Below are 114497 nucleotides of genomic sequence, written 5' to 3'. Positions count from 1 at the left end.
CAACTGATACTTATAATATGTATCAATACACTACCGTTCAAGTTGTGCCAAATCCATCTATATCCATAAATAATGATTTAGGTGTAATTGGTGATGCTTGCAGTATAAAATATAATATTTATGATAGCAATCCTGATGTTAGTTTTAAAATAACTGTAAAATTAAATGATGTTGTAATAAGTGAAAAAAATAATACAGTAGATTCTAATTACACTATAGATTTAACTGCTGAACATTTATCTAATTTAGTATTTAACTCTGTAAATAATATAACTATTGAGCTTGGTACTGTTGCTGGTGGTAAAATGTTAGATAAAACTGTTACATTCACAAAAGGCAACACTAAACCAAAATTAAATATATCCTCTTATAATTCAACTACTGCAATATTTACAGCAATAGACACAGATAATAATTTAAGTAAAATAGAGTGGTTCATTGATGATGTATTAAAAGATACATTTACTACAGATTTAACAGCAGAAAAAACAATAAACTATGAACTTACAGACAATGCAATACACACACTTAAAATAGTAGCTGCAGATGCAGAGAATGCAACTGCTGAGAAGGTTTTAAGTATCAGTAAAGAAATAATGCCACTTCAATCTGATGCAACTTTACAAGATATATCATCTAAATTAGTAGAAATTGGAGAAGGGTTTATAAATGGGAAAACAAGTATTATAAATACTTTAGCACTTAAAAATATAGAAGCCAATTTAAATAATACACTTGTTGAGTTATCAGAAAAAATAAAGACTTCTTTTGATAGTTCAGATGCTAGTGTTGAGGAGTTGCAAAATAGGATAACAGAGTTGAATAATCAACTAAGTCAAAGGATTAAATGGGCTAGTGGAACTTTTATTGCTTCCGAAAATACTAATCTTCCATTCGTAGTTCCTATTAATCTAACCTTTGTTCCTAAAATTATTATAATGGAACACTCCAATTTTATTGATAGTAGTTCTCCTAGACTTTCTGTTGAAGGTGGTTCTATTAGTAATTTAAATAACAGACATTTTAATGCTAGTTGGGTTGGTAGCACTAGAGTTAGTTCTTTTATGACCTCAATAGAAAATATTAGTGAGTCAAGTTTTACTGTTATAGGGGGTTCTATAAATAGTGCTATCAAATTTCCTGTTTATCTTAGTAAAGGAAATTCTATAAAATGGTATGCGTTTGATGCAATATAATATAAGAAAGGTGGTATTTTAAGGTGGGAAGAGGAAATAGAATAATTTATAATCAAGACGGAAAAATAATATTTCAAACAGGTGAAGCAATAGGAGATATATTAGCACATGATGTAATAACTAAATTAAATTACTTAGATATTGAATTTGGTAGTATAGACTATAGTAAACAGTATATAGAGTCTATAAATCCAATCACAAAAGAACCAGTTTTAAAAGATATAGAAGTCATTTTGACAGATGAACAAAAGAGATTAAAACTATTAGAAGAAGAACTAAGTATGTTAAAAGAAGAAAATAAAAATAGAGATAGTGAGATAGTAAACACAGCATTTGAAGTAGAAAATATAAAATTAAATAACAATCTTTAGGAGGAATTAACATGTATAACTTATTAAAATTAATGATAGAACAAAAGAACTATAGTACTAAGGAAGATTTACAACATAAAATGGATGTATTCTATGCAGTAAACAGGATTTCAGAAGAACAATATTTAGAGCTAACAGGTTTATTAAATAAAGAAGAAACACCAGTAGAACCAACAGTATAGAAGGTTCTTTTTTTATTCCTAAAAATATATAAATTCATTTACATTTTGCCTACACTTCATCTACACTTTGTAGATTTTTATAGTTTTAAAATTAGGTACAATAAAACCATAAATTAAGAAAGGAGTATTGTAAATTACATTTTAATGATTTAGTAAGAAATATAAATAAGATATTAAAAGAAGTAATGTAAGAAGTAAAAGGTAATAGAAATAGTCTAAAAGATATGTTACCTATATAAAAAAGAAAGGAAGTGATATGTATGAGTGTACATTTTCCAAGATTATATGTGCCTTCGCTTATAACAGTACAGAAACCTGCTACTAAAATCGCCATAAAGCCATGGGATTATTGCGATAAAAACAAGGTTGCCGATTTAAATGGTGCGTATGATATGATGAATTGCGTATTGCCGAATGGTGATTCCGTTGGTTGGGATAAAAGTGGAAGTTTTGACGCATACCCAGGCAATCGCTATAAATTAACCTACAGCTATTTTTTCTCACCACAAAATTCGAGCGAATGGACTAGATATTATGAAGATTGTTACTTTGATTGCCAATATAAATCCACAACACCAAGCATAAGTGGAACAGATGGTTCGCTTGGTTCTAAGAGTAGAGGGTTTGGTATAGATTATACAATAACAAATGAAGATAGTTACACATACACAGTAAAAACATATCTAAATGATGTTTTATTTGATACAAAGCAAGCCGTAAAAGATACAAAGTATACTATAAATGTACCTGATTCACTTATTTTGTCTCTTCAACTAAACTCTAACAATAAGATTAAAATAGAAGTTACAGGAGGTTATGGGGTAGGTGCTATCTATAGAAATTATACATTTACAAAATCTAATAGTATACCAACAATAAGTGGAGTAAATGAAAATATAGGAGATAAAAGTAAGGGATTTACTTTAAAATACACAGTAAATGACTTAGACTACAGAGATACTATAAATGTTGTTACTAAACTTAATTCTACTATTTTAGAAAATATCACAAATATAGAGAAAAATAGAGAAAAGGAAATTGTGTTAACAGATGAAAGAATATTAGCACTTGGAATAGGTTCTAGTAATACAATAAGTATTGTTGCAACAGACAACAATAATGCTAGCACAACAAGAACATATACATTTACTAGGAGTAATAATTTACCTCAAATAGTAATAAATGAATTTAATAGCACACAAGTAAAATTCATAGTATCAGATTTAGATAATAATTTAAATAAGATAGAGATATTTCTAGATGATACTTTAAAAGAAACTATAACTACAGATTTATACTTAGAAAAGATATTTAATTATACATTAAATGATAATGCAATACACACAATTAAAATTAAAGCTACAGATACACATGGATTAAGCGAAAAATTAGTAAGTGTATCAAAAGAGATACAACCACCACAAGATGATTCATCTTTACAAGATATTGAAAGTACAGTATCTACAATAAAAAATACTCTTATAAATAGTAAAACTCATATTATCAATAAATTAGCATTAAAAAATATAAATGCTACATTAAATAATACCTTGATAGAAATTGGTGAAATGATAGGTTCAGCATTCAGTTCAGCAGATGCTAGTGTGCAAGATTTGCAAAGTCAACTTACAGAGAAAAATAATACTATCACCCAGTTAAATGGTACCATAAGTAATTTGCAAGAAGAGGTAAATAGTCGATTAAAAATTTACACATTTTCAGGATATATTGAAACTGGTGATTCTAATAATTTTGGCGGATATGGTAATAGCAGAGGACATTGGTATTTTCCTTTACCTTTTAAACCTAAATTTTTTCTTGTTACTGGTGTTCCTGGTACTTTGCCAGGTAACAGTTATAAACCTGCTAAAGTTGAAGGTGCATATAATTCTTTAACAGAAATGAGATATGCATATATAAACAATTCAGACTCTAGTGTTTATTTTAGTTCTTTGGTTAGCGACCAAGCTATTAGCCTTGGTCAAAATATTTTCCATGCTTATATTTCTACTAAGACTATATATACTTATTATACTACTATTACTGTTTATGCTATTGGATAATATAAATATATAATTAATTATTCATTACATTAAAAAATATAAAGAATCTTTTACAATTAAACATTAAATAAAAGAGACTTAGTTTGAATCTAAGTCTTTTTTAATATAAAAGGAGGTTATTATGGAAGAGCTAGTAACACAATTAAGTAGCCTAGGAGCAATAGGCATATTATGTGCTCTACTATTTAAAAATACAATGCAAGAGAAAAAAGAGGATAGAGACATGTATAAAAAAACTGTAGAAAACTTTATTGAATTATCCACTCAACAACAAGAAATAAATAAAAATCTACTTTTAGAAATGGGTGTAATAAAAATAGATGTAGAAGATATAAAAGGAGATGTGACAGACATAAAAGTTATGCTACAAAAAGAAGGTGATAAATAATGAAAATTGCAATAGTACCAGGTCACACACTAACAGGAAAAGGAAAAGGAGCAGTTGGTTATATAGATGAAAGTAAAGAAAATAGAATACTAACAGATTTAATAGTAAAATGGCTAAAATATGGCAACGCAACTGTTTACACTGGTAAAATTGATAAGTCCGATAATTATCTTTCTGAGCAATGTCAAATAGCCAATAAACAAGACATAGATTTAGCAGTACAAATCCACTTTAACGCAAATAGTACAACCTTAAATCCTATGGGAACAGAGACATTATATAAAACAAATAATGGGAAAATATATGCTGAAAGAGTTAATTCAAAGTTATCAACCATATTTAAAAATAGAGGAGCTAAAATAGATGTAAGAGATCTTTATTGGCTTAAACATACCAAAGCACCAGCAATATTAATCGAAGTATGTTTTGTAGATAGCAAAGCTGATACAGACTATTATATTAAGCATAAAGATATAGTTGCGAAATTAATAGCAGAAGGTGTATTAAATAAAGACATAAATACTAAAGGCGAAAATAAAATGTATAAACATACAGTCATTTATGATGGAGAAGTTGATAAAATATCAGCAACAGTAATTTCTTGGAATTATAAAAAAGAAGAATGTTTAGTTTGTGATATAAAAGATTACAAACCATATCAAACTGAAAATTTATATGTTGTTGGAACAGGAGCATGTAATAAGATAGACTCATTGAGCAAAGAAAAATATACAACTCTAAAAGGTGATGATAGATTTGGTACTCTTCATAAAGCCTTAAATTTTATAAATAAATAGATTAATATTTCCATTATAAAATGTATAATATAATTTATATTATACATTTTATATAAATTTATATATTATTTATTAATTATTTATTTTATAATTTTTTATATACATTTTTAAATACATTTTGAAATTTCTTATTTTTATTTATTTTGTTATACAATTTTGTCACTTTACTTATGTTCCCTTAAAATTATGCTTTATTAATAAATATAAACATCGTTAAGTATGTATAATTGAAAATTGTGCTCTATTTTATAGATTATTAAGTTAAAAAATAAAAAAAATTTTATCATTGTAGAATTTTAAATTTAGATATATAATTATATAAATTATACATATGTATATTTATTTAAGCTTAGATGAAATTAACTATCTTTTGATTTGACTTAATTATTTAATAAAGATTAATCTTTTACAGAAACTTAATATATTTAAATCTAGATATACGAAATAGATTACTTTTGTTTAAAAGAGGGAGGCGGAAGTATAGTGAATATATTTATTTTTGATACTGAGTCAAATTTTAGCATGAAATTAAAAGATATAATAGGTAATATTCTAATGAAGAAATGTTGGGATAATTATAATGTTGATATTCTAGAGAATCTAGAAGATGTTTTAGCGCAAACCAATGATATTGATAAAGCAAAGATATTTTTTCTTGGTGTAAATCATGATTCGCATAATGGATTACATATAGCAAAAAAAATCAGAGAAATTGATTATCATAGCACTATTATATTTCTTACAAGTTTCCCAGAATTATGTATGAGTGTATTTACATATAGAATAGAAGCTATGGATTTTATATTAAAAGATGATCTAAACATCATAAAAAGTAGAGTAGAGGCTTGTCTTGAAACCATAAATAAAAGACACAATAAAAATGGACTTATAAAAAATGGAAAATTTTTAAGTTTTTATTCAGATCATACTTTCTGGAAAATAAAATTTGATGATATTATATATTTTGAGACAAGTCCTACACCTCACAAGATTAAGGTAGTTACAAATAATAATACAATTGAATTTTATAGTAGTTTAAAAAACATATCTAAATTAGATAAATGTTTTTTAAGAACACATCAATCATTTGTTGTAAATAGTGATCATATCTTTTCTTTAAATCTAAAAGAAAAAAAAATTAACATGGATAATGGTAGTGTATGTTTTATATCAAGTTTATATCTTAATGATGTTAATAAGCTTAAATCAACACAAGTATTTGGATAAGTTTATATTTTCACAATAAAAAACAAATAAATTGCTTATATAGGCAGTTTATTTGTTTTTTATTGTAAAAATACATTTTATTATATATTAAACTGCATTTTATCATAAAACTTTAATTTTATGATGGTAGAATAACATCTTATGAAATACAATAAATAAATTCATTTCTATGTATATAATAATAAATAAAATAATGTTATGTGAGGAGGAATGAATAATGAGAAACAAAAAAAATCATAGGAAGTTTAAAAGTTATTTATCCAGAATTTTAGTAGCTATTTTAATTTTTACTACTTTAATATTTAGTAATGGCATAAATGCCGAAACACTATCGGGCTACAACCACTCAAATAAAAATATGACATTATACAAAGCTCCAATAGAAAGACCTGAGGACTTCCTAAAAGACAGAGAAAAAGCTAAAGAGTGGGAGAAAAAAGAAGCTGAGAGGGCAGAAAAAGGACTTGAAAGAGCAGAGAAAGAAGCTTTAACAGAATATAAGAAAAATGCAACAGAAATAAGTAAGTATTCCAGAGAAAGAAATTATTTTTATGACTATGAAATAAAAGATAATCCTTTTGAAAAAGATTATAAGGATCTTAAAAGCGCAGTATCAAAAAACAAGTTAGATAAACCTATGTATGTTTACTATTTTGAATCTGCTGATAGATTTGCTTTTAAAGGCGAAATTAGAGGAAATACAGAAAATGAAATTAGTTTAGAAAAATTTAATGAATTCAAAGATATTGTTCAAGACAGATTATTTAAACAAGATGGATTTAAGGATATATCTTTATATGAACCAGGTAATCAAGACAGTAAACCTACACCATTACTTGTACATTTAAAATTACCTAAAGGAACTGGGATGTTACCATATCAACAAAGTAATGAATCTGTAAGCACACTAATAGAACAAGGATATAGTGTTAAAGTTGATAAAACAGTTCGTATAGTTATAAGTGGAAAACAATATATAAAAGTTGAGGCATCTTTAGTAAGTAGCCTTGATTTCAAAGAAGATGTAGGTAAAGGAGATTCTTGGGGAAAAGAAAATTATAATGACTGGAGTAATAAATTAACTTCTGAACAACTTGCTGATATAAATGGTTATATGCGTGGAGACTATGTTGCTATTAACAAATATTTGTTAGAAAGTGGACCAACAAATAATCCTGACCCAAAATTAGATTCTCAAATAAATAATATAGAAAGTGCACTAAAAAGTAAACCTATTCCATCAAACTTAACTGTATATAGAAGAGCTGGTGCTCCTGAATTTGGCTTAGAAATTTCATCACCAGGATACAATTTTAACCTAGAAGCAAATGTAAATGCATTTAAGGAAAAATGGGAAGGACAAACATTAACATATCAAAATTTTGTAAGTACTAGTATAAGCAGTGCAAACATGAGTGCATTTGCTCCTAGAAAAATAGTACTACGTATAAATATACCTAAAGGTTCTCCTGGTGCTTACTTATCAGCTGTACCTGGCTATGGTGGGGAATATGAGGTTTTATTAAACCATGGTAGTAAGTTTAAGATTAATAAAGTTGATACTTATAAAGATAAAACTACAACAAAATTAATTGTTGATGCAACATTATTAAATTAACAATTGATTTAAATATATTTCTAATATAAGGGGGAGAAAAAATGAAGGTACAAATGAAAAACAAAAAATTACTGAGTTTTTTAACACTTACAGCTATCGTTAGTCAAGCTCTAGCATATCCTGTATATGCACAAACTACTAATAATTATCACTCTACTAAGAAAAGAGAAGTTGTAAGTGAAGATACACTCCCAAGCAATGGATTAATGGGATATTATTTCACAGATGAACATTTTAAAGATCTAGAATTAATGGCTCCAATAAAAGATGGTAATTTGAAATTTGAAGAAAAGAAGGTAGATAAACTTTTAGATAAAGATGTATCAGATGTAAAATCTATACGCTGGACAGGAAGAATAATTCCATCAATGGATGGTGAATATACACTGTCTACTGATAGAGATGATATATTGATGCAGGTAAATGCTAAAGGTGATGTTGCAAACACAATTAAAGTTAAAATGGAAAAGGGTAAGGAATATAAAATTAGAATAGAATTACAAGACAACAGTCTAGGTTCTATAGATAATCTATCATCACCTAAACTTTATTGGGAATCAAATGGAAATAAGGTTGTCATCCCAGAAGAAAATCTATTTTTAAGAGATTATTCAAAGATGGAAAAGAATGACCCATTTATTCCAAATAATAATTTCTTTGATCCAAACTTGATGTCAGATTGGGATGATGAAGATTTAGATACAGATAATGATAATATTCCAGATGCATATGAGAGAAATGGATACACTATAAAAGACTCAATTGCTGTAAAATGGGAAGATAGCTTTGCAAGCCAAGGATATAAAAAGTATCTATCAAACTATTTAGAATCACATACTTCAGGAGATCCATATACTGATTATGAAAAAACTTCTGGTTCATTTGATAGAGCTATAAAAAGAGAGGCAAGAGATCCATTAATTGCTGCATATCCAGTAGTTGGAGTTGGTATGGAAAAATTAATAATGTCTACAAATGAACATGTATCTTCAGATCAGGGGAAAACAGTTTCCAGAGCTACTACAAATAGTAAAACTGACTCTAATACAGCTGGTGTATCTGCTACAGTAGGATTTGACAATGGTTTTAAAGCTAGTGTAACAGCAAACTATTCTCATACATGGGATACTTCAACTGCTGTACAAGATAGTAATGGCGAATCTTGGAATAATGGATTACAAATAAGTAAAAGTGAGTCAGCATATATAAATGCAAATGTTAGATATTATAATACTGGTACTGCACCTATGTATAAAGTTACACCAACAACAAATTTAGTATTAGATGGTGATACATTATCAACTATTAAAGCACAAGATAATCAAATTGGTAATAATTTATCACCTGGTGATACTTATCCTAAAAAAGGTGTTTCTCCTTTAGCTCTTAATACAATGGATCAATTTAGCTCTAGATTGATACCATTGAGCTATAACCAAATGAAAAAATTAGATAATGGTAAAAATATTAAATTAGAAACAACACAAGTTAGTGGAAATTATGCAACTAAAAACGCTCAAGGACAACTTGTTACAGAGGGAAACAGTTGGTCAGATTATATAAGTCAAATAGATAATATTTCTGCTTGTATAATTTTGGATACAGGAAATGATACATTAGAAAGACGTGTAACGGCTAAAGACTCTTATGATCCAGAAGATAAAACTCCACAACTTACAATAGGAGAAGCAATTGAAAAAGCTTTTGAGACTAAGAAGAAAGATGGTCTACTTTATTATAATAATTTACCTATCGATGAGAATTGTGTAGAACTTATTTTTGATGAATATACTTCAGATACAATTAAAGATAGACTTAAAGAATCAGATAGTAAAAAAATATATGATATTAAACTTGAAAGAGGTATGAATATACTAATAAAAGTTCCTTCATATTTTACAGATTTTGATGGATATAATAATTATCCTAGTCAATGGAGTAATTTAGATACATCTAATACAATTGGAATAAAAGGCCTTGCAAATAGACTTAAAGCTCAACAAGAAACAAAGATAACAATACCTATGTCTAAATTAAATCCTTATAAACGTTATTTGTTTACTGGATTCTTAAAAGATAATTTCGCATCTGAAATACTATCTGTAAATATTAAAACAAAAGATCAACAAAGTGGTCAAGGTAAAGTAGACCATATATTTGCAACTAAAGATTATAACAAATTTGGCTTACAATTTGAAACAACTAAAAAAGATTCAGAAGATGTAGAAATAATATTAAAAAATAATGGCTCAAAAGATATATTCATTGACAACTTATCTCTTGTAGAATTAAACTCTACACCTGAGATACTTAAAGAAGATGGAGGAGAAGTTAAAGTTCCAACAGATAAAGAAATAATCGATGCACATAAAACATATTATGCAGATTTTGAATTTGATTCAGTTGGAAATTCTTATTTTAAAGGTTTTTATTTCAAACCTACAGATACTAATAAAGATGCTCTTAACTACATCAATAAATATCATGTGTATGCGACACTTGAAGGCTCTACTGGATCTGGTGTATATAAAGATATTGGTACTAGAAATAAAGAAATTCGTCATTATGGTGGTGATGAAAATCAACCTAACACTAATTATATAAATTTTAAGACTTATGATACAGACTTAGCAAAATTATTGACATATAAACCAATGAAAATATATGCTGTAACTCCTGATAATAGAGAACTATTGGTTTTTGAATATAAAAAATAAATAATAATGAAATAGTAAGGCATACCCCCAACATACAACATATATTACTCTATAAGAAAACATATTAAAAATATAGTTTTCTTATAGAGTTTTTTTATTTTACTTACAAAAAACATTTTATTTAAAATTATTATTAAAATTATTTTAAAACTTTAATAATAACTTATTTTCTAGGTCCTTTATTTTTATTTCTTTTATCATACTCTTTTGCTATCTTATCTATATTTAATTCTTCTGGTAAATGACCTTTAGTTGCCCTTACATTAGCCCTAATAAACTCATTTATTACTTTATTTAATGTAGTCTTTTTAAGGTGTGCTATAGTCTTTAATACTTTCAAATCATCATCATCAATATATAATGTAACTTGTCCTTTTTTAGTCTTTTTATTTTCTTTCAAATCTAGTAGATTTATGCCTTGAAGTTCTGTATCTTCATTGAATTTATTTCTAATTTCCTCATCAATTTCTTTTTTATAATCCTTTTTAGGTATAGATATTTCTTCTTCATCTAACTCAAATCTACTCATTATAATACCTCCTTATTAATAAGTTCTTCTATTAAATCATTTAATTCTTCTCTAACTTTATGTGCTTTTTTTATTTTTCTACAATAATCATCTATACTTAATTTATTTAGGACACAATTTTTTACTATTGTACTTTCACTTATTTTTACATCTGCTAAGTCTTTTTTTATACTGTCAAATCGCTCAAGATAATCCATAAAAACATCACCAGAAGTTAATTTTCTTGAAGTATAAGAATTTATTACAATTGCTCTTTTTGCTTCATTAATTTCTCCCATCTCTTCTAAGTCCTCATTATATTTTTGATAAAATAACTCGCATCCTCTTATACTTGCAATATCTTGAAATTCAAGAGGTGTTATAATACTATCTGAGATAAATAGAAAGTTTCTAGCAATTAAGTCATATGAAGGAGATAAATCTATTAATATATAATCATAATTTTTAAGAGTAGAAATATTTTTTTTGAACCACTTAAAAGCAACTTTTTCTCTACTAGTTTTTATAGTTAAATACTCTGATAAAACAGATAAAGATAAGTCACTTGGTATCAAATCAATATTTGGATAATCTTTTAATGGAGACTTTATTATTAATTCCTCTGCACTTATATCATCTTTAAATGCATCTAGTATAGTTTTTTTATTATGTACTATCTTATATATAAATTGTGTGAAATTGGCTTGAGTATCTCCATCAAGTATGAGTACTTTTTTGTCTTTTTTTGATAAATTAAGAGCAATTAGATATGCTAATGTCGTTTTTCCAACCCCACCTTTTACATTAAATAAACTTACTATTTTCATTTCAATCCTCCCATGAATTTTATTGATATATAGTATTATATCATACTTCCGATTGTATTCGGGATTTTTAATTAAAAAATTAAAAATAAATTAATAAATAAATTTTAATATAATTTATTTATTAATTTATAAAATCATCTTCTTAATTGCTTACATCTTTAATTTATGATATACGAATTTAAAAACACTTACTAATTATTTATAGTAAGTGTTTTTAAATTCATATATTAAGTTTGTATCCACAACTTGGACAATACTGCATCTCATCAAGGCTTAATCTCATATCAATATACTTACCACAATTTGGACACTTATGCATTCTACATACTTGCCAATCTGCTAATAGAGTAATTATGCCTAGAATATAAAAATTAAAGGCCATAAACATTACAGCAATTGCTAACAAGATTAAACTTGCTATTCTTATAGTTTTAATTTTTTTAGAAAATGTCATAACGATGACCTCCATTATCATTTAATTTATATTACAGTATCAATACGTGGACCAGATAAGTTCTGTTTACATGCATTATTTACATAATTATTAATCCATGTAGTATCAGAATAATGTTCAGTGTAATATGTTTTTGAATCTGTTTTACTCTTTCTCACAGATTTATTATTTTTATCAAGTGTATATAAATCTACATAATTTTTTAGATCTAATTTTGATGTTTCTAAATACCATTCTTTACTTTTTCTAACCGGATTGTATTTTTTATAACATCTTCTACTTTTAACTTTACTAATAGTTGATGATAATTTATCTCCATTTATATATTTGCTTTGAAAAGTACTAGGTGATATACCAAGAAAAGTTGCTGCTTTCCATGCATATTTTGTTTTAACTCCTATCGTTAAATTAAAAATAACATCTACCCAATGTGCCATACCATTACTTTTTTTATTTAATATTTCCTCTTTTCCTGTGTAGTTATCTACAACAGTTGTACATTCTATACCATCTGCTCTTCCTTTAATTTTAGGTTCCACAAGTATAGTTTCAGTTCTAGTAAAACCATCTATGGCCTCTTTTTCTTCTTGTATCTTTGTTTGTTCAATAAATTTATCTATATCATCTCCAGAAAAAGCATCTTCTGGGCTAATAATTTTTACTGTATTTTTATCAATCCCAGCATTTTCTAATATCTCATTAATCTCACTATTACTCAAATTTATCTTATTATAATCTTCATCAAGCACAATATTATTTCCAGTAAGTTCATTTGCAAATGAACTTGTTGGAATTATAGTTGTCAAAATCATAATTGATACTAATGGCAATGCTAGTCTTTTTCTTAGTTTTATTTTCATAAATATCTCTCCCATCATATTATATTATTTAAATTATTTATTATATGTACTTTTTTAATACTTTCTTTCACTACTTACTATATTTTTACTTTCAGAGTCTGCTTTTATTACAGAATAAACCCTATAATATCCTTTACCAACACTCTTTGTTTTAGAAAGTGTGCATGACTCTTTTCCTGCAGAGCTCCATGTTTGAATCGTAGACCATGTTTTTCCATTATCACTACTTTTTTGTAAACTAGCACTTATTGATGTACTTTTCACACTATCTCCACCCTTTACAAAACATTTTACTGTGGCAACGCCACTAGAAATACTTAAATCACAAATACCAGATTTAATTTTAGCCATTCTCTCCATAGAATTATACATATATACTAGTGCTAAATTTTCTTTTCCATTCACCTCTTGTAAGGTATCTGCAAAAGCAGGAAGTGAAGATGTTAACAAACATGTTGATAAACAAATTACACTTATAATTTTCTTTTTTAAAACCATAAAAATCACCTCTCTATCTGTTATATACTGCTATAACGAATAAAGAAGTGATTTCTGGACACATAAAAAATTATTTTATTTTTTTTGCCATTTTTATCAAAATATCTTTATAAAACTCTAAATTTCCTTTATCATGACAATCTACATTAATCAAATATACAAAATTATTATCATTCCAAAACAATTGTAAAAAGGTTTCTTTTTCTATATATTTTGCCTTATATCCATTTATAGTTATATCTTCAACCTTTGCATCCTCTGTATCTAATATAATAGAATTTAAACTAATTTTATCTGTTATATATTGTATCTCAATATTTTCATCATTTTTATATGTAATAACAAAATCATCCACTCTATCAACTTCTTTAAATCCTTTTGGTATATAGCCAGGTTCTTTGTTTTTTAAACTAAGATTATCTTCTTCATTAGTTGAAAAAACAAATGAAGTTAAGTCTTCATATACTTTGACTACTAATTCAAAGAAACGTGTACGCAATGCCTCACTACTCATAGTAACAGTAAATAAACTAGCTAAGACTATCAAAAATATAATAGCTGTTCGCTTTGAATAGAAAATAATTTTATTTGTAATGTTACTTCTTTTTTGCTGCTTAATGAGTTTTTTCATCTTTCGTTCAAAACCTTTTGAAAAGACATGATTTAATTCATCATCTGAAGGAAGGTTGTCAAGAATAATTTGTGTTGCAATTGGAATATTTTCTTGAAGCATATCATCTGTAATATCAAAATCATCTTTTTTATTACTCAATATTCTCAACCTCCATTTCTTTTAATATTTCTTTTATTTTTTTTCTAGCACGTTGAATCCTCTTATATACATTCTCCTCCCCTAAATTTAATGCCTTTGCCATTTCTTTATTTGAAAAACCATATTGGAATTTTAAAGAAAGTACTTGAAAGTAACTTTCATTAAGTTTTGCAAGTGCTATAGCTAAATTACTTTCACACACTTTATCCTCTATAGAAAAGTTTATCTCTCTATTTTTATATTCTTCTTCAATATCAGATACTTTCTCCCTTTTTCTTTTTCTGTAAAAGTCTATAGCAATCCTTTCTACTATTATAACGATAAAAGCCTTCGTTCTTGGACTATCTACTTCATCAATTTTATCTATATTTTTAATTATTCTTAGAAAAGCATTATGTACAGCATCTTCTGCTAAATGATCATCCTTTAATATTTTATTTGCCACATAAAACATTATCTGTCTATATTTTTCATATATCTTTTCAAACTTGATTTTATCTTCTTCAAACTCAAGCATTGATAAATAAATTAACATTTATAATTCCTCCAAAGTAAATATCTCGAATCAATATTTTAGAGTCTAATTATAACATAGATGCATCTATAATTCTATTTAAATAGAGTATTGTTATACCTGTATTTAGAAATAATATTACACATTTTAAATTATATATTAAATTATAAAATAATTTATTTTTTATATTATTTTATAATTTATATTATTCTATAAAAAAATAAGTGTTTATTTTTTTATAGAAGCTATAGATTGAATTTAAAGTAATGATATTATATAAATATAAATAATTTTATTTAAAGGAGAATCTATATGTTGGAAGTTATAAAGAATAGACGTTCAATAAGAACCTATATAGGTAAAAAAGTAGAAGAAAGCAAAGTAACTGAAATACTAAAATCAGCTATGCAAGCACCATCATCAAAGAATGCTCAACCATGGGAATTTATTGTAGTAGATGATAAATACCTCTTAAAAGAACTATCAAAGTCACAACATAGAGCAAAGCATATAGAATTCGCACCACTATGTATAGTAGTACTTGGAAATAGAAATAGATTCTTGAAGCCTGGTAAATGGATGCAAGATTTAGGTGCTTGTACACAGAATTTATTGTTAGAAGTTACTAATCAAGGATTGGCTGCTTGTTGGACAGGTGTTTTTCCTAAAAATAAAGTGGTAAGTAAGGTTAGACAAACTCTAGACTTGCCAGTAAAACTAGTACCTTATGCACTAGTATCTATAGGATATAGCGAAGAAAAAAATGAATTTATAGATAGATTTGATAAAGATAAAATACATAGAAATGTATATAAAGATAGATAACATTTAGTAATATAAATGAAAATACATAGTAAAAAGGGGACTTTTATGAAGAAAATACTTTCTATAATATTACCAAGCATGATAATAATTGCAATAGCTATATGGGGGAGAGCTGAAAAAAATATATTACTTGGATTATTTTTACTGTTTCCAATCATCTTTGTTATACAAGGGATAATGTATTCAGATTTCAAAAAGGAATTGCTTCTAGGATTCATTTTATCATCTATAGCATTTATAGTACCTGTAAATTTAATGTATAACATGGGAAATTGTATAGATTTATTAATGATTTATAATATGTTGGGTATTGGAAGTTTCTTAGTTAAAAAGAAAATATCTTCTAGGCATAGTTAATCCTTTTTAAATTGATTTCTGCTAATTTTAACAATAATCTTTCATACATGAATTTCACTTTTTATAGATTGTATTTTTTATCTTATCTATAAAATTAATTCTAATATAGTTCAGTTTTTAAGTGACTTCATACAAAAATAGAATATAACTTATATAATAAGTTATACTCTATTTCTTATACTAATTTAAAAATAATTTTAATTATAAATTATTTTCAAATTTATAATATCTTTTTTCATCACATTCAATTACTATTTTTTCTCTAAATTTATAGTTTCTTCATTTCCATTCCAAGATATAATTACTTTATAACTAGATTCTCTATTTGAATAAAGACCTGGTCTTTGTATTTTTATTGCCTTTTCTCGACCTGCTTCTAAAACTTCTCCATTTACAATTACAACTGCATCTTTACCATCTATAAACTCATATGAATAATCGAATTTTTGGTCAAATGCTTTTTTACTATCTTTATATTTTATTTCTAATTCTGATCGTTCTTCAGTAGTCACAAACTTAGCTGTCCAATGTTCAGACTCTCCAATAAAAATATTTTCATCATGTGTTTTAGTTTTATTAAATATAAGAATTACAAAAAATATTAAAACTATAAAAATACCTATAAAAAGTTTTTTTACCATATCAATTCCTCCTTCGAATAAGTATCTGTATTATATCATTGAAAGGATTTACTTTTATCTTTTTTCTTAATTTTTAGAATATTTCAACCATTATAATTTTAATATAATAAAATATATTTATTATTAGTAACTTTGGAACAGGTATTTTTGGCAATCCAATATAAACTTGTATCAAAATTAAGTTTTTGTGCTATAATAAAAGCAAGAGAACTATATTCTATTTAGCGACAGAATGGAGTTCGTAATTTAAAATAAAAAATTATTTGAACTTTTTGAACTTGATTTTTAAATCAAGTTCCCAGCCACTCTTGCCGGAGTGGCTTTTTACATGTCTAAATAATTTGCAAATTAAATAGAATATTAGACTAGCTATAACACCAGCCGATATGTTTAGTAAAAAGTTATCCATACTTAGCCACCTCCCTTCAACATTGTTGGGAGGATATCTTTTGTTGTACAGACTCCACTCTTTTTTAGAATATATTTTTTCTCTTGCTAAAATTAATTATACCATAATATGGCGATTAATTGACTTTATTTAAATAAGGATTAATGATTTATATACTAATTTTCTTTTTATTTTGTTTTATAACTTAATATATAAATTAAAATATAACTTATTTAAAAAGTTATTCTATCTTTTTCTTTTTCACATTTCTCATATACCGCCTTAAATGCCTCATATTTTTTCTTGTCTGGCTTAATTATTCTTTCAAGAAAAGTGACAGGATTCATATCAAGTATTTGCATTTCTTCTAACTGTTCCTCAGTTAAACTCATTTCTATAAGTTCTACTTCAATTGCATTTTCTTTTGCTTTTAAGTAAGATATTTTATTTCTTAAAATCGAAGAAAATAATTCATAATTTGTTGCAACTATTTTAGAAGAGTTATCTTTTTTTAAAGCAATTTCTTCTGCTTCTAACAATAGTTTATAATACTTTGGTTCACTAAAATTGTATTCTCCAAACTCTATCTTAAATAAATTTTTCAGTTTATCACTCAGAGATATTTCTTCTGGTATAAAAAAATCTTTTTTATTTAAGTTCATACTCTTATTCTCATGTCTTTCCTCAATAACGTCTTTTTTATCTTGATAAGAAGTTTCTATATTTTCCTTTTTCTCTCTTATAGTAAATTCTATTGATTCAACACTTCTGCCCTTACGAATTGGCTTGTACTCAACAAATATATCTGACTTTTCATTAATCTGTTCTGTACTCTTTTTTAGTACATACTTATCAAGATCATAATATCTTTTGTATTTATCTTGTATTTCTAGAAGTTCCTTAAAATAATCTAATTTAAAAACTATTCCTTGCCTTGTCCCACTCCATTGCTTTAATAACTCATAAATTCGCATAGCAAAAAAAGTTGTAAAAGAATAAATACTTGCAAAATCTAATTTGGTGAAATTTTCCTCTATTGCTTGTATGTATTTAAATATGTGCTCATCTATTATTAAAGTTATTTCATTATAATCCAAATCCCCTTTTATAGCGTACCACTGTGTCCTTATAAACTGATCTCCTATAATTACACGAGGTTGATTATTCTGTATTCCTTCAATTAAATTTTTAAACTCCTGTTTAGTTATATTCTTATCTACTATTCCACTATAGTCTTTGTATATAGTATCAAATTTGAAAGAGATCTCTCTTGAAGAATAATTCCTCTTTTGAATTATTTCAAAAAGCTTATACACAAATTTCTGTTCAGAAGCAGAAAGAGTATATTTTCCTTGTATAAGATTATTGTGTTTTACAAGACTATTGTAGTCTTTAAATATTTCTTTTTTATCATATTTATTATAAATGACTCTTTTTACATTACCCATATATCTTAATACATGCCTCCTTCTTTAATTCCTAATAAAACAATAATACATTTTTAGTTACAGTTATATATTAACCTATTTTTCACGAAAAATATATTATTTTTCGTTTTTAGTTTCCCAAATGCTCGTTTATTCATTTTTTGAAATAATTTATTTGAAATTAATTATTAAAAGTTTATCTTAAAATATACCAAAATATTGAAATTTAAATGTTTTATAAGACTTTTTATTTTTTATATCTACAAAGATTTTATTTTTTACACTTTTATTTTAAATTCATAAATTCCCAAACACTCGTCATTAAAAACTCCCAAATGCTCGTTGTTAAATTCCCAAACACTCGTCGTTAAACTCCCAAATACTCGTTGTTAAATTCCCAAATACTCGTCGTTAATTCCCAAATACTCGTCGTTAAACTCCCAAACACTCGTCGTTAATTCCCAAATACTCGTCGTTCGATCTCTGTACATAAGTAATTTCAATGTGTCCAAATCGCCTAAAATAATAAAATATAAAATAAATAAAATGTTTTTAAAATAGAATAGAATAGTAAAAGGGAAAATACAAATACTTTTCTATTCTGTACTGTTTATAAAAAAATACAAATATCTTTCTTTTATAAATTATCAAGTTATATAAACAACATTTAAATTCTCATTACTTGTAAAAACAACTTATATAAAAGTCTTACTTCTCAAATAAATTTAGAAAGGCTTTTTAAAGAGTTTTAAAACGTCTGTAACACTTTTAAATAATAAATACAATAATTTACTTTATGATAAGGACAAACTACCTTAAAATGGCAATAAAATGGAATACATAATGTATTGGATAATAATAAAGTTATATTTAATTAAATCACTCAATCTTGTTAATGAAAGGTTAATAATTCAAAAAAAGATGTGTTATTGAAAAATCGTAAAATATATAATAGTATTTTATCTAAGAGGAACTTAAAAAAAAGGGGGGAAAGTAATGGATGGATCTTTTGGAGCATTAATTAAAGCATATATAATTCAGATTATATTGGTTATTTTAGTTTTTTTAATGGCTTTTATACAAAGTAAATTTAAGTTTAAAAATAAGTCTTTAAATTTTATAAAAGAAAATAATAATGTATTAAATATAGTGGGTTCAAAGTCATACTTTTTTATTTTTTGTATACCATTTTTGGGGTATGTAGCTTTTGCATTGGCTATTTGGGGATTATTTTTTAATTTAAGAGGAGAATTTGAAAAAGAACATACTGAATATTTATTAAATGTAATTAAGTCTATTTATGATAAAGAAGAAGACATTAATAGACAATACAAGAAAGAGTTCAAGTTAATAGAAAGTATTTTATCTGATACTAAAAATCCTTACCACAAAATGGTAGTAGAAAATGCAATTGTTCTTGACTCATTTCTGAATGAATACAACAAGATAAAAGAATATTTTAAAACTGAAAAAGAAGATATTGATATGTATGAGGAAATAAAAATATCTCTAATTAATTTTTTAAAATGCATTTATAATATGGATAATGATTCTAAAAGAGAACTGATTTTAGATGAAAAAGAGATGTTATTAGAAGATATTAAAAAATACAATGATATGTTAAAAGAATATACAAAATTATAATATATAATTAATATTCTAGACTTCACGAATGTTAATGTTTCAAAGATTATTAAATAGATATATGAAAAAGTATATCAGTGATGAAGACTTATTTTCTCATTAGAGAGATTATTAAGGAGTTGTTATTTTAGTGAGTTGCTTAGAAAAAATAAAATATGACTATGAGTGTATATCTAAAAAAGGCAGGGAAAAAATAAATTTTAACGATAAATATGAATTTGATTTGAGAAAAAATGAAAAAGTAAAGGCTATATTAGAAGAAATAAATATAAATAATGCAGATGATCTACTTGAATTTGGAAATACATCTTCAGAGAGTGTTATGAAAACATCTGATGAGTTGCTATATTCAATGAAAAATTATTATGAAGATGATATAAATGAAATGTTAAATAAATTAAATAAGGTAATGGAAGATTTTAATTTTGATGAGTTAAAGGAAACTAAAGAAACACATTTTTTAAAGAAAATATTTAAAATAAATAAATGTGAATTAGATAAACAAATAAATAAATCTATAATGATAGTTGGTGAAGTTGAAAAGATTTATTTAGGGTTAAAAAGATATGAAATAGATTTAAGAGAGCAATTAAAAAGTATGAATATGTTGTATGAATCAAACTTTAAATACTGTAGTAGTTTGGAGAATTATATAATAGCAAGTGAAATTATTTTAGAAAATTTAGATAAAGAATTGTCTTTAGAATTAGGAGAAACATATTCTTATGAAAGAGTAGAATTTTTAAAAAATAATAAAGAGCTCTTAGAACAAAAAAATTATGATTTAAGGACAGCACTAAATATATCATTACAAAACATAACACTAATGGAGCAAATTCAAAATTATAATTTTGATTTAATGGAATTAATAACATCTTCTCTTATAATTACACTACCCATTTTTAAGAGATGTTTAACAAACTCAATAAGACTAAAAAAACAAGAAATTTTATCAATGGAAATGAATAGTATGCAAGACTCAACAAAGGATTTTTTTATAAAGAATACAGTAAATACGTCTAATGATAATTTAAAAACATTTGATAGTCAAACTGACTCATATTCTTTAGAGCAATTATATAAAAAAATAATGTGTAGTATAGAAGAATGTAAGAAAATAAAAGTAGAAAATAAAACCAATATTCAAGATAATTTTTTAAAAGTAGAAAATTTAAAAGAAAAAATGAAGTTTCAATAGCTTTTATATTAATAAAAATAATAGCAGAATAAAAATTAGTATAAATATAAAGTGTACTTATAATTTATAGAATAACTTATAAATAAATTTATTTATAATGTTTAAAGAAAGTTAAAAACAACTTATTAATAATTTATTCTAATTTCTAATCAATTGAAGATTATAAAATAAATGCCCTTACAATCTATTTATTCAGATTATAGGGGTATTTATTTTATATAAAAAGTGACTAACTTTAAAAACTAGTACAAATAAAGTTAGTTATTTTTTCTGAAAGTATTTTAGTAAGTTAATAGCTATAATTACAAATGTAAAACAAATATATACTTTAACTAAAGTCGTTAAAATCGGTTGTACTGAAATATTTTTTATTCCTACAAACCAAATCAAAAGCAAAAGAATAATTGCCACAATATACATATATATATTTATAATTTTTAATGAATTCTTTTTCATAAATATCATCTCCTATATGCTAATCTTATATATTTCAACGTACTTAGGATAGGTTTTTGGACAGAAATTTAAAAAGATTTATATGTTTTTCATTAAAAATTATGTAAGCACGAAAAATGTCTAAATAAGTATTTATAAAATTTCCAATTTTATGTAAATAAGATTTGATTTAAAAAAATAATTTAGATAAATATGGATACAGAAAAATTTAAAAAAATAATAAAATTTTCTAAATAATAAAGCTTAAAAAAGAACAGTACAAAAGTCAGTCAATTAAGGACAAGCATCTATTAAATATAACAAAATATATAAGACATACCTAAAAAAAAGTCTTTAGTAGCATGATATTACAGCTTTAGACATTAGATATATACTATAATATGATTGAGGTTATCATAAAATAATAAGAGGGGGAATTAAAATGTCAAAGATGATCAAATGTAAAGCATGTTCAAAAGAGATAGCATCTAATGCTAAATCATGTCCTAATTGTGGGGCTAAAAACAAAAAACCATTTTATAAAAGAGGTTGGTTTATAGTTGTAGTAGTATTTGTTTTATTATATGCTATTGGTACTAGTGGAAGTGGTGGAAATGATGATACTGCTAAAGGAAATGATGATGGAGCAAATAAAACAGCTAGTGTAGATAAGCCAGAAGAACCTAAGAAAGAAAAATATGAAATAGTTGGAGATATAACATCAGAAACTGATAGTATGGCAACATATATAAAAGGCGTTATTAAAAATAACAGTGGTAATGATATATCATATGCACAAGTAACATTTACTTTATATGATAAAGATGGAAACCAATTAGGTACTGCAATGGATAATATAAATGATCTTAAAAAAGATGGTACTTGGAAATTTAAAGCTATGGGAATGAATACAGATGGAGAAATTGCATCTTATGAGTTATCAGAAATAACTGGTTTCTAGATTAATAAAAAAGATAATTAGAGTAAAATTGTTTTATATTTCTCTACTTAAGTAGAAATGATGGAAAGCTATGAACTATAGAAATGAAACTCTATTTTTCATAGCTTTTTATAGAGTAGAAATATAACTTAAATAAAAAATATATAAATAATTTATAAAATAACTTATATATATAATTATTTATAATGTCTAAATTTAAAAACGAGTAAAAATAATTTTCTTTGATTATTTCTATTACTATATTAAAAATTTGTGTTGACTTGTAATTAATTGCACAAGAAAGTTAGAAGTAATCAGAATTGATTTACTTCTATTTTTCTTTTCTTATAATTGATACGAAGTGTTTACTCATATTATATGCAATAGCTTAGTATCAATGTTTTTTATTATTCTGTAATATTATTTACCATTAGTTCACTTTCAATAACTGATATTGTTGAAAATATATCTTTCATTGAATCATCATAAAGACGAAAAATACCTCTTCCAGCAGATTTTGCTGCATAAAGAGCTTGGTCTGATTGTTCAAAGAGTATATCATATTGATTGTTTGCTTTTTCAGTAGTAGATATACCCATACTTACAGAGATTGAAAAACCCTCATACTCCCCATAAATAGATTGGAAAATCTGTTCAACAAATTCAAGAAGGTTGTCATTATATTTAAAAAAAACAAGGAATTCATCTCCTCCTACTCTTGCGATAATACCATTATTACTCAAGCAATTTTTCAGACATTCTGCTGTATAGCAAAGTATTTTATCTCCAAACATATGACCTCTACTATCATTAACCTGTTTAAAATTATCTAAGTCAAGTATAATCAAAGCAAACTTACTGTCTGGCTCATCTATAAAGCTCTTTTGTATCTGCTCTTTTGCACAAGAATGAGTTAAAAGCTGAGTTAGAGAATCATGTTGTACCAGATGTTGAAGTTTTATAAGCTGACTACGCTCCTCATTAATGTCAATTACTTTTCCAACTGCTCCCATATACTGAGGAGTATCTTCAAGTAGCCATGTGGCATGACAAATAAAATGATACCATCTCTGCTCATCACCTATCTGAATTTGAAAATCATGATGGATGTCTGGAGATTCAGGAGTTGTACTACGTAGTAATCTATCTAACACTCTTAAATTGTTTATACCTATAATATGTTGAAGCTCAGAACTATGATATGGATCTATTGCGCACTTTGTTAAACCCAATTGTTTGGTACCCCAGTCTGAAAAAGTTACTATATGTGTTGCTTCTATGTATTCAAATTGAATTTCTCTAGACATCAAAGCTAAAAACTGATACTTAGTACGCTCATTTTCTAGTAGTTGCAATGTACGCTCAGATGCCAAAAATTCCTTATGTTGTAGTATATTTGAAGAAATATTGTGATGTTTTATTGGATCAGTAGTCGCTAAAGGATCATTTTGCAACTTATCTTGAATATGGTCAGAAATATCTATCAGACACTCTAGGAGAAGTGGATTAAATACTCCACATTCCTCATTCAAAATCATTTTGATTGCCTCTTCATGGGGAATTGCTTTTTTATAAACCCTATCACTTATTAATGCATCATATACATCTGCTAGAGCAACTATTTGTGCAGAGATTGGAATTTCATCTCCTTTAAGAGCATCTGGATACCCTCTTCCATCATAACGCTCATGATGCCAATGACAAATTTCATAGCTAACTTTGACAATTGGTTCATTTTTGTAAAAGGGTAATGTCTTCAGCATAGATGCTCCTGCCACAGAATGCGTTTTTATCACTTCAAATTCTTCTGGTGTAAGCTTACCAGGTTTGTTTAGGATTTCATCTGGAATAGTAAGCTTTCCAATATCATGAAGAGAGGACGCTGTGCTAATAAGTGAAATATCTGAATATGTTAAATCATATTTATCTGTTTTTTCTACTAGACGATTAAGTAGCATATTTGTCAACGTATAAATATGCAGTACGTGCAGTCCACTTTCTCCATTACGAAATTCAACAATGTTACTTAAGATATTTATCATAATCTTGCTTTGCTTTTCATTTTCATAAATCTGATCTGTTACCATTTGAGCTAATTTTTTTTGCTTTCCATAAAGCATAAGAGTATTTACAACACGTCTACGCACTATTGTTTCATCAAAAGGACGATTGATGTAATCCGTAACTCCAAGTCCATAAGCTTGATTTACATAAGAAGAGGCATTTTCAGCTGAAATCATAATAACTGGTACATCTTCAATCCAATGGTATTGGTTCATTATAGTTAATACTTCAAATCCATCCATTCTAGGCATCATTATATCCAATAGAATAAGGTCAATTTCTGTATCAGTATGCAATATATCTATAGCATGAATTCCGTCTTCTGCTTCTATGATGATATATTCATCTTCTAACATATCAGTAAGGATTGCACGATTAATTTCAGTATCATCAACAATTAATATTTTTTGTTTTCTTTTCATTTGAGTTTCTTTAAATTCATTATTTATCATCATATATCGCCCCCTTTGTGACAACACAATCATTTTTATAATGTTGATTTTAGATATTTTTTAAAACAAGTGTTAAGTTTTTCAAGTTCAATAGGTTTGGTAATATAGTTATCCATACCACAAGCATAGCCTTTGTTAACTTCTTCAATGAAAGCATTTGCGGACATAGCCACAATAGGGAGGTGGTTCATATTATTTTCTTTTTCTAACTTACGGATTTGTTGAGTTGCCTCATAACCATCCATTTTTGGCATCTGTATGTCCATAAAAACTAAGTCATAATATCCTGGCTCAACTGTTTTAATACGATCAACAGCTTCTAATCCATTCCATACCTTTTCTGTGGTTACACCAAAATAACTAATAAATTCTTCTGCAATATCCATATTTATTTCATTATCTTCAACTAAAAGGACACGACCTGAATAAGTTTTCTTACTTTCAGCTACATTCACATTGGCTGCTTCCTTTGTTTTTTCACTTGATGTTAAGTTACTCATGATGTGATATAAACGGGATTTGAACACTGGTTTTGATAAAAATGCATTAATGCCAGCTGCCTTTGCTTCTTCCTCAATATCAGCCCAATCATATGCAGTAAGAACAATAATTGGTAATTCATCACCAACTATCTTACGTATCTGACGCGTTGTTTGTAGACCATCCATGACTGGCATTTTCCAATCTATAATAACTACATGATAATCTTGGTTAATTTCATGGGCCATTTTTGTTTTCTCCACAGCTTCAATACCACTAAGTACCCATTCACAATTCATGCCAATTTCCTGTATAATTCTTACTGTGTTTTCACATGCAATTTCGTCATCATCTACAACTAGCGAACGCAAATCGTATAATTTACTATAATCAAATGTTTCTTCTTCACAGGTCTGTAATTTAATAGGAATAGTTACTATAAATGTGGTACCTTTACCAAGTTCACTTTCAATCTGAATTTGACCACCCATCATATCTACAATATTCTTTGTAATGGCCATACCAAGTCCTGTACCTTCTACTCTACTTTTTGTGGAAGTCTCTGCACGCTCAAAAGGTTGGAATATCTTTTTTATAAAATCTTCAGACATACCAATTCCTGTATCACGCATTATAAACTGATAACTGCCATAACCTTTTGTAGTTGGCGGTAACTCTCGAATAGTTAACCCAATTTTACCACCAGGTTGTGTAAACTTCAAGGAGTTACCTATAATATTTGTCATAATACGATTAATTTGTAAAGCATCTCCAATCACTTTTTCATGAGAGATATCACTAACATTGATTTCCATTTGTATATCTTTCTCAACCGCTTGTGGGTATGTAATACTAATAAAATCATCTATTAGTTCAGGTAGTTTAAAATCTTCTTCATTTAGGGAAACTTTTCCACTTTCAATTCTACTCATATCTAAAACATCATTAATTAGTCCTAACATATGACGTGAAGATGATAATATTTTGGTTAGACAGTCTTTTACTTTATCCTTCTTATCAATATCCATGGCTGCAATTACAGTAAGGCCAATAATCGCATTCATTGGAGTACGAATATCATGAGACATATTAAATAAAAATTGAGATTTTGCCAAATTTGCACGTTGTTCTACTTCAAGTTCAGCTAGAGCAGAATTCATTTCTTCTTCAGACTTGTATTTAAGTTTCAGTATGTATTGATAAAAAATAATAGCAATTAAAACTGATACACTAAGAATACTACCCATTATAACCATTACTTTTTTAGAACTGGTAACCAATTCGGAATATTCGTTAAGTTTCCTTCCTGCACCTTCTGTGATGGTAACAGATAATGCATCCAGCTTATCTAGTTTTGGTTGTATTTCTTTTGAAAAGTATGTTTCTATATCCTCCTGCGTATTGTTCTGTGATTCTGCCATTTTCAACATTTTCATCTGGTTATTATAAAGTTGAGAATAAAGTGAACGCATGGCTGGAACACTTTGTTTATCAGCTAGGTAACGATCATCTAAAAGATTAATTAATTCTATCATTGACTGATTAATAGAACTGTAATGTGTTTTTATCCCAGTTATTACATCAGAGGTTTGGGAGTAAGATAAACGTTCTGGTAATGCACGTAACAATGTCAGATTAGCTTTGACATCACCTATTGCAACAGACACAGTATATGGATGTTCGCTGACTATGTTCATTTGTTCGTTCATAGTATTAGAACTATATATAGTTATTACATAGTATATAATAACTATCACAAATATGATGCCTGACATTATTTTTGATAATAGGTTTATATTTGTTTTTATTAGTTTCTGAAACATATATTATTTCTTCCTTTCTTAAAGTTTAAGCTCTATCAATAGAGCCTTGATATTCCTTGATAGAATCAACTACTGTATTGTAATCTTCACTTACCTGTAAAAATAATGAAGTAGCTTTAATAATGTCTTCTGTACGAAGTACTTCTGTAATCAAATGGGATGATTCTTCTAATCTGTTGAATCCAAGATTTTGAGAAACTCCTTTCAATGTATGTGCAGACCTGAAAGCATCTTCAATATTACCTGTTTCTAATGATGATTTAAGTGTCTGGAAAGACTGATCTTGTAAAAACTTAGTAATATATTTTTCTATTCGTTCTTCTGAGCGAAAACGGTTAAATATATCCTGATAAGCTCCACCAAAAGATTGATAACATTCTTTAATTGTCATAATTTCACCCCCCTCTATATTCATATTACTTTATATAATATTATAATCGAATCTAGGCGACAAAAGTATTATATTTAGTTAATAAATCGAAATTTTCATTAGATAATTTATCTTATAATAAATATATAAATTTGCAGTGTACGATATTTTAAAAAGAAACACTGTAATGATTGTAAACACTGAGTTGTAATGTGTTTTTGAAAAATATCAAAAAGCACTACTTGTGGCTCACTGCAATTTTTAATATTTAGTCTTGCTGAAAGTATTTAAAATGCCCAATTTATTTTTGGAGTTTTATATTAACTAAGTGGTATGTAAATTAGAGTGGCTTTTTACTTTTATCTTAAATAATTTATGTTTTATATTAACTAAGTGGTATGTAAATGTCTTCCTCTTGCAGTGCAAGCATCTTTCTTAACATGTTTTATATTAACTAAGTGGTATGTAAATTTTTGGTGGAACTGGTACTTTTACCTCCTGCACTTCGTTTTATATTAACTAAGTGGTATGTAAATGATGAAAATAAGTGCAGAAAATAGGAAATTTTATAAAGGTTTTATATTAACTAAGTGGCGAACAGAGTAGTTTTAACTACTCTGTTTTTTATTTGTAAATTTAATAAAATTAAATAAATGGTAAATATTGGAAGTTGATTATTGCAAAAATAGGTACTATACTTGTAGTATAAAGAAGATATATATCGAAATAATACATATAAACTACGCGCGTAAAACACTTTTAAAATAATCACATTTACTTTCAGATTTAAAACTCATCTTAGGACATGACACATACAATCAAAAATATAGACTATATCAGTTTAAAAAACTTAAAAATTGAAGAAAGAAGTCTGTTGTTTTTCAGAAGTGGGGTAATTTCAAGAATATAAATCAGAATATTTTGAAAATAGGGGGGATAATTTTATGGGAGAATTAAAAATAAAATCATTAAATGAAATTGATTCCAAAGAAAACAAAATAAAAATAATAAATACTGTTACAGAAATTAGAGAAAAAGATTATAATACCTTTCTAAAAATTATGGGATATATGGAGTATTCTAAATTAAAAAATAAGGCACAATAAAGTGCCTTATTTTTTCAAAGTTTTCTGCATTAATCCTAGCACATATTCTCTTGTTTCAGAATCAACCTCATAGAAAAGTCTAACAAATTCTTCAACTTCGCTATTGTCAAGATTAAAACCTTCTAATACATCTTTGAATATTTCACCTTGTCCAGTTAGTAACCACTTTTTATTTACGTTATATTTATCGCATATGTCGTTAATAGTTCTATCTGTGACTGTTCTTACACCTTTTTCAATTGAAGATATGTGATTTTGAGAAAGATTTAAAGATTCCCCAAACTCTTTTTGAGAAAGATGTTTTATTTGTCTTAATTCTTTAATCCTAGTATTCATTTTTTCACCTCCTAGAGATACCTCTTTGAGATATTATACCATATAAAATATCTCACTACAATGGAAAATATCTGAAAAATAAGGGAAAAAATATCTCAAAGTATATTGACTTAAATCTCAAAGGGATATATAATGTAAGTATCTCAATGAGATATAAAAAAATCCTTTTAAGATTAAGGAGGGGATTAAATGAATGAAAATTCTACAAATGACTTTAGTAGAAAAGAAAAGGAAAATCTTATAAAAGATGCTAGCCTAATATATGAAACCGACTACTTAGAATTTATAAAAATTAAATATCTGCTAAAAGGAATTGCTAAAGAAAAAAGAAAACAACTGTTAAAAAAAGAAAAAAGTGACAAATGTTCAATTTAAAGAAAGGTTAGAGGTGAAAATATTGAAAATTTCAGATTTTAATAGAAATCATATAGGCAAAGCAATTCAACTTCAAGAAACAAGATTTGATACAAGTACAGATTGCATTATCACAGAAGTGGAAACAGGAGAAATAGTTGCAATGTACTACATGCAAGAAAATGATGATGTAGGATACAAAGTGATAACATATGAAGATTTAGAAAATGGTGATTGTAAATTAAAGCTATTAAATTAATGAATAATTTTAGAAGGGAGGTGATACAGTGAAATTATTAAGAGATATAAGAGAAAGAGACTGGTTTTGGATAGAAAATATTTTAGTTGACAGAGAAGATTTAACAATTTATGAAAAAATGATTTATATAGTCCTTGCAAGGCATTCAAACGAAGAAAGTTTTTGCTTTCCAAGTTATAAAACTATATCAGCAAAATGTGGATGTAGTGAAAGACAAGCAAAAAATGTAATAAAAAGTCTAGAAGAAAAGGGCTTGATTAAAAAAGAAAATAGAACAAGAGATAATTCAAATGAGAAAGAAAGTAACATATATCTTGTCTTAACAGCTAAAGTAGGTTGTGCATGTGATGCACAACATGTAGTGAATATGATGCACAACCCTAGTGCACCTCATGCACAACAGGTGGTGCATGAGGTGCACAGTAACAATACTAATATTAACAATACTAATTTAACTAGTAATATATATAGTCTTGCAAAGCAAAAAGAAGATAAAACAAATGACAAAGATATACATAAAAGAATTATTGATTACTTAAATGAAAAAGCAGATAAATCTTTTAAGAGTACAACTAAGAAAACTAAATCTCTTATTGACGCAAGACTTGCAGAAGGATTTGTTGAAGAAGATTTTTACAAAGTAATAGATAACAAAGTGCATGCATGGTTAGAAGATGCTAAAATGAGCGTCTATTTACGCCCTGAGACGTTATTTGGCAACAAGTTTGAGTCTTACTTAAATGAAGTGCCACGAATGGCTAAAAATGGAAATGAGAGTGTCAAACAAAATAAAGAAGTAAGTAAAAATAAATTTGCTAATTTTGAACAAACATTTACTCAGTATAGTAACAAAGAGTTAGATGAAATTATAAAGAAGAGTCAAAAAGCAAAGTTTGAAAAATGAGAGGTGTATTAAATGAATGAGAAAATAGAACTTACTGAAAAAGATTTACATTGTATTGCGAGACATTTACAAAATGAAGTGATGCAAATAGCGTTTCGAGGAAATAGAGAAGCCTCTACATCTTGCCAAGTTTGTGATTACTTAGAAGAATGTAGAGACAATTTCACTCATATAGATACTTTTATAAAATTAAGTAAGATAACAAATGTAAAAATTGTAACAGTTGGGCATTTCTTACCTAAATAAAACTTTTGACTCTATAGCTTACGAACTTTTTTTAAAATAGGGCAATCTTCCTCTGAAGACTTACAAATATGGCTTTTATCACAATCAGCACCCATAAATTTAGCTCCAGAAGTTATAGGCGTAGTTTCATATATACAACAAAATGAAACAGTTTCATTTATGACAGGACATTTTTTATTTATAGATCTAGAAAAACCCATATTATCACCACCTTTGTAATCAAATTAAACATATTGGTAGTATGTTTAATTTAAATATAACACATAAATTATGACAATATAGAATGAACTCTAATTTAAACTGCACGTAAGAATCTTAATTTTAAAATTGATAGAACAATATAAAGAATGAGAGATGAAAAACAGATTAAATTAAATATAAAAAGCTAGCAATAAAAATAATAGTTTTGAAAAGAGAAAATAGGATGAAAAACAGGAAATTTTATAAAATAATAAATTTGAGAAAAATTCAATATTGAAAAATATAGAAATTCAATATTGAAAAAGGGTCATTTTTCAATATTGAAATTAAAATTTGACAAAGTATTGAAAACCAATATTGAAAAAATTTAAAGAATATAGCAATTGCAATGCCTATAGAAGACGATTACATTACACGAAAAACACAGGTTTAAAGAAGTTGTCAAAAACCATTAAAAAAATGGTAATGGGAGAGAGAAAAAATAAAATTAAAAAGTTTTATAAAAATGTTATTAAATTATAGCTAAAGTTTATTAATTAATTTCCTCGTAGGAAAAATAACCTTTAATAGAAAGAGGTACAAAATGAAATTAGAAAATATGTCAAAAGAGCAAAAAATAGCGATCCTACCTATAAATGAAGCGATAGAAAAAACTAAAGAAGATGAAAAAGATATAAACAAATACTTAAGAGAAATAAAAAACTGTAAAGAAATAAAAGTAAAAATTATAAGAAAAAACGGAAGCAAAATAGATGTTACATTTGTAAATAAATATATGAAACAGTGGTTGGATGAAGAAATTGAGATTTTAATTAATGTCATGAAAAATGAGGTTGTTCAGTTAAAAAAAGAATTGCTTAAAATGAGAGAAGCAGGTGAGAAAAATGAACAGAATTAGTATCACACAAGCACTAGCAAAGTTTGATAGTTTACTAGATAAATACGATAATTTTCCAAGCTATGTGTATACGCTTGAGTATAGAGGCAAGTTCTATGAATGGATAAAACAACTTGAAAGAAAAAATGAACTAAAAAAATTTAGGATAGTTAATGCTATAATTTTTGAGCTAAATGGAGAAGAAGCACCATTTTGGAATTAAAAAATGCATTAAGGAAGGAGAGTACATGATATTTAACATTGTAATTTTGATATTATGCTTTGATGCAGTTTTCAGCATTAGAAACAATATTAGATTGAGAAAAAGTATTAAGTTAATAGAGGAAGATGTAAAAGAAATTAATAGTTTTAAAAATAGTTTATATAAAAGTGCTAATTCATCATTAAATATTGCAGTCAGAATAAATAGAGTTTTTAACGACGCAACTAAGACAGTAGAAAATACTAAAAAGATAGAGAATGAATGTCAAAAGATATATGAGCAATTAAAAAAAGATATATAAAAAGGGGTATGGTTCATGAAGAAAATATCACATATGAACATATTAGAAAAAACAGAATTCATTAATAAAATAGCATCAGAAATAAAATCTGAATCTAAGTCAATGAGTAGATATGAATCATTATTAAAAGCAACAGAAGTAGTAAAAGAGATAGAGAAAAGAGAAGAAATCATGTATGAAAAATAGTAGTAAATAAGAATAGAAAATACGAAGAAAATGGAGAAAAAAACTTTTGCAAAAGTTAGAGCTAAAACTGTTAATTCACTCGATTATAAGCAAAAGGAAGAAAATAGCAAAGATAAAGATAAGGAGATTGGCTTTCAAGTATTAAATGACGAAGATATACCATTTTAAGAGGTGATTATATGAGAAGTCTGGAAGAAATAAATAAATTAGTTGAAGATAATATAAATCTTGTACACTTTATTATAAATAAACATTTTAAATGTTTTCTAAGAAAATATCCATCTTTGAAAGAAGATTTATTTCAAGAAGGCTCTATAGGATTGTATAAAGCAACATGTTGTTTTGATGAAAATAAAGGAACATTTTCTGCAATAGCATGGCCATATATATTAGGACATTTAATGAGATTTACAACTAGATATGTTAAAAAACATTATAGAAATGATATAGATAGTTTTGAAAAATGTATCTATAGGAATGCTTATGGTGAAGAAATAAGAATAGAGGATAGATTAGCTGGTAATGAAAGTATAGATATAGAAAGTGTTCATGTTATTAAATCTTGCATAAAAAGAAGTGAGATAAAAGATATACAGAAAATAGTTTGTTTAAGAGAAAGAGGATATACTCAGAAAGAAGTAGGTAAAATGCTTGGAACTAACCAAATAACAATATGCAGAAGACTAGGAAAATTAAAATCTGAAATTAATATACTAGGAAAATAATATAAATATTTAAGTTTATTGGAGGTAAAATGAAGATTAAAATAGTTGGCGGTAGGGAAAATGAGTGTCCAGTATGCGGTGGAAGTGTATTTAAACTTAAAACAACCATAGGAATAGTTTGGCAATGCAAAGACTGTGGTTGTATGTATCAAGACTTTGAATTTAAGAAAAATTAAAGGAGGAGAAATGTTAGATTTTTTAAAAGAATTAATAATTGAAGAACTTATAAAGACAAATAGAAAGATGAATATTTTAGACACAGAAGAATTTGAAAAAGAAGTAAGAGAATTAGACATAGGAATATTAATGAGATTATATGAGCCAATGGTGTACTTACATTGTATGAGAAATGGAAATAAGGAACTTGAAAAAATGGAGGTAGAAGATTTTTTAAGAAATGCTGGTGTAGACATAGAGGAAAAGTAATCTTATTCAAAAAAGAAAGAGGAGCATTACTTCACGCTCCCGCTTGTCAAAATTCTAAAGTTGTCATCACAAAATAATTATAACATAAATGGGAGTGTGAAGTAATATTGGCCAATAAAAAAGATATTTTGTTTAGTAGTGCAGAGGGCAAGTTATATAGCTATAAAAAAGCAAAAGCAGAAATTGAGAAGATAGGTATTGATATAGAGATAATAAAGAATGGTTATAGAGGATGCAGTGGTATTGAAATTAGAGAAAAATCAAGTAAAACATATGACACTAAAAGTGTAGTTGAGATAGAAGTTGAAGAGAAAGAAAGGAAAGTATTATTAAAAGAAAAAGAGAAAAGACATAAGGAATTGCTAGTTGAAAAAATAGATAATGCAATGAAGATATTAAGTGAGGAAGAAAAGAAAATAGTCCAATATAAGTATTTTTCAAATAATAGGACATCTTGGGAGTATGTTGGTAGAATGATTGGATTTTCAACAAGTAAGTGTAAGCAGATGAGGATAGAGATTATAGATAAGATAAAAGGATTGCTTTGAAATTTTACATTTATGAGAAAACTAAAATCAACTTGATTTTTTATTAAATTAGATTATAAAACAATCAATATATAATTAGTTAGATACAATAAACTTATAGATAACTTATAGTTATCTATAAGTTTATTGTTGATTTATGCTATGAAACTTGATATTATATGAATAGATAATAATATTAAGGGGGATATAAATATGAAAAAGGCATGGTTATTTAGAGCATTACCAAATAATATTGATAGAATGAAAGAATTTAAAGCAAACAATTTGATAGGAGTTGGTTGGGATTACGTAGAGGACTTATCAGGTAAAGATATAAATGATATAGGAGAAATACTTAATAAACGTGATTATAAAAGCTCTAGATCAATGTCTAGTGATAAATCAACATTAGATATAATAGCAAATAGAATGAATATTGGAGATATTGTAGTTGTTCCACATGTGGATCTTGTGTATATAGGTGAAATATCAACAGACTATAGATATGATGAAACTAAAGCTACTGGTGAAGGATATCCTCATCAAAGAGGTGTTAACTGGATTGGAGAACCACTTTTAAGAAATAATTTAACCTTAGATTTAAGAAGTTCACTAAAAGTACCAAAAACTTGTGCAGATTTAACTCATAGATATAAAGATATCCAAATAGCACTTGGAGAAGTTACTGAAGATAAATTAGATGAAAAAGAGTTTATAACTGTAGAGTACCCAATAAGACCAGATGTAAATGTAAAAATAGAAATACCTAAAGATTTAAAGAAATCAGAGTCTGTAAGAATCGGAGAATTTATAAAAACTATATTTTTTGATGATGTTGAGGACTAAATTACACTGAAAATACTGTAGGCTAATTTGTGTTTTCATGAAAGAGTGCGTTAAAGGAACTTTTAAATGTCTAAGTCAGTATAAGATAAATTAAATTATGGTCTAAAATTTCAAATTTTAGACCATAATCTTATGTTTTTAGATAGGCCTAAAATATTTAGATTATAAAATAATCAATTTTAAGACATCCCTATTTTATTTATAATTATGTACATTTTACACTATCAGTTAATTAGAATTATTTTTATTCATATTTAAACTATTCAAATTGTTTTCCCAGTTTTTTATCTCCTTCTTAATGTCTTCACTTAAAGTATCACTTGAAGACACTTTCTTTAATTTATCATTCAAAGATTTCTTTTGTTCTTCTGAAAGATCTGTTTTTATTGTAGGATCAATAATATCTATTACATCTTTTATATCAAAGTCAACAAATTTGCATAATTCTTCTAAATGATCAATTAGAAAATCTAGACCTTCATATGACCAAATCTTATAACTTTTACCGTTTTTTAACATAAACTCATTAACTTGGTAACTTTGATTTGCTAATTCAAAGAATAAACCTGAAGGATCCATTATGTCATTTATAGAGTTTTCATAGTTAACAATATTAATTTGTCTTATTAATTTCTCTTTTTCTGTTAAGTTACTATAATTTTTGTTAACAAAAGCAACTAATCCAAATTCAAAATTTAAAATTGAATCTTTACGCTGTTTTACTGAATCTTCTCCAAATTCTCTAAGACCTTCTAAATTTTTATCAATAGCTTTATCTCTAATTTCTGTTAATTGTTCTATACTTAAGTCTTCTAAGTTTTTAGGCACTATTTCTTCATTATTTTTAGTAATTTCTTTTGATTTATCATTTGTATTTCTATTATTGAAAATAAATATAGCAGTGAATAAACTTAAAACTATTACTAAGATAATTAAACTTATATTTTTCTTATTTAGCATATTAATCCTCCTTTATGGTAATGTATATATAATTATAACGAAGAATGAATTGATTTTTAGACACTTTTATACAATCTTAAAAAATTTATATATTCAAAATTGCAATTAACAAAAATAAAACTATAGATCATAAAATAAACAATCAAAAATAGTGTAAAAAACAATACTTTTTGTTAATATTAATAGATAGAGATAAACTAAGGTGGTGATTAAACTGACAATAGAAGAATACAAAAATAAATACTCTACTGGAGATAAAATTATACTTTCCTTAAAGAGTTTTGATAATAAGGAACTATACTATCATGAAACTGAAAACATATTAAATTCAATAGATGAAATAGATAGATTAACATCAAGCAAGATATTTAAAATAATAGAAGATAAAAATGATTTAGCTTTAGAGTCTTATTATTCTAGTGTAATAGAAGGTGCCTTTTCAACTAGAAAGATTGCAAAATCTATAATTAGAGGAAAGATGAAACCAAGTAATAAAAGTGAGTATATGATTTACAATAATCATAGAGCCTTAGAATATGGATTAGATAATTTAGATAATTTATATAGTCACAAATTTATATATAATTTACATCACATATTGGGTGAAAACTGCTTAGATTCAGAAGAATATGAATACAGAACTGAAAAAGTATATGTATGTGATTCAAAAGGTGAGATTATACATACAGGACTTGATCCTTTGAAAATATATAACTTTATGGATGAATTAATAACTTTTATGGAAAATAGTAAGGTAAATGATTTAGTAAAGAGTACAATAATTCATTTCTATTTTGTGTATGTCCATCCTTTTAGTGATGGTAATGGAAGAACATCAAGAGCCTTATCATATCTATATTTAATTAATAAAGGATATGATACTTTTAAAGAGTTTTCAATATCATATATGATATCTAAAAACAGAACTAAGTATTATAAGGCTATACTAGATGTAGAGAATAAAGGATATAATTTAACTGTATTTATAGAGTTCATGCTAAAGTCAATAATACAGTCTATAAATGAAATGAGAGACATGCATGATAGAAAGTCTTTAGAGAGTGTATTAAAAGAAGAGTTGTTTGAAAATGATATTACTCTATCAGCAACAGAAGAACATATATTAAAATATATTTGTAGTAAAGATAACTATTCTATGACATTAGAAAATTATATTAAAAAGAATAAAAGTAGATACTTAAAGGCTGGAATAAAGGAAATTGAATTAGTTGACCAGTTGATGGAAGTATTTAATAATCTTGAAGAAATAGAGATTTTATCTAGAGAAAAGGATGTATATAAAGTTAATGAGAAGTACTTAAAAATGCTTGATATAGACTACTTTAGATAATCTAGAGAGGAAATATATGAATAATAAGAAAAAGGCATTCTTGATTTCTGGAGCTATAAATGTAATTTCATTAATTATTGTTTTTGCATTATTTCGTTATAATATTATAGAAAATAGTACAAGAAATATGATAATAACTGTGATTCTAATTTTTATTTTTGAAATTATAAAAATAAAAATTATAGAGAAATATTATAACCTATAAACAAGAAATACATTTCCTAAGAGCATATTCTAAAGTATGCTCTTAATTTAATTGCGTAGATTCAAATTTAAATAATGTCTTTTTTGTAGACGATTTATGTACGATTTATGACCGATTTGTGTACGATTTGTGTCTTTTAATCATGATAAGATTGTATTGTGATAAAAACATATTTAATAAAAAATGGCTTGGAATTTATATTCTGGGTCTTTTTTTATACAAAAATTTAATAAATAATTTAGGAGGAAGTAGTATGTTGAAAATTTTACAAGAGAAGAACATAAGAATGATATGGTCAAAAGATGGTAGTGAAGTTTGGTTTCATGCTGGTGATGTAGGTGAAGAATTAGGTGTAATTCAAATTAACTCTACTCTAAGAAACATAAATAGTAAATATAAAAAGAAGATTACTAATGAGTTTTTAAAAGTGCATGATATGCACTATTCAAATTTTAAAGAGTTATATAGAACTGGTGAAATATTTATAAAACCTCATGCAGTATACAACATAGCTTTTAGGAGTAATAAGCCAGAAGCAAAATTATTTACTGAATGGACTACAGAGGTTATAGACCAAATTAGAATACATGGTTATTATATTGCTACAGAAAAAGACCAAGAATGGTTGGATATAAGAACAGAAGGTAAAAAGGTAAGAAAAGATTTTACTGATGAAATACAAGAGTTTGTTTATTATGCTATTAGTCAAGGTAGTAATAAGCCTCAAATGTATTATAAACATTTTACTGAACTTGTAAGAAAAAAACTAGGAATCCCAAAAGATGTAAAAAGAGATGAATTAAATCAAAGTGAATTGTTTGATATACAAGCACTTGAAAGAGTCATATCTATGAAGTTGCCTAAGTTGATAGATAAAGATATGAACTATAAAGAGATATATAGGAAAATTAAAGAGTTAATAGAGATAATTTAATGCTATCTATATAGATGGTATTTTTTTATGTAATAAAATAAGTGCTTTTAAGAGAGGTGTTTGAAATTAAACGAGATATAACAGAAGAAGTTTTAAGTGCTGCATATGTACCAGATAATCTAAAGTATTATGACAGTGTAATGAGAGAAACTCCTGGCATGTATGGAAGAGAATGTTCTTTAGATTTTATAAAGAAAAAGCAAGAAAAACTCTTGAAACTAAAAAAGAAGGTTAAAAGAAATTATAATTCTAAGATTGATAAGTTAGATTTATATTTAAAAGTTTTAGAAGAAAGTATAATTGATGAGTCTGATCATGTTGAATTAGTTACATTTAAGTTATATTTGCAGTTAGAAAATGTGGTGAAAGTAACTAGAACTGTAAATGATTTAGGATTTAGAATAAAGACCAGTACTTATTCAAAAGAGAGAAGATACACTACAAATGATATAACCTCTATAATTACAGATTCTTTTGCTAATGTAGATGAAGATTTAAAGATGTTAGTACAAGAAAGGCAGAGAAAAAATTATTATGGGAATAAGGAGTGTTTTTAATGAATGGAAGCACATAAAGGACAAAAAGTTAATCCTATAAAAGATATTGAAGATGTCTTTAGACTTTTAAATTTTTTAGAGGAATGGAATGAAAGAAATTACTTGTTAGCTATATTTGGAATGTGTACTGGACTTAGAATAGGGGATATATTAGCACTTAAAGTTGCAGATGTAACAGATGTAAAATTAGATAAAAAAGGGAAGAAGATAAGAGTATCTAAGGATTGGATTAGAGTTATAGAGGAAAAAAGGGATTATGACAGAGAAGTTTTCTTATCTGATGTAATAAAGGGGGCTATAGAAAACTATACTCAAGATAAACCTGGAGAGGAGTTCTTATTTAAAAGCGGTAAGAGAAAAAAGTTTAATAGACCTATTCAAACAAGGCAAGCAGGAAGAATAATAAAAGGAGCAGCAGAAAAGGTAGGGATTAAAGAAAATGTTGCAACACACTCTTTAAGAAAGACATTTGCAAGACATATTTATGATGAGGAAGAAAATAAGACTTATGCTTTAGAACTTATAAGAAAGATATTGGGCCATAAGAATATAGAAGTAACAAGACGATATATTGGAATAGATAAAGAAGAAGAAATAAAAGCAATAACTAAATTTACTAATAAATTAAAGAAAAGAAAAAGAGATTAACATTATTATAAATTAGCTCTAAATTTCATATGTTACGTTTTTCAGCAATAGGACATTACAAAAGTGTAAAGGCCTTTAATAATAGAATTTCCAAAGAATAGAATAGATTTATTAAGAAGTCTGAAAATGTATATTGAAGGTCATTTTTAGAGAGATTAAAACAAATGTATATGTAATAGATATTTAAGTAAAGGAGTGATTTCTTGAGTGAAAAAGATGTTGATATAGTTAATACAGGATATAGAAGATTAGAAGAATTAACCCAAGAAGAATCAAAGTTAGTATCTCTCTTGATTTCAGGTTTTACTGTAACAGATGCTGCTAACTTAATTGGTATTAGTAGACAGACTGTTTATAACTGGATGAATAGGGAACATGTTAGGAAAGAAATGGACAGGCGTAAGCAAGAGCTGGCAAGCCAGGGAAACTCAATAATATTAAAAGATATAGAATCCTATGTTAATAATATTAAGGCATTGGCCAAAGATAATAGTGATAAGAGAGTAATGTTAGCAGCCAATCAATATCTTATAAATCGTATTTATGGTAATCCTACAAATACAGTTATTCAAGAAGAGAATGGTAATGGTATGGAAACTGGTGAAACAGAAATAGAAGCAGCCATAGCTAAGATAAGAATAAGAACAAAAAAATAATTCTTAATAAGCATTATTTTAATTAAAAAACTACCATTTTACAAATATTTATTGTAAAAATAAAGCATAGTGTAAATTTACATTTGAAAAGAACTTACTTTTGTAAAAATAGAATTCAAAAACGGATTAATTTACAAAAAGCATGATAAATGCTTGATTCTATTTTTACAAACGTGATATACTTTATTTATAAATAAAATATATTGGGGGAATTGCCAAATGGTAGTAGGTTATATAAGAGTTTCAACAATAGAACAAAATGAAGATAGACAAATAGTCACAATGAAAAATCATAGAGCAGAAAAAGTTTATCAAGAAAAAATAAGTGCCAAGGATATTAATAGACCACAGTTAAAGGCTATGCTAGATTTTGTAAGAGAAGGCGACACAATAGTTGTACATGATTTTAGCAGACTTGCTAGGAGTACTAAAGACTTATTGGATATAGTTGAACTTCTAGAAAAAAAGCATGTAAAATTAATAAGTGCTAAAGAAAACTTAGATACTAATACATCTGCAGGAAAGTTGATGCTTACAATGCTTGGTGCAATATATGAATTTGAAAGAGAAAACATGCTAGAAAGACAAAGAGAAGGTATCGCAATAGCTAAGGAACAAGGTAAATACAAAGGACGTAAAGAAGTTAAGATAGAGAACTTTAGTAGTTATTATGATAGATATAAAACTAGAGAACTTAATAAGACTCAATTGGCTAAAGAATTGGGAGTAAGTAGACCAACATTAGATAGATTAATAAAGAGCCATGAGAGTAACTAAGAAGAGCAATATATATGCTAAGTTAATTTTAGTGGGGCAAATTCATAGAATTATGCCCTTTAATTATGTCTGAAATAATTATAAATAACTGTTTTTAAGTATAGGGGGTATCCTTCTATTTCAAAAAAAGTATTTTTTATAGAAAATGAGTTTTGGAAATTTTCTAGCAAAATTTAAAAACCAGAGATACATCTTGAAGAAGGTGATTTTATTATAGAAAAAATTATATTGTTCATTTTATTAATTATATTATTAACTGAACCTAAAAAGAAAATAGAAGAGATAAAAGGATGTAAATACCAGTGGATAATTTAGAAAGAAATATACAACTTATATTTAGTTATCTAGCAAAGACTTTTATAAGAAATGGAGCAGCAATAAAAGATGCTGAAAATGAAGCAAATGTACTTATAAAGTCTAATGCAAATAATCTTTTTGGTGTTAATGGTCTTGCCTATCAACTTGGGAAAATAAATTTAGAATTTTTCTGTATGTACTTTATGCAAGATACCTATCTACCAAAGGAAGATAATGCTGCTGCACCTATAGCTAAAGTTCATCATGAGTTATGGGAAGATATACAAGAATCTATAATTGGAGATGGTTCACAACAATTAGGGAGAATTTATCCAAGAGGTACAGGTAAAAGTGCTTTCGGAGATTTAGCAACAACTGTATGGTCACACTGTTATAAACATAAAATGTATACATTAATTTGTTCAGATATAGGTTCTACAGCAGAAAAATTTGTAAAAGATATAAAGAATGCTTTACTTGAAAATGAGTCTATCAAAAAAGCATTTGGAGTACTTTTAAATGATAATGATAGAAAATACATTTGTAATAGTACTCAATTAGAATTAACTAATAAAACCTTTATTGAAGCAATATCATCTTCATCACCAATGAGAGGAAGAAAATACAATAATAATCGTCCTGATCTTATCATACTTGATGACTATCAGTCAGAGGAAAATGTTAGAACAGAAGATGCTAGAGAAAAAAAGTTTAAAAGATTTTCTGATGACGTAAAATATGCTGCACAAAAACCAGTTATAAGAAATGGTAAAACTATAAAAAGAGGAACAACTTTTATAGCACTGGGTACTTTACAACACAAAGAATGTTTCTATAGTAGGCTAAAGAATTTGCCAACATGGAAGTTTAAATGCGAAAAAGGAGTTTTAGTTGATAATGTAGATGAATTATTTAACTCTGGATTATGGCTAAAATTCAAAGAACTATTATTTGATTTTAAAAATACAAATCATCTTGAAGATGCTAAAGAGTTTTACTGGGATAATGAAAAAGAAATGAAATTTCCTATATTGTGGCCAAGTTTTTGGGATTGTTTAGATATGGCTTTAAGTTATTATGAAAACCCAACCTCTTTTAAACAGGAAGTACAAAATGATGTAAATTCAATAGGTGAAAAATGGTTTAAAACAGTAAGAACTGAATCTAGGGAATGTATTGAAACACATAACTTCAAAAAGACAATGCTATTATGTGATCCAGCATCTGCTGGTGGGTCTAAACATGACTATAGTGCTTTTCTTGTTGGGAGTGAGTCATATAATGGTTTACTATATGGGAGATTAGCAGAACTAGCTAAAATAAATGCTAGAACTGATTTTGATAAATATATAGACCATATGATTTATTTATTAAAAGTGTATCCAGATATAACACATGTTTATATAGAAAAAAATACATTTAATGGTGCAGATGCTAATCAATTAGAACTTAAAATAAAAAATGATGATATTCTTTACTACAGAGATATAGAAATCATTAATGAGCACCAAAAGAAAAATAAAGATGATAAAATCTCTACTTTAATACCTGTTTTAAATAAAGGTCAAATGATTTTTGCAGAAGAAGATAAGGAATTTATACAGCAAATCCTTGATTTTACAGGACAAAAGTACTCTCTACATGATGATGCACCAGATATATCAGCAGAATTTATAAATAGGATTTTTAATATTAAAGTAAATGAAAGTATTACACTATTAGATAGAAGAAATTTAGGTCTTTGATTGTATGGAGGTGATGCATTAAGTGAAAATAGATTTAAATTTATTAAGAGAGATATATGATGACTGGAGTTTAAAAAAGCAAGAATACAACACTATGTATAAGTATTATAAAGGTGAAACAGATGCTATTAGTAACTATAAAATGGTTACCAAGAGGTCTAATAATAAGATAAACACTAATTTCTTAAAAAAGTTTATTAATGAAGAAGTCGCTTATTCTCTTGCAAATAAAATTACCTATACAAGCAGATTGGGTGATGAGAAGATTATAAATGATTTAGAATACTATACTTGCCATTGGAGTAAAAAGCATGATTCAGATTTATTGAGATATACACTATTATTTGGATTTTGTTATGAACTTTACTATGTAAAAAACAATGAAATGAAAGTAAGAATAATAAAACCAACAGATGGCTGTCATTATGAAAATGAAGATGGAGAGATTATCTATTTTTTTAGAGAATTTAAAAAAGATTTTAAAGATGATATTTATATAGATATATATGATAAAGAATACATATATCATTTTGATTCAAATTTCAAAGAAGTTGAAAGCCCTACAGTAAATAATATATTTGATGGCAATGTGCCAATATCAATTTGCAAAAGAAGTGAAGAACTAGGAAAAAATACAATATTTAATGATATAAAAGGGTTACAAGATGCTTATGAAACTAATTTAAGTGATATAAGTAATGAAATTAGTGATTTTAGAAATGCTTATTTAACCTTCTCTGGATGTAATATTAAAGAAGAAGATTTGCCAAGGATGAAAGAACTTGGAATACTTCAAGTTAATGGAGATGGAAAAATAGAGTGGCTTATTAAAGACATGAATGATACATTTGTTCAAAATACACTATCTTCAATAAAAGAAAATATGTATGAAATTACATCTCATATAAATCACAATGAAAAAATGCAAAGTAATACATCAAGTCTAGCAGTTATAGCAAGATTAATCAGTACAGAATGGATTTGTAGCCAAAATAATGATAGTATTGCAGATACTTTATTTAATAGGTACAAATTATTGTGCATTTGGCTTAATAAAAAATATGGTTTTGACTATGATTATAAAGATATTAAGGCTAAATTTACCCCTAAGATACCACGTGATGATTTAGTTGTAGCAAATATATTAAGTCAACTTGGAGATAAATTATCTACTGAAACCGGATTATCTCAACTAAGTTTTATTGATAATCCTCACGCAGAAATGGAAAAGGCTAAAAAAGAACAGGAAATAGTTTCAGAGGGAGAGATTTTATTAGATGAATCAAAAGATTATAACTAAATTGACTGAAGATATATATAAATCTGCTGAAAATAGAACAAAATCATTTTATAAGTATCAAAGAGAAAATAGAGATAAACTTTTAATAGAAGTGGCTAAGATACTGCTTTCACATGATATTTTCAATGAATATCTAGATATTAGCATTAAAGATAAGAAAAGATTAAGAGCAAAACTTAATAAAATTATAAATGAGTATTCAAATAATTATGATGAAGAAATAAAAGATATAGAAAGCATTTTATCTGATTCATCTAGAAATAAGTATTCAAATCTAGTGATTTTATTAGGAGTAATAGTAAAAATTAGAGACATGAATAATCTTAACAGTAAAATTATAAATAAAATAGTAAACAACAAAGTTGATAGTAAGCATTGGAGTGATAGGCTTTGGAATAATAAAAAAGGTATAGAAGAATCTCTTAAAAAAGAAATAAAGAATTTTTTAAATGGAAAAACTTCTGTAAATAAAATAGAGAAAATAATAAGAGATAAATATTCAACTGGAGCAAGTCAAACAAGAAGGTTAGTAGAATCTGAAGTATCTAGATGCCAAAATGAAGTGAATGAGTACTTCTTTAAAACCCAAGGTATTATAAAAGTAATGTACTGTGCTGATTTAGATTCTAGAACATGTAATGATTGTAGTATTTATAATGGTCTAACTTTTTATGTAAATGAATCAAGACCTTCATTACCACAACATTGTTATTGTAGATGTGAATATATACCTATTCTTTAACGCATATTGATTTGATATGTGTATTTGTTATGTTTAAATTTATAAAAAGGAGAAAATTATGAAGAAAAAAGAAATGATAGAACTACTGCAAAATATAGAAGAGGAATCAGAAATAGATTCATTATTGGAAAATGTAGATTTATTTAAATTAAAAGATAAAAAAGAACTTACATTAGATGATTTTAAGGCTTTGATTTTAAATGATACTAATTTTAAATCTTTTATGGATAGCGAAAAAAATAAATATCATAGTGAAGCACTTGAAAACTTTAAGAAAAAAGATATGCAAACACTTATAAATGCTGAAGTTCTAAAAAGGACTTCTACAAATGAAACAGAGGAACAAAAGGCTATAAGGGAACTAAATGAAAAATTGGATAGATTAGAAAAAGAAAAAAGACATACAGAAATGATTTCTAAATATAAGGATATTTTAGTTGAAAAGAAAATACCTACAAACTTAATTGAATATCTACTATCTGATGATGATGAAAAAACAAATGCAAATATAGATATCTTTGAAAACTCAATGAAAAAATATATTCAATCTAGAGTAGATGAAAGAATTAAAGATGGTTCATATACACCACCTGGAAAAGAAGGCGATAATGAACTATCAGAGGTTAGAAAGCAGATAAAACAAGGTTTAAATAGTTTCTAAAAAAGAGGAGGATTTTATAAATGGCTAATGTATTACAATATGTAACGCTTTTTCAACAAGAATTAGATTCACAAATAGTGGTAGGTTCAACTACTGGATGGATGGAAAGAAACTCTGGTCAAGTTATATATGATGGAGGTAGAGAAGTAAAGATTCCTAAGGTATCTATGGATGGTTTAGGAGATTATGATAGATCTAAAGGATATGCTCCAGGAGCAATAACACTTGAGTATGAAACTAGAAGAATGGAAATGGATAGAAGTAGAGAGTTTATGCTTGATTCAATGGATGTAAATGAAACAAACTTTGTTGTAAATGCCTCTTCTGTAATGGGATTATTTCAAAAGCAACATGTTATACCAGAAATAGATGCATATAGATACTCAAAGATATTTTCAGAAGTTTCTAAGGTTGATGAACGTGTAAAATATTCTTATGAAGTATCTGCTGCGAGTATTTTAAGTGAATTAAAATATCAGATAGCATCAATTCAAGATTCAACTGGTGATATACCTCTTATTATTAGTATGTCTAGTATAGTGGCAAGTATCTTAGAACAGTCTACTCAACTTGATGATATTGAATTTGGTGATGGAGATATAAAAAGAATTGTAAAATCTATAGATAATGTACCTATAATAAAAGTTCCATCAAAAAGAATGAAAACAGAATATATATTCATGGATGGTAAAACATCTGGTCAAACAGCAGGTGGATTTAAGGAAGGACCAAAAGCACTAGATATAAACTGGTTAATAACTCCATCATCTGCTCCAATTGCAATATCTAAGACAGATAAACCAAGAATATTCACTCCAGATCAAAATCAATCAGCTGATGCCTATAAAATAGATTATAGAAAGTATCATGATTTATGGCTATTAGATGAACCAATAAAACTTTGTAGAGCATGTGTAAAACAAGCAAAGGCTACTCAAGAGTAGAGGTGAAATAAATGTTTGTATTAAAAAAAGACAACGTTATTAGACTTGCTAATAATGAATATGAAAGTAATAATCTAGTATCAAAGGGATTTAAAATATATTTAGAAGAAGTGACTAAAGAGAATATTGATAAAAAAGAGGAAAAAATCGAAAAAGTTAAATCAATCTCTAATGATTTGTTTAATCTATCTAAACCAGAACTTATGGAAATTGCTAAAGGTAAAAATATAAAGGGATATTCAACTAAAACTAAAGAAGAATTAATCCAATTACTAGATGAGTACAATGCTTGATAGTATTAAGTTAATTTTAGGAATAGAAAATGATAGATATGATAAATTAATAATCCTTTATATAAATAAAATAAGTGAAATGGTTTTAGAATATTGTTCTAGACAGGAATTAAGTATAGCACTAGAAGGGTTTGTGGAAGAAAAAGTAATATCAATATTATCTTCAAGATTTGAGGAACTTAAGAAAAACAGTGGACTTGATAATCTAGAAAAAAACTTAAAAGCTATAACTAGAGGTGATACAAAAATAGAATATAATACTTTAACATTGCAAACTGCTGAAAATAGTATGAGTTCATCATCTTTTTTAACTGATGCTGATAAAAAATTTCTAAGCCCATTTTGTATTGTTAATATGTACTAAGGGGTGATTAAGTGACAGAGGCAGATATATTAGAAATGACCTATCTTGATAAAATGACTATTATCAGAAAGTCAAAAGGTTGGAATCAAGAAACATGTTCTAATGATTTTAGTAATATTATTATAGCTGAAGATATCCCATGTGCAATTTCAAGAAAAGAAGAAGCCATTGTAAGTGGCGATATTGGAGCTATAGTCATAAATAGAAAGTTATTTTGCAGACCAGAAGTGGATATAAAAACAGGCGACACTATAAATGCAACTTATAGTCATGGAGAAGAAGCTATATTTAAGGTTTCTAAGGCAAATATATATCCAAGCCATATGGAAATACCTATTACAGAAGCGGAGAGAATATAATGGGAATAGATAATTTAGGAGTTTTTGAAGCATTAGCCTTAGATTTAAAGTTAAATGCATCAAATTTCAATAGAAAAATCAAGAAGTTTACAAAAGAAACTGGGCAAGAACTAGCAGAAAATATAAGAGATGAAACTCCTGTAAAGACTGAAAAGTTAAAAAATGGATGGGAAGAAAATCAGCCTGAATATGATATTTATATTGTTGAAGATAAGGTTGAATATGCCACACTCGTAAATGATGGCCATGCAACTAAAAATGGTGGAGTTGTTCCTGGTGTATTCATGGTTGAAAAGGGAATTGAAAAAACAAAAGAAAATATGACAAGCGCAAAAGCAAATTTATTTGATTGGTAGGTGATTAGTTGCTTACAAACAGAGATATTATAATAGCAGTTAATGAAAGAATAGAAAATGAGTTTAGAGATACAGATATTTTTATTAATGAGGATAATATACAAGGCTTTGAGGAGGCTTGTTTTTTTGTGCAACTTTTACCTGTTTCTAATAATATTGCAAATAAAATTTTGGATACTAAAAAGATATTCATAGATGTTGAATATTATCAAAAGGCTAGAAAAAATAAATTAAATCTATATGATATACAAAGTAGATTAGAAAAAATATTTAACAGAAACATTAGAGTTAAAGATAGAAGTTTAACTATAGAAAATATATCTCCATCAATTGTAAAAGATTCTGTAGGTTATAAATTAACTTTCCTAATTACTGTATCTTATTTTGAAGAGATTTACTTTAGTAAAGAAACATATGAAACTATGGAAAGTGTAGATTTAAAGATAGGAAGTGATTAAATGGGTTTACCAGAAATTAATATATCCTTTATTCAAGCTGGAAAAACTTTTGTTAAACGTTCTGGTGGTATTGTAGCACTTATTTTAAAAGATACAAAGAATACAGGATTGATTGAAATACAGGAAATAGAAGATATTCCAAATGGCTATTCTGCTGACAATTTAAACTATATAAAGATGGCAATGAGAGGAAATATATATCCTCCAAATAAGATATTAGTCTACGCATTAGATGTAGATGAATCAATAGATGATGCTCTAGACTTTCTTGAAACTTGTGAATTTAATTACCTTTGTATGCCAGAGGAGACAGAGCAAGAATTGCCTAAAATCAAAGCATGGATTAATAAGATGAGAGAAGATAATAAAATAAAGGTTAAGGCTATAACTGCAAATAATGTAGCAGATTATGAAGGTATAATAAACTTTACAACAACTGATATTGAAATTGATGGTAAGAAATATACTTCAAATGAATTTCTACCAAGGTTAGCAGGTTTTATCTCAGGAACTCCATCAACTCAGTCTATAACATATGCAAATATACCAGAAATAACTAACATACCAAAACTAACAAGGGTTGAAGCAAATACAAAAATAAATAATGGAGAGTTAATTCTAATAAAAGAAAGTGGCTCTATTGTTGTTGCTAGAGGGGTCACATCCTTTACAACAACTACAGATTCAAAAGGTGATATATTTAAAAAAATTAAATTAGTAAATACATTAGACCAAATTCATAATGATCTTAAAAAGATAATTGTAAAAAACTATATAGGAAAAGTTCCAAATACTTATGATAATAAGTGCTTACTTATAGTTGCAATACAATTATATCTTCAAGAATTAGAAAAAGATGGTCTCATTGATCCAGGTTCAACAGTAGAAATAAATTTAGATTCACAAAGAGAATGGTTAAAAAAACAAAATATAGATACATTCAATATGGAAGAACAGCAATTAAAGGAGTATAACACAGATACTCTCGTTTTTTTAAAAGCAAAAATTAAATTAATAGATGCTATGGAAGATGTGTATTTAGACATCTCTATGTAGTTTGGAGGTTAAAATTTGAAAGCTAAAATAGACCCAAGTAGAATAATATCTGGTACATTTGGAGAATGTTGGCTAGATGGGAGACAATTAACATCTGTAAAAGGGTTAGAAGCAAAAGTTGAATTAGAAAAAGAAGAAATTAAAGTTTGTGGGCAGTTAATGGTTGGACAAAAACTTATTGGAGCATCTGGAAAGGGCTCTATAACCTTATTTAAAGTGAGCTCTTTATTTGGAGAATATGTTGAAAGTATGCTAAACGAAGGAAAAGCATTCAAATTTACTGTAATAAGTAAGTTACAAGATCCAGATTCCTATGGAGCTGAAAGAGTTGCACTTTATGGTTGCATGCTTGATGATTTAACTTTAGCAGACTGGGAAGCAGGAAAACCAGGAGAAATAGAAGTTCCATTTACTTTTGAAGGCTTTAAATACTTAGATAAAATTACAGAAAAATAGGAGGATTTTTATTATATGAACACAGTTGAAAAATTATTAAATATGGATGCAGGTAAATTAAAACTGCCATCTAGTATATATGAACTATATTGCAAAAAATTAGATGATACCTTAGAGATTGAATGTAATGCTATTGATCCAGAACGTTTTGATGAGATAAGAATGAATTCATTGGACGTAGATAGTGGTAATTTAGAAAATGTTAATGTCTATGAACTTAAAGTTAACACAATACTTGAGGCATGTCCTATTTTTAGAAATATGGAAGTTGTAGAAAATATGGGCTTGGCAACCCCTAAGGATCTTATAAAAAAATTACTCTTAGCTGGAGAAATTGATAATCTATATGAGGAAGTTAATAAAGTAAATGGCATAGATGCTGAGGGAGATAAAAAAAGACAGAAGGAAAAAAATAAAGAAATAAAAAACTAATTAAAACGGATGGAGAAGTTAACTTAATGTACTTATTATTTAAGTATAAAGGTATAATGCCATCCGTTTCTTATCGTATGCTAAAAGGTGAAAAAGAAATTGTTAGTGTTTTTATAGATCAAGAGTTGGATGAAAAAAGAGAAGAAATAAAATCTGGTGCCAGGAGGTTATTTTAATCTATGAGTTCTAGTACAAAAGTTTTACAAGCAGTAATAAAAATGAGAGATGAAGCAAGTTCAACTTTAAGAAGAGTAGCAGCTAATACTAGAGCTTTGCATGATTCATCCTCTCAAGCATCAAGAGCATTAAATAATGTCCAGAACAATTTAAAAAGCGTTGGCACAAGTGCATTAAAAGCAGGAGGACTTATAACTGCTGGAGTTGGTGGGGCATTTGCTGCTGCAACAAAAGTTGGAACAGAATTTGAAAGTGCTATGTCTCAAGTTAAGGCCACATTTGGAAATTCCTTAAAGCCAGGAGACTTTGAAGCTATGTCTAAGGCTGCTAGAGATGCTGGAAAAGCTACAACTAAAACTGCTGCTGACTCTGCTAATGCACTTCAATATATGGGACTTGCTGGATGGGATGTTCAAAAATCAATGCATGCCTTAATGCCAGTGCTTAACTTATCAGAAGCAGCATCTATGGACCTTGGTTTAGCATCTGATTTAGTAACTGATAGTATGAGTTCTATGTGTTTAGAAGTTGATAAGGTCAGTAAAAGTGGAAAAGTACTAGCTGGTGCTGGATTAAGTGAGTACTTAGATAAAGTTGCAAATGCATCTACTAAATCAAATACAAACATACAACAGTTAATGGAAGCATTTAATGTTGCAGGTGGTACATTTAGTAACTTAAAAGTTCCATTATCTGAAGCAACTGCCATTATGGGAATACTTGCAAATAGAGGAGTTAAAGGTACAGATGCAGGCCATGCTTTAAACTCAATCATGATAAACCTTACAACAGGTGCAGGCCAAGCAGGTAAAGCAATGAAAAAACTTGGAGTAAGTGCATTTGATAATCAGGGTAAATTTAAAGGTATGTCAAATGTACTTAAAGAAGTTGCAAATAAAACAAAAGATATGACTGATAAACAGAAGAATTATTACTTGGCAGCTATAGGTGGAAAAACTCAATTAAAAACGTTACAAAAGTTACTTGATGGAGTTGGAAATGAGTATGATAGTTTAAAGAAAAAGATAGATAACTCAAAAGGTGCCTTAAAAACAATGTCTGATGTAATGAAAGATAATACTAAGGGTGGACTTGCAACCTTAAAATCAGCCCTTGAAGAAACCGGAATTACTATTTACTATCAACTAAAACCAGCAATAGCCTCTGTAGTTGATAGTTTAACTAAAATGACTGTTTGGTTTAATAATCTAAGTGAACCAATAAAAAGAGTTATAACCAATGTAATGCTTTCAGTTGGAGCATTTGGTGTACTTTTACTAACTATAGGAGCAGTATCTTTAATTGTTTCAAAGGCTATAGGAGTATTTAGTTTCTTCGTTCCAATAATACTAAAAGCAAAAGTTGCTTTCAGAGCTTTTGTAATCGGGATGAAGCCATTAAGTGCAGTATTTTTGGCTGTAATGGGTCCTATAGGATGGACTATAACAGCTATAATTGCATTGTCAGTAGCATTTACTGTTGCTTATGCTAAGTCTGAAGTCTTTAGAAATAAAGTTAATTCATTAGTAAAATCATTTGTAGAATTTGCAAAGCCTATAGTAAGTTTTTGTATGCCTGCACTTAAACAATTAGGAGAGAAATTTAAAGAGTTATTATCAGCATTTGGGCCACTATTTGCATCTATATTAAATTTAGGTAGTGTAATAATGAAGGTATTAGGACCTGTCTTAATTGGTGTAATAGGGTTTCATATAGCAAAATTAGTTTTAATTTTATCTACTTTGGCAACGGCATTTAGAGCTGTTGTAGATACTATAACTAATGTATTAAATGGTCTAGCATCTATTTTAAGTGGTATTTTTGATTTAATTATAGGTATTGTCACAGGTGATAGTAAAAAAATGATGGATGGAGTTAAGCAAATATTTGATGGAGGAGCTAAAATTATAAAATCAATTTGGAAAGGTCTCATAGATTTTATAACTGCTCCAATAGAAGCAGTAGCTGATATTGTAGATAGTTTATTTAAGGATAAAGCGAAATGGCTTACAGATAAATGGAGAGATTTAAGAACCTTCTTAGAAAATCCAATTGAAGCAACCGCAAAGATATCTACTAAAACAAATGTGAATATACCTGGAAGTAAAGCAGCAGATGCGGCTGGAAAATCTACACCAAATACAGGTGGATTAAAACAAACAATGGAAAATTTAAAAGGTTCATTTAGTGATTTTAAAACTTTTATTAAACCTATGACAGATTCTATAAGTCAAGGAGTTGAATCTGGAAAAACTAAATTTACAGAACTGCAAAATAAGATATTAAATGATGTTAAACCTGCACTAAAGGTTCTAGAGGATTCTGGAATAAGTTTTAAGAATAAATTCAAAGAATCAATAACTTCAATAAAAGATAAATTTAATGAGTTAAAGGATATATTAGTAGGAAATATCAAGACAAATATAGATAATCTAGTAAAAGCATTTGAACCTTTAAAGCCACACTTAGATAATTTAAAAGAATGTTTTGATAAGGTTAAACAAGCGATTACTGATTTTTTTACTCCAGCTAAACAAGTTGGAGATACAGTAGACCAGGTAAGCCAACCAATGGACAATATGAAAAAGTCTACTGATGGCATAAAATTAGCATTTCAAAACTTAGGTCAAGCACTTGCACCTGTTAAAGCTTGGTTTCAAGGATTTATGCCTTTCCTATCACAAATAGGACAACAATTATTACCAGCTATAGGAGTAGCAATAGCTGGTGTTGTTGGTGGAATAATTTTAGCATTTATATGGTTTTTAAATACATTAACAGCAATAATAACAACTGTTTCTGGAATTATAAACGGAATTATATCTTTTATATCTGGAATTATAAATGTTGTAATGGGACTTATAACAGGAAATGCTGACCAGACAATGGATGGCCTTAAACAAATATTTGATGGCGGAGTAGGTATAGTTAAATCTATATGGAATGGTTTGGTAGATTTAGTAAGTGGAATACTGGAACCTGTAATAGATCTTGCTGATTCATTTTTCAAAGATAAAGTTAAAGGTGTAAAAGAGACTTGGAATAAACTTAAAGAATTTTTTAAACACCCAATTAAAGGAACAATAGAAATATTTAAAAAAGGTCCTAGCTTACAAATAGGAAAAGGTGCAGATGCTGCTGGCGGTCCAAGAGGAGCATTTGGTATAAATAGAGTTCCTAGAAATGATTATTTAATAAGAGCACACGAAGGAGAAAAACTTTTAACTAAACAAGAAGCCAATCAATATAAGAGAAATAGTTCAAATGGAAGTTTATTTCTTGATAAGTTAGCAGATACAATAATTATAAGGGAAGAGGCTGACATAGATAAAATTGTAAAAAAACTAAACAAAAAAATATCTCTTGCAAATGTTGGAGGAGTTCTTTAGGAGGTATCTGATGGAAATATGGTTAAGGCAAGCAAATAATGCATTTAGATTCCCTATTCTACCACCTTCTTTTGAAATAAATGGAAATGCAACAATAAATACATCCAATATATTAGGAGTTGGAGATATTGCAGTATTTGGAGGATTAGGACTTAAAACTATAGAACTATCATCTTTTTTCCCTAATCAAGAATATAGTTTCTGTAATTATAATGGATTCCCAAAACCTTATGATTGTGTAAATTTGATACAAGGTTGGATGAAAGAGGGATTTATATTGAGATTTATAATTACAGAAACTAATGTAAACTTTGAATGTATCATAGCAGATTTTAATTACAAAGAACAAGATTGTTCAAGAGATGTTTATTTTACCTTAAGTTTAAAAGAATATAGAAGAATAAAAATATCTAAGGTCAATGCTAAGGATGACGATTTATCTTCTAGTATTGACCTACCCATTACAAAAGGATTTGAGACTAAGCAAAAAACTCACAAGGTCATTGAAGGAGATACTCTTTTTAAGATAGCTAAGAAATATTATGGAAATGGTGACCTTTGGCAGAAAATTTACGAAGCCAATAAGGATAAAATTAAAAGCCCAAACATAATACAAAATGGATGGATTTTAATAATTCCATAAAAGGATGGTGATTTATAATTAATAAAATCAAAATACAAGTTCATATAAAAAACGGAAATATATATAATATAACTGATTTAGTAGACAAATGTACCTGGTCTGGAGATTATAGATCACCATCAAGAACACTTGAATTTTCTATAATTCAATCAGCATCTGATATTAACTTTAGGCAAATAGATATTCCAGTAGCAAGTACAATTTGTTTCTATGTAGATGATAAAGAGATATTTAGAGGCATGATAATAGACAGGTCTCTCGATTCAAGTAATAACAGTATTGATTTTACTGCAAAAGATATGGGTTTTTTACTTTTACAAAGTGAAGTTTCATATAATTTTAAAGATAAATTGGTTGAAGATATTGCAAAACAGGTTTTTGTAGATAATAAACTCCCACTAGGTAATTTGCCTAGAACCAACGTTAAATATACAAAAATGTTTATTGGTGTAACTGGCTATGATACTATAATGAGTGTTTACACAGAAGCAAGCAAAACAACAAAGAAAAAATACATGATAGAAGCCAATCTTGATAAATTTAATGTAATTGAAAAAGGAATTGTTACTCTAGATATTACCTTTGAAGAAGGTTTTAATCTTATTAATACAACCTTTTCAGAAAGCATGGAGAACGTGAAAAATAAAGTACTGGTTGTTGATCAGTATGGTAACAAGATTAATGAAAAAATAAATGACTCTATATTTAAAAATGTTGGAGTAATTATGCAAAAGGTAATACAACAACAAGAAAATGACACTGTAGATATAGATAATGAGTTTAAAGACATAGAAAGAACTTGCTCTTTAAAAGGATATGGTGATATAAGCTGTATAACTGGTAGAGGTGTAAAAGTAAAAGATTCATATACAAAATTAATAGGACTTTTTTATATAGATACAGATAAACATATTTGGCAAAATGGAGATTATCAGATTGAACTTGAACTTAACTTTCAAAATATTATGGATGAAAAATCTGCTGGGCAAGATGAACAAAAAGAAGATGGCAGTTCAGAGTATACTGGAGGAACAGAGTTTCCTGCTGAATTTACTGCATATTGTCCTAGAAAATCTGAAGGTGGAGATACAGATTGTAGAAAGAAAAAATTAGACCCTTCTAAAAAAACATGTGCCGCCCCTATGGTTGGTGCTTTCAAACAATCTTACTATACAAAAGATTTCTTAGATAAATATCCATTATTAAAATATGGTGATGAAATACAGTTAGTTACAGGAGTTTCAAATCGAGATGGAACATACAAAGTAAATGATGTTGGCTCTGCAATAATCATAGAAAAGGATGGAACATATCATATAGATATTTTATTTGGAAATGTTGAAGATATGATGGATTTTGGAAGAAGAAAAGGAAAGATAGTAATAGGTAGTTATGCTGGAAACATGACAGAAAGAGCAAAAACTGTTATATCTGAAGCAAGAAAACATCTTGGAAAGCCATACAAATGGGGTGGTAATGGACCAAGTAATTTTGACTGTTCTGGACTTATGGTATATTGCTTTAAAAAAGTTAATGTTAATTTACCAAGAACATCTAGTCAACAATCTAAAGTTGGTAAAAAAGTAGAACAAAGTAATTTGCAAGCAGGAGATTTAGTATTTTTCCATAATCCAGTTAGTCATGTTGGTTTATATATAGGTAATGGAGAATTTCTACATGCCCCACAAACAGGTGATGTAGTTAAAATAAGCAAAACAAGCAGTAGTTATTACACTAAAAACTTTTCTACAGCTCGAAGAGTTTTATAAAAAGAGGTGATATAATGGCAAATCCAATCAATGAATTTATTAAAATAATGAGAGAAGAAGGTAAATTTCATAATGAACCTTCTTTTTTTATTGGTAAAGTTAAAGATAAATTACCAGATTTAAAAATAGAGATAAATAATCTTTTATTGGAAAAAGAAAATCTTTTAATAGATAGTTGGATACTTAATAGCCAGATAGAAACATTTGAAACAGAAATAAATCAAGAACACAAACATAATATAAAAAACCCTTTTACTAATAATCTTGAAACTGGAGATATGGTAATAATGTTTAAAATAGGTGAAAAATTTGCTATTGTAAGTAAATTGGTGAGTCTAGATGAATGATACTATATTTCCTTTCATGGGTGTTCCAGAGGATTATACTTCTCCATCCAATGAGGAATTACCTATTTTTAAAGAATTTGCTTGGGATTTTGAAAAAAATGAAAAGATAATTGAAAATGGAGACTTTAAAGTAGTTGAAAGAAATGAAGCAATCAAGGTATGGATTTATAAAACTATAAAAACAGATAAGTATGTTCATTTAATATATGAGTGGGATTATGGAACAGATATAAAAAATCTAATTGGACAAAAGTATACTAAAGGACTCACTGAAAGTGAGGCAAAAAGGTATATACAAGAAGCACTTTTAATCAATCCCTATATATTAGAAGTTAATGTAACAAATACAGAATTTAAGGATGATAATTTATCCATAAGTTTAAATGTAAAAACAATTTATGGAGAGGAGGAGATTACATTTGTATAATGGCCAATCATTTAGTGCCTTAAATAATAGAACTTTAAATAACATAAATCTACCTCTTTATAAAGGTCAAGGATCTTCTCTTTATAATATAGTTTCTCCAATAAATTCAGAACTTGCACAGTTATATATAGAACTTTCTTATATACATAAGAGAGTTTTTATTCAAGATAATTTTGACGATTTTCTTGATAGAAGAGTCAATGAATTTGGAGTATATAGAAAGTTAGGCACAGAAGCAATAGGCGAGGTAACATTTGAAGGCAAAATCGGAACTCAAATACCAAATGGAACAATAGTATCTCACAGTGATTTACTATTTGTAGTTATTAAAGATATTACAATAGATGAAGATAGTAGGTTAAATGTAAGCCCTATACAGGCTTTAGAGGTTGGTATTAAGTATAATTTATCAGCTAACACAGAATTTAAACTTATAGAAGAAATAAATGGAGTGACTAAAATTTATAATGAACTGGACCTAAAGGGTGGAACAGAAATAGAAACAGATGAAGAGTTAAAAGAAAGATTTTATAAAATACAGAAAAATCAAGCCACAAGTGGTAATAAAGCTCATTATGAAGCTTGGGCTTTAGAAGTTGAAGGAGTTTATAATGCTAGAGTAATTCCTAGATGGGATGGTCCAGGTACAATCAAGATTTTGCTTTATGGTCAAAATAATCAATCTGTGGATAATGAAATTTTACAAAGATGTACTGAGCATATAGAAGAAGAAAAACCAATTGGACCTATTGTTACAGTTGTTACACCAAGCATTTTTGATGTTAGGATTAGTGCAACTCTAACACTTGAAAGTGGATATGATATCGAATCTATAAAGGTTATGTTTTTAGATATTATAAATTCTTATTTAATAGAAAATTCAAGAGAGATTGTTTATATAAAAATAATGAGTTTATTAGCAAGCATAGAAGGAGTGCATGATATAAAAAATCTACTTATAAATGAAGATATTAAAAACATAATAGTTGATGAAGAAAAAGTTCCTGCTGTTTCAAATGTTACATTTAATATCGAGGTGAGTTAAATTGAAGTTAATTGATTACCTACCAAGTTTTGCGAACAATGAAATTGACATACAAATTCAAGATGCACTTGAAAATGAACTTCTAACATTACTTGATGAAAAGAATGATTTATTAGATCAGTTTTTTATAGATACAGCAACTTGGGGACTTGATGACTGGGAAGATCTATTAAAAATAAAAACAAATTCTAAGTTGGATTTTGATACTAGAAGAAGTAATATAAAAGCTAAATTAAGAGGTAAGGGTACAACCACAATAGAAGTTATAAAGGCAATCTCAGAAGCTTACACAAAGACTAATGTTGATGTAGAGGTATTTAGTAATCTATTTAGTTTTACACTTAGTTTTATAACAAATAATTGTAGTTATAACACTATCTTGGAGTTAGATAAGAAAATAGAAGAAATAAAACCATGTCATCTTGAACATAAATTTGAGATGATTTTATTCAATAAAAATGACATATTTGCAGGTTCTACAATGAATACAGGTGAAACAGTTACCATATATCCTTACAGTCCAACTGATATAACTTCTTTTGGAGAATTAACTATAACTACAGGCAATGACAGAAGTATGGAAAAAGTAACTTTATACCCAAAACAGGAGGTGATATAATTGGCAGAACAAAAATATTATACCCTTTTAACAAAGGTAGGCAAAGCATCTATTGCAAATGCTACCGCACTTGGTAATAAAGTAGATTTAGTTAAATTACAACTTGGCGATGGAGCAGGAACAGAATATAATCCAACAGAAGAACAAACAACACTTAAAAAAATAGTTTGGGAAGGTTCTGTAAACAATGTAAAAGTAGATGAAGAAAATCCAAACTGGATAGTAATAGAAACTGTAATACCAGGTAGCATTGGTGGATTTATGATAAGGGAAGTAGGTATATTTGACTCGTTAAATCAACTAATTGCAGTATCTAAATATCCTGAAACATATAAACCAACTGCTGATTCGGGAAGTGTAAAAGATTTAGTTATAAAAATTATTTTAGTAGTATCTAATACTTCAAGTGTAAATTTAAAAGTAGACCCAACCGTTATTTTAGCGACTTTAAAAGACATACAAGAGTTAGACACTAAAATTGATACAACTAAAACAGAGTTAACAAGCAACATAGAAACTACTAAGACAGAGTTAAACAATAAAATAGGAGATACAACACTACTTGAAACAACAGATAAAACAAATATAGTTAGTGCATTAAATGAGGTAAAAACTAGTGTAGATAGTATAGAAACAACAGCAGAGAAAACAACTATAAAAGATACAGATAACTTATTTGAAAGTGATAATGTTGAAGGAGCATTAAAAGAAGTAATGCAAGAGATAAAAGGGAATAAAACTAGCATTATATCTAGTATAAACAGTAACTTGATACCAATGTAGAAAGGAAGGTGATTAAATGACTACTTATGATGTTAATAGGACTATTAGGAGAAGAAAAGGTACCTATTCTCAGTTTGATATTCATGCTGAGAAGGTTGATGTTGATTCTGGCAGTACTTATCATACTATTTATTGGGGAAGTTATAAATTAAGTAAATCAAAGTCTATGAATATAACTGAAACTAAGGTTTATAAGATTGCTTCATATGAAGTTTATCGTTATATAGGTGCTGAGAAAATTATATATGAAGATGATATTATTTACCAGAATACTACTGTTCAAGTTGTGTCAAATCCTAACATTTCTATAGATAATGATTTAGGTGTAATTGGAGATGCTTGCAGTATAAAATATAATATTTATGATAGCAATCCTGATGTTAGTTTTAAAATAACTGTAAAATTAAATGATGTTGTAATAAGCGAAAAAAATAATACAGTAGATTCTAATTACACTATAGATTTAACTGATGAACATTTATCTAATTTAGTATTTAACTCTGTAAATAATATAACTATTGAGCTTGGTACTGTTGCTGGTGGTAAAATGTTAGATAAAACTGTTACATTCACAAAAGGCAACACTAAACCAAAATTAAATATATCCTCTTATAACTCAACTACTGCAATATTTACAGCAATAGACACAGATGATAATTTAAGTAAAATAGAGTGGTTCATTGATGATGTATTAAAAGATACAATAACAACAGATTTAACAGCAGAAAAAACAATAAACTATGAACTTACAGACAATGCAATACACACACTTAAAATAGTTGCTACAGACACAGAGAATGCAACTGCTGAGAAAGTTTTGAGTATAAGTAAAGAAATTATGCCACTTCAATCTGATGCAACTTTGCAAGATATATCATCTAAATTAGTAGAGATTGGAGAAGGGTTTAGAAATGGTAAAACAAGCATTATAAATACTCTAGCACTTAAAAATATAGATGCAAATTTAAATAATACACTCGTTGAGTTATCAGAGAAAATTAAGGGAGGTTTTGATAGCGGAGACGCTAGTTTACAAGATTTGATGAATCAATTAACACAAGCTAATAACACTATAACACAGTTAAATACTAAGTATAAAGTTGCTAGTGGTACAGTTACTTCTTTTGCGGATAGTACTAAAATTGCTTATCCATATCTAACCGACAATGTTACTAAACCTGGTTCTTGGATTAAAGTTAGTAATTTAGGCTTTAAACCTAATATTTTCTTTGCTGATTTTGATTACTATGATGCTGAATATAAAAATAATTATAAACTTTTCCTTTTCGCTTGCAATGGTGTTGCCACACAAAGAGGTGTTGATTTTTCAAGTGTTACATCTTTTATCAGAAAAAGTGGTGATGAGTATTTTCATGCTAATGGTTGGCTATATAGTAACTCAGAGGGGGATGTCTATTTTAATAATACTGGCGTTCAGATTCCAGCTTATAACTTTGATTCAACTCAAAAACATACTTATAAATGGTATGCTATTAAATTTATTTAAAAGGAGGAAAAAACATGAATGTTCCAAACCGAATAATATATGACCAAACAGGTAGAACAATCTTTGAAACAGGCGAATCCTGTGGAGATGTATTGCCACATTATACAATAACAGAATTGCATTATATAGATATTGAATATGGAAGTATAGATTATACAAGGAATAGAGTTATAGGTATAAATATAGAAACAAAAGAACCAATTTTAGAAGAAATACCAATATATGTGAGTGAAGAAGAAAAGAGAATACAAGAGTTAGAAAATCAAATTTTATTAAATGAAAATGAGAAAGTAGGAGGATTATTATAATGAATATAAGTAATGTTGTAGTAAGAATATTAGCAGAAAGAATATTAAATGGAGGGCTGAATCCACTTAAAAACAGACCTTTTAAACTGGATGATGTAACTAATACAGAGTATAGAAAAGCGGTAGAGGATTATATTATAGAAAATAGTGGAGTAGTAGAAGGAGCAGAACCAACATTATAGAAGGTTCTTTTTTTTATTCCTAAAAATATATAAATTCATTTACATTTTGCCTACACTTCATCTACACTTTGCAGACGTTTATAGTTTTAAAATTAGGTACAATAAAACCATAAATTGAGAAAGAGGTGGATTGAATGACAACAGTTTATGAATTTAATTGTACAGGAAGTGAACAAAGTGTTACATTAAAACCTGGCAAATATAAATTTGAATGTTGGGGTGGTAGAGGTGGTGCTACAGGTACTCCTTTTGAAAGCGGATTTTATTATGGTAAGGGTGGTTATTGCAGTGGTGAATTAATTTTAAGAAAAGAAACTACATTGTATGTTTATGTTGGCTTTGATGGTAAACGAGGTTATACTTCTGTTAATAATCAAAATGGTTGGACTTTTAATGGTGGTGGGTATGGTTCTACACGTAGCGGTGGTGGTGCTACTGATATAAGACTTGTTGGTGGCGAATGGGATAACGAACAAGGTTTGTTATCTAGGATAATTGTTGCAGGTGGCGGTGGTGGTACTTTTGATACTCATACTGGTGGTCATGGTGGTGGTTTACGAGGTTATCTTGGCACTTCTGCTACTTATTCTGTTGCTCATGGTGGTACACAATTTGAAGGTGGTCGTGGTAGATTAGAGGATGGTTCTTGTGATGGTTCTTTTGGAAAAGGTGCTAAACCTACTAATGTTTCTGCTTATTCTGGTGGTGGTGGTGGCTGGTTCGGTGGTTCTCGTGCTAATGGTTCTGAGTATGGAAGTGGTGGTGGAAGTGGTTATGTATTAACTAAAGATAGTTATAAACCATATGGATATATACCAACATCTGAATATTATTTTGAAAATGTCGTTATGACAACTGGTGGAAATACTACCGTTGTAAGTGGTTATTCAGATGGTCGTGCAAAAATAACATTACTTCAAGCATTACCTTTTTTAACTGTATCATCTTATAACTCAACTACTGCAACGTTTAAAGCAGACCACACAGACCCTACATTATTAACTAAAATAGAATATTTTATAGATGATGTATTAAAAGAAACTATAACAACAGCTTTGACAGAAGAAAAAACAATTAACTATACATTAGAAGATAATGCACTACACACACTTAAAATAGTAGTTACAGACAGTGCCAATGCAACTGCTGAAAAAGTTGTAAGTATAAGTAAGAATATAATGCCATTAGAGGATGATGCTAGTTTACAGGATATAGCAACTAAAGTTAGCGAAATGAAAGATGGTTTAAAAAGCGGAAAAAGAAGTATTGTAAATGTATTAGCGTTAAAAGATATAGATGCAAGTTTGAACAATACATTTGTTGAATTATCTGAAAAGGTAAAAGATTATTTTGATAGTGCAGATTATTTTTTTCAAGAAGCTAACAAAGGAAAAGAATTGATTGCAACTGCTATCGGCTCTCCTGCCACATCAGAACAAACATTTCAAGAGTATGCGAACTATATTACAGAGTTTAAAGGTATTATAACTGATTTACAGCAACAAGTTAATATGAGATATAAAATAAGTGCAGGTTCTTTCGAAGGAGAAGAAACAAAGCCATATAAGGTTACCTTCCCTTCTGTTCCTACTCATCTTGTAGTATTTTCAATAATGAACGAAAAAGAATGCTATTATACTCCATTGAAACAAAAATTAGAAAGTAATCCAGGTGATAGTACTGCTTATATTGAAATTAATGCAGATGGAAAAGGATTTAAAGCAGGAAGTACTAGTTATACAACAAGCAAAGGTCCATTTAAAGGATATTATATTGCTTGTTATAAGTAAAAGGTTTAGATAATATCTCTAAACCTTTTTTAATGCAAATTTACAATTTAGGAGGTTTTCATGAATGAAGAACTTTTCAAAGACAATTTGAAACGACATGAGGTAACAATAAATAAACATAATGATGAAATAGATGAATTAAAAGTAGCAAATATAGAGTCTAAAGCAGAGTTAAAGGCACTATGTGAGAATTTAAACTCACTCACAAGTATGCTCAAGTGGCTAATTGGAACAATAATTACAACACTTGTAGGGTTCTTTATATTTGCAATACAGAGAGGAATATTTTAATTAGGAGGAAAATAAATGGATAATTTAATAAGTTTCATACCAGAGCAGTTACTAATTTTAGTTGCTGCTCTTTATGTTATAGGAGCAGGTTGTAAGAAGTATAAACAATTAGATAACAAGTATATTCCAGTAGTATTATTGATACTTGGAGTAGGTTTTTCAGTATGGATGCTAGGATTAAATGCTGATGCAGTCTTACAAGGCGTGATTTGCTGGGGTATATCAATAGGTATAAATCAAACTTACAAACAGTTGAAGGAGGAAAATAAACAATGAAAATAGCAATAGTACCAGGACATACACTAACAGGTAAAGGAACAGGAGCAACTGGTTATATAGATGAAGGAAAAGAAAATAGAAATACTAACTGATTTAATTGTCAAATGGTTAAAACAAGGTGGAGCTACTGTATATACTGGAAAAGTAGATAAATCGAATAATTATCTATCTGAACAATGTCAAATAGCAAATAAACAAGACATAGACTTAGCAGTACAAATTCATTTCAATGCAAATAATACAACCCTAAAACCTATGGGTACAGAAACAATATATAAAACTAATAATGGCAAAGTGTATGCAAATAGAGTAAATGATAAATTAGCGACAGTATTTAAAAATAGAGGTGCAAAATCAGATGTAAGGGGCTTGTATTGGCTTAGTCATACAAAAGCACCAGCAATTTTAATCGAAGTATGTTTTGTAGATAGCAAAGCAGATACAGATTACTATATTAAAAATAAAAATACAGTTGCAAAGCTAATAGCTGAGGGTATATTAAATAAGAAAATAGATAATATTGAGGTGAAACAAATGTATAAACATACAGTGGTTTACGAGGGAGAAGTTGACAAGGTATTAGCACAAATAATTAGTTGGAACTACAAAGAAAATGAATGTAGAGTATGTGATATAAAAGACTATGTACCAGGTCATACAGAAAATCTATATGTTATTGGTGGAGGAGCATGTAATAAGATAAGTTCTATAACTAAGGAGAGATATACTATGATAAAGGGTAATGATAGATTTGATACACTTTATAAAGCCTTAGATTTTATTAATAGATAGATTAGTAGGTAGCAACTGTAGTTAGTTGTTACCTTCTTTTTTTATTTGTGTTGAAAAAGATATTTGTATATGTTAACTTATATAATAAGTTATAGATATATTATTAATGCGAGGAGATTAATTATGAAGAGGATAAAGTTAGTATTAACAACAGCATTATCTATTATTGCAGTGTTTCTAATATTACATTCAACTCCTACACTAGCACTAAAGACTCATGTATTTTTTAATGGATATTTCAAAGAAGCTATTATTACAGAAATAGTTGATGATGAGTTGCATAACAAAATAGACAAAGAAAAGTTGTCAAAAGAAAATGCAAAATGTTATACATTAACTAAACCTCCAATTGAGAAAGCTACAGAATCATACTTGAGAAATTATAAGGTCACTAAGAAAAGTCCTTTATATTTTGCTGAATATTATGGAGATTGTTAAATGTTATAATAATTTTTTATAGTATTTTCTCATAACTATTTAGTTATATTGGTTGATAAAAACAGGATGAAATCATATAATATTAGACAAGACAAAGGGTGATAGAGTAATACTATCACCTTTTTTATTGGTTATATCAGCGTTTTATTATAAATAGTTTATATAGTTATATATTTCCTTCTAATTAAATAATATAGCATTGTTGTTATAGTATATACTAATATTATTGCTATTATTGTAATATCTAATCTTCTTGTAAATAAGCCTATTGCTATATACTCAAGACCTGTTATATAGCGATAAAGTGCTTCTAGTTTAACAGTTTTTTTCTTATCTATATTTCCATATGTTGATTCTAATTTATTAAAATATTTTTTACTACAAAAAGCAGTTTTAGGTTTAATTAAATATATTATTGTAGTTCCTATTATAACTATTATTCCAATAAGTATAAGATTGATATTTCCAAAATCCATAGCAGATACCTCCTGTTAAATTTGCTTTTCTTAATCAAAGTATATCAGTAACACAAGTATAAAGAGTATCTAAAATATTACAAATATTAACATGATACATAAAACTATAGTATAAGTTGTAACAATAAAACGAACGAAAATTATCATACTAAAACATAAGACATGTTATAATTGTATTAGATATATACATTAACATACACCAAAGCACTCCTATAAAAAGAGTGCTTATTTTTTTGAAATACATTAAATGTATAAACTATCAATAACCTTACTCAACATACCTTAAAAACGATTTAAATAGGTCTTTTTCATAGAGTAAATTATATGATATAATAAAAAAATAGAAGTGTATTCGCAGTACACCTCTATATCTGTAACTAAGCATTCTCATGAGCGGGAGTGCTTTTTTCATTTCTCCAAACAACTTTGTTTGCTTCATCAATAATTATCAAATCAATCTTATTATCTTTCAATATTTCTGTTGCAGTACAAATAAGATTATCTAAGTCAAAACTTCGAGTTATTTCTAATTGTTTGTTATTTACAAGTCTTTTAAGTATGTAAGTATTGAAACACATTTATATCACCCCTTAAGCACTATAGCGAATGCACAAACATGGTTGTATATACTTCTTGTTGCATAAGTTTTGCCTACTTCAAATTTTATCATCTTAAATACCTCCAATAATTATTTTGTTAAGCATATTGTACACTATAAAGTGTCGTTTGTAAATATAAAAATGAAATTATTTAGTTTTCTTTGTAAAATAAAAATGGATAAAAGAAACTATATAGTGTATAATTGTATATAGAAAAGTGAGGTGTTTGGTATGTCAATTTCATTCGGAGAAAAGATAAAAATAATATTAAAAAGAAAAAATATAACTATAGGTGAGTTAGCCGAAAAATCAGGACAAACAAGACAAAATCTTTCAAATAAATTTTCAAGAGACAATTTTTCAGAAAAAGAAATTAGGGAATTTGCAAACGTGCTTGATTGTGAATTTGATTTTTATTTTACAACTAAAGATACAAATGAAAGAATATAATAGGAGGAAATTATTATATGAAAGTAACTTTGCATACAGGAGAACTTAATTTTTTTAGAGAACATGAGGTTGCAAAAAATTATATAGGAGATTTATTCTATCTTATAGAAGAATATAAGTTCTCAATGGAAACAGTATCTATTTTAACCAATATAGACATAAAGAAGTTAAATGAATTTTATATAGGAAAAGGAACTCTACACTATGATGAGTTAGTACTTATAAATAGTGTTGTTATAATGCCTTTTATAGATGTATTTAAAACCGCTAAACATAACTATGAAATGATAATTAAAAGCAGTAAAAAAGACATAGAATAGATATTTGATAGTTGTAAAATTATGTTATAATTAAAATGCAAGAGGCTACAATCTAAGGGCGAAAGTTTTCAGAAATCACCTTCGTATGAAAGTGGGTGAGTATATGAAAACACTTATGTTTATACTTGTTATAGCGTATTATATTACTATTATAATAAAATCTATTACAACAATAGTAAAGTCTATAACAAGATTATTAGATTCTATAAGTAAATTAAAATAATCTTTACATAAACTAAGAAATCGTCCTGACGGCAATCAAGACGATTTCAATGAATAAATCATTACTTAAATTATTTTGAATTTGAAACTTCGCTCTAGGCTAATAGATTGTAGTTTCTTTTTTATTTTTGATACGATTTTATATCTTTATTATATCACATTTTAACAAAAAATAAAACTGTGAATACTAGAAATATATTTTATCCATAAGTATATATATTATTGCCTACCTAAAAAACTTTCACAAAACCAAAAGAGTATATGTTTTTGATAACTTACCAATATAACTTATAATTCATTTTACAAGTTTTATTTAATAAATATTTATGCCACTAAATTCCTTTAGTTTTACCAATTTAGTATTATTCTACAATTAAAACAATACAATGCAACTAGTTATTATTCAACAGATATATTTGAAAATTGAATAAATTTATAGATATGAATAATATTTTTTATATATAAAAACAAACTAAAATAGTAGAATATATGGTAAGTTTTACCTGTAGTTTTTGTGTTAAAAAGCTCCTATTATTAGTTTAAGTTAGACTAAATGAGGAAGTGACATACAAATGGAGCAGCAAGAGGTAATGGCTAAATTGCGTAGAGGGGAACTATTGTTAATGGAATATATGTGGAGGAAAAAGTCTATTCTATATAAAAAAGAAATAATCTCGGCAATGCAAGAAAGGTATAAATGGAGAAAAAGTACTACAGAAATTCTCCTAAAAAGATTAGTAAAGATGAAAGTATTAAAAAAGAAAATAGTGAGTTTTAAATCTAATTATGAGGTGCTAGTAACTAAAAAAGAATATTTAAACGCTATAAGAGAAGAAAAAAATATAAATATAGATGATGATTTTTTTACTCGAATATTTACAACTATACATAGAAGGAATCAAATGATAGAAGAAAAATTTAAAAAATTCATAACAAATATAAAAGATATGATAAAAAGACAAGTTTGAGTTTTATAGAAAGAAGGGATATATTATGATAAATAAGAAATTACCAGATGCAGAACTAAAAATCATGAAGTTTATTTGGAACTCAAGTTATAAAACTGTAATATCGAAAGATGTTGCAGATGAGATAGAAAAAATATATGGTTGGAAACATACAACTACAATTACGCTTTTAACAAGGTTAACTAAAAAAGGTTTTTTAATCTCTCAAAGAATTGGAAAACATGTACACTATACAGTATTGGTGAAAGAAAAAAAATATCTAAAACTGGAAGGTAAAAGAATTTTTGGAGGTTTACATAACAATCCTCTATCAGAACTGATTTCAAAGCTACACGATGGAGAAGAAATAACAGAAGATAAAATAGCAGAAATAGGAGAATGGATAAAAACTTGGAAAGATGAAGATTGATGTATAAAAAGGTAGCACTTATATTAAGAGTTACCTTTTTATTGTTGTTGATAATTTTGTGGATAAGATGTGGAAAAGTTATATAAAAATTGTGGATAAAATATTTTACTGACATCTAACTGACATTTAAACTTTGAAATTAAAAATATATTGATTTTCTAAAATAATAATTACTTGATTTAGCCAATAATAAAGAATATAGTAACTATATAGACAACAAAACGAAAAGGAGTGTATAACCCTTGGAAAAACAGTATTTTACCACAGGAGAATTTGCAAAGTTGTGTGGAATATCTAAACAGACATTAATTTTTTATGATAAAATAGGGATTTTTTCTCCAGAATATAAAGATAAAAATAATTATAGATATTATTCGATTTATCAATATGATACATTAGACATATTACAATCATTAAGGGAAATAGGAATGAGTCTAGAGGAAATAAAAGAATATATACAAAATAGAAGTCCTCAACTTTGCGTGAAAATGCTTAAAGAAGAAGAAAAAAATATAAGAGAAAAAATAAAAAAATTAAGAAAAATAAGTTCAAAGATACAAAACAGAATAAATACAACAGTTGAAGGAATTTCTAAAATGAATAGTGAAGAAATTTATATGTCTAAAAGATTTGAGGAATACTTAGTCTTATCAAGTGACTTGACTAGTATAAGTAATGGCGATTTCATGATGGAATTAATAGATTTCACTAATTACTGTAAATCAAAAAATTTGTATCAAGGATATGAGTTAGGAGCAATAGTAAGTAATGAGAATATAAAAAATGGAGACTACTTAAGCATAGCAAGTTTTTATTTGAAAATAGATAAAAAAATAAAAGAAAAAAAGTTATATATAAAACCAGAGGGAATATATGCATGTATAAAGCATATTGGAAAATATGAAGACTCATATAAATCTTATGAGAAGTTGAAAAAATATATATATGAGAATGAATATAAAATTGTTGGAAATTCATATGAGGAGAGTATACTCGATTTCTTTTGTGAAAGTAATGAAGATAATTATATGACTGAGATTTCAATCCAAGTATCTAGATAAGAATCAAAAAGAGATATATTCAAACATTAAGTAATTATACTTAGTATTGAGTATATCTCTCTATTTTATAATAGTATATAAAGGTTTAAACAGTATCTATAAGGTACATTTAATGTCAGTAAATACTAATTATATGAATAAATTGTAAATTGTAGTTGTTAAAAAACAAACAACAAAAGCAAGTACAGTAGGCATTAAGAATCCTAAGGCAGTCCATTTTAGACTTCCAGTTTCTCTTTTTATTGTTAAAAGTGTTGTTGCACAAGGCCAGTGTAGTAAACTGAACAGCATAACATTTAAAGCTGTCAAATAAGTCCATCCATGTTCTCTAAGAACTTGACCTAAAGCACTAAAGCTATCTAATTCTATCATAGAGCCAGTTGCTAGGTAAGCCATCAGAAGTATAGGTATAACTATCTCATTTGCTGGGAAACCAAGAATAAAAGCCATCAATATAAAACCATCAAGACCAATTACTTTAGCTAAAGGGTCCAAAAAATTTGCAACATGTGATAATATGCTTAAATCTCCTATATAGATATTTGCAAATATCCAAGTTATTACACCAGCAGGTATGGCTACCATTACAGCTCTTCCTAAAACAAATATTGTTCTATCTATTATGGAAGTATATAAAGTTCTTCCTATTTGAGGAACTCTATAAGGGGGAAGTTCCAATGTAAAAGTTGAAGGAACTCCTTTTAATAATGTCTTAGACAGAGTATAAGAAACTAACAATGTTATTAAAACACCTAAAATTATCAATAAAGTTATACAAAATGCAGTTGCTATACTTGATACAAAAGAGCTAGTTATAACTGAGCTAAAAAATATTGTAGATATAGCTATTAGAGTAGGAAAACGACCATTACAAGGTACAAAGTTATTCGTAAGTATAGCTATAAGTCTTTCCCTTGGAGAGTCAATTATTCTACAACCAATGACTCCAGCTGCATTACATCCAAATCCCATACACATAGTCAAGCACTGTTTACCATGTGCACAAGCTTTTTTAAATAGGTGATCTAAGTTGAATGCAACTCTTGGCAAATATCCAAAATCCTCAAGCAAGGTAAATAATGGGAAGAATATTGCCATAGGAGGTAACATTACAGAAATTACCCATGCTAAGGTTCTGTACAATCCTAAAACCAACATATCATTTAACCATGATGGACAGTTAATACTATTTAACACGCTTGAAATACTTGGCTCAAATCCAAGTAGCAAATTAGACAGTAAAGTGGATGGATAGTTAGCACCTTCTATAGTAATCCACAATATAGTACCTAATAATAAAAGCATTATTGGAAGCCCAAATACTTTGGATGTTAATATTTTATCTACTTTTTCTTCTCTATCAGTTGATTTTTTAGGAATGTTAGAAGAACATTCCTCACTTAATTTTTTAGCATAATCATAGTTAATCTTAGTAAATTCATCTCTGATTTTCTGTTTATTTATATCATTTGGAACTTTTTTCTTTACTTCATTAATAGCATCTATTGAATCTTTATCTATATAGTTGCTCATAGATTCAAAAATACTTTCATCACCATCAATAAGTCTAAGACCTAACCATCTAGAATTTATATTTGGCATGATGTTATCCAATTCTGGCTGAATTGATTTTACCATATCTTCTATATTTTCACTATATTTTACAGGTTTATTATTGAACTTATATTTATCAAAAGACACATCATTTAAAGTATCTAATAGTTCATCCATACCAGAACCACTTCTTGCAGCAGTTAAAACAACTGGAATGCCAAGAGATTCCTCTAGGAGTTCTGTATTTATAGTAATTCCTTTTTTCCTAGCTTCATCTATTAAATTTATACATAAAATAACTTTATCTGTAAGTTCCATCACTTGAAACACCAAATTTAAATTTCTTTCAAGACATGTAGCATCACATACTACTATTACTGCATCTGGATTACCAAAACATATAAAATCGCGAGCCACAATTTCTTCTTGTGACAAGGCAAATAGAGAATATGTTCCTGGCAAATCGATTAATGCATACTCAGCATTTTTATATTTAAAATTACCTCGAGCCGTAGCTACAGTCTTTCCTGGCCAATTTCCAGTATGTTGTCTAAGCCCTGTAAGATGATTAAATACAGTACTTTTACCTGTATTTGGATTACCAGCCAATGCAATTACAAACTGGTCTTCTTTGTTATCTATATCAAACATGTCTTTTAAAGAACTCATTTTGGTTGAGTTGTGTGTCAAACCCATATTAATATCCTCCCGCTAGAAAATTTTAAATGTCAGAAACTAATATTAAGCTACTTTCTTCTTGTCGTAGAGCTATCTTACTACCTCTGATTTTGTAGACAGTTAAATTGTTTTTTGGACCTTTTCTAACTACATCTATAACAGCTCCTCTAGTAAGACCAAGCGCTAACATTCTTTCTCTTAAATTACCACTGGACAATATATCTTCAACTTTAACAGTTTTTTTCACTTGAATGTCGTTAAGGTTTTTCATAGTAGCACCTCCATGCATGAAATTTAGCCTGAGCTAATCTTCTTATTTTAAACTATGCATTATATTATTACCTTGTTACTTTCACAAAAAAAAGATAGGCAAGATGCCTATCACAAAGTTGGGTATAATTCTTACTTTTGGGGAAAGTAGAATATAGAATAAAAATTAACATTTTGAATCTATATAATTATTGAATCTTAATAATAAAAAAAGCCAGAAAGCAAAAAGCCTTCTGACTCCATATAAGGTATTTTCAAATACCTAAATATCAATTCAATATATTATTTATACTTAAATTATATATTAACAATATTAGCTTGTCAACACTGTAATCTCATTTTAATGTGTTCAATGCCAGCTTCGTCATACACTTCTGATATTTCTTTAAAACCACAAGATAAATAAAGATTCTTTACATAAGCTTGTGCTGATAAAGTTATATTGTTTTCATGTAAATTAATCTTTATAAAGTCTATAGCACAATCCATCATTTGTTTTGCTAACCCATTTTTTCTATGACTAGAGAGAACCAAAACTCTACCAATAGAAACATCATCATAAGAGCTATATTCTCTAGGTATTATTCTAGCATAAGCGCAAATCAATCCATCTTCTTTTAAAAATATGTGATAAGAGTTTTTATCTATATCATCATAATCGTTTAATGAAAATATTTTTTGCTCACAAGCAAATACTTCATATCTTGATTTTGCTATTTCATAAAACTCATCTAAACTTAAATCATTAAAGTGTTTAATTTTAAACATAGTAACTACCTCCTAGTGTCTTAAAAAACTGAATATTAAGATATATTATATCATTTCTAATATAGATACTTTCATTAAAATTTATATTTATTAAAAATATTTTAAAAAAGTGATATACTATATTAAAAATGAAGTTTTAATTAGAAAATTTATGATTTATGGAGGACTTGTTTTGAATACTACTAAAAAATTAACTGAAGCTGCTTTATTGTCATCTTTATTTATAGTAGTGACAATTATAGCTGTGGGTACTGGATTTGGATATGCTATTTATCTAGATTTTATAGTACCAATATTTTTTTGTATAATATGCTTAAAATGTGATTTAAAGTACACTGTTTTATCTGGAGTTACATCACTTTTAATAATTTCTTTAGTACTTGGAAATCTCGGAACTGCTATTTGGGCAAGTCAGAGTGTATTACTTGGTATAATGTGTGGTTATTTTATAAATAAACCTACAATGGTGATGGATGATTTAGTATATGGTTCAATATTTGGAATAATTGTAATGGTTTTTATTGATATATATGCTTCAGCATTAATAGGTTATAGTTTTATGAAAGAATTTCAGGGATATAGTAAATTAATTTATTTTAATGGATATGCAAATATTATTTATTATTTGATGATAGCATTGTTTCCATTTGGGATGGTCTTTTGTATATATTTTTTAAGTTTGATTTTAGGGCATAAATTGCATATATTAGGTTCAAATTCTTTAAAAAAATATTTGATATTTAAAAATTTTAGAAGTCTAAATCAATTTTTATGCTGTTCTAAGAAAGTTTTTTACATATGTGTTTCCTATTTAGTGATTTTTAAAATTTTAAAGTTATTAAATATTAAAGTTGATTTTGTTTATTTAAAAACAATCTTAATATCAATTGCTTACTTATGTGTTTATTTTATAGTTAGAGATTCATGTATGTCGTTGCAAAATTTTATAATATCTAAATTTAGAAAATTATTATATGCTAGAATTTCTTTTTTAATAATAATTTTATTATTATTTTTTATGTTTAATGTGACTATGGTTGGTTTAATAATAGTAAATGCGTTTTTAAATAAGAAAATAAATATAAGATTGAATCAAACTAATATTGTCAATAAACAAATTAATATCTTAATTGAAAAATAAATTTTAGATATTGGTAAAAAATATAAAAAGATAGTATAATGTAAAAAAACATGTATATAATAATAAAAAAGGTTGACAAAATGTAAAAATAATAATATATTATGAGTAAGTTAAGAAAAAATTCTTGTAATTGATGAAATAATCTGAATATATAAATGCTATGAAGAGAAGAAGTAGAGCTAAGTTTTATTTAACAGAGAGTTCCAGTTTGGTGAAATGGAATAAATTGATTTAGTTTGAATACATCTCAGAGCACTATCTCTGAAAGATAACAACCATTAAGAGATATCGGAGTAGTACACGTTATAGTACTTGGGTATATATAATTATACTCTAAGAGATTAATATCGTGAGATATTGATGAACTAAGGTGGTAACACGTAAGCAATGCTTTCGTCCTTTTAATAGGATGAAAGCTTTTTTTATTATAAAAATAAAAATTAAAGATTATATAAATATTTTAGGAGGAATGAAAAATGAAATCGATAGACGAGCAAATACGAATAATTATGAAAGGTGTAGACGATTTAATAGATGAAAAAGAGTTAAGAGAAAAGCTTATTAAATCAGAAAAAGAAGGAAAACCTATGATAGTAAAATTGGGTCTAGACCCAAGTGCTCCAGATATACATTTAGGGCATACAGTAGTTCTTAGAAAGATGAAGCAACTACAAGATTTAGGTCACCAAATAGTAATAATAATTGGAGACTTTACAGGTAAAATTGGAGACCCAACTGGAAAATCTAAGGCTAGAAAGGCTTTAACAACAGAACAAGTTCTTGCAAATGCGAAAACTTATGAAGAACAGATTTTCAAAGTTTTAGATAAAGAAAAAACTATTGTGAGATTTAATAGTGAGTGGTTAGCTAAATTAAATTTTGAAGATGTAATAAAATTAGCAGCAACTATTACTGTTGCAAGAATGTTAGAAAGAGAAGATTTCAAGAAGAGATATGAAGGGCAAATGCCAATATCAGTACATGAATTCTTCTATCCATTAATGCAAGCATATGATTCTATAGCGTTAGAAGCTGATATAGAGCTTGGTGGAACTGACCAAAGATTTAACTTATTGATGGGAAGATCATTACAAAGAGAGTTTGGCATGGAGTCTCAAATAGTAATAATGATGCCTTTAATAGAAGGATTAGATGGAAAAGAAAAAATGAGTAAGAGTTTAGGTAACTATATTGGGATAGATGAAGAAGCAGGAATAATGTACCAGAAATCTATGGAAATTCCTGATGAACTTATAATTAAATACTATAATTTAGTAACTGATGTTCATCCTGATGAAGTTAATAAAATAGAATCTCAGTTAAAAGACGGTTCAGTAAATCCAAGAGATATAAAAATGAACTTAGCGAGAGAAATAGTTACATTATATCATGGAGAAGAATCTGCTAAAGAAGCCGAAGAAAGATTTAAATCTGTATTCCAAAAAGGTCAAATACCTGAAGATATACAAACAATTCAAGTTAAGGAAGAAGGATTTGATTTAATTGAAGTATTAGTTGCTAATGAGATTGTTAAGAGCAAGAGTGAAGTTAGAAGATTAGCTTCTCAAGGTGGAGTAAAGGTAAATAGTGAAAAAGTAGAGGACTTAAGTGATATTGTTAAAGAAAGTGAATTAGTTGTTCAAATAGGAAAGAAAAAATTTGTAAAAATTGAACTAGTAAAATAGATTAAAATAAAAGGGATGTCTCTATTTTGAGACAACCCCTTTTTTATTATATTAAAATCTTAAATTGATAACCATTATCTTTAAAATATGTTATAATTTGGTCTAATGCATTTACTGTTTCTTGTTTTCCATAAGTATCATGCATTAAAAGAACAACCATTTCTTTACCTTCAGAAGATTTTTTTGCATGTTCAAATAACTCTTGAGCATTTTTCTTTTTACCTTCTGCATCAGCATTTAAAGCATTCCAATCAATTGATGCCATATTTTTCTCTTTTAAGTAGTTGCCTAGAGGCTCCATATTCTTCCAAGACATATATCCACCTGGGCATCTAACTACATTTGATGAGAAATTCTTTCCTAAAACTTTTTTCATAGCTTCATCAGTTTTGTTAAGTTCATTTACGAATGTATCAAGATTTAGGCTTCTGCCAGGATATAGTTTTTTATAGTCGTGAGTGTAAGAGTGATGAGCTATTGCATTTCCTTCATCAAATGTTCTTTTTAAAATTTCATTAGCACCATTTCTTTCAAGTGAATCACCTTTAATAAAGAAAGTTCCCCTAACACTATGTTTTTTCAAGATATCTAGGACTTGTGGAGTATTCGTAGTAGATGGTCCATCATCAAATGTAAGAAAGACTATCTTTTCTCCATTGTTTGAATAGTCGTATTTGCTAAGTTTATCCCAAACTAATTTTGCATCATATCCATATTCTTTTGCAGCTTCTTTTTTTGCACCAATAATAGGTTCGTTTTTTTCTTTTTCGATTCTTTCTTTTTCCAGCCTTTCAGCTTTAAGTCTTTCTTGAGTTTCTTTAATTTCTTTTTTTCTAGACATATCCGCCCATGCCATAGAAAAAATACCAATAACTATTACAACAATTATAGTAAGTGTAATAGTTTTCTTTTTTCTTCTTTTTACCATAAGTACAGCATTCCCCCTTTTGTCGAATTGTATCAAAAATATATTATAATTATATCGAAGAAAGTAGAAAAAGTAAACCGACAAAGTTGTAACTAAGATAACCAAAGTGTAACTTATTTGACATTATTTGCATAATATGAATATATAATATACTGAAGTTATCTATAAAAAAATTTAGTATAAGTAAAAAAATAAAAATTTATTAAAAAGGTGTTTACAAAAAATGATTAATATATTACTGTTAAATAGTGGATATAAATCTGAGCTCATGATAGATATAAATCTGGATTTAAAATACTGAAAAAATTTACTATATTTTTATAGTAATGCTTATAGAAAAACTCTCTTGCTGTTTAGGGGGTTTATAATTTTGCAAAAAAATAAAAAGGAGGGGGCTTTATTGAAAAAATACTTTGGAGAAATAGGACTAATATTTATAGCAATTATATGGGGAAGTGGCTTTGTAGCAACCCAATTTGCATTAGACGGTGGGCTTACACCTCTACAAATCATAACTTTAAGATTCTTCTTAGCAGCCGTAATTATGAACTTACTGTTTTTTAAACAGATTCGTGCTAGTATGGGAAAAAAATTGTTAAAGGCAGGAGGACTTTTAGGAATATTTTTATTCTTGGCTTTCACAGTACAAACCATTGGACTTATGTACACTACACCATCTAAGAATGCTTTTATAACAGCAGCAAATGTTGTAATAGTTCCATTCATAGGATTTATAATTTATAAAAGAAAACTTGATAAGATAGGGATAATAAGTAGTTTAGTAGCTCTTGTAGGGATTGGAATACTTTCTTTAGAAGCAGATTTTTCTATCAATTTTGGAGATTTACTAACACTTATATGTTCATTTGGATTTGCATTTCACATATTCTTTACAAGTGAGTTTGCAAAAGATAATAACCCAATGGCATTAACAGCTGTTCAATTTACTGTAGCATTTTTAATGTCTTTAGTAGTTCAGACATTTGCAGGGCAATTGAAAATGGAAGCTGAATTATCTGGATATATGGGAACTATATATCTAGCTATATTTAGTACTACAATAGGATTTTTGTTCCAAACTATATGTCAAAAAAGAGTTGATGGAACTAGAACAGCTATAATATTATCTACAGAAGCTGTATTTGGTACTATATTTTCTATAATAATTCTAAAGGAACTTATTACAGCAAAATTGGTTATTGGTAGTATATTAATATTTGTTGCAATCATAACAGCAGAAACTAAATTATCTTTTTTAAAGAGCAAAAAAGTGAAACTTAAAGATTCAAAAGAGTCTTCATTAGAAAGTATTTAATAAGACAGTTATTTCCTAATTAATCAAATAAACTATGTATTATGTAGAAATTTGACATCAAAACTTGGTTGATACTGGTGTTTCAAAGTGATAAAATTAATTAGGAAATAAATTTTATTTTTAGTGTTTAAACTACAAAGCCGGGGGTATATATATTCTTGTAGCAAGTTATTAAACTTAAAAATAAAAATTTAATTATATAAAATTGGGAGGAAATTAATTATGAAAAAATTTGTTTGTACAGTATGTGGATATATACATGAAGGAGATGCTGCACCATCACAATGTCCAGTATGTAAAGTTGGAGCTGATAAATTCGAAGAAATGAAAGGCGAAATGGTTTGGGCTGATGAACATAGAATAGGAGTAGCTCAAGGTGTAGATGCAGAAATAATCGAAGGATTAAGAGCTAACTTTACTGGTGAATGTACAGAGGTAGGAATGTACTTAGCAATGAGTAGACAAGCTGATAGAGAAGGTTATCCAGAAGTAGCAGAAGCTTATAAAAGAATAGCTTTTGAAGAAGCTGAGCATGCTGCTAAATTTGCAGAACTTCTTGGAGAAGTTGTAGTTGCAGATACAAAAGAAAACTTAAGAGTTAGAGTTGACGCTGAGTATGGTGCAACTGATGGAAAATTAAAATTAGCTAAGAGAGCTAAAGAATTAGGATTAGATGCTATACATGATACAGTACATGAAATGTGTAAAGATGAAGCTAGACATGGTAAAGCATTCTTAGGATTATTAAACAGACATTTTGGAAAATAATAATTAAAAATATAGATTAAAAGGAGAAACTTTGGTTTCTCCTTTTTTAAATTATAAAAATAAACTGTTGCGATAAAAAGGTGGAAATAATATGAAATCAGTATCTGTTAGGAGTTGCAAAACTTACAATTATGAAGATGTGAGGTGTTCTATTGAAAAAAATTTAGATGATATTGGAGGAATTGATAAATTTGTTAAAAAAGGAAGTAAAGTACTTGTAAAACCAAATTTATTGATGAAGAAAAGACCTGAAGAAGCTACAACTACACATCCTATGGTTGTGAGAGTTGTATGTGAAAAGCTTTTAGAGTTAGATTGTGATATTACAATAGCAGATAGCCCAGGTGGTCCATATAATCAAAGTTCTCTTAAAAGTATATATAAGGCATCTGGAATTGAAGAGGTAGCAAATGATTTGGGTATTAAGTTAAATTATGATGTTTCAGATGTTAAGATACATAGTGAAAAAGCACATGTTTTAAAATATATGGATATTATTAAACCAATATTAGATGCAGACTATGTAATAAATCTTTGCAAATTAAAGACACATATGATGGCAACTTTTACTGGTGGTACAAAAAATCTGTATGGATGTATAGCTGGATTGAAAAAAGCAGAAATACATTATAGATTTCCTACAGAAGAATTATTTTGCGAAAATGTGCTTTTGGATATTTGTGATTATGTGAAACCGACATTGACAATTATGGATGGAATAGTAGGTATGGAAGGTGATGGTCCCTCAGCTGGAACCACTCGAGAAATAGGTGTATTATTAGCATCACAAAATCCATATGCTATAGATGTAGTTGCATGTAAGATTATAAGCTTACTTCCAAATAGAGTTGCTACAATTAGAGGTGCTATAAAAAGAGGTTATATAGAAGCAGATTTTTCAGATATTGAGATTGTAGGAGAAGATATAGATGATTTAATTATAAAAGACTATAAAGTCCCAAATGTAAGTAAAGACTTAAGATTATTTTCTGTAAAACTACCAAAATTTTTAAATGAGCCTATTTCAAAACTTATAACACCAAAACCTGTGGTTAGATTCCAAGATTGTATAAAATGTGGAAAATGTAAAGAAGCTTGCCCTGCAAGTACTATAGAAATGGGAACTAAGGGAGCCATTATAGACTTAAGTAAATGTATACGATGTTATTGTTGCCATGAACTTTGTCCTAAAAAGGCTATTGATGTCAAACGTAATTTTGTATTTAAGTATGTAAAATAATGTATAATATTATATGAGTCTATATAAATGAAAAGTATAAAGGAGAAATAAGATGATTTTAATTAAAAATGGTAGAGTGATAGACCCTAAGAGTCAAAAAGATGAGAAAATTGATTTAATTATAAAAGAAAATAAAATTTATAAAATAGGTAAATTTGATGAAAGTGATGAGTATGAAAAGGTATTAGATGCTAGTGGTAATATAATTGCGCCAGGTCTAGTAGATGTACATGTTCACTTTAGAGACCCAGGATTTACATATAAAGAAGATATAGAAAGTGGAGCTAAAGCTGCTGCTAGAGGAGGATTTACAACTGTTATATGCATGGCAAATACTAATCCTATTGTAGATAATGAAGATACTTTTAATTATATTAAGGAAAAGTCAAAAAGTGCATGTATAAATGTTTTACAAGCAGCTGCTATAACTAAAGGTTTTGAAGGTAAAGAATTGGTTGATATGGAAAATCTTAAAAAAGCTGGTGTACCTGGGTTTACTGATGATGGTTTACCTCTAATGGACAGCAATCTAATTATGGAAGCTATGATTAAAGCAAAAGAATTGGATGTACCACTTAGTTTTCATGAAGAAGACCCTTCTTTAGTTGGAAATCCAGGTGTGAACGCAGGAAAGATAGCTTCAGAGATAGGATTAAAGGGCGCATCAAGTGTGGCAGAAGATGTTATGGTAGCTAGGGATTGTATGCTGGCACTAAAAACTGGTGCGAAGATTGATATACAACATATAAGTTCTGGAGTATCTGTTGATATGGTTAGATTTGCAAAATACCTTGGTGCAAATGTAGTTGCAGAAGCTTCACCACACCACTTTACATTGACTGAAGAAGATGTATTAGAGTTTGGAACAAATGCAAAAATGAATCCACCTTTAAGAAGTAAGTGGGATAGAGATAAGATTATAGAGGGATTAAATGATGGTACTATTGAGATAATAGCAACAGACCATGCACCTCATAGTAAAGAAGAAAAAGACAGAGAATTCATAAAAGCTCCAAGTGGAATTATTGGGTTAGAGACTTCTTTATCTCTTGGAATAACAAACTTAGTTCATAAAAACCATCTTAGTATGATGCAGTTAATCGAAAAAATGTCTACAAACCCTGCAAAATTATACAATTTAAATGCTGGTTTTATAGAAGAAGGTGCAATAGCAGATATTGTTATATTTAATCCTGAAGAAGAATGGACAGTTGAAAGCTTTGTGTCTAAAGCTGATAACTCACCATTTAAAGGTAAGACTTTATATGGCAAGGTTAATTATACAATATGTAATGGAGAGATTGTATATAACGCTTAACTTAGCAGTATCTTTTAAAGGCGGTGAATACAATGATTGAAAGTAAAAGATTATATATTAGGAAGATGAATCATAATGACCTTGATGAAATAAGTAAGATTTTACAAGATATAGAGGTAATGTATGCTTGGGAACATGCTTTCTCTGATGAAGAAGTTTTAGAATGGATTGATAGAAATATACAAAGATACGATAATGATGGATATGGATACTTTATTGCTATAGATAAGGAAAGAGAAGATGTAGTTGGACAGATAGGTCTTATAAAGCAGGACATAGGATTAGGAATAGGATATATAATAAAAAAAGAATATTGGAACCAGGGATATGCTACTGAAGGTGCAATTGCTTGTATAGATTATGCTATTAAAAATCTAAGTGCAGATACTTTAGTAGCAGATATAAGACCTGAAAATACAGCATCTATAAATGTAGCAAAAAGACTAGGTATGAAAAAAACATCAGAGTATGATAAGATTTACAAAGGAAAAGTAATGAAACATGATATCTATCAACTAGAAGTAAGTGGATTAACTACAAAGATTGTTGAAGTAGTAGAATATAATCCAAATTGGAAGTATGAGTTTGAAAAGTTAAAATCTACACTAGAAAAGGTATTAGGAGATTCAATTTTAAAAATAGAGCATGTTGGTAGTACTTCTGTTGAGGGGCTTTCTGCAAAGCCAAGATTGGATGTTGATATAGTAATTGAAAACTACAATTACTTAAATGATGTTATAAGTAAATTAAAGAAATTAGGGTATAGACATCTTGGGAATTTAGATATAGAAGGAAGAGAAGCTTTTTTATATGAGACAACTGACTTTATGGAACATAATTTATATGTATGTCCTAAAAATGGAAAAGGATATTTAGAACATATTAAATTTAGAGATTATTTAAGGTTAAATCCAGATAAGGTCAAAGAGTATTCTAACTTAAAGAAAAAACTAGCAAAACTTTATAGATATGATGTTAATGCTTACTGTGACAATAAAACAGATTTTATAAGAAAAATAATAGACTAGAAACTAAAGAACGCACTACTATATTTGAAGAAGATTAAATTCTTAATCTATCATATATAATAGTGCGTTATATATTAAACCTGTTTTATATAAGTAAATCTAAAAATTATAAATTTAGACAGTGTCTACTTATAAATTGCCTTTATAGGGTCTAGTTTAGAGGCTTTAAAGGCTGGGATTAAACCAAACACAACCCCAGTTAATATAGTAGCTACAATAGCGTAAAATAAGCTATTTAAACTAGGAATTGCTTCAAATCCAATGTATTTAGAAACATAATTAGTAGCAATAAATCCAACTATAGTTCCTAAAATTCCACCACATACTGTTATAAATACAGCCTCAACTAAAAACTGAAATAATATAGACCTAGGTTTTGCACCAATAGCACGTCTTATACCAATTTCTCTTTGTCTTTCCATAACAGAAACATACATTATATTCATTACACCAATACCACCAACAAACATTGCAACTACAGTTATTATAGATACATATTTGTTTACATTAGAATTAATGCTTTCAAGATAAGCTGTCTGTTCAGTTGGGTCTGGTGTAGTATAAGAACCATTGATACCAGGATGCATCTCATATAGTTTAGCTATAACATTGTTTGCAACTTCATTCACATTATACCCATTAGAAGACACTAAGTCTAACTGATAGATTTCATTTGAATAAGAATTTTGACTCATTAAACTGTCAAAAGCCTTTTTAGGTATAAGAGAAGTAGTAAACTGCATATCTTGATAACCACCAAAGAATCCCATATTTTGATTTTGCTGAGAATCATCTAGTACTCCAATTATTTCAAATATAGTTCCATTTATATTGATACCATTACCTAAAGCATCTTCTGGGTTTTCAAAAATTTCACTTGTACTTTGTAATGTAAGTAAAATTACTTTTCTTTTTTCATCATCTAAAGAAAAATCTCTACCACAAACTAAATTTATTTTAGAATCCTTTTTTAATGGTCCTACATCAACATAAGTACTCTTTTTATCAAAAAATGCTTGTGAAGAATAAGTTGAATCAAGATTAAACCCATCTCTTGATGGAGCTATTCTTTCTACACCCTCAACAAATGATAATTCTTCTAAGTCTTTTGCATTAAATGGTTTTAAAAATATACTCATATCATCAGTAAGGCCTGTGTTATCAGCAGATTCAAACGAAATAGTAGTTTTATTAGGGTTTACATTGTTTACAGATTTTTTAATTTCTTTCTGAAACCCATTACCTATAGAACTAACAAGTATTACTGAAGTTATTCCTATTATAATCCAAAGTAAAGCTACAAAGACACGAAGTTTGTGTCCTTTTAAGTTAGCCAAAGAATTTTTTAATAAGCTCATGATTACACCTCCGAAGTAAACACACCATCTTTAAGTCGTATGACCTTAGTTGCATACTTAGTTAAATCTTGATCATGTGTAACCATTATTATAGTCTTACCTTGTTCATTAAGTTTTGTCAAAAGTTCCATAATTTCTTTGCTGGTTTCGCTATCTAACGCTCCTGTTGGTTCATCAGCAAAGATTATTTGAGGGTCATTTGCCAGACAGCGTGCAATAGCTACACGCTGTTGCTGACCACCAGATAACTGAAGAGGCTTTTGTTTAAGTTTATCCAAAAGTCCAACAGATTTTAATTTATCTTCAACAATTTCTTCTCTTTCAGATTTTTTTAGCGCCTTATTGTAGATTAGAGGTAACTCTACATTTTGATATACATTTAAAGTTTCTATTAAATTAAATTGTTGAAAAACAAATCCAATATTAATATTTCTAAAAACAGAACGTTCATTTTCACTCAAATTAGTTACATCTGTTCCATCAAATATATATCTTCCTTCATCAAATACATCAAGAAAACCTAAGATATTAAGTAAAGTAGTTTTACCACTACCAGATTTACCCATTATCATTACAAATTCTCCAGAATCAATTTCTAAGTTTAAGGATTTTAAAACATGTAATTCATCTTTCCCTACTTTATAATACTTTTGAATATTTTCTAATTTTATTAACATATGTAAATTAATTCACATCCATAGTAACTTCTTTTACTTTTTTATTTGGAGTAGCATCTCCATTATTAGAACCTGCAGTTACGCCATCGCCTTGAACTGGGTTTCCTTCTTTCATTTCTTTAGTAGGGTGTTTTATTACTATATCGCCTTGCTCAAGACCGCCTCTAACTACAGCAAAATCATCATTTTGACTTGCTACATCTACAATTTGTTTTTTCAATATACCATCTAAATCCTTAAATACATATGAGTGTTTTTTGTCTTTAAGCACACAAGATGCTGGTATTTTAAAGCTTGAACTAGCTACTTCAAGTGATGCTTGAAGATGGAAACCATTTACTAATCCTTCTTGATTATCAAATGCTATGTTTATATCATAATAAGATAGAGTATTCTGTTGAGCTCCCATCTCAGTATTTGGAGTAGATGGCTTATCAGATATAAAACTTATTCTACCAGTAAGTTTTTGGTCAGTTGAGAAAACTAATATATTAACCATTTGGTCAATTTTCATTTTAGGTAAATCTTGCTCACTTGCTTGTCCTTTCATATAAAACTCTAGACCTTGAATAGTCATAAATGAAGCTGGTTGTTCTGGATTTCCAGTTTGGTCATTTAAGTATACAGTGCCATCAAAAGGAGCAGTGACACTATCATATGCTTTCTTATCTAAAGAAGCTATTTGAGAGTTTAAAGCAGTTATCTGAGCATTTATAGAAGCTATAGCATCTCTATTTTCAGTAATATCAGAAAGTGATATTTTCTGTTTTTTGTATTGGCTAAGTTGTGATTTCAAACTATCTATTTCTGCTATTATAGTTGGATTTTTAGCAGTAAAAAGAAGGTCTCCTTGATTTACTTTTTGACCGTTTGTAACATTAACAGCACTTAGTTCATAATCTCCAGAAATATTAAAGTCTTTAGTCTGTTTAGGAACAACCATACCATTTATAAATATTTTCTCATTTTCAGGAACAGTATATGTTTCTATAAAGTTTTCATTAGCTTGTAATTTAGTGTTTTTTGCATCATTGTAAGCAAGTACCCCTAAAATTAGAAGTATGATTATTACTATTCCTGCATAAATTTTGAATCTTTTATTTTTAAAGGGATTGTTTTTAAAACCTTTATTTTTAGCTTTGAAGCCACTACTTCCAAAACTACTACTTCTAAAGTTGTTACTTTTGAAGCTGCTATTTCTAAATTTTTTCTTTTTAAATTTTTTTAGAAAAGACATGTCTTCCTCCTTTTTATAAAAACTATTTATTATATACTGGGATGTACATATAGAATCATTATTAAGAAGCCTGTTGAATATAAGTTAAATAGAAATAAACTATCAATATTAAGATACTATAAATCGCATTTGAATGTAATAGTAAATTTTGTATATTGATTGTACTCTGAATCTACATCAATTTTATGGCCAAGTTTATCACAAAGTTCCTTTGCTAAATAAAGCCCAAGTCCTGTAGATTTAGCGTTATTCCTTCCATTATTACCTGTAAATCCCTTATTGAATATTCGATTTAAATCTTCCTTTTTTATACCACAACCAGTATCTTCCACTCTTAATTGTAAATAATTTTTGGTTGTTTTGCAATAGATAGATATATTATCTCCTAATGAGGAATATTTTAGGGAATTACTCAATAATTGCTCGAATATGAAGTAGAGCCATTTCTCGTCTGATAAAACTTTAAAATTCAAATTATTTAAGCCTAAAATTATTTTTTTTGAAATAAAATATTTTGAATATTTTCTTATAATATCTCTAATAATTTTTTCAATGTTCACTTCTTGAATCAAAAAATCTTTATGAAAATCTTCAAGTTTGGATAAATATAAAATTTTTTCAACAGAATTTTCAATTCTAAATATTTCATTATCTATATCATTAGAAATTTTTTCATCAATTAAATCCTCATTCTGCTCAAGCGTAAGTTTTATTATTGCGATAGGCATCTTTATATCGTGTACCCACATACTCATAATCTCTTTATTTTCTTCAAACTTCTTAACATTATTGTTTATTATTTTATTACACTTATATTGATAATTTTTAATGGTGTTCAAATATATTTTTTCTTCATTTTTACATTTAATTAATTCTATATCATGGCTATTAATCTGAGCTATATCATTTTTTATGTTATTTAAAAATTTATTCTTTTTTATGTAGCTAATTAGTAGATATAACAATAAAAATACGACATTTATAATTAATATATATAAAATAGTGTCAGTTAAAAAAATATCTACAGGGGAAAAAAGAATAACTGTTATTGTAAAAATTAAGAAAGTAAAATTGTATATCAAAAATCCGAGTTTGTCTTTGAGAAAATCTTTAAAGCTCATAAATTCACCTACTTAGAGTTGTTTTAATTGATTATATAACCTAATCCTCGTTTTGTATCTATAAAATCTTCCAACCCAATTTCATTTAATTTTACTCGTATTCGGTTTACATTTACAGTTAATGTATTATCATCTACAAACCAATCATTATCCCATAATTTTTTCATAAGTTTATTTCTGCTAACTATTTGCCCCTTATATTTCATAAGCTCATGAAGAATCTTAATTTCGTTTTTGGTTAATTCAACAATATTGTCTTCATATTTTATGGTCGCAGTTGATAAATCTAAGATAACACCATTATGAACAATTTGATTTGAATTATTCTCAACAAAATTATAAGTTCTTCTTAAGAGTGCATTAACTTTAGCTACTAAAACATCTATAGAAAATGGTTTTTGTATATAATCATCTGCTCCCAGATTTACACCCATTATTACATCCATGTTGGAGTTTCTTGAAGAAATAAAAATTATAGGAACTTTTGAAATTTTTCTTATTTCATTGCACCAATGAAAACCATCATAAAATGGAAGATTTATATCCAATAAAACTAATTGTGGTTCATAGTTTTTAAATTCTTCTATGATGTTTTCAAGATTTTCTATTTGATACACATCATGTCCCCATTTAGAAAGACATTCTGCTATGATATTCTTTAATGAAACATCATCTTCAATTACCATTATTTTAAACATTCTTACCTCCTAATTCAAAATAGTTATATTAACATAACCTTATTTTACTTGATAAATTAAAATATTTCTACCTTATAATCTAAAATAATTATATTAATATAACTATGTTTTACTTGATAAATTATATTTTAAACATAATTACAATAAAAATGAAGAAATATAATAAATACTTACATAAATGTAACTTTAAATTAATGTAATTAAATGTTTAAAAGCTATTTTAATATATATAATATATTTGTGAGAATTAATAAATAACTAATTATGAGGAGAGGTGATTATTTAACTATGGAAGAAGTATTATCTGTTGAAAATGTAAAAAAAGAATATGGGAGAAGAGGTTCAAAATTTGAAGCTCTAAGAGGAATAAGTTTTAAGGTTTATAAAGGAGAATTTGTTGGTATTATGGGTTCATCTGGTGCGGGTAAATCAACTCTTTTAAATATCATTTCTACGATAGATTTACCTTCATCAGGAGAGGTTTACATAAATAGAAAGAATATTGTTAAAATGAATCAAAATGAATTAGCAGATTTTAGACGTGATAATCTCGGATTTGTGTTTCAAGATTCTAATCTTCTAGAGACTCTTACAATAAAAGAAAACATAATTCTGCCCCTTTCTTTAAAAAATGAAAGCGTATCAAATATAGAAAATAGAATACAAGAAATATCAAAAGAATTAGATATAGAATCAATATTAGATAAATATCCTAGTGAAGTTTCAGGAGGGCAGAAACAAAGAGGAGCTGTCTGTAGGGCAATAGCAACAAAACCATCATTAATACTTGCAGATGAACCCACAGGAGCATTAGATTCCAAATCTGCTAGGGATTTATTGAATTGTCTACTGAACTTAAATAAAAATAACAATAGAACGATATTAATGGTAACTCACGATGCTACATGTGCAAGTTTTTGTGATAGGATACTCTTTATAAAGGATGGAATAATATTTACAGAAATTGTTAAAGGGGAAAGTACTAGAGAATTCTATAATAAAATAGTAAATACAGTTTCCTTAATTGGAGGAGTTAATAAAAATGAGTTTATTTAGAATTGCAATGCAAAATGTAAAAAATAGTTTTTTTAACTATTTAATGTATTTTATTTCAATTGTATTTAGCGTGTTTGTATTTTTTAGTTTTAAATCTATAGAGTATAATGAAGCTTTAAACTCACTTGGAAATAAAACCAGGATAAGTATTAACACAAGCTCGATTGTAATAATTATATTTGTTTTCTTATTTATATATTATTCGAACTCATTTTTTTTTAATAGACGTAGACGAGAGGTGGGGACTTATAGTTTACTTGGAATGAGGAAAAGTCAGATAGGAAGAGTATTTTTATATGAGACTTTTTTGATGGGGATACTTGCAATATTAATAGGAATATTTTTAGGTTTGTTATTTTCAAAGCTTATGACTATGATACTTGTAAAGTTAATGAATGAAATGATAGTAGTAAAGATGAATTTAAGTGCAAAGGCTTTAGTTCAAACACTAGTTGTATTTTTAATAATATTCATAGTTATTGGAATAAGAAATACTATGGTAATCAGAAATAAAAGGGTTGTAGAATTATTTAGTAAATTGCCAGAAAAGCATACAACTAAAAAATGTATAAGGTTAAAAGGAATACTTGGTATTTTACTAATAACAATTTCTTATCTTATGTCAATTAGTTATTTTATTGCTGAGAATATTATGCTTTCAATTTTTATATTAATTACAATAATACCAGGAACTTTTTTATTCTTCTCATCAGTTATGTCTATAATCATTGACACTGTTAGGAAGAAAAAAAAATTTTATTATAAAGGAAGAAATCTAATTGCTTTTTCTGAACTTGGATTTAAATTGAAGAGCAATAGTAGGATACTGGCTATAATATCAATATTAATAGCTACAAGTGTAACCATGCTAGGATTTACCATATCACTTTATTATGATATAGATAGAAATATAAGTGAAAATTACAAATACAGTTATACTGTAAATGCAGAAAATAATCATGTAAATAAAGAAATTGACGATTTGTTATATAAATATAAAAAAAATAATAAGGTAATCTTTGATAAAACAATAGAGCTCATAGACAAAAATATAATCTTTGAAATGTATTATAAAAATGCAAATAATCAAAAAAAAGATAGAATATCTGTGGACTTAATTAAAGAAAGTGATTTTAAAAAATTAAGACAGTATCAGAATGTAGGTTATAAAGATTTATCCTCGAATGAATATGCGTATTATGTTTCTGATTCATATAAGAAAATATTTTTAGAAAATTTTAATACTAAAGAAATAAAGCTATACATTAAAGGAGAAAAAGAATATGGTACAAATCTTCTTAAAGTACAAGAAAATATTTTAGAACCAGAAATAAATTCACAATCTACATTCGATTTAGTTGTAGTAAAAGATAAAATTTTTAATCAGTTAAAGTCAGACAGAAGCTCTAGATTAATAAGATTAATTGACATAGATAACGAAAAGAAAGGACTTGATTTAACTTTAAAATTGAAAAATATAGTGAATAAAAATATGAAATTTACTTATCCTTTTAATTTTACATCAAGGAATGAGAACTATAATAATTTGATAAAATTAAGTGGTCTTATGTTATTTATAGGTATATTTTTATCTGTAGTATTTCTTTTATGTACAGGTAGCATAATTCTGTTTAAGCAACTATCAAGTATATATGATGATAAAGAAAGATATATTATGTTAATAAAACTTGGAGCAAACAACAAAGATATTGAGAAAATAATATCAAAACAATTAAAAGTTGTATTTTTACTTCCATTAGTCGTAGGTACAGTTCATAATCTATTTGCAATGTCAATTGCACAAAAGTTTATACCTAGGTCATTAATTACTCCAATTATCATAACTCTAGTCATTTATTATATAGGATACTTTATATATTATTTTTTAACCTTAAAATATGCTCAAAATATGATAATAGAATAAATTAAGTTGTTTTAAGCTAAGATATAAAATCTTAGGGGATATATTAAGATGAAAAAATTAAGATTTGGAAAAAGTATATATTTTATATCAGTTGTGTTACCTGATGTTATATAATAAATTTAGGAAAGACATCAAATAAAAAATGACAAGGAGTTGAAGTTTATGAAGTTTAACGCTTATCAACATAAATATTCATCAATAAGAAATGTCGTATATGCTAAAAATGGAGCAGTTGCAACATCAACACCACTGGCATCTCAAGCTGGGCTTGAAATATTAAAAAAAGGTGGAAATGCTGTAGATGCAGCAGTTGCAACAGCTGCTACATTAGCAGTGGTAGAACCAACAAGCAATGGGATTGGTGGAGATGCATATGCTCTTGTTTGGATAGAAGAAGAAAAACGATTGCATGCTCTAAATTCTAGTGGTTTTGCTCCAGAAAAGATGGAATTAAATAATTATGGTAATCTTGAGGAAATGCCTAAGTATGGATTTGGAGCAGTAACTGTACCTGGAATACCTGCAGCTTGGGCAGAATTAAATAAAAAGTATGGCAAGCTTAGTTTAAGGGAATGTTTATCTCCAGCAATAAACTATGCGAGAGAAGGTTATGTAGTATCTCCTAATGTGGCTAAAGTGTGGAAAAAATCATATGAATTATATGAAAAAGAACTTGTTGGGGAAGAATTCAGACCATGGTTTGATACATTTTCTAAAAAAGGCAAAGCTCCAGAAGCTGGAGATATATTTATATGTGAAGAACATGCAAATACATTAGAAGAAATAGCAAATACTCAATCTGAAAGCTTTTATAGAGGAAGACTTGCTGATAAAATAGATGAATATTCTAGAAAATTTGATGGAGCTATAAGAAAAAGTGATTTAGAGCGTTTTTATCCAACATGGGTAGAGCCTATAAGCACAGAATATAAAGGATATAAAATATTTGAAATTCCACCAAATGGACATGGGATAACAGTTTTAATGGCGCTTAATATATTAAAAGAATTAAATATAGAAGGAAATATAGAAAATGTGGAAGATATACATAAGATTATAGAAAGTTTAAAATTAGCTTTTGCAGATTCTAAAACTTATGTAACTGATATAGAACACATGAAGGTGAAGGTTCAAGATTTATTAAATCAAGAGTATGCCAAAAAAAGAAGTTCATTAATCGATAACAAAAAGGCTCTATATCCAAGTGAAGGAGAGCCATACTGTGGTGGTACAGTGTATCTTTGTACTGCTGATAAAGATGGAAATATGGTTTCATATATACAGAGTAACTATATAAACTTTGGTTCTGGAATTGTGATACCAAACACTGGGATTGCATTACATAGTAGAGGGAATAATTTTAACTTAGACCCTAAACATCATAACGTAGTAAAACCATTTAAAAAACCTTACCATACTATAATACCTGGATTTTTAGGCAAAGAAGATAAAGCAATAGGACCATTTGGTGTAATGGGTGCATTTATGCAACCACAAGGACATGTTCAAGTACTAACAAACATGATAGATTTTGGTCTAAATCCTCAAGAGGCACTAGATGCTCCAAGATGGCAATGGATAGAAGGCAAGAAAATAGAAGTTGAATCAGATATGCCAAAACACATAATAGAGTCATTAATTGAAAAAGGGCATGAAATAAAAGTAATTAATGATAGTGTTGATATGGGAAGAGGTCAAATAATATTCAAAACAGAACAAGAAAGTTATATCTGTGCAACAGAATCAAGATGTGATGGTCATGTTGCAGTTTATTAATATTATTAAAATGTATATATGATGAATTTAAAAATGTATATGAAATATCAATTAAAGGCGAAAGTCTAAATGACTAACGCCTTTATGATATTTTATAATATTTAAGATATTATAGACTGATTTTATATGTTATTAGTTTTATTCTTGACCAGTCTTAATTTCATTGTCATCATAGCTAATCCAGTCGCTAAAGCTACCAACATAAATCTTATGAGGAATGTCAAGCTCTCTAAGAGCAAGACTATTGACACAAGCAGATATTCCTGAACCACAAGATAAAATTACTTCATCATAAGTATTTAAATCTTTGAAGAAATCTTTTAAAAATTCCATGTCTTTAAGTGAACCATTTTCAAAATTACTTTTTATTAAATCCTTACAAAAATAATTCTTAGCACTAGGTATATGACCAGCTTTTGAATAAGCAGGCTCAACTAGACCTTGATATCTTTCGTTGGCACGACAATCTATGATTACAGTATCTTTTTTATATAATTTAGATTTAACATATTCCATTGGCACAACTAAATCATCATTTATATTTGGTTTAATTTCTTTACCTGTGCAATTTGGAATATTTATTTTTTCTTCTAGTTCTCCGCCTTCGTTCACGAAAGAAGTTATTCCTCCATCTAGTACATAGACCTTTTTAAGACCTAAATGTTTTAATTGGAAAAATAATCTACAAGCTCCATTTAAATCTCCATCATCATAAGCTACAATTGTAGTATCGTTATCAACGCCCATTTTTTCTAACTTTTCTTTTAATATGAAAGGGTCTTGTAAAGGATTTTTACCACCATGTTCTTTTGTAGGAGACGATAAATCCTTGTCTATATCTAAGATGAAACTGCCTTTTATGTGTCCTTTTTTATAAGAATCAATACCATAAGTTCTATTAATAAGGTCAAACCTACAATCTATAATGACTAGATTATCATTTTGTTCTAGCTTTGATATAAGTTCTTTTGCAGAAATAATGTTTTTCAAAGCATGTACCTCCTATGTTTATATTATTTTTATTTTAATCTATATTAATTATTAACTTTATAAATTAATATTATTATAATTTATTACATAAGTAAATAAATCTTTAGAAATTGTAAAAATTTTATATAAAAATTCAAATAATTAATGAATATTGAAAATTTTAGATATATAATAAAATAAGGGTGTATTTTAAATAATATGAAAGCTGGTATTGCAATAGATTAAAGCCTTATACACGTTTAGTTTTTAAAGAAATTAGTGTTATTATGAAAACCTAAGTTAATTTATTAAATAAATAATTGAATAAAAAAATTTTATTATGTATTTATAAAATTTTTGTTACAAATTTGGCATAATATAGTATACTTTAAGTGTGTATTAGGTTAAATCTATAACAAATTAGACATATGATATAGACTTAGTGTTTATTGGCAATTAAAAGAAATTTGTTAATATCAACTATTTGTAGTTTGGGCAGTTATAATTATTTTATAGGGGGGATGTCCAATACAAAACAATTAATCAAGAACTAATATTATATTATAATAAGTTATAGTTTTGTGTGTTTATGTTTTTAATTAAATTTAGAGTGGGAAAAATATATTTGTTAGAATGGAGAATAGCGAGATGAGTAATAGAATAGTTAGTAAGAGACAATTAACAGATAGTATTTATTTGATGGAAATAGAGGCGCCTAGAGTTGCAAAATCTTCTCAACCTGGTCAATTTATAATAATTAAGAATGACGAAAAGGGAGAAAGAATTCCTCTAACAATAGCTGACTATGATAGAGAAAAAGGAACAGTAACTATTGTATTCCAGACAGTTGGTGCTTCAACTAAAAAATTAGCAATGTTTGAAGAAAACGATTTTGTAATGGACTTTGTAGGACCATTAGGACAAGCAAGTGAATTTATACATGAAGATATAGAAGAATTAAAAAATAAAAAAATATTATTTGTAGCTGGTGGAGTTGGTTCTGCTCCAGTGTATCCACAAGTTAAATGGTTTAAAGAGAATGGATTAGATGTAGATGTAATAATTGGTGCAAGAACTAAAGAATTAATAATATTAGAAGATGATATGAGAGAAGTAGCTAAAAACGTATACGTATCAACAGATGATGGTACATATGGATTTAATGGAAGAGTTACAGACTTATTAAAAGATTTAGTTGATAATCAAGGCAAAAAATATGACCAAGCAATCGTAATTGGACCAATGATAATGATGAAATTTATGTGCCAATTAACTAAAGAGTTAAATATACCTACTATAGTAAGTTTAAATACAATAATGATTGATGGAACAGGTATGTGTGGTGGTTGTAGAGTTAGTGTTGGAGATGAAACTAAGTTTGCATGTGTAGATGGTCCAGAATTTGACGGACATTTAGTTGACTTTGACCAAGCAATGAGAAGACAATCTATGTACAAGACTCAAGAAGGAAGAGCTATGCTAAAACTTGAAGAAGGCGATAGTCATCATCATAGTAATTGTGGATGTGGAGGTAACAAATAATGGATGCTAAAAAAGTAAAAGTACCAGTTAGAGAACAAGAACCTGCTGTAAGAGCAAAAAATTTTGATGAAGTGTGTTTAGGATACAATAAAGAAGAAGCTATGGCAGAAGCTAATAGATGTTTGGCTTGTAAAAAACCAAAATGTGTAGGTGGATGTCCAGTAGGAATAGATATTCCAGGATTTATAACAAAAGTTAAAGAAGATGATATAGAAGGTGCTGCTAAAGTAATAGCTAAGAGTAGTTCATTACCAGCTGTTTGTGGTAGAGTATGCCCACAAGAAAGTCAATGTGAAGGTGTATGTATACTTGGAATAAAATCAGATGCAGTATCAATAGGTAAACTAGAAAGATTTGTAGCAGATTGGTCAAAAGAAAATGATATAAATTTATCTGATACAGAGCCTAAGAAAAATCAAAAAGTAGCAGTAATAGGAAGTGGTCCAGCAGGACTAGCTTGTGCTGGTGATTTAGCTAAAAAAGGTTATGATGTAACAATCTTTGAAGCAATGCATGAGCCAGGTGGAGTTTTAACTTATGGTATACCTGAATTTAGACTTCCAAAACAAGCTGTTGTTCAACCTGAAATAGATAATATAAGAAAATTAGGTGTAAAAATAGAAACTAATGTAATTGTTGGTAAGACAATAACAGTAGATGAGCTTATAGAAGATGAAGGATTTGAAGCTATATTCATAGGTTCAGGAGCAGGTCTTCCAATGTTTATGAATATACCAGGAGAGAATGCAAATGGGGTATTTTCTGCAAATGAATTCTTAACTAGAGTAAACTTAATGAAAGCTTACAGAGATGATTATGACACACCTATTAGTTCTGGTAAAAAAGTTGCTGTAGTTGGTGGTGGAAATGTTGCTATGGACGCTGCTAGAACTGCATTAAGATTAGGTTCAGAATCATATATAGTTTATAGAAGAAGTGAAAAAGAGCTTCCAGCAAGAGCTGAAGAAGTACACCATGCAAAAGAAGAAGGTATTATATTTAATACATTGACAAATCCTAAAGAAATTTTAGTAGATGAAAATGGATATGTTAAAGGTATGGTTTGTATAAGAATGGAATTAGGAGAACCAGATGATTCTGGAAGAAGAAGACCTATAGAAATAGAAGGTTCTGAATTTGTACTTGATGTAGATACAGTTATAATGTCACTTGGAACAAGTCCAAATCCATTAATATCTTCTACGACAAAGAGTCTTGATATAAATAAGAGAAGATGTCTAATAACAGATGAGAATGGACAAACTTCTAAAGAAGGAGTATTTGCAGGTGGAGATGCTGTTACTGGAGCAGCAACAGTAATATCTGCAATGGGAGCTGGTAAAACAGCAGCAGCCTCAATAGATGAATACTTAAAAGCAAAAGTTAATGCTTAATTTGTAAATTAAAAATGCCAAGCTAGAATATAATTTCTGGCTTGGTATTTTTTTGTTTTTTAATTGTACAATTGTTATTGTCGTAATATTTGACACTATTCTACCATAATTAGACATAATTGTGATAAAATGGTATACAATAAAGGTTTTATAAGGAGGTAATAATGTGTTGATAACAAAATCAAATTTGCTAAATCTAACATTAGATAACAAAAAAATAAATTATATAATTAATGGTGTTTTAATATGAGAAGAAAAGAAAAAGTATTTGATGGACTAATTTTTAAACACATATTAATTTTATTAATGTTATTAGTCTTGATTGATTTCACAAGCACAATTATATGTGCAAGTAATTCTATGAAGGTTACTTCTGAAAATATGCTTGAGGCATCTAAAAGAGAGCTTGAGGACTATTTAAAAACAAACACTTCCTTATTAAAAGCTCTTAGTCAAGATGATAGATTTTCTAATAGTGAGATATCTCTAATTGAAAAAGGAAAATTATTAAGACCATATCAAAAAGAATATAATCTTTTTATGATTGGTATAACAGATACAGAAGGAAATGTTTCAAGTACATATAGGGAAAAAGTTGGTTCAATAAAAAATAAGGTTGGTTTTAAGAAAGCAATTAAAACTAAGCAAGTAGTAGTTTCAGACATTGAGACTAGTAATGTTACAGGTGATAAAGTGTTTATTATATATATGCCTATTGTAAAAAACAATGAGGTAACAGGAACCATTTTTGCGTCTTTTTATTTTCAAAATGTAAATAAGATAGTGAGTAGAAGTAACTTTGAGGATTCTATTAAATTTCTAATGATAGACAAAGATTATACTCTTATTTCTGAATCGGATAAAAACTCTATCAATAATAAAAGTAATACTTTGAGTTTAGAAGGGAATATCATAGGAAGTACTAAAGATGAAATTTTAAAAAATATAAATGAAAAACAAAAAAGTAGTTTTTTATATTGGAATAACTGGAGATTATATAATGTAAAATATACAAATATTAAGGATACTAATTGGACTTTAATATCAAAATGTGATATATTTGAAAATTTTAAAAGCCTAATAATTAATTTTATAATAAAATTATATTTCTATATATTAATATTTATGATATTGTGGAAATTAAGTAATGCTAAGTTAATAGACCAACTTAAAAAGTTGGCTTATTATGATTCTTTAAGTGGAATAAAAAACAAGGAAAAATTTAGAAAAGATTCTATATATATTTTAAAAAATTAATATCGAGATGATTTCTACTTGGTGCAGTTAGATGTAAATAAATTTAAATATATAAATGAGATGTTTGGTTATTCTGAGGGAAATAAGATATTAATTCATATTGCACATGTTTTAAATAATAATATGAATAAATTTGAGCTTTGTGCTAGGATGGATAATGACCATTTTATACTATTGGTTTTTTGCAGTACTGAAGATGAACTTTTAAGTAGATTGTCTAAAATAAATAATGAAATTTGTAACTTAAGTACTAATAATTCATCTAAATATAAAATTGTTATATCAAGTGGAATATATAAAATCACTGAAAAAGATGATGCTCAAAAGATTGACCTGTTAATTGACAGAGCAAATATTGCAGCAAAAACTAAAAAAGAAAAATACGAACACTCATATTCATTTTTTAATGAAGAGACAAGAAATCGACTGTATAATGAAAAACGATTGGAAGATAATATGAATAAAGCTTTAGAAAAAGATGAATTTATAGTGTATTATCAGCCTAAATATAGTCTAAATGATGGAAATGAAATTGAGGGAGCAGAAGCTCTGATAAGATGGGATAGCCCAGAAATGGGATTTATTTCACCTATAGACTTTATACCTTTATTTGAAAAGAATGGTTTCATTGTAAATGTTGACATGTTTGTATTTGAAGAGGTTTGTAAGACGATTAACAAATGGATAAATGAAGGATATACTCCTGTACCAATCTCAGTGAATATGTCTAGAGTTCATTTATACAGAGATAATTTTATAGAAAATATCACTGATTTGATAAATAAGTACAACATCTCTCCTAAGTTTATTGAACTTGAACTAACTGAAAGTGTTGTATTTGACAATTTAGATATATTGATTAACATAATGAAAAAGCTTAAAGAAATAGGTTTTATTATATCAATGGATGACTTTGGTTCAGGGTATTCATCTTTAAATTTATTAAAAGACCTTCCTTTTGATGTTTTAAAATTGGATAGAGGATTTTTAATTGAGACAACAGACACAAAACGTGGTAAAATTATTATTTCCAAGATAGTAGAAATGGCAAAAGCTATTAATATTAAAGTAATCTGTGAAGGTGTAGAAACTTATGAACAAGTGGAATTCTTAAAAGAAATAGGTTGTGATAAAGTTCAAGGATACTTATTTGCTAAACCCATGGTGTTAGATGAATTTGAAAAACGTTTAAATTTTAAATTTAATAGTAATCAATAATTAGTTAGATTATTTAATGCCCTAATTTAATTGGCTTACAAATATGTAAGTTAATTGTTAGGGTATTTTTATGGTTAAAGTAGTATGTTCACGATAATATAGTATTGTAGTAAAAATAAAAAAGTTATGGAGAATATAAAATGAACATATTAAGTATTAAAAATATATCAAAAACATATTGTGGAAAGGTTCCATTTAAAGCCTTGGATAAAGTTAGTATAAATATAGAAAAAGGAGAGTTTGTAGCTATTATGGGACCATCTGGAAGTGGTAAATCTACTCTTTTAAATATAATATCTACAGTTGACAAACAGAATGAAGGGAAAGTTATATTAGATGGATGTGACATAAGTGAATTAGAAGGAGAAAAGCTTGCTGAATTTAGAAGAAAACAACTTGGTTTTGTATTTCAAGATTTTAACTTAATTGATACTCTAACTGTTGAAGAAAATATCATGTTACCACTTACATTAGATGGTGCGAATGTTAAAGATATGAATAGACAAACCATAAACGTAGCTAAATTTTTAGGTATTGATAATCTTTTAGATAGGAGAATCTATGAAATTTCAGGAGGTCAGGCTCAAAGATGTGCTATTGCCAGGGCAATTATAAATAGACCATCACTACTACTTGCAGACGAACCAACTGGAAATCTTGATTCAAAATCTACTGATGATGTTCTAAGATTATTTACTAAGATAAATAAAGAACAAAATGTAACTACACTTATGGTAACTCATGAAGCATATAGTGCAAGTTACTCAGATAGAGTGATTTTTATAAAGGATGGGTGTGTATATACAGAAATAAAAAAATCTGGAAGCAGTAATTCTTTTTATGATGAAATACTATCTGTATTGTCTCAGATAGGAGGTGCAAGATAGTGAGCTTTAGAAGGTTTGCTTATAATAATATAGTTAGGAACTTTAGTGCATATTTAGCATATTTTTTAAGTTCAGTTTTTTCTATAATGATATTTTTTGTCTTTGCTGTATCTATGTTTCATCCAATCATAGCAGATTCAGGAATCCAAAATGGCTCTACTGCGTTTATGGCTCTTATGGTTTCCGAATTAATAATACTAGGGTTTAGCTTGCTTTTTATATTGTATTCTTTAGGAAATTTCTTAAAATATAGATTAAAAGATTTTGGAATATTGATAATAATTGGAATGAGCAATAGACAATTAAAAAGATTGATATTAATTGAGAACTTGATAATAGGTTCCTTAGCAATAATACTGGGAATATTACTTGGTCTATCAGTCTCTAAATTGTTTTTATTGTATTTAAGTAAGTTATTTTATATAAACTTAACAGCAATTTATTTTCCATTAAAAGCAATACTGATGACAGTCATATGTTTTACAATTTTGTTTTTAATAACAGGACCATTAAGCTTAAAGTTATTGAATAAGAATAATGTTTTAGAGCTTTTAGTAGGAACAAGAAAGCCTAAAAAAGATATAAAGACTTCAAAGTTGCTTGGAGTAATTTGTATAGTATGTCTTATAATAGGATATGCTATGATACTATTTGGTAACAAGTTAAAAATAAATGGAGGTATGTATACAATAACGTTATTAATCATTTTGGGTACATTTTTATTTTTTTCTCAATTTATAATTTTAATATTAAAGTATTTAAAAAATAAAGAAAAGTTTTATAAAAGAAAAGTGAATATGTTACTTATAAGTAATCTAATGTATAAATTAAAAGATAATACAAGGTTGCTGTTTTTAATGACAATACTTTTATCAGCTACTTTAGTAGCATTTACAACAACTTCATCACTTGTAAGTTCTCAAGGAGAATCTTCTAAAAACAACTTCCCAATGGTTTACTCATATTTCTCAGAAGATAATAATGAGAAAGAATATGAAGAATTGCAACAAATTAGAAAGACAATTAAAAGATATGATTATAAAGAGCTAAGTTTCCCCATACTTAAACATAATAGAGATGCGATATTAAGTGTAAAAAATTATAATGCATTGTCGAAACAATTAAAATTAGATGAGGTGAATCTCAAAAAGGATGAAGGTATATTAATTCCTGGTAGTAATTCACAAGAACACATAAAGTCTCTAAAACAAGTAAAAAATTATAATATAAAAAGAATAAATATAAAAATAAAAGCATCATCAAATAATATAATTTTTCCTACTGGAATGTTCAATAAAATTATAATTATAAATGATAGTTTATATAATGATATAGAAAATGAATTTTCAAAACTGAGTTTTTATGGATTTGATTATAATAACTGGCAAACTAGTGCTAATATAACTGAAAATCTAAAAGAAAAGCACTTTAATTTGGATAGAGAATACAATAGGTCATACTTTTTAACTTTACCAGACATGTATTTAGTGGAATTACAACAAAGTAAAATTCTACAATTTATGGGTATTTTTATAGGTGTGATACTTTTTATGGGTGTTTTAAGTTTTTTATATTTTAGATTATATACAGACGAGCCATATGATAAAGTTAAATACAAAAACTTATCAAAAATAGGTCTATCTTTTAAAACTATGAATAAGATTGTTAGTATAGAGATAGGTACATTATTTTTCATACCATATTTTATAGCAATTGCAAACACCATACTTTCTCTATTCTTTTTAAATAATATATTAAATAGTAGTTTTAACTTAGAAAATCTGGGTATATTACTAGTGCTCTCATCTATATATACACTTTATTTTTATCTGTTAAAAAAATTTTATATTAGAAAAGTTTGGTTTTTTGATTAAAGTGGTATATAATAGATATATAAAATTAATATTTAAAAAGTAGTTAATATTAAGGGAGGGCATTTGCACCTCCCTTGTAATATGTGGAAAATTGAATATTAGAAGAAGGAGGAGACTTGATGGAAAATCAACAATTATTAGGAACAGAACGAATTAGCAAATTACTACTTAAATATTCTATACCAGCGATAATAGGTATGTTGGTAAATAGTTTATATAATGTAGTAGATAGAATCTTTATTGGAAATATACCAGGAGTTGGGCCACTTGCAATAACAGGTCTTGGTGTCACAATGCCGATAATGACAATAATACTTGCATTTGGTATGTTGATAGGTATAGGAACAACTACTACTATATCAATAAAACTTGGGCAAGGTAAAGTAGAAGAGGCAAGAAAACTTATAGGAAATGCAATGACATTATCTGTAATAACAGGAATTATTATAATGATACTTGGAATCTTATTTGCAAATAAGATACTTACATTATTTGGAGCAAGTGAAAATACCCTTATATATGCAAAATCATATATAAATATTATATTATTAGGTACAGTAGTAAATCTTCTTTCCTTTTCTTTAAACCACTCAATAAGAGCTGATGGTAGCCCTAAAATTTCAGCAGGAATAATGATAATAGGATGTTTAACTAATATAGTTTTAGACTGGATATTAATATTTGGATTCAATTTAGGAATACAAGGGGCTGCAATTGCTACAGTAACTTCTCAAGCTCTTACAGCTGTTTTAACTATAGGATATTATATAAGTGGAAAATCAAACTTAAGATTTAGTAAATCTAATCTAAAATTAGATAAGAAACTAATAAAAGCAGTATTTGCAATAGGTATGTCTCCATTTGCAATGCAACTTGCAGCAAGTTTGGTTCAAGTCATATCAAATATTGCACTTAAAACTCATGGTGGAGATTTAGCTATAGGTGCTATGGCTACAATTTCTTCTATCGCAATGGTATTTTTAATGCCTATCTTTGGAATAAATCAAGGAGCGCAACCTATTATAGGTTTCAATTATGGAGCTGAAAAATACGATAGGGTTAAAAAAGCATATTTAGGTTCATTAGTAGTAGCTACTATAATTTTATGTATGGGTATGGTAGTAGTCATGGTTTTCCCAGAGGCGATTATAGGAATATTTAATAAAGACCCTGAGCTTATGAGTATATCTGTTGATGGTTTAAGAATATATCTACTTATGTTGCCAATTGTGGGCTTATCAGTTACAGGAACAAACTTTATACAATCTATAGGAAAAGCCAAAATGGCAATGTTATTAAGTCTTTTAAGACAAGTAATTTTATTGATACCAGCAGTACTAATTCTTCCTACATTCCTAGGTTTACAGGGTGTATGGACAGCTCAACCAGTGTCTGACTTTATAGCTACAGTAATTACAGGTGTAGTCGTATTTAGAGAGTTAAAAAGATATACTCCTAAGAGTGAAAGATTAAATGAAAGTGAAAAACTAAATGAGATAACAACTGAATAAAAAATATAAATTCAGATAATTGAGCAAGAAATTGCAAAAAGTACAATTATATGATAAAATAAAACCGCTGTCAAGGATAAGAGAAATTCTAATTATGGAGTGATTTTATGGAATTTACAAAGAAAAGCAAATTAAAAAATATGTATGTAAACATGAATGTAGCAAGAATGTTGTCTAAGATAAATGAGTATAAGGGTAGACAACTGCTTTACAAAAAACAACCAAAAGAAATTTTAGAAAGATTAGAAAAAAAATCTTTAGTAGATTGTTCTGAATCTACATACATTGGAAATCAAAGAGATAGTAGTAATTTTAATTTGGAGAAATTAATAAGTAATGAAGTTACACCTAGAAGTAGAGAAGAATTGAGCATTGTTGAATACAGAGATGTAGTAAAAACCATTAATAGTGCTTATGAAAGTATTCCAATAAGTTCACAAACAATTCTTGAGCTTCATGGATACTTATATAAATTTTCATCTACTAGAGGAGGAAGCTACAAATCAGATAATGATTTTATTGAACACAATTTAAAATGTGGTGAATTCATAAGTATTGATTCGGGTGTAAATAAGGTGGAAAAAGCTGTAGAAGAAATATGTGAAGCTTATAATACATTGATGGAGGAAGATGAAATTGATATATTAATATTAATTTCTGCATTTGTGTTAGATTTCATATTGATACATCCATTCAAAGAAGGTAATATAAAAATGGCGAGAGTACTTATCCTATTGTTGCTAAATAAAAATGGATATGAAGTTGGAAGATATATAAGTTTAGGAAAAATATTTGATGATAGTTCATATGAGTATTACAGTAATTTAAATTATTTGAAATCGTCTATAGGTAGTGAGAAAGCAGATATGAATGCATGGATTGAGTACTTTTTAGAAACAATATTGACTGCATATGAGAAGTTGGATGATAGTTTAAATATATCTGATAAGAAAAGACAAACCAAAACTAGTAGAATAGAAAAAATAATAAATTCTACTCTTGGATATTTTACAAAAGAAGATATAAGAGATTTATGTCCTGATATTCCAGAACCTACAATAAATAGAGTTTTTAACAATCTAAGAAAACAAGATAAGATAGAGGTTGTTGCAAGAGGTAGAAGCGCAAAATGGAAGAAAAAATATTAAAAAATATTTAAATAATTGTAATGGTATAGTGTTTTAACACTATACCATTTTTATTAAAATTATAAGCATTATTTAGGCTAGAATATCTATTTTTTATTATATCTTTAATATTTTCTGTAATTAATACACATAATATTTTATTGTTTTTACTTTTAAGATTATTTAAAATTTGTATCTTTATTTATTTTATGATTTGGCAACAGAATAGAATGGTTATATTTGTGAAATAATAATATAAAAATAATCTTAGGAGTGAGCTTATGAAGAAAAAATTATTATATATAAATGTAAATTCAAAACCTGAAGACTTATCTTCAAGCAAAACTGTAGCAAGAAAATTTATAAATAAATTTATGGAAGAAAACAAGGATTTTGAGGTTGAAGAAATAGACCTTTATAAAGAGCATATACCAAGACTTGAATATCAGTACTTTGAAAAGAGAAATTGCATAGTTAATGAAGAAGATGCTAAGAAGTTGGATGATAAGGATAGAAAAGAGATTACAAAGATTAGAAGCCTTTGTGACCAATTTGTGAGTGCAAGTGTATACGTAATAGCGGCACCTATGTGGAGTTTATCTTTTCCAGCACCACTTAAAGAATATATAGACTGTATAATTCAAGATGGAAAAACTATATCATTTGAAGGTAATGATAAGCCACAAGGAATCTTAAACGATATTGATAGAAGTATGGTATATATACAATCTTCAGGTGGACACATACCATGGGTATTGAAACCAGTTATGAATAAAGGATTAAATTATGTGGAAAGTATAATGAAATTTATAGGAATTAAGAAATTTGATGAATTATTAGTAGATGGAACTGGAACTAGTGAAGAAGAAAGACAAAGTGCAATAGAGAAAGCATCTGAAAAGATAGAAGGTATAATAGATTCTATGAAGTTCTAATTATAATATTTTATTAAAAATATAAAGGAAAAACCTCTTTTAATGTAGAAACTTATATTGAAGGAGGCGAAAATCATGCGAGAAGAAAAAAGTAATGAAAAGTATGATTGTTATTGGTGTAATCAAGAAAATAATTTCTGTGTAGAGATAAAAGACAATGTAGTTATGATAGATGATGGCACTGGTATATTAAAACAAGCCGTTTTCATAGGGTATAAACAAATCCAAGTTAATTTAAATTGTTCACATTGTCAAAACTTAAATAGGATAAAATTAAATTTGTAGAACCTTAACATGGAGATTATTAGAAAAAATTAAAAATAGAAAGTATTAATATTTAGACTGAAAATTATATTGTATACAATTAAGAGTGATTTAAGTAATATTGTATTTTAATATTTATTTTCAGTCTTACTTTATTGAAATTATTTTTTAGAAATATCTGGGAAATAGGTATCTACTAATTTTTCGGAAATATTTTTTAATTGGTCAGCCATTGAAGTCAAACTCAATAAGGCTATCAGTAAATCATCTTTATTTTCTGGATTTATTGTTACATCTTCAAAATTAGAATCTATAAAGTTTGGTATATTCTTTCTTTGATTTTCTTTTATAGACATAAATTTTTCATAACAACTAACTAAGTCATCTTCATTGAAATCATCTTTTTCATACACACCATGTAAGATTCTTTTAATTTCTTGTATTGTAAGTGTATTTTTCATAGAATAAATAATTATCATTTGTAAAATTTGTTCTTTAGTATACTTTTTTCCCTTAATAGGTTTGATTAATCCCTCTTTACTGTAATTGTTTATCATAGTTTTAGTAAGAATTTTGTCACTCTCAAATCTCTTATTGGCAGAAAGTTTATTGTCAATTAAAGAAATAATTTGGTCCATGTATAAATCAATAGAAGGAATATCATTTGAAGTTATATCAGCATTATCTAGTGTTTCTAGTATTATAGTATTAAGTTCATTATTCATCATATGCTACCTCCATAATATATATAATACAATAAATTAGAAAATAAAACAATATTGAGTCTTGTAAAAAGAATATAAAGTGGTATAATTAAATATATAATATAGTAATGGAAACTATATCGATAAATTTGATTTTTAAAATACATAATTGTAGGAGGACAAAATGTATCAATTTTTTTTGAAGGGTAGAGACCCGATAAGTAGCTTAACTCACTTTATAGGAGCTTGTTTATCTCTTTTAGCAACTATAATTTTAGTTTTTCAATCTGTATCATTGCAAGAGACCTCTCTTTTGATGATAGTATCTGTATCGATATTTGGGTTGTCACTAATTGCTCTATATAGTGCAAGCTCATATTATCATTTTTTAAAAGGAACACCAGAGCAAGAATTGTTTTTTAGAAAAGTTGACCATGCAATGATTTATGTATTAATTGCTGGTTCCTATACACCAATATGTCTAAGTTTTATGGAAAAAAAGGAAGGCATAATATTTGTTACAGCAATATGGATAGTAGCCTTTATTGGTATAATAATAAAAATCTTTTGGATGGATGCTCCTAGATGGTTGTCTACAAGTATATACTTACTTATGGGTTGGGCAATTGTCTTTGATATAAATGCATTCAATTCAATACCTAAAGATTGCCTCAAGTTATTGATTATGGAGGGAATATCTTATTCTATAGGTGCGATTATTTATATTATTAAAAAGCCTAATATAAGTCCTGAATTTGGTTTTCATGAAATCTTTCATATTTTTATTATGATAGGTTCTTTATTTCATTTTTTAGCTGTTTTGTTGTATGTTTTATAATTTAAAAGGTTTGATTGATACTAAAATTCTACAATAAATAAAATGGAACTGTCTTATATATATTGTATTTTCTACAATAAGACAGTTCCTTATTATAAATATTAAATTTTATTTATAATAAATTTTGATAAAAATAGTACATTCAAAATGCCTATTCCATAATTCCTTTAATGTACTTCTCATTTACGACATATAGTTTGAATTTATGTACTATAATTATGTCCTCTAAATTCTCTGAAACACTAACAATTCTAACACATTTATTTCTAATTTCTACAGGTAAATCTAAATCATTTGTTAAATTCACATAGTCATCATATTTATACATAAAATCATCCCTTTACATTAAGATATACTTATTATACTATATTTTAATAAGTTTTTTTAAATTATTACAATTTTTCCCGAAATTTCATTTTTTATACATAAAATTTCCAAATTAGGTAAAGATTAAATTTATAATTGTACAAATAAAAAGTCTATATAAAATATTTTATTCAATTTTACAAATAACTATTGCCAATTTTTGAAAAATATATTATTATTAATAGTAACAAAAAACTGTAAATTTAGAATATTAATAAAAATTACTTGGGAGGAAATTATCATGGTGAGATTAGATATAGTAAAATTAAATACAAAATTAAATCATCACCATCATCATAGATTAAAGGGATTGTAATATGAAATTAATTCATAGACACAAGCCCTGTTTTTAGTGCAATTGGTCTTGTATCTATGATGGGAAGTAATTTTAAGAGAAAATTATAGCCATATAGGTATAAAGCCTATATGGCTTTTTATTATTTTAAATTTACAAAGGGAAGAGCAATTTTAATGAAAAGGGTGATAATATGAAGTTTTTAAGGATTGAAGATGAAGTTATTTATTCTAAAAAAAGATATAAATTAAAAAGAGAAATAGATAAACTTTTTTTAGATGAAGAATATTTTCAAATAGAGCCACAATTATTTGAAGAATACGATGAGTTTACGAGTATTAATAATAAAATTCCAGAAGAATCGATGGTAAAGGTTGTAAATGGAAAAGTAATGGTACTTAGAGCTGATATAACTACAAGTATAATAAAAAGTCTTGTTCCAAGATGGGAAGATGGTTTAAAGCTTAAACTTTTTTATAATTCATCAATATATAAAAATAAAAATACAGTTGGAATAAAAGAGATAAGACAGATAGGTTGCGAATGTCTAGGAGAATCTTCTGTAGAAGCAGATAGAGAAGTAGTAAAACTAGCTCTTAAGATACTTGAGAAATATAACAATAAGTTTATATTAGAAGTTGGAAGTAGCAAGTATATTAATGGTCTACTAGAAGAATTAAATTTAAATAAGAATTGTGAAAATCAAATTAAAAATTTATTGTATACGAAAAATACTCATGAATTAAAACTATATATTGAAGAGTTAAAAATTAAAAATGAAGTAAAGGAATTATTATCAAATATTTTAAGTTTACAAGGAAATTTATGTGATGTTATTGAAAAGTCAAAAAATTTCTATTGTAATGATAAGATGAAACAAGCACTTGAAGAATTAAAGCAAATAAATAACTTAATTGAAGAGTGTAATTTCTTAGATAAGGCTAGATTTGATTTATCAATGATTACAATGCTTGATTATTATGAAGGTGTTATGTTTAGAGGTTATTATCCAAACTCGTATAAAGAGATTTTGAGTGGTGGAAGATATGATTCTCTAACTAAAGAATATGGAAAAGAAATACCCGCTATTGGGTTTACATTAAGTGTTGATGAGTTAATGAAATATGTATATAAATAGGATTTAAAAGGAGGGGTTATTTTGGATTATTTGACTATAGCACTAGCAAAAGGAAGAATAGAAGGAGAATCGTTTAAAAAATTTAAAAAAATGGGTCTAGGGGACAGTATAGACACAGATACAAGAAAGTTAATCTTTAAAGATGAAGAAAATAAAATAATATATATACATGTCAAACCATCAGATGTAGTTACATATGTTGAAAAGGGAGTAGCAGACCTTGGTATAGCAGGAAAAGATACTATTTTAGAGAATGAAACAGATGTATATGAAATATATGATTTAGGTTTTGGGAAGTGTAAATTTGCTGTAGCAGGATTAAAGGGCGACAGTATATATAGAGAAGATGAATATTTAAAAGTAGCTACAAAGTATCCAAATATAGCTAAAAAATACTTTAAGGAGAAAGGTCAAAAAATTGAAATAATAAAATTAAATGGTTCTGTAGAATTAGCTCCAATAGTAGGATTATCAGATGTAATTGTAGACATAGTTGAGACAGGTAATACACTTAAAGCAAATGGTCTTGAAATATTGGAAGATATATGTGATATAAGTGCTAGAATTATATCAAATAGAGCTAGTTATAGATTTAAATATGAACAAATTCAAAATATAATTCGTTTATTTGAAGAACTAGATAACTAAAATACAATTAAGAAGGAGGAGTTTAAATTGAGAGAAAAAGAAAGTATAAGAGAATTAAAGGGATATGAACCAAACCATGTGAATTGCAAAGTAAAACTTGATGCAAATGAAGGAAGTAAGAAGTTGTTTAAGCATCTTATTAAAGAGATTTCTGATAGTGATATAGACTTAAATTTATATCCTGAAGATTCTTATAGTGAATTGAAAGAGTCTATAATAGATTATATAAATATTTCTGGAGTAAGTAAGAAAAATCTTTTAGTAGGAAATGGTTCAAGTGAAATAATTGATTTGATAATACATACTTTTGTAGATAAAAATGAAGTGATATTAAGTTTCTCTCCAAGTTTCAGCATGTATTCTATATATAGTCAAATAAATGGCTCTAAGTTTATAGGTGTTGAAAGTGACGAAAATTTAGTTATAAACATAGATAATGTAATTGAAAAAGTAAAAGAAAACAATCCTAAAATAGTAATTGTATGTAATCCAAATAATCCAACTGGAACAATACTAAAGAGGGAAGATGTAATAAAACTCTTAGATTCAACTGACAGTTTAGTAGTTTTGGATGAAGCATACATGGATTTTGGAGAAGAAAGTATGTTGAGTGATGTTTTTAAGTATGAAAATCTAATAATTCTTAGAACTTTATCAAAGGCATTTGGATTGGCTGGAATAAGAACAGGATATATGTTATCTAATAGTAGTTTAATAGACTCTGTTGAAAAGGTAAGACCTCCATATAATTTAAATTCATTATCAGATTTTATTGCTACAAGAGCTCTTAGAAATAAAGATATAGTGAAAGCTTATATAAATGAAGTAAAAGAAGAAAGAGAAGTTTTATATAAAGAAATGATTGATATAGGAATTAAGGCATATAAATCGCAAGCAAATTTTATATTGTTCTATTCTGAAATTGAAAATCTATCACAAAAACTTATTGATAGAGGAGTGCTAATAAGGGAATTTAGTGGTAAGTTAAAAAATTATTATAGAGTTACGATTGGTGATAAAGAAGAAAATACCATATTTATGGATGCTATAAGAGATATTTTGAAAAAGGAGAAATAGGTATGAGAATTTGGAGTATAGAAAGAAATACTTTTGAAACACAAATTTCAGTAGAACTAAATATTGATGGTTCTGGTAAAGCTGAAATAGATACTGGAATAGGATTTTTAGACCATATGCTTACATTGATGGCATTTCATGGCAAGTTTGATTTAAAGGTGATTTGTAAAGGTGATATATATGTAGATGACCATCATAGTGTTGAAGATATTGGTATAGCTATAGGTGAAGCATTTAAAAATGCTTTAGGTGATAAAAAAGGAATAAGAAGATATTCTACTATCTATATACCTATGGACGAATCTCTATCAATGGTAGCAATAGATATAAGTAATAGACCATATCTTGTATTTAATGCTAAATTTGATACTCAAATGCTTGGTAATATGAGTACTCAGTGTTTTAAAGAATTTTTCAGAGCTTTTGTAAATGAATCTAGAGTAACATTACATATTAATCTTTTATATGGAGAAAATGACCATCATAAAATAGAAAGCATATTTAAAGCTTTTGCAAGAGCTTTAAAAGAAGGAAGTGAAATAATTTCCAATGAGATAGCATCTTCAAAGGGGGTTTTGTAGAATGAATATAATAGTAGACTATGGTCTTGGAAATATAGATTCTGTATCTAGAGGTTTTAAAAAAGCTGGAATAGAAACTAAAATTTCTAGTGATATAAATGAAATTAAGAAAGCAAATTCGCTTATACTTCCAGGTGTTGGGGCTTTTAGAGATTCTATAAATGCTTTAGATGAACTAGGATTGATACCAATATTAAGAGAACATGCTTCAAAAGGAAAATTTCTGATAGGTATATGTTTAGGTATGCAATTACTTTATGAGAAAAGTTATGAGTATGGAGAATATGAAGGATTAGGACTTATAAAAGGCAGTATTGATAAATTAGATATAAGTTTAAAAGTGCCACATATGGGATGGAATAATCTAAAATTTAATAAAGAAGATGATGATATACTTAAATATATTAAGGAAGATGACTATGTATACTTTGTTCACTCATATTATGCAAATTCATCAAATGAAGAACTTATTGCATTTTCAGAGTATGAAAAGAAAATTCCTGCTATCGTTAGAAAAGATAATGTATATGGTATACAATTTCATCCTGAAAAAAGTGGAGAAGTAGGTTTAAATATATTAAAAGCATATGGGGAGATGATAAAATGATAATATTTCCAGCAATAGATGTAAAGGATAACAAGTGTGTCAGACTTACTCAAGGAGATTTTGATAAAGTAAATGTATATTATGATAATCCATTAGAAGTAGCAAACAAATGGAAAGATGAAGGCGCAGAATATATACATATAGTAGATTTAAATGGAGCTAGAAGTGAATTTGGTGTAAATACAGAAACAATTGAAAAGATAGCAAACAATATAGATATACCTATTCAAGTAGGTGGAGGAGTTAGAGATAAGGAAAAAGTCCAAAGTTTAATAAAAGCTGGTGTTACTAGAGTAATCCTAGGTAGTATAGCTATTGAAAATTTAAATTTAGTTGAAGAATTAGTCAACGAATATAAAGATAAAATAGTAGTCTCTATAGATGCTAAAGATGGAAAGGTAGCAGTTAGAGGTTGGGAAGTTGTAAGTAATGTGGATTCTCTAACATTGTGTAAACAACTTGAAAAAATAGGTGTGCAAACCATTGTTTATACAGATATATCAAAAGATGGAATGTTACAAGGTCCAAATTTTGATATATATGAAAAAATATCAAATGAAACATCACTAAATGTCATTGCTTCAGGAGGAGTAACCTCTATAGATGATGTTAGAAGATTGAAAGATATGAATCTATATGGTGCTATAATAGGTAAGGCACTATATGACAAAAAGATAGACTTTAAGGAGGCACAACAAATATGCTTACTAGAAGAATAATACCATGTCTAGATGTAAGGAATGGAAGAGTTGTAAAAGGTAAGAAATTCAAAGACATAGTGGATGTTGACAGTCCAGAGGTACTTGGGAAGTTTTATAGTGATTGTGGAGCAGATGAACTTGTATTTTATGACATAACTGCATCAAACGAAGACAGAAAGACATCCTTAGAATTTGTAACAAAGGTTGCAGAAAATATAAATATACCATTCTGTGTTGGTGGAGGCGTAAATAAGTTAGAAGATTTTACTGATATTTTAAGAAAAGGTGCTGATAAAGTTTCTATAAATTCATCAGCAGTCAAAAATCCTGAATTAATAAGGGAAGCATCATTAAAATTTGGAGCACAATGTGTTGTTTTATCAATAGATGCAAAGAAAAATGAAGAAGGTTCATGGAGTGTATATGTAAAAGGTGGTAGAGAAAAGACTAGTCTTGATGCAATTGAGTGGGCTGTTAAGGGTGTAGAGCTTGGAGCAGGGGAAATTGTTGTAAATAGTATGGATGAAGATGGAATGAAAAATGGATATGACATAGAATTGTTATCAAAAATAACTTCTTTAGTGAATGTGCCTGTTATAGCATCAGGAGGTGCTGGTAAAATGGAAGATTTCTATGAGGCTGTAAAAGAATCTAATGTGGATGGAATTTTAGCAGCATCTGTATTTCATTTTGGAGAAATAAAAATAAATGATTTGAAGAAATATTTAAAAAACATGGGTGTAGAAGTAAGATTATAAGCAAGATATCTAATAGGGGGTTGAAAAGATGGAAAATAAATGTAGCAATGTATACAGTGAGGAAACAGAAGACTTTATAAAAGGTGTAAAATTTGATGATAAGGGTCTAGTTCCTGTTGTTGCTCAAGATGTAGTGAGTAAAGATGTGCTAATGTTGGCATATATGAATGAGGAGGCTATAAAGAAAACATTAAAAGATAAAGTAGCTTGTTATTTTAGCAGAAGTAGACAAGAACTTTGGATTAAAGGTGAGACGTCTGGAAATACTCAGAAAGTTGTTAAGATGTCTTATGATTGTGATGTAGATACTATATTACTTTTAGTTGAGCAAACTGGTGTAGCTTGTCATACAGGAAACTATTCTTGTTTTTATAGAGATTTGTTTGATGATACTGATAAAATGGGATTTGAAGTAGAAAAAAGTATATTGAAAGAACTATATGATTTAATAAATGAAAGAAAAAATAATCCTATTGAAGGCTCATATACTAATTATCTTTTTGATAAAGGTATAGATAAAATTCTTAAAAAAGTTGGTGAAGAAAGTAGTGAGGTAATTATAGCGTCAAAGAATACAGATAAGAGTGAACTTATTTATGAAATTAGCGATTTAGTATATCATACATTAGTCTTAATGATAGAAAAGGATGTTAAAATTGATGAAATAAAGAAAGAGTTACTTAACAGAAGAAAATAAAATAAGATAGATTGATAAAGAATAAGAAAATATACCGCTTTTTATAAAAAGTGGTATATTTTCTTGTTCTTTATTTTGAATTTGTAGAATAGTCTGTAAATTTCTTGGTGCAATTTATTATATATATAATTTATTAATAAAATAATTATATTTCATTACTTATTTTAGAAAAAA

131 protein-coding genes, 1 pseudogene and 1 other annotated feature are annotated in these 114497 nt (G+C 27.4%); of the genes and pseudogenes, 101 read left to right on the top strand and 31 right to left on the bottom strand.

Annotated elements, in window-relative coordinates; translation table 11 throughout:
* The 9 genes from Q3287_RS09470 to Q3287_RS09430 all read left to right on the top strand — a co-directional run.
* A partial coding sequence (locus Q3287_RS09470) for a hypothetical protein (RefSeq protein ID WP_407963973.1) occupies nt 1-1196 on the top strand: 1196 nt, incomplete at its 5' end.
* 23 nt (nt 1197-1219) lie between these two features.
* Nucleotides 1220-1567, top strand: coding sequence for a hypothetical protein (locus Q3287_RS09465; protein ID WP_407963972.1), 348 nt, complete (start codon nt 1220-1222; stop codon nt 1565-1567).
* An 11-nt stretch (nt 1568-1578) separates the two neighbouring features.
* Nucleotides 1579-1749 (top strand): hypothetical protein, encoded by a 171-nt coding sequence (locus Q3287_RS09460; RefSeq protein ID WP_407963971.1) that lies wholly within the window; start codon nt 1579-1581, stop codon nt 1747-1749.
* Between the two features lie 260 nt (nt 1750-2009).
* Entirely contained in the window at nt 2010-3812 is a 1803-nt protein-coding gene (locus Q3287_RS09455; protein ID WP_407963970.1) for a hypothetical protein, read from the top strand.
* A gap of 121 nt (nt 3813-3933) precedes the next feature.
* Nucleotides 3934-4200, top strand: a complete 267-nt coding sequence (locus tag Q3287_RS09450; RefSeq protein WP_407963969.1) for a hypothetical protein — start codon at nt 3934-3936, stop codon at nt 4198-4200.
* Entirely contained in the window at nt 4200-4997 is a 798-nt protein-coding gene (locus Q3287_RS09445) for an N-acetylmuramoyl-L-alanine amidase (RefSeq protein ID WP_407963968.1), read from the top strand. Before Q3287_RS09450 ends, Q3287_RS09445 begins: the two co-directional genes overlap by 1 nt.
* Before the next feature lie 483 nt (nt 4998-5480).
* The gene (locus Q3287_RS09440) at nt 5481-6224 is read left to right on the top strand and encodes a LytTR family DNA-binding domain-containing protein (RefSeq protein WP_223195746.1); all 744 of its coding nucleotides are present in this window, start codon (nt 5481-5483) and stop codon (nt 6222-6224) included.
* Between the two features lie 217 nt (nt 6225-6441).
* Nucleotides 6442-7842 (top strand): ADP-ribosyltransferase, encoded by a 1401-nt coding sequence (locus tag Q3287_RS09435; RefSeq protein ID WP_407963967.1) that lies wholly within the window; start codon nt 6442-6444, stop codon nt 7840-7842.
* 41 nt (nt 7843-7883) lie between these two features.
* Nucleotides 7884-10559: a binary toxin-like calcium binding domain-containing protein gene (locus tag Q3287_RS09430; protein WP_407963966.1), complete on the top strand. Its 2676-nt coding sequence runs from the start codon at nt 7884-7886 to the stop codon at nt 10557-10559.
* A 163-nt stretch (nt 10560-10722) separates the two neighbouring features.
* Here Q3287_RS09430 and Q3287_RS09425 read toward each other — a convergent pair whose 3' ends face one another.
* The 7 genes from Q3287_RS09425 to Q3287_RS09395 all read right to left on the bottom strand — a co-directional run bounded on the left by Q3287_RS09425 (nt 10723) and on the right by Q3287_RS09395 (nt 15013).
* Nucleotides 10723-11088, bottom strand: coding sequence for a hypothetical protein (locus tag Q3287_RS09425; RefSeq protein WP_407963965.1), 366 nt, complete (start codon nt 11086-11088; stop codon nt 10723-10725).
* On the bottom strand, nt 11088-11894 hold the full coding sequence (locus tag Q3287_RS09420) for a ParA family protein (RefSeq protein ID WP_407963964.1): 807 nt from the start codon (nt 11892-11894) through the stop codon (nt 11088-11090). The genes Q3287_RS09425 and Q3287_RS09420 overlap by 1 nt, the downstream gene beginning before the upstream one ends.
* A gap of 220 nt (nt 11895-12114) precedes the next feature.
* On the bottom strand, nt 12115-12348 hold the full coding sequence (locus Q3287_RS09415; RefSeq protein WP_223195742.1) for a hypothetical protein: 234 nt from the start codon (nt 12346-12348) through the stop codon (nt 12115-12117).
* A 26-nt stretch (nt 12349-12374) separates the two neighbouring features.
* On the bottom strand, nt 12375-13208 hold the full coding sequence (locus Q3287_RS09410; protein WP_407963963.1) for a hypothetical protein: 834 nt from the start codon (nt 13206-13208) through the stop codon (nt 12375-12377).
* A 54-nt stretch (nt 13209-13262) separates the two neighbouring features.
* On the bottom strand, nt 13263-13706 hold the full coding sequence (locus tag Q3287_RS09405; RefSeq protein WP_223195740.1) for a hypothetical protein: 444 nt from the start codon (nt 13704-13706) through the stop codon (nt 13263-13265).
* Between the two features lie 70 nt (nt 13707-13776).
* Nucleotides 13777-14478 (bottom strand): DUF4367 domain-containing protein, encoded by a 702-nt coding sequence (locus Q3287_RS09400; RefSeq protein WP_223195739.1) that lies wholly within the window; start codon nt 14476-14478, stop codon nt 13777-13779.
* Nucleotides 14471-15013: an RNA polymerase sigma factor gene (locus Q3287_RS09395; protein ID WP_407963962.1), complete on the bottom strand. Its 543-nt coding sequence runs from the start codon at nt 15011-15013 to the stop codon at nt 14471-14473. The genes Q3287_RS09400 and Q3287_RS09395 overlap by 8 nt, the downstream gene beginning before the upstream one ends.
* A 291-nt stretch (nt 15014-15304) precedes the next feature.
* On the opposite strand from Q3287_RS09395, the gene Q3287_RS09390 reads away from it, so the two are divergent.
* Nucleotides 15305-15817, top strand: coding sequence for a nitroreductase family protein (locus Q3287_RS09390; RefSeq protein ID WP_074179520.1), 513 nt, complete (start codon nt 15305-15307; stop codon nt 15815-15817).
* Between the two features lie 45 nt (nt 15818-15862).
* Entirely contained in the window at nt 15863-16174 is a 312-nt protein-coding gene (locus Q3287_RS09385) for a hypothetical protein (RefSeq protein ID WP_407963961.1), read from the top strand.
* A 251-nt stretch (nt 16175-16425) separates the two neighbouring features.
* Here Q3287_RS09385 and Q3287_RS09380 read toward each other — a convergent pair whose 3' ends face one another.
* From Q3287_RS09380 to Q3287_RS09370, 3 genes are all read right to left on the bottom strand, one after another.
* Nucleotides 16426-16815, bottom strand: a complete 390-nt coding sequence (locus tag Q3287_RS09380) for a hypothetical protein (RefSeq protein WP_407963960.1) — start codon at nt 16813-16815, stop codon at nt 16426-16428.
* 259 nt (nt 16816-17074) lie between these two features.
* Complete coding sequence (locus tag Q3287_RS09375; RefSeq protein ID WP_407963959.1) at nt 17075-17224, bottom strand: type I toxin-antitoxin system toxin; 150 nt, start codon at nt 17222-17224, stop codon at nt 17075-17077.
* Nucleotides 17225-17436: 212 nt separating this feature from the next.
* Nucleotides 17437-18651 (bottom strand): replication initiation protein, encoded by a 1215-nt coding sequence (locus tag Q3287_RS09370; protein ID WP_223195732.1) that lies wholly within the window; start codon nt 18649-18651, stop codon nt 17437-17439.
* 975 nt (nt 18652-19626) lie between these two features.
* Here Q3287_RS09370 and Q3287_RS09365 point away from each other — a divergent pair.
* Together Q3287_RS09365 and Q3287_RS09360 are read left to right on the top strand one after the other, a co-directional pair.
* Nucleotides 19627-20274: a hypothetical protein gene (locus Q3287_RS09365; protein ID WP_169470175.1), complete on the top strand. Its 648-nt coding sequence runs from the start codon at nt 19627-19629 to the stop codon at nt 20272-20274.
* A gap of 130 nt (nt 20275-20404) precedes the next feature.
* Nucleotides 20405-21472, top strand: coding sequence for a toxic anion resistance protein (locus Q3287_RS09360; protein WP_407963958.1), 1068 nt, complete (start codon nt 20405-20407; stop codon nt 21470-21472).
* Nucleotides 21473-21733: 261 nt separating this feature from the next.
* On the opposite strand, the gene Q3287_RS09355 is transcribed toward Q3287_RS09360, so the two are convergent.
* On the bottom strand, nt 21734-21928 hold the full coding sequence (locus tag Q3287_RS09355) for a hypothetical protein (protein ID WP_407963957.1): 195 nt from the start codon (nt 21926-21928) through the stop codon (nt 21734-21736).
* Nucleotides 21929-22349: 421 nt separating this feature from the next.
* Here Q3287_RS09355 and Q3287_RS09350 point away from each other — a divergent pair, with 421 nt between their 5' ends.
* Complete coding sequence (locus Q3287_RS09350) at nt 22350-22868, top strand: FxLYD domain-containing protein (protein ID WP_169470178.1); 519 nt, start codon at nt 22350-22352, stop codon at nt 22866-22868.
* Nucleotides 22869-23254: 386 nt separating this feature from the next.
* Here Q3287_RS09350 and Q3287_RS09345 read toward each other — a convergent pair whose 3' ends face one another.
* The 3 genes from Q3287_RS09345 to Q3287_RS09335 form a co-directional block, all read right to left on the bottom strand.
* Nucleotides 23255-25333: a diguanylate cyclase domain-containing protein gene (locus Q3287_RS09345; RefSeq protein WP_407963956.1), complete on the bottom strand. Its 2079-nt coding sequence runs from the start codon at nt 25331-25333 to the stop codon at nt 23255-23257.
* Between the two features lie 65 nt (nt 25334-25398).
* Nucleotides 25399-27666 carry a response regulator gene (locus Q3287_RS09340; RefSeq protein WP_407963955.1) on the bottom strand — a complete coding sequence of 756 codons (2268 nt, stop codon included), beginning with the start codon at nt 27664-27666 and terminating at the stop codon, nt 25399-25401.
* 25 nt (nt 27667-27691) lie between these two features.
* A complete protein-coding gene (locus Q3287_RS09335; protein WP_407963954.1) occupies nt 27692-28057 on the bottom strand; it encodes an Hpt domain-containing protein in 366 nt (121 codons plus the stop codon).
* A 923-nt stretch (nt 28058-28980) separates the two neighbouring features.
* Here Q3287_RS09335 and Q3287_RS09330 point away from each other — a divergent pair.
* Entirely contained in the window at nt 28981-29142 is a 162-nt protein-coding gene (locus Q3287_RS09330) for a hypothetical protein (RefSeq protein ID WP_407963953.1), read from the top strand.
* Between the two features lie 6 nt (nt 29143-29148).
* Here the strand turns inward: Q3287_RS09330 and Q3287_RS09325 are convergent, their stop codons facing one another.
* Nucleotides 29149-29478 (bottom strand): helix-turn-helix transcriptional regulator, encoded by a 330-nt coding sequence (locus Q3287_RS09325; protein WP_169470184.1) that lies wholly within the window; start codon nt 29476-29478, stop codon nt 29149-29151.
* A gap of 189 nt (nt 29479-29667) precedes the next feature.
* Between Q3287_RS09325 and Q3287_RS09320 the strand changes: the two genes are divergently transcribed.
* Genes Q3287_RS09320 through Q3287_RS09305 form a run of 4 tightly spaced genes read left to right on the top strand, consistent with a single transcriptional unit; the run spans nt 29668 to nt 31241 of the window.
* A complete protein-coding gene (locus tag Q3287_RS09320) occupies nt 29668-29853 on the top strand; it encodes a hypothetical protein (protein ID WP_243163261.1) in 186 nt (61 codons plus the stop codon).
* 13 nt (nt 29854-29866) lie between these two features.
* The gene (locus Q3287_RS09315; RefSeq protein ID WP_407963952.1) at nt 29867-30091 is read left to right on the top strand and encodes a hypothetical protein; all 225 of its coding nucleotides are present in this window, start codon (nt 29867-29869) and stop codon (nt 30089-30091) included.
* 28 nt (nt 30092-30119) lie between these two features.
* On the top strand, nt 30120-30995 hold the full coding sequence (locus Q3287_RS09310; protein WP_407963951.1) for a conserved phage C-terminal domain-containing protein: 876 nt from the start codon (nt 30120-30122) through the stop codon (nt 30993-30995).
* A gap of 12 nt (nt 30996-31007) precedes the next feature.
* The gene (locus Q3287_RS09305; RefSeq protein ID WP_223195726.1) at nt 31008-31241 is read left to right on the top strand and encodes a hypothetical protein; all 234 of its coding nucleotides are present in this window, start codon (nt 31008-31010) and stop codon (nt 31239-31241) included.
* 11 nt (nt 31242-31252) lie between these two features.
* On the opposite strand, the gene Q3287_RS09300 is transcribed toward Q3287_RS09305, so the two are convergent.
* Nucleotides 31253-31441: a hypothetical protein gene (locus Q3287_RS09300; protein WP_223195725.1), complete on the bottom strand. Its 189-nt coding sequence runs from the start codon at nt 31439-31441 to the stop codon at nt 31253-31255.
* A 584-nt stretch (nt 31442-32025) separates the two neighbouring features.
* Between Q3287_RS09300 and Q3287_RS09295 the strand changes: the two genes are divergently transcribed.
* The 10 genes from Q3287_RS09295 to Q3287_RS09250 all read left to right on the top strand — a co-directional run bounded on the left by Q3287_RS09295 (nt 32026) and on the right by Q3287_RS09250 (nt 35553).
* Nucleotides 32026-32340 (top strand): hypothetical protein, encoded by a 315-nt coding sequence (locus Q3287_RS09295; protein WP_074179536.1) that lies wholly within the window; start codon nt 32026-32028, stop codon nt 32338-32340.
* A complete protein-coding gene (locus Q3287_RS09290; RefSeq protein WP_407963950.1) occupies nt 32327-32542 on the top strand; it encodes a hypothetical protein in 216 nt (71 codons plus the stop codon). The genes Q3287_RS09295 and Q3287_RS09290 overlap by 14 nt, the downstream gene beginning before the upstream one ends.
* 25 nt (nt 32543-32567) lie before the next feature.
* Nucleotides 32568-32843: a hypothetical protein gene (locus Q3287_RS09285; protein ID WP_407963949.1), complete on the top strand. Its 276-nt coding sequence runs from the start codon at nt 32568-32570 to the stop codon at nt 32841-32843.
* Between the two features lie 15 nt (nt 32844-32858).
* The gene (locus Q3287_RS09280; protein ID WP_407963948.1) at nt 32859-33029 is read left to right on the top strand and encodes a hypothetical protein; all 171 of its coding nucleotides are present in this window, start codon (nt 32859-32861) and stop codon (nt 33027-33029) included.
* A 30-nt stretch (nt 33030-33059) separates the two neighbouring features.
* Nucleotides 33060-33197, top strand: coding sequence for a hypothetical protein (locus Q3287_RS09275; protein WP_407963947.1), 138 nt, complete (start codon nt 33060-33062; stop codon nt 33195-33197).
* 11 nt (nt 33198-33208) lie between these two features.
* Complete coding sequence (locus Q3287_RS09270; protein WP_407963946.1) at nt 33209-33754, top strand: sigma-70 family RNA polymerase sigma factor; 546 nt, start codon at nt 33209-33211, stop codon at nt 33752-33754.
* A gap of 29 nt (nt 33755-33783) precedes the next feature.
* Nucleotides 33784-33930: a hypothetical protein gene (locus Q3287_RS09265; protein ID WP_407963945.1), complete on the top strand. Its 147-nt coding sequence runs from the start codon at nt 33784-33786 to the stop codon at nt 33928-33930.
* A gap of 10 nt (nt 33931-33940) precedes the next feature.
* Complete coding sequence (locus Q3287_RS09260; protein ID WP_407963944.1) at nt 33941-34180, top strand: hypothetical protein; 240 nt, start codon at nt 33941-33943, stop codon at nt 34178-34180.
* Nucleotides 34181-34287: 107 nt separating this feature from the next.
* A complete protein-coding gene (locus Q3287_RS09255; RefSeq protein WP_407963943.1) occupies nt 34288-34728 on the top strand; it encodes an RNA polymerase subunit sigma in 441 nt (146 codons plus the stop codon).
* A 192-nt stretch (nt 34729-34920) separates the two neighbouring features.
* Nucleotides 34921-35553, top strand: coding sequence for a hypothetical protein (locus Q3287_RS09250; RefSeq protein WP_407963942.1), 633 nt, complete (start codon nt 34921-34923; stop codon nt 35551-35553).
* 228 nt (nt 35554-35781) lie between these two features.
* Here Q3287_RS09250 and Q3287_RS09245 read toward each other — a convergent pair whose 3' ends face one another.
* A complete protein-coding gene (locus tag Q3287_RS09245; protein WP_407963941.1) occupies nt 35782-36513 on the bottom strand; it encodes a hypothetical protein in 732 nt (243 codons plus the stop codon).
* Between the two features lie 202 nt (nt 36514-36715).
* Between Q3287_RS09245 and Q3287_RS09240 the strand changes: the two genes are divergently transcribed.
* The 37 genes from Q3287_RS09240 to Q3287_RS09060 all read left to right on the top strand — a co-directional run bounded on the left by Q3287_RS09240 (nt 36716) and on the right by Q3287_RS09060 (nt 65890).
* Nucleotides 36716-37864 carry a Fic family protein gene (locus Q3287_RS09240; protein WP_407963940.1) on the top strand — a complete coding sequence of 383 codons (1149 nt, stop codon included), beginning with the start codon at nt 36716-36718 and terminating at the stop codon, nt 37862-37864.
* Between the two features lie 16 nt (nt 37865-37880).
* Nucleotides 37881-38069, top strand: a complete 189-nt coding sequence (locus Q3287_RS09235) for a hypothetical protein (RefSeq protein ID WP_407963939.1) — start codon at nt 37881-37883, stop codon at nt 38067-38069.
* Between the two features lie 253 nt (nt 38070-38322).
* Nucleotides 38323-39003 carry a BRO family protein gene (locus Q3287_RS09230; protein WP_407963938.1) on the top strand — a complete coding sequence of 227 codons (681 nt, stop codon included), beginning with the start codon at nt 38323-38325 and terminating at the stop codon, nt 39001-39003.
* 41 nt (nt 39004-39044) lie between these two features.
* Nucleotides 39045-39560 (top strand): hypothetical protein, encoded by a 516-nt coding sequence (locus Q3287_RS09225; RefSeq protein ID WP_407963937.1) that lies wholly within the window; start codon nt 39045-39047, stop codon nt 39558-39560.
* 3 nt (nt 39561-39563) lie between these two features.
* Nucleotides 39564-40208, top strand: coding sequence for a tyrosine-type recombinase/integrase (locus Q3287_RS09220; RefSeq protein ID WP_407963936.1), 645 nt, complete (start codon nt 39564-39566; stop codon nt 40206-40208).
* A gap of 203 nt (nt 40209-40411) precedes the next feature.
* A complete protein-coding gene (locus Q3287_RS09215) occupies nt 40412-40864 on the top strand; it encodes a helix-turn-helix domain-containing protein (RefSeq protein WP_407812252.1) in 453 nt (150 codons plus the stop codon).
* Between the two features lie 219 nt (nt 40865-41083).
* Complete coding sequence (locus Q3287_RS09210; RefSeq protein WP_407812250.1) at nt 41084-41641, top strand: recombinase family protein; 558 nt, start codon at nt 41084-41086, stop codon at nt 41639-41641.
* Nucleotides 41642-41943: 302 nt separating this feature from the next.
* Entirely contained in the window at nt 41944-43683 is a 1740-nt protein-coding gene (locus Q3287_RS09205) for a hypothetical protein (RefSeq protein ID WP_407963935.1), read from the top strand.
* A gap of 22 nt (nt 43684-43705) precedes the next feature.
* Nucleotides 43706-44983 (top strand): phage portal protein, encoded by a 1278-nt coding sequence (locus Q3287_RS09200; RefSeq protein WP_407963934.1) that lies wholly within the window; start codon nt 43706-43708, stop codon nt 44981-44983.
* A complete protein-coding gene (locus tag Q3287_RS09195; protein ID WP_407963933.1) occupies nt 44961-45725 on the top strand; it encodes a minor capsid protein in 765 nt (254 codons plus the stop codon). Before Q3287_RS09200 ends, Q3287_RS09195 begins: the two co-directional genes overlap by 23 nt.
* 58 nt (nt 45726-45783) lie before the next feature.
* Nucleotides 45784-46386 carry a DUF4355 domain-containing protein gene (locus Q3287_RS09190; protein ID WP_021382802.1) on the top strand — a complete coding sequence of 201 codons (603 nt, stop codon included), beginning with the start codon at nt 45784-45786 and terminating at the stop codon, nt 46384-46386.
* A gap of 20 nt (nt 46387-46406) precedes the next feature.
* Nucleotides 46407-47330: a hypothetical protein gene (locus Q3287_RS09185; protein ID WP_021382814.1), complete on the top strand. Its 924-nt coding sequence runs from the start codon at nt 46407-46409 to the stop codon at nt 47328-47330.
* Between the two features lie 11 nt (nt 47331-47341).
* Nucleotides 47342-47623, top strand: coding sequence for a Rho termination factor N-terminal domain-containing protein (locus tag Q3287_RS09180; RefSeq protein WP_169470313.1), 282 nt, complete (start codon nt 47342-47344; stop codon nt 47621-47623).
* Entirely contained in the window at nt 47607-47987 is a 381-nt protein-coding gene (locus Q3287_RS09175; protein WP_407963932.1) for a phage head-tail connector protein, read from the top strand. The genes Q3287_RS09180 and Q3287_RS09175 overlap by 17 nt, the downstream gene beginning before the upstream one ends.
* Before the next feature lie 11 nt (nt 47988-47998).
* Complete coding sequence (locus Q3287_RS09170) at nt 47999-48346, top strand: hypothetical protein (protein WP_223195823.1); 348 nt, start codon at nt 47999-48001, stop codon at nt 48344-48346.
* Nucleotides 48346-48702: an HK97 gp10 family phage protein gene (locus tag Q3287_RS09165; protein ID WP_407963931.1), complete on the top strand. Its 357-nt coding sequence runs from the start codon at nt 48346-48348 to the stop codon at nt 48700-48702. The genes Q3287_RS09170 and Q3287_RS09165 overlap by 1 nt, the downstream gene beginning before the upstream one ends.
* Nucleotides 48703-48710: 8 nt before the next feature.
* On the top strand, nt 48711-49160 hold the full coding sequence (locus tag Q3287_RS09160) for a DUF6838 family protein (RefSeq protein WP_223195825.1): 450 nt from the start codon (nt 48711-48713) through the stop codon (nt 49158-49160).
* Nucleotides 49161-50216, top strand: a complete 1056-nt coding sequence (locus tag Q3287_RS09155; protein WP_407963930.1) for a phage tail sheath subtilisin-like domain-containing protein — start codon at nt 49161-49163, stop codon at nt 50214-50216.
* A 15-nt stretch (nt 50217-50231) separates the two neighbouring features.
* The gene (locus Q3287_RS09150) at nt 50232-50672 is read left to right on the top strand and encodes a phage tail tube protein (RefSeq protein WP_021382790.1); all 441 of its coding nucleotides are present in this window, start codon (nt 50232-50234) and stop codon (nt 50670-50672) included.
* Nucleotides 50673-50687: 15 nt separating this feature from the next.
* Nucleotides 50688-51104 (top strand): phage tail assembly chaperone, encoded by a 417-nt coding sequence (locus Q3287_RS09145; protein WP_021382789.1) that lies wholly within the window; start codon nt 50688-50690, stop codon nt 51102-51104.
* 26 nt (nt 51105-51130) lie between these two features.
* Entirely contained in the window at nt 51131-51280 is a 150-nt protein-coding gene (locus Q3287_RS09140) for a hypothetical protein (protein WP_223195827.1), read from the top strand.
* Nucleotides 51281-51283: 3 nt separating this feature from the next.
* Complete coding sequence (locus tag Q3287_RS09135; protein WP_407963929.1) at nt 51284-54670, top strand: phage tail tape measure protein; 3387 nt, start codon at nt 51284-51286, stop codon at nt 54668-54670.
* A 10-nt stretch (nt 54671-54680) separates the two neighbouring features.
* Entirely contained in the window at nt 54681-55313 is a 633-nt protein-coding gene (locus Q3287_RS09130; protein WP_407963928.1) for a LysM peptidoglycan-binding domain-containing protein, read from the top strand.
* 239 nt (nt 55314-55552) lie between these two features.
* The gene (locus tag Q3287_RS09125) at nt 55553-57082 is read left to right on the top strand and encodes an NlpC/P60 family protein (protein ID WP_407963927.1); all 1530 of its coding nucleotides are present in this window, start codon (nt 55553-55555) and stop codon (nt 57080-57082) included.
* 14 nt (nt 57083-57096) lie between these two features.
* Entirely contained in the window at nt 57097-57429 is a 333-nt protein-coding gene (locus tag Q3287_RS09120; RefSeq protein WP_223195831.1) for a DUF2577 family protein, read from the top strand.
* Entirely contained in the window at nt 57422-57856 is a 435-nt protein-coding gene (locus tag Q3287_RS09115) for a DUF2634 domain-containing protein (RefSeq protein ID WP_407963926.1), read from the top strand. The genes Q3287_RS09120 and Q3287_RS09115 overlap by 8 nt, the downstream gene beginning before the upstream one ends.
* On the top strand, nt 57849-58901 hold the full coding sequence (locus Q3287_RS09110; RefSeq protein ID WP_407963925.1) for a baseplate J/gp47 family protein: 1053 nt from the start codon (nt 57849-57851) through the stop codon (nt 58899-58901). The genes Q3287_RS09115 and Q3287_RS09110 overlap by 8 nt, the downstream gene beginning before the upstream one ends.
* A 1-nt stretch (nt 58902) precedes the next feature.
* Nucleotides 58903-59520, top strand: a complete 618-nt coding sequence (locus tag Q3287_RS09105; protein ID WP_407963924.1) for a putative phage tail protein — start codon at nt 58903-58905, stop codon at nt 59518-59520.
* A complete protein-coding gene (locus tag Q3287_RS09100; protein ID WP_407963923.1) occupies nt 59521-60303 on the top strand; it encodes a phage tail protein in 783 nt (260 codons plus the stop codon).
* A 16-nt stretch (nt 60304-60319) separates the two neighbouring features.
* Entirely contained in the window at nt 60320-61810 is a 1491-nt protein-coding gene (locus Q3287_RS09095) for a hypothetical protein (protein WP_407963922.1), read from the top strand.
* Between the two features lie 14 nt (nt 61811-61824).
* On the top strand, nt 61825-62118 hold the full coding sequence (locus Q3287_RS09090; RefSeq protein ID WP_407963921.1) for a hypothetical protein: 294 nt from the start codon (nt 61825-61827) through the stop codon (nt 62116-62118).
* Nucleotides 62118-62300: a hypothetical protein gene (locus Q3287_RS09085; protein WP_407963920.1), complete on the top strand. Its 183-nt coding sequence runs from the start codon at nt 62118-62120 to the stop codon at nt 62298-62300. Before Q3287_RS09090 ends, Q3287_RS09085 begins: the two co-directional genes overlap by 1 nt.
* 134 nt (nt 62301-62434) lie before the next feature.
* Nucleotides 62435-64090, top strand: a complete 1656-nt coding sequence (locus Q3287_RS09080; protein ID WP_407963919.1) for a glycine rich domain-containing protein — start codon at nt 62435-62437, stop codon at nt 64088-64090.
* A 60-nt stretch (nt 64091-64150) separates the two neighbouring features.
* A complete protein-coding gene (locus Q3287_RS09075) occupies nt 64151-64381 on the top strand; it encodes a hemolysin XhlA family protein (protein ID WP_407963918.1) in 231 nt (76 codons plus the stop codon).
* 15 nt (nt 64382-64396) lie between these two features.
* Nucleotides 64397-64657: a phage holin family protein gene (locus tag Q3287_RS09070; RefSeq protein ID WP_407963917.1), complete on the top strand. Its 261-nt coding sequence runs from the start codon at nt 64397-64399 to the stop codon at nt 64655-64657.
* A 63-nt stretch (nt 64658-64720) separates the two neighbouring features.
* On the top strand, nt 64721-65452 hold the full coding sequence (locus Q3287_RS09065; RefSeq protein WP_407963916.1) for an N-acetylmuramoyl-L-alanine amidase: 732 nt from the start codon (nt 64721-64723) through the stop codon (nt 65450-65452).
* 123 nt (nt 65453-65575) lie between these two features.
* Complete coding sequence (locus tag Q3287_RS09060) at nt 65576-65890, top strand: hypothetical protein (protein WP_407963915.1); 315 nt, start codon at nt 65576-65578, stop codon at nt 65888-65890.
* A 158-nt stretch (nt 65891-66048) separates the two neighbouring features.
* Here Q3287_RS09060 and Q3287_RS09055 read toward each other — a convergent pair whose 3' ends face one another.
* Together Q3287_RS09055 and Q3287_RS09050 are read right to left on the bottom strand one after the other, a co-directional pair.
* A complete protein-coding gene (locus tag Q3287_RS09055; protein ID WP_407963914.1) occupies nt 66049-66366 on the bottom strand; it encodes a hypothetical protein in 318 nt (105 codons plus the stop codon).
* Between the two features lie 377 nt (nt 66367-66743).
* Nucleotides 66744-66944, bottom strand: a complete 201-nt coding sequence (locus Q3287_RS09050) for a hypothetical protein (protein WP_407963913.1) — start codon at nt 66942-66944, stop codon at nt 66744-66746.
* A gap of 252 nt (nt 66945-67196) precedes the next feature.
* Here Q3287_RS09050 and Q3287_RS09045 point away from each other — a divergent pair, with 252 nt between their 5' ends.
* The 5 genes from Q3287_RS09045 to Q3287_RS09025 all read left to right on the top strand — a co-directional run bounded on the left by Q3287_RS09045 (nt 67197) and on the right by Q3287_RS09025 (nt 70395).
* Nucleotides 67197-67415 (top strand): helix-turn-helix transcriptional regulator, encoded by a 219-nt coding sequence (locus tag Q3287_RS09045; RefSeq protein ID WP_407963912.1) that lies wholly within the window; start codon nt 67197-67199, stop codon nt 67413-67415.
* Between the two features lie 17 nt (nt 67416-67432).
* Complete coding sequence (locus tag Q3287_RS09040; protein WP_407963911.1) at nt 67433-67735, top strand: HTH domain-containing protein; 303 nt, start codon at nt 67433-67435, stop codon at nt 67733-67735.
* 794 nt (nt 67736-68529) lie between these two features.
* Nucleotides 68530-68925: a BlaI/MecI/CopY family transcriptional regulator gene (locus tag Q3287_RS09035; RefSeq protein WP_223195559.1), complete on the top strand. Its 396-nt coding sequence runs from the start codon at nt 68530-68532 to the stop codon at nt 68923-68925.
* A gap of 25 nt (nt 68926-68950) precedes the next feature.
* The gene (locus Q3287_RS09030) at nt 68951-69334 is read left to right on the top strand and encodes a BlaI/MecI/CopY family transcriptional regulator (protein WP_407963910.1); all 384 of its coding nucleotides are present in this window, start codon (nt 68951-68953) and stop codon (nt 69332-69334) included.
* Between the two features lie 242 nt (nt 69335-69576).
* Nucleotides 69577-70395, top strand: coding sequence for a MerR family transcriptional regulator (locus Q3287_RS09025; protein ID WP_054276511.1), 819 nt, complete (start codon nt 69577-69579; stop codon nt 70393-70395).
* A gap of 129 nt (nt 70396-70524) precedes the next feature.
* On the opposite strand, the gene feoB is transcribed toward Q3287_RS09025, so the two are convergent.
* The 3 genes from feoB to Q3287_RS09010 form a co-directional block, all read right to left on the bottom strand.
* Nucleotides 70525-72645: a ferrous iron transport protein B gene (gene feoB / locus Q3287_RS09020; RefSeq protein ID WP_054270010.1), complete on the bottom strand. Its 2121-nt coding sequence runs from the start codon at nt 72643-72645 to the stop codon at nt 70525-70527.
* Nucleotides 72646-72670: 25 nt separating this feature from the next.
* A complete protein-coding gene (locus Q3287_RS09015) occupies nt 72671-72898 on the bottom strand; it encodes a FeoA family protein (RefSeq protein WP_003420037.1) in 228 nt (75 codons plus the stop codon).
* 320 nt (nt 72899-73218) lie between these two features.
* The gene (locus Q3287_RS09010) at nt 73219-73665 is read right to left on the bottom strand and encodes a GNAT family N-acetyltransferase (protein WP_054276512.1); all 447 of its coding nucleotides are present in this window, start codon (nt 73663-73665) and stop codon (nt 73219-73221) included.
* A 172-nt stretch (nt 73666-73837) separates the two neighbouring features.
* On the opposite strand from Q3287_RS09010, the gene Q3287_RS09005 reads away from it, so the two are divergent.
* Both Q3287_RS09005 and tyrS read left to right on the top strand, forming a co-directional pair.
* Entirely contained in the window at nt 73838-74806 is a 969-nt protein-coding gene (locus Q3287_RS09005) for a DUF2232 domain-containing protein (RefSeq protein WP_223195562.1), read from the top strand.
* A 151-nt stretch (nt 74807-74957) separates the two neighbouring features.
* Nucleotides 74958-75210, top strand: a binding site (T-box leader).
* A 72-nt stretch (nt 75211-75282) separates the two neighbouring features.
* Nucleotides 75283-76491 carry a tyrosine--tRNA ligase gene (gene tyrS, locus Q3287_RS09000; RefSeq protein ID WP_054276514.1) on the top strand — a complete coding sequence of 403 codons (1209 nt, stop codon included), beginning with the start codon at nt 75283-75285 and terminating at the stop codon, nt 76489-76491.
* 46 nt (nt 76492-76537) lie between these two features.
* Here the strand turns inward: tyrS and Q3287_RS08995 are convergent, their stop codons facing one another.
* A complete protein-coding gene (locus tag Q3287_RS08995) occupies nt 76538-77419 on the bottom strand; it encodes a polysaccharide deacetylase family protein (protein WP_407963909.1) in 882 nt (293 codons plus the stop codon).
* Between the two features lie 370 nt (nt 77420-77789).
* On the opposite strand from Q3287_RS08995, the gene Q3287_RS08990 reads away from it, so the two are divergent.
* The 5 genes from Q3287_RS08990 to Q3287_RS08970 all read left to right on the top strand — a co-directional run bounded on the left by Q3287_RS08990 (nt 77790) and on the right by Q3287_RS08970 (nt 83088).
* Complete coding sequence (locus Q3287_RS08990) at nt 77790-78734, top strand: DMT family transporter (protein ID WP_167640859.1); 945 nt, start codon at nt 77790-77792, stop codon at nt 78732-78734.
* Nucleotides 78735-78956: 222 nt separating this feature from the next.
* Entirely contained in the window at nt 78957-79502 is a 546-nt protein-coding gene (locus tag Q3287_RS08985; protein ID WP_407963908.1) for an NADH peroxidase, read from the top strand.
* 91 nt (nt 79503-79593) lie between these two features.
* Nucleotides 79594-80742 (top strand): DUF362 domain-containing protein, encoded by a 1149-nt coding sequence (locus Q3287_RS08980; RefSeq protein WP_407963907.1) that lies wholly within the window; start codon nt 79594-79596, stop codon nt 80740-80742.
* 52 nt (nt 80743-80794) lie between these two features.
* Nucleotides 80795-82060 carry a dihydroorotase gene (locus tag Q3287_RS08975; RefSeq protein ID WP_407963906.1) on the top strand — a complete coding sequence of 422 codons (1266 nt, stop codon included), beginning with the start codon at nt 80795-80797 and terminating at the stop codon, nt 82058-82060.
* Nucleotides 82061-82092: 32 nt separating this feature from the next.
* The gene (locus Q3287_RS08970) at nt 82093-83088 is read left to right on the top strand and encodes a GNAT family N-acetyltransferase (protein WP_407963905.1); all 996 of its coding nucleotides are present in this window, start codon (nt 82093-82095) and stop codon (nt 83086-83088) included.
* Nucleotides 83089-83213: 125 nt separating this feature from the next.
* Here Q3287_RS08970 and Q3287_RS08965 read toward each other — a convergent pair whose 3' ends face one another.
* The 5 genes from Q3287_RS08965 to Q3287_RS08945 all read right to left on the bottom strand — a co-directional run bounded on the left by Q3287_RS08965 (nt 83214) and on the right by Q3287_RS08945 (nt 88179).
* The gene (locus tag Q3287_RS08965; protein ID WP_407963904.1) at nt 83214-84446 is read right to left on the bottom strand and encodes an ABC transporter permease; all 1233 of its coding nucleotides are present in this window, start codon (nt 84444-84446) and stop codon (nt 83214-83216) included.
* Nucleotides 84447-84448: 2 nt separating this feature from the next.
* Nucleotides 84449-85123, bottom strand: a complete 675-nt coding sequence (locus Q3287_RS08960) for an ABC transporter ATP-binding protein (RefSeq protein ID WP_054270020.1) — start codon at nt 85121-85123, stop codon at nt 84449-84451.
* A 7-nt stretch (nt 85124-85130) separates the two neighbouring features.
* Nucleotides 85131-86360, bottom strand: a complete 1230-nt coding sequence (locus Q3287_RS08955; protein WP_054270021.1) for an efflux RND transporter periplasmic adaptor subunit — start codon at nt 86358-86360, stop codon at nt 85131-85133.
* Nucleotides 86361-86476: 116 nt separating this feature from the next.
* Nucleotides 86477-87199: a HAMP domain-containing histidine kinase gene (locus Q3287_RS08950; RefSeq protein ID WP_236730070.1), complete on the bottom strand. Its 723-nt coding sequence runs from the start codon at nt 87197-87199 to the stop codon at nt 86477-86479.
* Between the two features lie 305 nt (nt 87200-87504).
* Nucleotides 87505-88179 carry a response regulator transcription factor gene (locus Q3287_RS08945; protein ID WP_054270023.1) on the bottom strand — a complete coding sequence of 225 codons (675 nt, stop codon included), beginning with the start codon at nt 88177-88179 and terminating at the stop codon, nt 87505-87507.
* Nucleotides 88180-88467: 288 nt separating this feature from the next.
* Between Q3287_RS08945 and Q3287_RS08940 the strand changes: the two genes are divergently transcribed.
* The 3 genes from Q3287_RS08940 (at nt 88468) to ggt (ending at nt 92935) form a co-directional block, all read left to right on the top strand.
* Nucleotides 88468-89235 carry an ABC transporter ATP-binding protein gene (locus tag Q3287_RS08940; protein WP_054270024.1) on the top strand — a complete coding sequence of 256 codons (768 nt, stop codon included), beginning with the start codon at nt 88468-88470 and terminating at the stop codon, nt 89233-89235.
* Nucleotides 89222-91159 (top strand): ABC transporter permease, encoded by a 1938-nt coding sequence (locus tag Q3287_RS08935; protein WP_407963903.1) that lies wholly within the window; start codon nt 89222-89224, stop codon nt 91157-91159. The genes Q3287_RS08940 and Q3287_RS08935 overlap by 14 nt, the downstream gene beginning before the upstream one ends.
* 162 nt (nt 91160-91321) lie before the next feature.
* Nucleotides 91322-92935 carry a gamma-glutamyltransferase gene (gene ggt, locus Q3287_RS08930; protein ID WP_407963902.1) on the top strand — a complete coding sequence of 538 codons (1614 nt, stop codon included), beginning with the start codon at nt 91322-91324 and terminating at the stop codon, nt 92933-92935.
* A 138-nt stretch (nt 92936-93073) separates the two neighbouring features.
* On the opposite strand, the gene Q3287_RS08925 is transcribed toward ggt, so the two are convergent.
* The gene (locus Q3287_RS08925) at nt 93074-93925 is read right to left on the bottom strand and encodes a sulfurtransferase (protein WP_407963901.1); all 852 of its coding nucleotides are present in this window, start codon (nt 93923-93925) and stop codon (nt 93074-93076) included.
* Nucleotides 93926-94552: 627 nt separating this feature from the next.
* Here Q3287_RS08925 and Q3287_RS08920 point away from each other — a divergent pair.
* From Q3287_RS08920 to Q3287_RS08870, 11 genes and pseudogenes are all read left to right on the top strand, one after another.
* On the top strand, nt 94553-95446 hold the full coding sequence (locus tag Q3287_RS08920) for a sulfide/dihydroorotate dehydrogenase-like FAD/NAD-binding protein (protein WP_054270028.1): 894 nt from the start codon (nt 94553-94555) through the stop codon (nt 95444-95446).
* A complete protein-coding gene (gene gltA / locus Q3287_RS08915; protein WP_054270029.1) occupies nt 95446-96840 on the top strand; it encodes an NADPH-dependent glutamate synthase in 1395 nt (464 codons plus the stop codon). The genes Q3287_RS08920 and gltA overlap by 1 nt, the downstream gene beginning before the upstream one ends.
* Before the next feature lie 246 nt (nt 96841-97086).
* Nucleotides 97087-98097: a cache domain-containing protein gene (locus tag Q3287_RS08910; RefSeq protein WP_407963900.1), complete on the top strand. Its 1011-nt coding sequence runs from the start codon at nt 97087-97089 to the stop codon at nt 98095-98097.
* Nucleotides 98098-98112: 15 nt separating this feature from the next.
* Nucleotides 98113-98466 (top strand): annotated as a pseudogene (locus Q3287_RS08905) (diguanylate cyclase domain-containing protein); the annotation flags it as partial.
* 87 nt (nt 98467-98553) lie between these two features.
* On the top strand, nt 98554-99315 hold the full coding sequence (locus Q3287_RS08900) for a putative bifunctional diguanylate cyclase/phosphodiesterase (RefSeq protein ID WP_407963974.1): 762 nt from the start codon (nt 98554-98556) through the stop codon (nt 99313-99315).
* 140 nt (nt 99316-99455) lie between these two features.
* A complete protein-coding gene (locus tag Q3287_RS08895) occupies nt 99456-100202 on the top strand; it encodes an ABC transporter ATP-binding protein (RefSeq protein WP_054270031.1) in 747 nt (248 codons plus the stop codon).
* Nucleotides 100202-102076, top strand: coding sequence for an ABC transporter permease (locus Q3287_RS08890; protein ID WP_167641032.1), 1875 nt, complete (start codon nt 100202-100204; stop codon nt 102074-102076). Before Q3287_RS08895 ends, Q3287_RS08890 begins: the two co-directional genes overlap by 1 nt.
* 119 nt (nt 102077-102195) lie before the next feature.
* Entirely contained in the window at nt 102196-103587 is a 1392-nt protein-coding gene (locus Q3287_RS08885) for an MATE family efflux transporter (RefSeq protein ID WP_054270033.1), read from the top strand.
* A 107-nt stretch (nt 103588-103694) separates the two neighbouring features.
* Nucleotides 103695-104735: a Fic family protein gene (locus Q3287_RS08880; protein WP_054270034.1), complete on the top strand. Its 1041-nt coding sequence runs from the start codon at nt 103695-103697 to the stop codon at nt 104733-104735.
* 260 nt (nt 104736-104995) lie between these two features.
* Nucleotides 104996-105649, top strand: coding sequence for an FMN-dependent NADH-azoreductase (locus Q3287_RS08875; RefSeq protein WP_054270035.1), 654 nt, complete (start codon nt 104996-104998; stop codon nt 105647-105649).
* 75 nt (nt 105650-105724) lie between these two features.
* Nucleotides 105725-105934, top strand: a complete 210-nt coding sequence (locus Q3287_RS08870) for a hypothetical protein (RefSeq protein ID WP_021384315.1) — start codon at nt 105725-105727, stop codon at nt 105932-105934.
* 140 nt (nt 105935-106074) lie between these two features.
* On the opposite strand, the gene Q3287_RS08865 is transcribed toward Q3287_RS08870, so the two are convergent.
* Nucleotides 106075-106641, bottom strand: coding sequence for a DUF1836 domain-containing protein (locus Q3287_RS08865; RefSeq protein WP_231300667.1), 567 nt, complete (start codon nt 106639-106641; stop codon nt 106075-106077).
* 160 nt (nt 106642-106801) lie between these two features.
* Between Q3287_RS08865 and Q3287_RS08860 the strand changes: the two genes are divergently transcribed.
* The gene (locus tag Q3287_RS08860; protein ID WP_054270036.1) at nt 106802-107455 is read left to right on the top strand and encodes a hemolysin III family protein; all 654 of its coding nucleotides are present in this window, start codon (nt 106802-106804) and stop codon (nt 107453-107455) included.
* 151 nt (nt 107456-107606) lie between these two features.
* On the opposite strand, the gene Q3287_RS08855 is transcribed toward Q3287_RS08860, so the two are convergent.
* Nucleotides 107607-107783: a hypothetical protein gene (locus Q3287_RS08855; protein ID WP_003420092.1), complete on the bottom strand. Its 177-nt coding sequence runs from the start codon at nt 107781-107783 to the stop codon at nt 107607-107609.
* A gap of 526 nt (nt 107784-108309) precedes the next feature.
* Here Q3287_RS08855 and Q3287_RS08850 point away from each other — a divergent pair.
* Genes Q3287_RS08850 through hisIE form a run of 8 tightly spaced genes read left to right on the top strand, consistent with a single transcriptional unit; the run spans nt 108310 to nt 114323 of the window.
* Nucleotides 108310-109254 (top strand): ATP phosphoribosyltransferase regulatory subunit, encoded by a 945-nt coding sequence (locus Q3287_RS08850; protein WP_054270037.1) that lies wholly within the window; start codon nt 108310-108312, stop codon nt 109252-109254.
* 21 nt (nt 109255-109275) lie between these two features.
* Nucleotides 109276-109902, top strand: a complete 627-nt coding sequence (gene hisG, locus Q3287_RS08845; protein WP_021384322.1) for an ATP phosphoribosyltransferase — start codon at nt 109276-109278, stop codon at nt 109900-109902.
* Between the two features lie 27 nt (nt 109903-109929).
* The gene (hisC, locus tag Q3287_RS08840; protein WP_407963899.1) at nt 109930-110979 is read left to right on the top strand and encodes a histidinol-phosphate transaminase; all 1050 of its coding nucleotides are present in this window, start codon (nt 109930-109932) and stop codon (nt 110977-110979) included.
* A complete protein-coding gene (hisB, locus tag Q3287_RS08835) occupies nt 110976-111560 on the top strand; it encodes an imidazoleglycerol-phosphate dehydratase HisB (protein ID WP_407815054.1) in 585 nt (194 codons plus the stop codon). Before hisC ends, hisB begins: the two co-directional genes overlap by 4 nt.
* Before the next feature lies 1 nt (nt 111561).
* Complete coding sequence (gene hisH, locus Q3287_RS08830) at nt 111562-112167, top strand: imidazole glycerol phosphate synthase subunit HisH (RefSeq protein WP_243193048.1); 606 nt, start codon at nt 111562-111564, stop codon at nt 112165-112167.
* Entirely contained in the window at nt 112164-112886 is a 723-nt protein-coding gene (gene hisA / locus Q3287_RS08825) for a 1-(5-phosphoribosyl)-5-[(5-phosphoribosylamino)methylideneamino]imidazole-4-carboxamide isomerase (protein ID WP_054276529.1), read from the top strand. Before hisH ends, hisA begins: the two co-directional genes overlap by 4 nt.
* Entirely contained in the window at nt 112868-113626 is a 759-nt protein-coding gene (gene hisF, locus Q3287_RS08820; RefSeq protein WP_054270042.1) for an imidazole glycerol phosphate synthase subunit HisF, read from the top strand. The genes hisA and hisF overlap by 19 nt, the downstream gene beginning before the upstream one ends.
* Before the next feature lie 28 nt (nt 113627-113654).
* Entirely contained in the window at nt 113655-114323 is a 669-nt protein-coding gene (hisIE, locus tag Q3287_RS08815) for a bifunctional phosphoribosyl-AMP cyclohydrolase/phosphoribosyl-ATP diphosphatase HisIE (RefSeq protein WP_054270043.1), read from the top strand.
* Nucleotides 114324-114497: the final 174 nt, after the last annotated feature.

It is taken from the genome of Clostridioides sp. GD02404 (assembly GCF_045898275.1).
Lineage (GTDB): Bacteria > Bacillota > Clostridia > Peptostreptococcales > Peptostreptococcaceae > Clostridioides > Clostridioides difficile_A.
This window is presented reverse-complemented; position numbering and strand designations above follow the sequence as displayed.

Coding starts and splice junctions, on each gene's coding strand:
- Q3287_RS09420 (WP_407963964.1), bottom strand. CDS start 11,894: ATGAAAATAGTAAGTTTATTTAATGTAAAAGGTGGGGTTGGAAAAACG.
- Q3287_RS09155 (WP_407963930.1), top strand. CDS start 49,161: ATGGGTTTACCAGAAATTAATATATCCTTTATTCAAGCTGGAAAAACT.
- Q3287_RS09305 (WP_223195726.1), top strand. CDS start 31,008: ATGAATGAGAAAATAGAACTTACTGAAAAAGATTTACATTGTATTGCG.
- Q3287_RS09275 (WP_407963947.1), top strand. CDS start 33,060: ATGGAGAAAAAAACTTTTGCAAAAGTTAGAGCTAAAACTGTTAATTCA.
- Q3287_RS09370 (WP_223195732.1), bottom strand. CDS start 18,651: ATGGGTAATGTAAAAAGAGTCATTTATAATAAATATGATAAAAAAGAA.
- Q3287_RS09365 (WP_169470175.1), top strand. CDS start 19,627: ATGGATGGATCTTTTGGAGCATTAATTAAAGCATATATAATTCAGATT.
- hisA (WP_054276529.1), top strand. CDS start 112,164: ATGATAATATTTCCAGCAATAGATGTAAAGGATAACAAGTGTGTCAGA.
- Q3287_RS09265 (WP_407963945.1), top strand. CDS start 33,784: ATGAAGATTAAAATAGTTGGCGGTAGGGAAAATGAGTGTCCAGTATGC.
- Q3287_RS09220 (WP_407963936.1), top strand. CDS start 39,564: ATGGAAGCACATAAAGGACAAAAAGTTAATCCTATAAAAGATATTGAA.
- Q3287_RS09375 (WP_407963959.1), bottom strand. CDS start 17,224: ATGGATAACTTTTTACTAAACATATCGGCTGGTGTTATAGCTAGTCTA.
- Q3287_RS09145 (WP_021382789.1), top strand. CDS start 50,688: ATGAACACAGTTGAAAAATTATTAAATATGGATGCAGGTAAATTAAAA.
- Q3287_RS09350 (WP_169470178.1), top strand. CDS start 22,350: ATGTCAAAGATGATCAAATGTAAAGCATGTTCAAAAGAGATAGCATCT.
- Q3287_RS08955 (WP_054270021.1), bottom strand. CDS start 86,360: ATGTCTTTTCTAAAAAAATTTAAAAAGAAAAAATTTAGAAATAGCAGC.
- Q3287_RS08860 (WP_054270036.1), top strand. CDS start 106,802: ATGTATCAATTTTTTTTGAAGGGTAGAGACCCGATAAGTAGCTTAACT.
- Q3287_RS09030 (WP_407963910.1), top strand. CDS start 68,951: ATGATAAATAAGAAATTACCAGATGCAGAACTAAAAATCATGAAGTTT.
- Q3287_RS09085 (WP_407963920.1), top strand. CDS start 62,118: ATGAATATAAGTAATGTTGTAGTAAGAATATTAGCAGAAAGAATATTA.
- Q3287_RS08980 (WP_407963907.1), top strand. CDS start 79,594: ATGAAATCAGTATCTGTTAGGAGTTGCAAAACTTACAATTATGAAGAT.
- Q3287_RS09335 (WP_407963954.1), bottom strand. CDS start 28,057: ATGACAATTAAAGAATGTTATCAATCTTTTGGTGGAGCTTATCAGGAT.
- Q3287_RS09095 (WP_407963922.1), top strand. CDS start 60,320: ATGACTACTTATGATGTTAATAGGACTATTAGGAGAAGAAAAGGTACC.
- Q3287_RS09425 (WP_407963965.1), bottom strand. CDS start 11,088: ATGAGTAGATTTGAGTTAGATGAAGAAGAAATATCTATACCTAAAAAG.
- Q3287_RS09140 (WP_223195827.1), top strand. CDS start 51,131: ATGTACTTATTATTTAAGTATAAAGGTATAATGCCATCCGTTTCTTAT.
- Q3287_RS09410 (WP_407963963.1), bottom strand. CDS start 13,208: ATGAAAATAAAACTAAGAAAAAGACTAGCATTGCCATTAGTATCAATT.
- Q3287_RS09300 (WP_223195725.1), bottom strand. CDS start 31,441: ATGGGTTTTTCTAGATCTATAAATAAAAAATGTCCTGTCATAAATGAA.
- Q3287_RS09325 (WP_169470184.1), bottom strand. CDS start 29,478: ATGAATACTAGGATTAAAGAATTAAGACAAATAAAACATCTTTCTCAA.
- Q3287_RS08875 (WP_054270035.1), top strand. CDS start 104,996: ATGAAGAAAAAATTATTATATATAAATGTAAATTCAAAACCTGAAGAC.
- Q3287_RS09090 (WP_407963921.1), top strand. CDS start 61,825: ATGAATGTTCCAAACCGAATAATATATGACCAAACAGGTAGAACAATC.
- Q3287_RS09395 (WP_407963962.1), bottom strand. CDS start 15,013: ATGTTAATTTATTTATCAATGCTTGAGTTTGAAGAAGATAAAATCAAG.
- Q3287_RS08885 (WP_054270033.1), top strand. CDS start 102,196: ATGGAAAATCAACAATTATTAGGAACAGAACGAATTAGCAAATTACTA.
- Q3287_RS09050 (WP_407963913.1), bottom strand. CDS start 66,944: ATGTGTTTCAATACTTACATACTTAAAAGACTTGTAAATAACAAACAA.
- Q3287_RS08870 (WP_021384315.1), top strand. CDS start 105,725: ATGCGAGAAGAAAAAAGTAATGAAAAGTATGATTGTTATTGGTGTAAT.
- Q3287_RS09385 (WP_407963961.1), top strand. CDS start 15,863: ATGAAGAAAATACTTTCTATAATATTACCAAGCATGATAATAATTGCA.
- Q3287_RS08975 (WP_407963906.1), top strand. CDS start 80,795: ATGATTTTAATTAAAAATGGTAGAGTGATAGACCCTAAGAGTCAAAAA.
- Q3287_RS09070 (WP_407963917.1), top strand. CDS start 64,397: ATGGATAATTTAATAAGTTTCATACCAGAGCAGTTACTAATTTTAGTT.
- Q3287_RS09250 (WP_407963942.1), top strand. CDS start 34,921: ATGAAAAAGGCATGGTTATTTAGAGCATTACCAAATAATATTGATAGA.
- Q3287_RS08850 (WP_054270037.1), top strand. CDS start 108,310: ATGAAGTTTTTAAGGATTGAAGATGAAGTTATTTATTCTAAAAAAAGA.
- Q3287_RS09065 (WP_407963916.1), top strand. CDS start 64,721: ATGAAGGAAAAGAAAATAGAAATACTAACTGATTTAATTGTCAAATGG.
- Q3287_RS09380 (WP_407963960.1), bottom strand. CDS start 16,815: ATGGTAAAAAAACTTTTTATAGGTATTTTTATAGTTTTAATATTTTTT.
- Q3287_RS09270 (WP_407963946.1), top strand. CDS start 33,209: ATGAGAAGTCTGGAAGAAATAAATAAATTAGTTGAAGATAATATAAAT.
- Q3287_RS09280 (WP_407963948.1), top strand. CDS start 32,859: ATGAAGAAAATATCACATATGAACATATTAGAAAAAACAGAATTCATT.
- ggt (WP_407963902.1), top strand. CDS start 91,322: ATGAAGTTTAACGCTTATCAACATAAATATTCATCAATAAGAAATGTC.
- tyrS (WP_054276514.1), top strand. CDS start 75,283: ATGAAATCGATAGACGAGCAAATACGAATAATTATGAAAGGTGTAGAC.
- Q3287_RS09165 (WP_407963931.1), top strand. CDS start 48,346: ATGGGAATAGATAATTTAGGAGTTTTTGAAGCATTAGCCTTAGATTTA.
- Q3287_RS09185 (WP_021382814.1), top strand. CDS start 46,407: ATGGCTAATGTATTACAATATGTAACGCTTTTTCAACAAGAATTAGAT.
- Q3287_RS09320 (WP_243163261.1), top strand. CDS start 29,668: ATGAATGAAAATTCTACAAATGACTTTAGTAGAAAAGAAAAGGAAAAT.
- Q3287_RS08985 (WP_407963908.1), top strand. CDS start 78,957: ATGAAAAAATTTGTTTGTACAGTATGTGGATATATACATGAAGGAGAT.
- Q3287_RS09080 (WP_407963919.1), top strand. CDS start 62,435: ATGACAACAGTTTATGAATTTAATTGTACAGGAAGTGAACAAAGTGTT.
- Q3287_RS09120 (WP_223195831.1), top strand. CDS start 57,097: ATGGCAAATCCAATCAATGAATTTATTAAAATAATGAGAGAAGAAGGT.
- Q3287_RS09115 (WP_407963926.1), top strand. CDS start 57,422: ATGAATGATACTATATTTCCTTTCATGGGTGTTCCAGAGGATTATACT.
- Q3287_RS08855 (WP_003420092.1), bottom strand. CDS start 107,783: ATGTATAAATATGATGACTATGTGAATTTAACAAATGATTTAGATTTA.
- Q3287_RS09415 (WP_223195742.1), bottom strand. CDS start 12,348: ATGACATTTTCTAAAAAAATTAAAACTATAAGAATAGCAAGTTTAATC.
- Q3287_RS09345 (WP_407963956.1), bottom strand. CDS start 25,333: ATGAAAAGAAAACAAAAAATATTAATTGTTGATGATACTGAAATTAAT.
- Q3287_RS08865 (WP_231300667.1), bottom strand. CDS start 106,641: ATGATGAATAATGAACTTAATACTATAATACTAGAAACACTAGATAAT.
- Q3287_RS09430 (WP_407963966.1), top strand. CDS start 7,884: ATGAAGGTACAAATGAAAAACAAAAAATTACTGAGTTTTTTAACACTT.
- Q3287_RS09460 (WP_407963971.1), top strand. CDS start 1,579: ATGTATAACTTATTAAAATTAATGATAGAACAAAAGAACTATAGTACT.
- Q3287_RS09055 (WP_407963914.1), bottom strand. CDS start 66,366: ATGGATTTTGGAAATATCAATCTTATACTTATTGGAATAATAGTTATA.
- feoB (WP_054270010.1), bottom strand. CDS start 72,645: ATGGGTTTGACACACAACTCAACCAAAATGAGTTCTTTAAAAGACATG.
- Q3287_RS08935 (WP_407963903.1), top strand. CDS start 89,222: ATGAGTTTATTTAGAATTGCAATGCAAAATGTAAAAAATAGTTTTTTT.
- Q3287_RS09195 (WP_407963933.1), top strand. CDS start 44,961: ATGAATCAAAAGATTATAACTAAATTGACTGAAGATATATATAAATCT.
- Q3287_RS09135 (WP_407963929.1), top strand. CDS start 51,284: ATGAGTTCTAGTACAAAAGTTTTACAAGCAGTAATAAAAATGAGAGAT.
- Q3287_RS08895 (WP_054270031.1), top strand. CDS start 99,456: ATGAACATATTAAGTATTAAAAATATATCAAAAACATATTGTGGAAAG.
- Q3287_RS08945 (WP_054270023.1), bottom strand. CDS start 88,179: ATGTTTAAAATAATGGTAATTGAAGATGATGTTTCATTAAAGAATATC.
- Q3287_RS09210 (WP_407812250.1), top strand. CDS start 41,084: ATGGTAGTAGGTTATATAAGAGTTTCAACAATAGAACAAAATGAAGAT.
- Q3287_RS09445 (WP_407963968.1), top strand. CDS start 4,200: ATGAAAATTGCAATAGTACCAGGTCACACACTAACAGGAAAAGGAAAA.
- Q3287_RS09355 (WP_407963957.1), bottom strand. CDS start 21,928: ATGAAAAAGAATTCATTAAAAATTATAAATATATATATGTATATTGTG.
- Q3287_RS09035 (WP_223195559.1), top strand. CDS start 68,530: ATGGAGCAGCAAGAGGTAATGGCTAAATTGCGTAGAGGGGAACTATTG.
- Q3287_RS09040 (WP_407963911.1), top strand. CDS start 67,433: ATGAAAGTAACTTTGCATACAGGAGAACTTAATTTTTTTAGAGAACAT.
- Q3287_RS08900 (WP_407963974.1), top strand. CDS start 98,554: ATGAATAAAGCTTTAGAAAAAGATGAATTTATAGTGTATTATCAGCCT.
- Q3287_RS09125 (WP_407963927.1), top strand. CDS start 55,553: ATGATAATAGACAGGTCTCTCGATTCAAGTAATAACAGTATTGATTTT.
- Q3287_RS09455 (WP_407963970.1), top strand. CDS start 2,010: ATGAGTGTACATTTTCCAAGATTATATGTGCCTTCGCTTATAACAGTA.
- Q3287_RS08920 (WP_054270028.1), top strand. CDS start 94,553: ATGAGTAATAGAATAGTTAGTAAGAGACAATTAACAGATAGTATTTAT.
- Q3287_RS09075 (WP_407963918.1), top strand. CDS start 64,151: ATGAATGAAGAACTTTTCAAAGACAATTTGAAACGACATGAGGTAACA.
- Q3287_RS09015 (WP_003420037.1), bottom strand. CDS start 72,898: ATGAAAAACCTTAACGACATTCAAGTGAAAAAAACTGTTAAAGTTGAA.
- Q3287_RS08970 (WP_407963905.1), top strand. CDS start 82,093: ATGATTGAAAGTAAAAGATTATATATTAGGAAGATGAATCATAATGAC.
- Q3287_RS09180 (WP_169470313.1), top strand. CDS start 47,342: ATGTTTGTATTAAAAAAAGACAACGTTATTAGACTTGCTAATAATGAA.
- Q3287_RS08880 (WP_054270034.1), top strand. CDS start 103,695: ATGGAATTTACAAAGAAAAGCAAATTAAAAAATATGTATGTAAACATG.
- Q3287_RS08965 (WP_407963904.1), bottom strand. CDS start 84,446: ATGAGCTTATTAAAAAATTCTTTGGCTAACTTAAAAGGACACAAACTT.
- Q3287_RS09010 (WP_054276512.1), bottom strand. CDS start 73,665: ATGTTTAAAATTAAACACTTTAATGATTTAAGTTTAGATGAGTTTTAT.
- hisIE (WP_054270043.1), top strand. CDS start 113,655: ATGGAAAATAAATGTAGCAATGTATACAGTGAGGAAACAGAAGACTTT.
- Q3287_RS09405 (WP_223195740.1), bottom strand. CDS start 13,706: ATGGTTTTAAAAAAGAAAATTATAAGTGTAATTTGTTTATCAACATGT.
- hisF (WP_054270042.1), top strand. CDS start 112,868: ATGCTTACTAGAAGAATAATACCATGTCTAGATGTAAGGAATGGAAGA.
- Q3287_RS09290 (WP_407963950.1), top strand. CDS start 32,327: ATGAACAGAATTAGTATCACACAAGCACTAGCAAAGTTTGATAGTTTA.
- Q3287_RS09175 (WP_407963932.1), top strand. CDS start 47,607: ATGAGTACAATGCTTGATAGTATTAAGTTAATTTTAGGAATAGAAAAT.
- gltA (WP_054270029.1), top strand. CDS start 95,446: ATGGATGCTAAAAAAGTAAAAGTACCAGTTAGAGAACAAGAACCTGCT.
- Q3287_RS08995 (WP_407963909.1), bottom strand. CDS start 77,419: ATGGTAAAAAGAAGAAAAAAGAAAACTATTACACTTACTATAATTGTT.
- Q3287_RS09230 (WP_407963938.1), top strand. CDS start 38,323: ATGTTGAAAATTTTACAAGAGAAGAACATAAGAATGATATGGTCAAAA.
- Q3287_RS08940 (WP_054270024.1), top strand. CDS start 88,468: ATGGAAGAAGTATTATCTGTTGAAAATGTAAAAAAAGAATATGGGAGA.
- Q3287_RS09450 (WP_407963969.1), top strand. CDS start 3,934: ATGGAAGAGCTAGTAACACAATTAAGTAGCCTAGGAGCAATAGGCATA.
- Q3287_RS09060 (WP_407963915.1), top strand. CDS start 65,576: ATGAAGAGGATAAAGTTAGTATTAACAACAGCATTATCTATTATTGCA.
- Q3287_RS09295 (WP_074179536.1), top strand. CDS start 32,026: ATGAAATTAGAAAATATGTCAAAAGAGCAAAAAATAGCGATCCTACCT.
- Q3287_RS09245 (WP_407963941.1), bottom strand. CDS start 36,513: ATGCTAAATAAGAAAAATATAAGTTTAATTATCTTAGTAATAGTTTTA.
- Q3287_RS09330 (WP_407963953.1), top strand. CDS start 28,981: ATGGGAGAATTAAAAATAAAATCATTAAATGAAATTGATTCCAAAGAA.
- Q3287_RS09390 (WP_074179520.1), top strand. CDS start 15,305: ATGTTGGAAGTTATAAAGAATAGACGTTCAATAAGAACCTATATAGGT.
- Q3287_RS08960 (WP_054270020.1), bottom strand. CDS start 85,123: ATGTTAATAAAATTAGAAAATATTCAAAAGTATTATAAAGTAGGGAAA.
- Q3287_RS09340 (WP_407963955.1), bottom strand. CDS start 27,666: ATGTTTCAGAAACTAATAAAAACAAATATAAACCTATTATCAAAAATA.
- Q3287_RS09235 (WP_407963939.1), top strand. CDS start 37,881: ATGAATAATAAGAAAAAGGCATTCTTGATTTCTGGAGCTATAAATGTA.
- Q3287_RS08910 (WP_407963900.1), top strand. CDS start 97,087: ATGAGAAGAAAAGAAAAAGTATTTGATGGACTAATTTTTAAACACATA.
- Q3287_RS09435 (WP_407963967.1), top strand. CDS start 6,442: ATGAGAAACAAAAAAAATCATAGGAAGTTTAAAAGTTATTTATCCAGA.
- Q3287_RS09190 (WP_021382802.1), top strand. CDS start 45,784: ATGAAGAAAAAAGAAATGATAGAACTACTGCAAAATATAGAAGAGGAA.
- Q3287_RS09285 (WP_407963949.1), top strand. CDS start 32,568: ATGATATTTAACATTGTAATTTTGATATTATGCTTTGATGCAGTTTTC.
- Q3287_RS09130 (WP_407963928.1), top strand. CDS start 54,681: ATGGAAATATGGTTAAGGCAAGCAAATAATGCATTTAGATTCCCTATT.
- Q3287_RS09260 (WP_407963944.1), top strand. CDS start 33,941: ATGTTAGATTTTTTAAAAGAATTAATAATTGAAGAACTTATAAAGACA.
- hisH (WP_243193048.1), top strand. CDS start 111,562: ATGAATATAATAGTAGACTATGGTCTTGGAAATATAGATTCTGTATCT.
- Q3287_RS09045 (WP_407963912.1), top strand. CDS start 67,197: ATGTCAATTTCATTCGGAGAAAAGATAAAAATAATATTAAAAAGAAAA.